Source organism: uncultured Agrobacterium sp. (assembly GCF_913777885.1).
Taxonomy (GTDB): domain Bacteria; phylum Pseudomonadota; class Alphaproteobacteria; order Rhizobiales; family Rhizobiaceae; genus Agrobacterium.
The window spans coordinates 115,344-228,883 of record NZ_CAJYTV010000012.1; the positions used below are offsets into that span (position 1 = coordinate 115,344).

Genomic DNA, 113,540 nt, shown 5'->3' on the forward strand with positions numbered 1-113,540 from the left:
GTTGGACTACGCGACGATAATCCGATTGACCACCCGTGATGCATAAGCGTCACGGGTGCAATCGCTGTGCCTGAAGCGGCTTAGAGACCCATGCCGACCAGCTTGTCGATGCTTTCCTTGTCGATCTTCAGCAGCTGATCGACAACGATCGTGTTACCCTCGGGGTTGATCTTCCCAAGACCTGGGATATCGTCGCCAGCCTTGGGTGTTTCACCCTTGGAGAGACGATCTGCCAGGGTGACGAAGACTTCGCCGGCCTGCTTGGGGTTCCACATGAAGCCGCCGGTCAGAGCGCCGCTCTTGATGAGCTTGGCGCCCTGTCCGGGAGAAAAGGGACCGATGACAAAGACTTTGCCATCCTTGCGGCGTTCTTCCACAGCGCGTCCAGCGCCGATAGGGCCTTGCGAACCGAAGGCCAGGAAGCCCTTGAGATCCTGATTTGCAGACATGAGGTCGAGCGCTGTGGAGCGGCTCTTGTCCAAATCTTCTGCAACGCCATAACGGTCGCCAACGAGCTTCATGTCCGGATAATTCGCCTTGATGTAGGCAATTGCTGCGTCAGCCCAGGCGTTGTGCAGCGGAACGGTGAGCGAGCCGACGAAGACGGCATAGGAGCCTTTGCCGCCCATCTTTTCACCGAGAAGCTTGCCATGCGCTTCGCCGAAGCCTTTGGCGGATGCCAGTTCGAAATCCCAGTCCGCGCCCTGCTGCTTCGGGGATTCATGAGTGATGACCTTGATGCCGGCTTCCTGTGCCTTTTTCAGCACGGGCTCAAGCACCTTCGCATCGTTTGGAACGACGCCGATGACATCGACCTTCTGTGCGATCAGGTCTTCGATGGCGCGAACCTGAAGGGCAGGGTCGGCGCTGGTTGGGCCGACCATGAAGCCGTTGACGCCGAGCTTGGCGCTCTGCTCCTTGATGCCTGCCTCCATGGCATTGAACCACGGAATACCGCCGATCTTGACCACGACGCCCACCTTGGGTCCTTCTGCAAAAGCTGCGGATGCGAGCAAGGCAAGAGACAGACCCAGTGCGGCTGAAATGATTTTCTTCATGAATGTTCCTCCTCCAAAAGACGTGTACAGCAGGTGTCTCGCCACAGCTTTTGAGCTCTGTGTGCGATCGCTTCGATCTCGGCTATTCGAGATTTTCCTCCTGCTACTCCCATAGCGCGCATCGTTTGCACAATCGATATTTCAAAGTTGCACAATCGATGGTGCATGGAGGTTAGGCGCGATTTTTACTTCCGTCAAGAGGCGGATTGCTCTACACATCGATTTCGCAAGGAGGACGAGAAATGGCAGACCTGACCTCGAAGAAGGCCACGATCTACGATCTGTCGGTATTGTCGGGGGCTTCGGCTTCGACGGTCAGCGCAGTGCTGAATGGAAGCTGGCGTAAGCGCCGTATCTCGGAGGAAACTGCCGGGAAAATTCTCTCGCTGGCAAAGGCCCAACGCTACACCGCCAATCTTCAGGCAAGGGGGTTGCGCAGCTCTAAATCGGGTCTCGTCGGATTGCTGGTTCCGGTTTATGAGAACCGGTTCTTTTCCTCCATGGCGCAGGCGTTCGAGGCCGAAGCGCGCAAGCGGGGCCTCTCGCCGATGGTGGTCTCCGGGCGGCGTGATCCTGAGGCAGAGCGCAAGACAGTTGAGACATTGATCGCTTACTCGATCGACGCGCTGTTTATCGCGGGTGTCGCCAATCCCGATGGCGTTCATCAGGTTTGCGCCGGTGCAGCCCTGCCGCACGTCAATCTCGATCTTCCTGGCAAGCTTGCTTCATCCGTAATTTCCGACAACAGACATGGTGCGGAGATACTGACACGTGCGATACTGGAGCATGCGTCACGCGACGGCGCGCTTTCGCCTGATGACGTGGTGCTGTTCGGTGGACATGACGACCATGCGAGTCTGGAACGTATCGCAGGATTTGATGCAGCCAAGAATGCTTATTTCGGAACGGTCTGCAGCAGAGTAGCGGTGGAAAAGACAGGCTACTCACCGCGTATGACGGATATTGTCCTTGAAAACTATTTCATGCGCCACGGCCGTTTGCCGCGTTGCTTCTTCGTCAATTCGTCCATCAATTTCGAGGGTCTTCTGCGTTTTATGGGGCGGCATGATCCGGCGGTGGTCGCGAACATCGTGGTCGGCTGTTTCGACTACGATCCCTTCGCGTCGTTCCTGCCGTTTCCGGTCTACATGATCAAACCCGATATTTCGAAAATGCTGGAAGTCGGTTTCGAACTTCTGGATTCGTCGCCGGGCGAGCCGTGTGTGACCATTATCGAGCCACAGCTGATACCGCCGCGCACTGCGCTGACCGGCCCGCTCGACGATGTCAGTGAAACCCTGCGCACTTAATGAACAACGTGAAGGCATGATCAAGCCGAGGTCACTCGCAAGGCGTGCCTCGGCCAATCCATAATCAGAAATCCCGCAGCGATCTTATACTTGCCTGAAGGGTGCAAAAGGCGTGGTAGCGCCGATCATGCAGTTGCTGGAGCGTTCCAGAGGCGGGCTCGCATGTCTTGCCGGGCTTGCTGAGCTTTTGCATTCCCTGTTTGAGACCGGTGAAGACCTGCGCAGCGGTTGCGCCGAGAAGGGCCGCTCCCAAGAGGACAGGCTCTGCGGTCTGCGGCGCGATAACAGGCTTGCCGCTGGCATCGGCAAGAAGTTGGCGGATGAGATCATGCTGGCCCGCGCCGCCGCTGATAATGATCTGGTCGATCCCTGCGCCCGCCTTCGTCTGTGCCTCGATGATCTGTCGAAGCCCGTAGCCGATCCCGCACAAACCGGCCACATAGAGGGCGACGAGACTGTCGAGATCGCGCTCCATCCCAAGCCCAGCAATGACGGCGCGAGCAGCCGGATCGGCAAACGGTGCGCGGTTTCCGAGGAATTCAGGGACCACATGAAGGCCTCTGGCCAGCGTTACGACCTGAGAAGGAGAAGCGCTGGTGGCAGATGCCATGTTGGCGAGCATGACGGGAAGCGCAACGCCGGCAGAGCGCGCCTTTTCATGCGCCTCGGGAAAAGCGGGATGAAGGCTGATCAGATGGTCGATGGCCGCACCGGCAGCACTTTGTCCGCCCTCATTCAACCACAGGCCAGGCACCATGGCAGAGTAGTAAGGACCCCAGACACCGGGAACGAATTTCGGCTCCTCGGTCGAGGTCAGCGTACAGGAGGACGTGCCGAAGACATAGGCGAGGTTTGATTCGGGCGTTCCACCGATCCCGACCGTGCCGATGCCGCCTGCATGCGCATCGATCATGCCGGCAGAGACAGGCGTACCCGGTAAAAGGCCGAAATCTTCCGCAGACTTGGCCGTCAGCCCTTGACCGACCGGCGTACCGGGCTCGACGATCTCCTGCCCAATGCGGGCAAAGTTCTCATCAGCCAGTTCCGCTAGACAGATCTGGCGGAAATAGCTCGGGTCCCACCGCTGCTCATGGGCAATATACGTCCATTTGCATGCCACCGTGCAGGTGGAACGCGCGAGACTTCCCGTTGCTCTCCATGTGAGAAAATCAGCGAGATCGAAGAACTGCCATGTCTTTGCAAAGATCTCCGGCCGATTTTCCTTTAGCCATAACAGCTTTGGCGTCTGCATTTCAGGTGATATGCGTCCGCCGACATAGCGTAGAACATCATGGCCTTGCGCATTGATGCGCTCTGCCTGTTCTACTGCACGGTGATCCATCCAGACGATGATGTCTCTGGCCGGGATTTCAGATGGGCCGACCGGCAAAGACCGCCCGCCTTCGCCCAGCACCACGAGCGAGCAGGTGGCGTCGAAGCCTATGCCCACGATATCTTCCGGCGAAACGCCTGCGCGTGAAACCGCTGTGCGCACGGCATATGAGACTGCCTGCCAGATATTCTCGCTCGACTGCTCCACCATGTGGTGGGCATCCCTATAGATGTCGATGTCGTGCTTGGCCGTTCCAAGGCAATCGCCTTCCTCATCAAAAATGCCGGCGCGCGCACTGCCGGTACCGACATCGACGCCGATGAAATATCTGGAACGGCTCATGGAAAACTCTCCCGCATTACAACTCCACCTCAATCCCGGCTACAGATCGACGCTGTTGGGCAGGATCACGAGATCTCGTATCACGACATTGCGGGGGCGGGACAGCATGAAATAGACAGCTTCGGCGACTTCTTGCGGCTGCATCAGGCTTCCATTGGCAAGCGCCTCCTCCATCTTTGCTTTCGGCCAGTCATCAAGAAGAGCCGTGACAACCGGGCCGGGCAACACTGCGCCGACGCGCACGCCATGGGGCGCAACTTGGCGGCGAGTGGAATGGACGAAAGCCTGGACGGCGAATTTGGACGCGGTGTAAATCGGCTCCCAAACGACAGGAACCACACCGGCGACAGAGCTGGTAAATAGAATGTCGCCGCTCTTTTGAGCGATCATGTGCGGAAGCACGGCGTGAACGCCACGGAAGGCAGCGTTGATATTCAGATTGAGCATCCTGTCCCAGCTGTCGGGATCGCCTTCTGCGACAGCACCGCCGATATAGGCGCCCGCATTGGCATGGAAGATATCGAGCCGTCCGGCTTCAGCGAGAATGCGCGGAAGCATCCCTGAAACTTCTTGGCCGTCAAGGAGATTGACGACGAGCATACGGCAGCGCTCTCCAAGCTCTGAACAGAGCGCCCGCAAACGGTCCTCGGCGCGATCGATCAGAACAACTGTCGCATTCTCATCGAGAAGTTTGCGTGCGCAAGCCAGGCCAATGCCGGATGCCGCACCGGTGATGGCTGCAACCTTGCCTTCAAAGCTATCGGTCATGTGAGGCTTCCTCCCTACAGTCATTATGCCTTTGTCAATCGAACGTTTGTCAGATCTCTTGTTTTGCGTTCCTGAACGACGATGGGCGCTTTTTCGGCCTCAATCTCAGAGCGCCTTGCCGTCCGCAGTGAAGAGATAAATGTGCGCATGGTCGATATCCGCGCTGATTGTCTCGCCCTGCGTCACATCCGGCCGGCCGTTCACCACAATGGTGACTTGTTCTGCTGGCGTACGGGCATAGACCTGGGTAGAGCCCCCCAGATTTTCGGCGAAATCGAGGGTGAGGTTAAGCATGGAATGGCCGGTGCCGATCCTGATATGCTCGGGCCTAAGGCCAACGGTGACGATATCTCCGGGGCGGAGCGTGTTGCTTCGCGGATGGCTGAGCACGAGGCTTTGCCCTTCAAATGCGGGATGCGAAAGACGCAGGCTCGTCGCATCCGCACCCTCGACTTTAGCGGCCAAGAAGTTCATTTTCGGCGAGCCGATGAAGCCTGCGACAAAGGTATTGGCTGGACGGTCGTAAAGTTCTGTCGGAGAACCGATCTGCTCAACCAGACCGGCGCGCAGAACCACGATACGGTCTGCAAGAGTCATCGCCTCTACCTGGTCGTGTGTGACATAGACCATCGTGGCGCCGAGATTGCGGTGAAGCTTGGCAATTTCGACGCGCATCTGGCTTCGCAACTCCGCATCGAGGTTGGACAGCGGCTCGTCGAATAGAAAGATTTTCGGATTGCGTACGATCGAGCGGCCAATGGCGACGCGTTGGCGCTGGCCACCGGACAAGGCGCGTGGTTTGCGTTCGAGAAGCGGCTCGATCTGAAGGATGCGGGCGGCATCGCCGACGCGTCGTTTGATCTCCTCTTCGGACAGCTTCGCCATGCGCAGACCGAACGCCATGTTGTCGAACACGCTCATATGCGGATAGAGCGCATAGGACTGGAACACCATCGAAACTTCACGCTTGGCCGGCTCTTCGTAGGTTACATCCTTTCCATCGATCAGGACCTTACCCGAACTCACGTCCTCCAATCCGGCAATCATGCGCAGCAGCGTGGACTTGCCGCAGCCAGACGGGCCGACGAAAACGACGAATTCCCCCTTGGACGCCGATATATCGACGCCCTTGATGACGCCAAGTTCGCCGAACTGTTTCTTGATGTTTTCCAGCTGAAGGAAGGTCATTCTTCGTTACTCCCAATCTGTGAGCGGTTACCGCGCAAGCGGTGCGACGCCCGCTTGACTATTGACGTTTGCTGCGGTTCGGCGGTGCATCCCGCAGAAGCGCCTCCGCGGATGCCTGATCTGTCACCAGTTGCTTGACGTAACCGGCACGCAGGATCGCGCGGATGATGTTGAACTTGTAGAGGCCGCCCGAAGCCAGGATCGAATGCCGCACCGCTTTAAGATCCTTCAGTGACAGAGAAAGGACGCGCTCTGCCAGCGGATGATCGATCGGGTTGCCGTCCTCGTCGAGAAAGACACCGAGCAGATCTCCGATCGCCCCGGCGTCCAGGAGCGAAGTAATGTTCTCCGATACGGTCGGCGTCTGGACCAGCAGCGAGCGGGGCGTCATGTCTCCGCACGAAACGAGCGCGATGTCGACCGAGGTTGCGCGCCGCATCGTCTCGCGAATGCCATGATGGGACAGAAGCGCTTCCCGGCTTTCCGCTGTCGGAAAATAAAGCGGCGCCGTCAGATACCAGCATTCGGCGGAAATCGCGCGTGCGTAGCCTGTCGCAACCTCGAATGTGCTCGAGCCTGAACCGCGCGTCAGTCCGCCCATGATCGACGTGACCCAGCTTTCGGGCAGGGCGCGTGGCGTCAGTCGTTTGAGACCGGCGGACAGGGTTTTCCCCCAGCCCACGCCAAGCCCCATTCCGTCCTGCAGCAGTCCATCAAGTAAAGCACCGGCGGCCTCGCCGATCACGCGTTGATTTTCGGCGTCATCCGGCAGCGTGGGGGTCACACATGCGCCTTCCAGGCCAAAGCGTTCTTTCAGCTTATGCTCAAGGTCGATGCAATCGGCCATCGGCAGACGAATATCGACCACGACGGAGCCATCTGTGCGGATCTGTCCAAGGATCTTGTTGACCCGCAGCCGCGTCAATCCCAACTGATCGGCGATTTCCTGTTGGGTCATGCCTCCAATGAAATAGAGCCATGCTACGCGGGCGCGGGTCTGCTGCGCATTGAAATCATCCGCAGCCACACCATTGTCCGTTCCTTTGTTCACCATCACTGTCACTCCTGGCTTAAGCAAAGTCCTGCTTAAGCGTGCTGACGGTGCTCTTCAATGCATCGAGTATGGAGACGCTGTCGCGTTCGAACGGATAGAAGACCTCAAGAAATATGGGGCAGGCCGAAAGACCTGTCCGCGCGAGCTCAGCCTTGACCTCGTGCGGCTTCACACGTCCCGCTTCAGTGAAGTCCCAATGCCGGTCCAGAATGAAGTCTGTCTGCTGGATATGAACAGCGGAGATCACGTCCTGCAACTCGGCAAGCCATGGCCCCATCGTGTCTGCTTGCTCGCCATAAAGCGGTAATATGGTGCCGTGGCCCCAGTCGACGCAGAAGGTCCAGGGTGTGGCGCTGCCGGCCGCATCTGTCATCATCCGCCTCGCTTGCGCAATCGTCCACGGCCATTCCCGGCGCATGGGCGTCGGCTCGACATAAAGCGCAGTCAGGCCTGCGACCTTTGCCTTTTGGCCGAGCCGCATCATTCTCTCGATCAGGCTATCATAGTCGCGTTCGTCGATGGCGTCAGCCTCGGTGCCATCCGGCCTTGAGGCAATGGCGCCCAAAGGACCGCCGACTGCCGGGATGCCTGCTTCGGCGGCGAAATCATAGGCGCGCTCCAGCCAATGTTCGGCGTAGGTCCGCACCTCTTCGTCCGGATGAAGCAACTGGTTGAAGGTGTAATGGGCCAATCCGATGAAGGCACTGTGAATAACGATACCGTAATCGGCGGCGGCATTGCGGACATCTTTGGCATGCCGCGATACGACTGCCGAAGGCCACATCGGGTCGACGAGATCGAAGGAAAACTGGATCTTGTCGAGTCCGAGACTGTCGCGCACGACAGGTGCCCAAAGCTGCGGCGTGATCCACCGCTTCACGCAGAAGGAAAGGTTTATACCAAGTGGGTTCGATGCGCTCATTTGGTCGCTCCCATCGTCAGGCCGCGAACCATGTGTCGCGAAACGATCAGTGCGAAGATTGTCACCGGCAGAACGATGACTGTGCCGGTTGCCATGATCTTGCCCCAGGGCAGCTCATAGCCGGACATGAAACTGGTGGCGGCGACTGGCGCCGTCTGGACATTGCGTCTCGTCAACACCAGTGCGTAAAGCAGTTCGTTCCAGGAGAAGATGAACGAGAAGATCGCAGACACCGCAATTCCCGGGGCGCCAAGCGGCAGATAGATCTTGCGGAAGATCGTGAACTGATCCGCGCCATCCAGTCGTGCCGCCTGTTCCAGATCCGGCGGAATGGACTTGAACTGATCGGTGCATATCCACACGACGATCGGCAGATTGAAGGTCAGGTAGATCAGAATGAGAACGAGATGCGTGTCGAGAATATTGAGTTGCAACGCTAGAATATAGACGGGCAGTGCGAGGACGATCGGGCTCGTCATGCGGTTAGAGATGAACCAGAACCACAGGTCAGATTTGCCGCGAAAGTCGTAGCGGGCCAGGGCATAGGCCGCAGGTGCCCCGAGTGCAACGGCGAGTGCCGTGGTGCAAATGGCGATGATCAGAGAATTACCGACGCCTCCAAGCACCTTGGAGTCGGCGAAAATCTCACGATAGTGATCGAGCGTCGGTGTAAAGAGCCAGACTGGCGGAGAGGCCAGAATGTCAGACTGCGACTTAAAGCTTGCCGAAACCATCCAGAAGAAGGGAAACAGCGTAAAGAGGACGACTGCGGTGAGCCCTAGAGCGTGTAGAACCTTGCCGGATGACAGGCGCATCAGTTCACCTCCTTATAGAGAACGCGGATATAGAGACGGCTGAGAAGGATCGTGATGATCAGCAGCAGGATCGCCTGGGCGGACGCCGTGCCGAGATCGAACACGCGAAAGCCGATACGTTGAATGTAGATCGATACGAGATCGGTCGCCGATCCGGGGCCGCCACGGGTCATGACGAAGACCATGTCGAAGAGCTTCAGAACGTCGGCCGAGCGCAGGATCAACAGGGCGGTCAGTCCCGGCATCAGATAGGGAAGTTGGACGAAGCGCAGCAAGGACAGCTTCGATGAGGTTTCCAGCCGCGCAGCCTCCTCGATTTCACCCGGCACCATGGAAAGCCCGGCCAGGAAGATCAGGGCGCAGAAGGGTGTCCATTGCCAGATATCCATGATCGCGATGGCTGCGAAGGCGCCGCTTTGCGATCCAAGCCAGTCGATACCGCCGATCCCAAGGACATCCAGAAACCAGTTGGCGACGCCGAAATCACCGTTGAAGATCAATCGCCCGATAAGGCCCACAACGGCATAGGTGGTCGCAAGCGGCACGACGAGCGTCACTCGTGCCAGCGATTTGAGGAAACCCATGCCAGGCTTGTGCAGCAGAAGCGCAATCATCAGACCCAGCACGATCTCGATCGGCAATACGGTGACGTAGAATTTGGCAGTCAGGAACAATGACGCCCAAAATGTGCTGTCCGACAGGACGGACGCGTAATTTTCAAACCCGACGAAGGGGAAGCCTTCGCGCGGGCGCGCGATGTTGTAGCGACGAAACGATGTCACCAATGCAAATATCGTCGGGTAGATCCCGATGATGAACAGCGTCAATACCGCGGGCGCCAGAAACCAGAATGGTGTCCACCGGCCATAGCCGCGGTTTGGTCTGGAGGTGGGTTCTGACATCGGTCTTTCCTCTCGATGCATAGCAGGCGTGGGCACTGCTTTCGCCGCAATGCTCGGCTTTATTCAAGGTTCGTGTGATTGGCGCGCATCGCCTGGGGCGTCACGTTCAGACGGTCACGAACGGCGAGAACGAGAAGCTCGAAAGCAATGTAGAGCGCGCCCTCATAGAGCGATCCCATCGGCAGGACCGATTGCGTGTCGCCCTGATCGTCGGCCATGGTTTGCGCCGGTATATGCAACACACAATCAGCCTGGCTTGCCGCCGTGCCTTGAGGTTGTGCCGTCACGACGAGAATGCGGGCACTAGCGTTGCGCGCAACGCCGATCAGGGCCGAGACGGTTGAGAAATCGCCAGGCCCTGCTGAAACGATCAACAGATCGCCTTCAGCCACAGGCGGCGTGGTCATGTCGCCCACCATGGCGCAATGCAGTCCCAGATGGAAAAGGCGCATTGCCAGTCCCTTGATCTGGAGACCTTCGCGCCCGACCCCATAAAGGACGATCCGCCGAGCTTTTGTGATTTCCGCAACTGTCGCTTCGAATTGCTCCGTGGCGATGTCGCGCAGGCAGACGCCAATCTCGGCAAGGGCTTGGTCTGAGAGATGCAGCATGGATCGGTTCCGGTTAAAGGATCGGCAGGGGGTGGTGACAGCAGTTGCCGCCACCCCCTGCCGTGCAATGACATCTTGGAGATTTACGCTAAAGGGTTACTGCAACAACTGCTTCTTGCCGTCGTAGTAGCCTTCCTTCTTCAGGATATCCTCCATGCGCGTGCCGATTTCCTTCGATCCCGCTTCGACCGAAACCTCGCCGAGCATCATCTTGGAACCCCACTCGGCAACGACTTCGGAGATGGCTGGCCATGCCGGGAAACGTGGACGGAATTCCGGAACGCCCTTCTGCCAAGAGGCAACCATCGGCTCGACGAACTTGTACTTCGCCTTGATCTCCGGGTCGTTGTAGACGGACATACGGCCGGAAACGCCGCCAGCTTCCACATAGGCCTTGGCGATGTCCTCAGAGGTTGCCCACTGAATGAACAGCCAGGTCGCCTTCTTCTGCTCTTCGGTGGCCTGCGCGGCAACCGCCAGAGAGAAGCCGCCAAGGGCAGGGAGACGGCCAGCAGGGCCTGCGGGTTCCGGTGCTACTGCGAGGCAGTCTCCGAGCTTGGAGGTGGCAGGATCGACGAGCGTACCGTAGAAGGCAGACCATTCCGTGATCATTGCGACCTGGCCCTGGGCCAGGGCGTTGACAGCTTCTGCGTGGTCGAAGGACACGATGCCGGGTGGCATATATTTCATCAGATCCTGACGGAAGTTGAGGCCGGCCTGGCTTTCCTTGCTCATCAGGTTGGACTTGAACTGCTTGTCGAGCAGCGAGCCACCGAAGGGCCAGAGCATACGCATGAAACTGTCGGCCGACTGCGTTTCTCCGCGCAGCGATTGCAGGGCGTATGCATATTGGTTCTTCGATGCGTCGGTCAGCTTTGGCGCGTAAACCTTCATCAATTCGTCCCAGGTTGCCGGTGGCTTGTCGAAGCCGGCATCCTTGAGCTTGCAGGAGTTGTAGAACATCAGGCCCGAATAGTTGTCAAAGGGCAGGCCGTATGTTTTTCCACCCCAGGAGCCGAACGCATCGAGCAGAAGTGGGAAGAAACCATCCAGCTTGAGGTTCGGATCTGTGATCGACTTGTCCTTGGTGAAATTGTCGATCGGGTCGATCCAGCCGTTTTCGGCAAATTCGCCGATCCAGACGAGATCGACCAGGGCCATCGTGAGGTCGCCTTGCGAGGTGAAGTTTAGCACTTCCTTCTCGCGCGTATTCTCATAAGGAACGATTTCGTAGTTGACCTTGATGCCGGTCTTCTTTTCGAAATCCGGAAGGAGCTTGATGATCGCACGATAGCCGGGGCGATCCAGGAATATGCCGCTGATCTCCGTACCCTTCAGCGGCTTGGCTGCGTCTTCCAGCCAATCGGCATGCGCCAACATCGGCGCACCAGCGGCTCCCGCAGCCAGCGCCAGAACGCTGACGCACACTCTCAACAAACGTTTCATGCCACTCCTCCTATCGTGCCCGCCTTATGACGCAGGCTTGTTTCAGTCTTCGATCGCTTGCGACATGCGCGCAAAAGAGCATTGCTCGCCCTCGGCGCCGCCTCTTCCCAAAACTGCTTTTTCCTCCCGAAGCCGTCGCCTTGGTCACGCCTCACCATTTGCGCCATCGGCGCACTCGCGAAGAGTTATCAATGGTTTGGGCTCGCCGTCCTCTCGGCGGGAATGTGCAATCGATACACATGTAAATTTATTTTTGCAATAGTAATGATGGGGCAATTGTGATTTTATCGACGTCGTTCAAGGCAGAGGCGAATATGACGACGAACGCATCAGAGCGAACTGAAATCGATGACCGCAGAGCGCTTGCCGAGCGCATCGCAAAAGCCGCTGGAGCCAAAGCTCGGGGGTTTCTTTTGAAGCCACATCGACTGGAAACCACACAAAAATCCTCGACCCAAGACCTGGTGAGCATCGCGGACCGGACCACGGAAGCCTATCTTCGCAAAGCGATTCAGAAGCATTTTCCCGATGATGGTATCATTGGGGAGGAAGCGGGCTCCACGCGCGGAACCTCGGGCTATATTTGGGTGATTGATCCCATTGACGGGACGATGGCCTTTCTTGTCGGGCAGCCAAACTGGTCGGTTTCAATCGCGGTTCTTAAAAATGCGGAACCGGTGGTCGGGGTGGTGTATGCCCCTGTGCTGCGCGAGCTATACGTCGGCCAGACCGATCGAGGCGCAACGCTAAACGGTCGATCTCTTTCCATCAATCAGGACTGGACGATCCGCTCGACAACGATTGGTTATGGTGGGACCGAACGCGCCGATCCGATTGAGGTCGGTGCATTCGTAACCCGGCTTTATCAGGAGGGAGGCGTTCTCTTTCGCGTAGGCTCCGGCGCACTCATGCTGGCCTATGTCGCCGCCAACCGGCTTGCTGGCTATTACGACCCGACCCTTTACTGTTGGGACTGTCTTGCTGGCGTTGCGCTTATTCGTGAGGCGGGAGGGTTGGCGGAGTTTGCCGGGGACCTGACGAAGCCGGGTCCAATCTGGGCCGGCAACCAGGGCGTCTTTGAGCACCTGAAGCGGCTTAGCGCGTGACGCGCAGCTTCGGGTAGTATTGTCCGGTTTGGATCACGCCTTAAAGACCGGCTCGATCCCGCAGTCCAGAAGCTGTGGATCGATACCAAGCTCCATCTCGATGAACATGGAATCGACGAAGTCGATCAGCGCATCGGTGGCGCTAAGCGCCTTAGCCAAATTCCGGTTCGCGACGGCGTTCAGAACAGTCAGATGACAGTCGATGGTCGTGGACAGATTGGATTTCTCCGGCGTCAGATTGTGGTGAATGAAACCGATGCGTCGATAGATGGTGTGCAATGGTCGCAACGTATGTTCAAGAAACGGCTCGCCGGAGGCAGACAGCAGCAGCTGGTTAATGCGGCGGTCCAGCACATTGAACTCGGCGAGGCTCATACTATCGCGTCGCTCAAGCAATGTGCGTTCCATATGCAGGAACTGATTGCGGTGCGAAGGACTGGCGTGGTCGATCGCCATTCGCACGACAAACCGTTCCATGTCGCGCCGTAATGGCAGAAGGCGGCGCTCCCTTCCCAAATCTATGGGTGCAACCTTTAGACCGTGCCGTGGAAGAACGATGAAAAGCGTATCTGCAGCGAGCTGGCTGACGGCGCTATGAACAGGTGTGCGGCCAAGTCCCGTTGCGTCCTGCAACTCACCCAAGGTGAGTTGCATCCCCGGCTTGAGCTCGCAATTGATGAGCCGTTCTTCGATGCGCTCATACGCGAGATCGAAGAAATTGATCCTGTTTGCTCGCTTTGGCGCAAGGCTATCCGTGTGTTTCGGTGGGCTGCTTTGCTTGGGTATGGCCATCGCCGGTTTCCTTGCCTCGCACCAGTGAAAAGCATCTCTTCGAAGACCATTAAAACATGTTGTGATATTTCACAAGTGTCACTAATGTCGTTTTCCATGATCGGCTCGGAGGAGGGCCGCAGCAGTGGCATGTCATGTCAGACACGTTTGGGCGGTTTTGGGGGGAAGAATGAAGATCACGTCTGTCGAGACATTGAGAACGGAAGAGTTCGCCAACGTGCTGTGGGTGCGTGTCCACACGAACGCAGGCGTGATCGGTCTGGGAGAAACCTTTTACGGCGCCGGTTCGGTTGAGGCTCATATTCACGATGTGCTTGCTGGCCGCCTGCTTGGCCAGGATCCGCTGCGGATCGAAGCGCTTGCGCGTGAACTGGTGAACCTGCCAATGGCGCAGGCCTCTACCGGAGCGGAGTATCGCGCGGCCTCGGCAATCGATCTTGCCCTGTGGGATATTTTCGGCAAGGTCTGCGGCCAGCCTGTTCACCAGATGCTGGGCGGGCTCTGCCATGACCGCATCCCTGTCTATAATACCTGTGCAGGCTACGGTTATGTCCGCTCGAACAAGATCAAGCCGGTTGATACCTGGAATTTCAGGGACGATGCCGAGGGCCCCTATGAAGACCTGAAAGGGTTCATGACCGATGCGGGCGCACTGGCGGAAAATCTATTGGAGCAGGGGATTTCCGCCATGAAGATTTGGCCGTTCGATCCCGCCGCGATTGAGAATGACGGACGCTTCATAACCGCCGAACAACTGCGTTCAGCCATCAAGCCGTTTGAGCAGATCCGCGCCCGCGTTGGTGACAGAATGCGCATCATGGTCGAATTTCATAGCCTGTGGAATCTGCCCACCATCAAGCGGATCGCTCGAGAACTGGAGGCATTCGATCCGACCTGGTACGAAGACCCGATCCGGATGAACTCGGTATCGGCTCTTTCCGAACTCGCCGCCTCAACGAGCGTGCCCATCTGCGCTTCCGAGACGCTCGGCTCGCGCTTTCCCTACAAGGACATGCTTGAAGCGGGTGCAATCGGCATTGTGATGACCGATCTGGTTTGGACTGGGGGGCTGACGGAAGGCCGCAAGATCGCCTCTCTTGCCGACACATACCACAGGCCCTATGCCCCGCATGATTGTACGGGTCCCGTTGCTTATGCGGCTGCTGTTCACTCTTCCTTCTCGCAGACCAACACAATGATCCAGGAATCCGTTCGGGCTTTTTATACTGGCTGGTATAAAGAACTTGTCACCCACGTCCCGGTCATCGAAAACGGCTTCGTCTTGCCGATGGAAGGGCCAGGCCTCGGCACCGAATTGCTGCCGCAGGTGTTCGAAAGATCGGACCTTACGGTTCGCCGCAGCAAGCTTTGAGGAGGAAACGATGAGCAATCAATCCATTTTCGATCTGAAGGGTCGCACAGCGCTCATAACCGGCTCTTCGCGCGGCCTGGGTCGCGCCATGGCCGAAGGTCTTGCCGCTGCCGGCGCTCGCGTCCTGATCAATGGGACCGATACGTCTCGTGTTGCACAGACAGTGGCTGAGTTTCGCAGCGCCGGTTATGAGGCTGATGCTGCGTCTTTCAACGTGACTGTGGAAGACGAGGTCAAGGCAGCGTTTGAAGGGCTGGATGCTGCAGGCGTTGCCGTGGACATTCTGGTCAACAATGCCGGTATTCAGTATCGCAAGCCTATGGTCGAGCTTGAAACGGCGGATTGGCAGCGGGTCATCGATACGAACCTCACAAGCGCTTTCGTCATAGGGCGCGAGGCGGCGAAACGGATGATTGCCCGCGGCCATGGCAAGATCGTCAACATAGGATCGCTGACCAGCGAACTGGCCCGCGCAACGATCGCGCCCTATACGGTCGCAAAGGGCGGGATCAAGATGCTGACCAGAGCCATGGCGGCGGAATGGGCACAGCACGGTATTCAGGCGAACGCGATCGGTCCCGGCTACATGCTGACGGATATGAACGAGGCCTTGATCAGCAATCCCGACTTCGATGCGTGGGTGAAGGGTAGAACACCATCGAAACGATGGGGCAAGCCGGAAGAACTGATCGGCACCGCCGTTTTCCTCTCCTCCTCCGCATCAGATTACGTCAACGGCCAGATTATCTACGTCGATGGTGGCATGTTGGCGGTTCTTTAGCTTCTCTTAATCACCGATGGAGTCGAGCGACTTCAAGGGTATTGATGAGCTTTCAGCAGCAAGCGAGTTCGTGGAAGCCATCTTCGATCAAGTCGGCAAAATCCCTGTCGAACATCGACAGTCGACAGATTAAACTCTCAGCTTTTCGTCCTGCCACAGACGAAATCCACCCTCGAAAGCGAGTTTATTGTCGCCGCGACGGCACTTTGGCGGAAGTGAATCAAGCTTTTCTACGTTGCCGCCACCGATGACGACATAGTCGGGTTCAAGGGCGTTCGTAAGCGTCTCGACGATATCGAAAACCCGCGTTTGCCACTTCTTGTGACCTTTCTTCTCGCGATAGGTTTCGCTGACATAATGCTCGTAGCTCTTGCCCTTTCGGTAGGGAAGGTGAGCGATCTCCATAGGTTGCGCGACGTTCTCCACGATCATTGCTGCGCCAAGCCCGGTGCCAAGTCCGAGGAACAGCATGCGTCCATCCTCGTAGGATCCGAGCGCTTGCATCAGCGCGTCGTTGACGATGCGGGTGGGACAGCCAAAGGCGGCCTGATAATCGAACCCGACCCAGCCGTCAGCTAAGTTTACCGGCTCTCGAAGCGGCTTGTCATGCACGACCGGTCCGGGATAGCCCATAGAGACAACGTCATATTTCAAGCCATCCGCCATCGCCTTCACGGCAGCGACCATGTCGGCCGCTGTCATGGTCTTGCCGCTGACTGCTTTCTCCTCTTCGCCGCCTGCACTGGAAAGGATCTTGACGTGACTGCCACCGATATCGATGGAAAGGACAATGCGATCTTTGCGTGCTGAAACATCTTGCGTCATACGTCTTCTCCAATCACTCAAGCCGGGTCCACCCAGCCTCCAGGAGGTGCGAAAGTCTCCGTGCCCTCAGGTCCCCACGTTCCGGGTTTGTACGTCGGTGGAACAGTCTTCTCGTCCAGGATAGGCTCTACAATCTTCCAAGCCAGCTCCGCCGCATCCTGACGGGTGAAGAGTTGCCTGTCACCGGCCATGGCGTCGCCTATCAACCGTTCATAGGGCGCCATGTCACCGGTGCCGTCATCCACTGCGGTTAGCTCGACGGCTTCTCCTCGCATCTTTTCACCCGCAGCCTTGCGACGCGCGCCAATGCCGATCGAGATATCCGGCCCAAGCCGGAAGCGAATATAATTGGCAGAAGTGTCGGTGATCTCGTCAAAGAGGGTCACGGGCGGTCGCTTGAAGCGCACCACGACTTCCGTTGCGTGGGCTGGCAGGTTCTTGCCAGCGCGGATGAAGAAAGGCACGCCGTTCCAGCGCCAGGTGGAAACCCGAAACCGAACCGCAGCAAAGGTTTCTGTGGCTGAGGCGGGCGCCACTCCAGGTTCGTCTGTATAACCTTCGAACTGACCGCGCACCACATCGACCTTCGAAAGAGGCGGCATGGCTTTCAGCACTTGCACTTTTTCATCGACCAGATCGTCGGATGCGCCGGAGGCTGGGGGCTCCATGGTCAGTAGCAAGAGGACGTTGACCAAATGGTTCTGGATCACGTCGCGGATGCAGCCGACTTCATCATAAAACTTACCGCGCCCCTTGATGCCGAAATCCTCGGCCATGGTGATCTGCACGCTCTCGACGTGATCGCGATTCCAGATCGGCTCCAGAAAGCTGTTGGCAAAGCGAAAATAGAGCAGATTCTGGATCGCTTCCTTACCGAGGAAATGGTCGATGCGAAAAATGGCGTCTTCCTCGAAGACTTTATGCAGCACTTCGTTCAGCTTTTTTGCGGAAGCGAGATCGCGCCCGAATGGTTTCTCCACCATAAGCCGCGCATCTTTGGCGATACCCGCCTTATCCAGACCATCCGCAACCGTTTCGAACAGAGAGGGTGGTATTGCGAGATAATAAAGCGGATTTTTGTGACCAGCCAATGCCTCTCTCAGCTTGTCGAATGTCGACTGGCTGCGATAATCGCCGGAGACGTAGGAGAGCCTGTTCGCCATCTTGCTGAACACGTCCTCGTCGATCGCGTCCACATGCTTTGAAACGGCGTCTCTGGCACGCGCGATCAGTTGATCGCGCGTCCAGTCGTCGAAAGCAACACCGATGATTGGGGTGTCGAGGCTGCCTCGCTTCACCATCGCGTAAAGCGATGGGAAGATCATCTTGTGGGCGAGGTCGCCTGTCGCGCCGAACACCACCAGAACGTCGGACCGTTGCTGTGCCATCGCTGCATTCCTTTCGATTTACTTGGTCTTTTCCAGGTGACCGCCGAAAGCGTGGCGCATGGCGGAGAGAACCTTTCCAGCAAACTGTGCCTCACCGCGAGACGAGAACCGCTCGAACAGGGCCGAGGCCAAAACCGGTGCGGGAACGCCGGTTTCGACGGCTGCCTGCAATGTCCATCGGCCTTCGCCGGAGTCAGACACGCGGCCATCGTAGTTCTCCAGATGCGGGTCCTGTTTCAAAGCTTCCGCCGTAAGATCCAGCAACCAGGAGCCAATGACCGAGCCGTGTCTCCAAACCTCCGTGACTGCGGGAAGATCGACATCAAAACGGTAATATTGCGGGTTTGCCAATGGTGCCGTCTCGGCATCCGCTTCCCGCTCGCTATTGCCCGCATTTGCGGCCTTCAATATGTTCAGCCCTTCTGCGTAGGCTGCCATGACCCCATATTCGATGCCGTTGTGAACCATCTTGACGAAATGGCCTGCACCCGCAGGGCCGCAATGCAGATAGCCTCTCGGTGCAGTTCCCGTCTCTGGGTCTTCCGCGATGTCCTGGCCGGCACCGGGTGCGAGCGACGCGAAGATCGGATCTAGCCTTTTCACGGCGGCCTGCGGGCCACCGATCATCAGGGAATAGCCGCGCTCCAGACCCCAGACGCCGCCCGAGGTTCCGACATCGATGAAGTCTACGCCGAGCGGCGCAAACTCCGCGGAAAGATTGATCGCCTCATGGTAGAGCGAGTTGCCGCCATCGATAATCGCGTCGCCATTGTCGAGCTTGGAGGCAAATTCGCGGGCAATTTTAGGCGTAATGGCCGCAGGCAGCATTAGCCAGACGGCGCGTGGTTTTTCCAGCTTGGCAATGAGATCGTCGGGCGATGACGCGCCCTTGGCGCCGTCCTTCACCAGAGCAGCCACATTGTCGGCGTTGACGTCGAAGACAACGCAGTCATGGCCCTGTTTCAGAAGACGGCGCACCATATTGGCCCCCATGCGGCCAAGACCTACCATTGCAATCTGCATATCATTCTCCATTTTCAACGCGTGTTTGAAGCGTTCGATTCATTTATGACGCGAACGGCAAAATTGGTGTTTTCCCAATGACCGGCATCTGGCCAGTAGAAGGTGAAGACGACCGTTGTTTCCTCGGTCGCGTGGCCCAGCGGCAGGTCGACGTAGTAGGTTGACAGCCCTGACGGCGCCATCGGTGCATCTGAAACAGTCGCCCAGTTGTCTGTGCTCCAATGCACCAGAGCCTTGGCTTCCGTTTCGATCCTGAGCGTCTTCCCAAGCGGGATCGAAGACACGCGGTTGTTGAAGCGCCAGATGCGAAGACCGGAACCGGTTTTGTTCTTGATGTAGCGTTCCACGCCTTGAGGCGGCATGTCGAAAACTGTGCCATCTTTCAACGACCGCAGAAGCTTGATGTGTTCGGAATGGGCCCAAACCAGAGGCATAGCGCTGCCGGAGGGGCGTCCCAGGAATAGCTCCTTTTCTGGGAGATCGTGGCCATCCCAAACCTGTTCCGGCAACAGGCCGCCTAAACCTGCCGATTTTTCGAGCGTTGCCAGCAAGGCTTCAGCCGCTTCGCGCCTGCCCGCCGCCAGTTCGTAATGGGCGCGTTCACCGGCCAGTAGAGGCCATGGCCGCCCTTGGCCCGTCCCGTCGAAAGGCGCGCCATCTTCATGCTCGCCGTACCCGTCGCCTGTATAACGATACCAAAGAGGGCCTTGTGGTAGCTCGGCGCGCAGGCTGTGATCGATTGCTTTGATGGTGTCGAGTATATGCGGATCATCGGGGGCGCGAAGACCGAAGCGGACCAGTGCCAACGCATCTGGGCTCAATACGTCGGCTGCCGGCAGCAGGGCCCGATCCGGCGTCTGGTTGCGGATTTCAATTTTGCCCGACGCGCTGACCTCATCGGTGACGCCAATCGGTGCGATGCGGACATAGTGACCGGAGATGCCAACGGATGTGCAGAAATTTTCATCACCGGCGAATGTCCATGTCTCGATCTGTTCGTTCCAGCAATCCGCCGTTTCTCGAAGATGATTGGATGCCACATCATCTCCCTCGAGCGAAAGCAGATCTGCCGCCGCCAACAACGCGGAGATTTCAACCGCCAGCGTGAACGGGCTGTAGCCCGCATCCTCTTCCCAGCGGTCCTCGCATGTAGCGGGGCCGTTGGTGATGATGTAATTTGCAGCGCTGCGTAGCATCGGCATGAAGCGTTTCAACGCCTTGGCATCGAGATGTCCGGAACGGTGCAGCATATCTGTGAGCAGGATCGGAAAGGCACACTCATCCATCTGGATGCCTGGCCAATAGGGCTTCCCGTCAAGCCACAGGTTTTGTGGCCAGCGACCCGACGGCTGCTGGACGAGACGAAGATAATCCAGGATGGCGATTGCTTCGTACACGTCACCTGCGGCGAGAAAACCACCAGCCGTCTCCACCAGATCGCGAGGCCAGACGAGGTGATATCCGCCTAGATCGTCATCGCCCTTCGAAAAGCCCCACGGAATCGAGAGGCTGGCAACGACCGCACCTGGGCGGTCGGCCGCTCTATGGGAGGCCAGAACCGCCGTGGACACACGGTAGGTATTCACGCCGTTTCGGTCTTTTCGATCAAGCGGCAAAAGCTTTTCCTGCCATGCCTGCCAGTTGGCGACATAGTGTTGCCTTGCCCCTTCAAAGCCGTTCTTCAGGCTTTCCGCTGCCGCTGCTGCGGCTTCGAATTCGGTCTGCCCGAAGCCGATGGCAAGGGTTGCCTCCTGGCGATCGCTGGTGAAATCCAGTTCTCCAGCAAGCGCGACGTTGCCGTCATCGGCGCGCTGATACTGTTGTGCAAGTCGCCCGCGCTCTTTCAACTGCCGCCAACCGTCCGATACACCGACAAAGCCGGCGCTCGTTGCGCGCCATGGGATGTCGCAAATCAGCGCGAGGTAACGAGAGCGGCCTGTGGCAAAAAGCACGGGCCTATCTTCGAACTCACCGATCCAAGCCGAATTCAACTGTCCGGCATTGACCAGATGCGGGGCGAGCAGTGCCGTAACCGTGTAGTCGGCTATATCGCCTTTCAGAGCGGTGAAGCGAATATGTTGCAGGACGCTGGCACGGCCAGGATCCGAGACGATCTGTTTCTCGATGATGTAAGACCCGTCACGCGCGGTGTTGGTTATCGAAAAGGCTGGAATTCCCGGAGCCGACGTTTTTGTCTGCGTCACACAATCGCGCTTTTCCTCGGAGAAATAACCGTCTTGACCGGTAACGACAAAGCCGAAGTCACGCGTACAGGCGCTATCGACACGCGGATAGTAGATCTCGTTAAGCACGCCGTGGCTCAGGGTGAACCATACTCTCGAATGCTTGGAAAGCGCAGTGCCGATTCCGGTTTTCGCGCTCGACGTCCAGCGCGCATCTATTCCGGGAGCACCGGGAGCGGTGTCCAACATGATCTGTCGATGTGCGGATATTACGGAAGAAGAGGCGTTCTGGTGAAAATCTGCCATTGCAATGCTGCCTTGATGTGCGGCGAAATGAAGACTGTTCTATCTGGCGCTCGGAAGGTGGGGTTGGTCCAGTCCTGTTAATATTTGTATTCCAACACCTCTAAGGTATTGAGAGCAAATTACGCTTTTGTAATTGTTGAAGAAGCTTGATGCATTCTCCATCCGTCTTCGGACTATCGGTTTCACGTCTTCTTCAAATCCATTGCAACAACGAGATTTTCTCTGTTCGGTTGCATGGAGGAGATCTCGCCTATGAAGAGGCGCTGTGCGACAGAGGAAGCCGTATGATCGCCTGGAATCCATCTTGGCTATTTTTGAGTGTGACGCTCCCGCCATAGAGTTCGGTCAGTTCCTTTGCGATCCCGAGCCCGAAGCCACTACCGTTCACGCTTTCGTCCAAGCGCATCCCCGGCTGAAAGGCTTCCTTGATCCTGTCGTCAGATATGCCTGGACCGTCATCGCCAATGACGATGTCGACGAAGCCCGCATTCTTTATCGATGACAGGGTAACCATGGATGATGCCCACTTGAATGCATTGTCCAGGATATTGCCGAGAATCTCGTCCACGTCCTCGGGATCGCAGCGAACAGCCAGCCGATCTTCGACGTTGCACCGCACCGAAACGCTTTTGTCTCGGTAGATGTTCGACAAAACGAGAACGAGGTCGTCAATACGTGGGCGAAGAGGTACGTTTCGTTGCGCCACTTGCCCAATCGCCGATTTGCGCGCGTCGGCAAGGTGATGGCGGATACGGCGATCGATGCGCTGGACCAGATCCCTTAAACTTCCGTTCGGATCGTTATCGTCGTTCAGGCCAAGCGTCAGGCTGGCGACCGGCGTTTTTAGTCCGTGCGCCATATTGGCAAAATGGACACGCGTATCCTCAAGTCTGCGTTCGTTCAACGCGATGAGCCGGTTGATTTCCGAGCTGACCGGTTTCAGTTCTTCGACATCGGCAGCCGGAAGCGCTGCATGATTTCCGGCGGATATCTGTGCGACGTCTGCGGTTAGGCGCTTCAGTGGTTTAAGACCAAACCGGACTTGCAAATAGGTTCCGATCAGAAGCGTGAGGCCCAAAAGCGCCATGGCCGGGATCAGCCACATGAGCGAACGAAATGCCGGATCCGTCAAGGCCGATCGTGGAGCCGATGCCGTGATCTCAACCTGTTTGTCGTCTATTGCGGCCAGCAATGTGCGCGTATACAGGCCGCGTCCGTTCTCATCGTCGAGCTCGCCCGGCTTGGGTCTTGGCGATGCAAGATCGCGCCAGTCTGCGGTACGCCTACCGAGTTTAAGATTGCGGTGGTCCAACGAGCGTGATGAGAGTGTCGATGCACCGGAATTGATCTGCCAGTACCATCCGGAGCCGGGCCGATCGAAAGGCGGCCCCTCCAGTTCAGATGCCAGTCCAATCTGTCCGGTTCGGTCGAGAACCAGCGCGCTGCGCAGACCTTCGATCTGAGTGTCCAGCCGCTGATCGATTTGTTCGCGCACGACGCCGGCGACGATGAACCAGAGGATCACTGCCGCGACGAGAATGGCACCCGCCACGAACGCTGCGGAAAAGGCTGTGAGGCGGCTGGCAATCGAGGTTGGGCGAATTGGAAATCTCATGACGATGAGGCCGTCATCATGTAGCCCCTGCCGCGCACCGTCTCGATAAAATCCGCACCGATCTTTCGACGCAGCCTGGCGATTATAACCTCGATCGAGTTCGAATCTACCTCGGCATCACCATCATAGACGCGTTCCATCAGCTCGCTTCGGTCCACCACGATTTCCTTGCGCAAGATAAGGCAGGAGAGCACGCGCCATTCCAGCGCGGTCAGCTTCAGGGGAACACCATCTTTTTCGAATGTGCCAAGCTGCGCGTTGAAGGTGATCGAACCACAGGTGACTGTGGCGCTGGCATGGTTGTTGGCGCGTCGCACCAGCGCACGAAGCCGCAGCACAAGCTCCTCAACCTTGAAAGGTTTGGTGAGAAAGTCGTCGGCCCCTGCCTTGAAGCTTGCGACCTTGTCCGGCCACCCATCTCTCGCAGTCAGGACAAGGACAGGCAACGTTCGTCCGGCGTCACGCCAGGAGGCAAGAACTGCCACACCGTCGATCTTCGGAAGACCCAGATCAAGGACCGCGACATCGAAGGCTTCTGTCAGGCCCGCATGCTGTCCGTCTTCCCCGTTTCGAGCGACATCGACGACAAAGTTCTCTGCTCTCAGACTGCTGGCAATCCGGTGCGCAAGATCGGCATCGTCTTCGACGAGAAGGACACGCATGGGGGATGTCTACTCCGTGGGCTCGGGCTATTTACGGGTCTGACGCTTAACTCAAGCTGAACCGGTTGGTTCAGGGTGGTGGAGGCGGCGCTTTGGTAGAAAGGGGCATTCCACTCAAAAAGGAGACCAGAAATGTCTGTTACCCCTGAAACCGAAAACAAGCATCACGATGAACTCAGCCATGCCCACCCGCATCCGAAAAAGCGTTCTGCAGCTGCTGTGACCATTGGCGCCATAGCCATCCTGGCCTTGGGCGTTGCCGGAGGCGCTGCTGCCATGAAGCTGACGCGACCGGCGGGAGAGCTTGCGCCCATCGCACCCGTTGCCATATCCGCCATGCCGGACGACAGCCTCACCAGCGTCAAGGGCAAAGTGGTGGAAATATTCGGAAACAAATTCATCATTCAGGATGATAGTGGGCGTGCGCTGGTGGAAACCGGGCCGGAAGGACGCAGCGGCGCGATCGTCAACAAGGATGAAGTCGTAACGGTTCAGGGCCGCTTCGACGACGGCTTTCTGCATGGAAGCTATATCGTCCATGAGGACGGCAGGACCGATCAACTCGGCCCGGCCGGCAAGCCGCCACGCGGACCGGAAGGTGGCCCTCGCGGTCCAGAAGGTGGCCCGCGCAGGCCCTAAGGCGTTAAATAACGCTGATGGTTTCAAGATCACAGCAGGTTTGACAAAGGTCGCCCAAGATATTGGGCGGCCTTTTTGCGATGGTTGGGCTGACTGTGGCAAGACGCGTCATCGTCTCGGCACAGCACCAGCAGTGGGTCAGCGCTTCACTAGGCCGTTTTCAGCAACAAGACGCCCTTCCTTAAAAACTTTGTGGCGTGTCGGAAAGGCAATTACGGCCTCGGGAACGTGCTCAGCCGCCAGGGATACGAAATCGGCCTTCGCGCCGATCTCGATGCCGTAACCTTCGAGCCTCAGGGCTTTTGCGCCCGCAGCCGTGACGACGTCGAAAGCTGCGCAGAGCTCGTCGTCGGTATAGAAGCCCGATCTGTAGCCGATGATCTCGGCGCGATGCAGCATGTCGCCATCGCCATAAGGCCACCAGGAATCGCGGATATTATCGCTGCCGCTGAAGACGGTGACGCCTTCGCGGCGGAGCAACGCGACCGGCGGAAAATTATGGTTGCCGGGCGCATTGGTCATGATCGAGACGCCGCTTTTGGCGATCCTGGCTGCGATCTTCTTGGCCGCATCCGGGGCAAGATCTCCAAGCCCATAAGCATGACTGACGGCGACATGTCCCTGCATGCCGAGCGCAACAGTCCGGTCGCAAATCTCCTCGATGGTGAAAGCGCCCATCGAGCCCGCATCATGGAGATGGATATCGATATCGACGCCATGCTTTTCGGCAACGCCGAAGACCACATCGAGGTGACCGTTGACGTCGCGATCAAAGCTTGCCGGATCGAGACCGCCGACGAGGTCCGCACCAAGCCCGATGGCGGCGTCGAGAAGCTCGGGCGTTCCCGGGCTTTTGAGGATGCCGCTTTGTGGAAAGGCAACAAGCTGGATATCGATCATATCCCGATATTCCTCACGGACAGCCAGGATAGTCTCCAAAGATGTCAGTCCGACAGAGCCATCGACCATCACATGGCTGCGCATCTGTGTCGTGCCTTTGGAAATGCACAAGTCCAGCTGATTGCGCGCGCGCTCCGCCATCGGCTCAGCCTTGGCCATATTCTCGGCCTGGAAGGCGACGCGCTCATGGACATCGAAGCCGTTGGTGCAGGGGCGATGCGGCACCCATTTGCCGCCATAAAAGCTGGTGTCGAGATGGATATGCCCTTCAACGAAGCCCGGCAGTATCAGATCGCCGGAAAGGTCGATGGTCGTTGCCGAAGACGCTGCTTCTCCGGCCGTGTCGATGGCCGTGATCCGGCCATTTTCCACATGAATGTCGCGCAGCGATCCATCCGCCAGCTTGGCATTGGTGAAAACAGTTTTGGTCATCGGGGTTTCCTTTCCATATATTTTATCATCCGGCATCAGCGCTTTCGCAGACGCATCACGACGTTCGTTTATTGTGGGGCCAGATGGCAGGCGACCTTGCCGCCGCCCTCTCGTGTTCGAACCTCTGGCGCAACTTGGCTGCAAAGTTCGGTTGCGATGGGGCAGCGCGGATGGAAGGCGCAGCCCTTCGGCGGATCGAGCGGGCTCGGCGGTTCGCCGCCCATCAGCGCGCGGTCTCTGTTAGGGGCTGCAACATCGGGGATCGTCTGCAGCAGTAACCGTGTGTAAGGGTGCTGCGGATTGGCAAAGAGCGCCTCGGTTTCCGCTTCCTCGACAATCCGGCCGAGATACATGACCGCGATGCGATCAGCCATATGCCGGACCACCGCGAGATTGTGGCTGATGAAGAGGTAGGTCAGGCCAAGCTCATCCTGCAATCTGCGCATCAGATTGAGGATTTGCGCCTGAACCGAGACATCGAGGGCCGAGGTCGGTTCGTCGCAGACGAGGAATTCCGGCTCGCTGGCAAGTGCTCTGGCAATCGAGATGCGCTGGCGCTGCCCTCCGGAAAACTCATGCGGAAACCGCCCGGCATCGTCCGAGGAAAGGCCGACGATGCGGAGCAACTCCGCCACGCGCGCATCGATTGCGTCTTTGCCTTGCCGCAGGGCAAAGACCTGGATTGGCTCGGCGATGATATCGCCAACCCTCCAGCGCGGGTTGAGGCTGGCATGCGGGTCTTGGAAGATCATCTGGGCTTCGAGCGGCTTGCCGCGGTTCACACCCTTTTCAGCGGGTGCGAAGACGATGGCGCCTTCGCTCGGATCATAAAGACCCGTCACCAGCCGGGCGACGGTGGATTTGCCGCAGCCGGATTCTCCGACAAGCGCTAGGCACTTGCGCTTCTGCACCGTGAATGTCACGTCCTGGACGGCACGCAGATAACGCTTCGGCTTGCGGTCGATGACGCGGTTGAGCCAGGGAGCGGAGACATCGAACACCCGCGTCAGCTGATCCACTTCCAGCGCATTGTTAGAGCTTCTCATGCGACACCTCCATCGTGAACGAGGCAGGCGACGCTGCCGTGATCATTGCGTACCAGCGCGGGTTTCATCTGCCGACAGCGGGGGCCGACATCCGGGCAGCGCGGATTGAACGCGCAGCCCTGTGGAATGGCGTTCAGCCTCGGCATGGCGCCATCGATCTGGGTCAGTCGTTCGACGCGAGCGCCAAGCGCTGGAATCGAGCCCATCAAGCCGCGCGTGTAAGGGTGCTTCGGGTTGCGCAGCACCTCGTCGACCGGGCCGACCTCGATCACCCGGCCGGCATACATGACGGCGACGCGATCGGCGGTTTCGGCAATCACGCCCATATCATGGGTGACGAGCATGACGCCTGCGCCCTTTTCGCGGCAGAGCTTGCGCAGCAGCGTGGTGATCTGCGCCTGAATAGAGACATCAAGCGCGGTGGTCGGCTCGTCGGCGATGATCAGTTGCGGATCGCCCGCTAGCGCGAGAGCGATGACGACGCGCTGCCGCATGCCGCCGGAAAACTGGTGCGGATAATGGTCGATGCGCTCATCCGATCCGGGTATGCCGACCTGTTTCAACAGGCCGATGGCGTGGGTGCGTGCTTCGGCACGGCTGCGATCCGAGTGCAGGCGGATCGTTTCAGCCAATTGCTGCCCAACCGAAAAGAGCGGATTGAGCGAGGTGAGCGGATCTTGAAAGATCGCGCCGACCATGCGGCCACGAACCGTGCTCATCTCCAGCTCGCTGAGATTATCGGTCCGCGTGCCGCCGATGCGGATTTCGCCGGCGGAGATCCGGCCTGGCGGTTCGAGCAGGCCAAGCACCGCCATTCCCGTCATCGACTTGCCCGCGCCGGACTCGCCGACGACACCCAGAATTTCGCCGCGCTCGACGGTGAGAGACACATCGGAGAGGGCGGTCAGGATGCCTTTGCGGGTGGGGAACTCGACGGATAGGCCTTTGACTTCGAGGGCCGGGATTGCTGCCGATGTCTTGTTGGCGGAGGTCATCGCGACACCTCGCTGGAGTGATGCGTGAGCGGATAGCTTGGCGGAAAAATTTCCTCGACCGGCGGATGCTGGAACGTTCGGTCCGGGTATTTGGCGACGAGACCGTCGAACTGGCGCTGTGCCTGGCCTCTGGCGGCGGTGAGGTCGATGCCCGCGACCTCTCCGTCGCGCATCGAAATACGGCCATCGACAATCGTGGCGCGGGTGACGCGACCGGTTGCGCCATAGACGAGGGTCTGGATGGGGTCGATCCGTGGCGCGATCATGCTGTCGGCCATGTCGAAGACTGCGATATCGGCCTTTGCGCCGGACGCGATACGCCCTAAATCCTGGCGTTTCAGCGCATCGGCACCGGCAATCGTCGCGGCATCGTAGAAATCGGCAGACGATCCGGCGTCACCACGGCCTTCGGCCAGCCGGTTCATCATCAGGCCGACCGACATGTTGAGAACCATGTCCGCAGGGGCAGTGTCCGTCCCCATGCCGATGCGGATGCCCATTGCCTTCAGGCGGGAGAAGGATTTGAGCGCCGAGCCGTGGCGGGCGGAAACGAGCGGACAATGAGCGACGGTTACGCCATGGGAGGCATAGCGCGCAAGGTCGTCTTCCGTCGCGACGGTCGCATGCGGGGCGATCAGGTGCGAGGATAGAACGCCGAGCCGGTCCAGCCATTCAGGTGCCGTAACGCCATGCACGCGGCGCATGGTCTGCAATTCCATCTCGCCTTGCGCCATATGCAGGCGAACGGGCATATCCATATCATCAGCATGGGCGAAGGTCCGGCGAAGCAGCGTTTCCGTGCAGGTCTCGACCCGGTCCGGCGCGAACATGCCGGATATCAAACCATTGGCGCTGCCGTGAATGCGCCTGGCGAAGGCTGCGGCCTCAGCCAATTCCGACAAGCCGCGCTCTTCATCGAAGACAGGCTGCATCGCGCCGCTCTCGTCAAGAATGACGCCTCCGCTGCGATATGCGGGGCCTAGCCAGACGCGGATGCCGAGCTCTTCGGCAGCCATCGCCGCCGCTTCGAATTCGGCGACCGTCTCACCCCAGGCGCGATAGAAGAGCGAGGCGATTGGCAGCGCCGAGGTAATGCCGTTCAAAAGCAATTGCGCAAAGGCATAGCGTTTCTGGAAGGCAAGTTCGTCCTGGCTGTACATCTCGTAAGCGCGGGGTGCGTAGTCCGCAGCCCAGACGCGGCCCTTCTTCCAGCCGGGCTGGTTGTCCATGGCAAGCACGGTCGTATCGAGATCGGAGAGCGCGTCCAGATCGACAAAGCCTGGACCGATCAGGGCGTCGCCCATGTCGTAGCGGGCGGAAACCTCGCCTTCGAAATCGCGACCGACCCAGAGGATTTTGTCGTTTTCGATGACGACTTCGCCATCGGGAACGAGGCGTCGCCCTTCCGGCAGATCGGCGACGACGAAGCGGGCTTTGAGCGCCCAGCGACCCGGCGGTCTCTTGCCGAGCGGAAGCATCGACCGGGATGAAGGCGCGGTCATGGGCGTTCCTTCAGACTCTTGCCATCACGCGCAACGACATTGCCCGCGGTGACCACGAGCTTGCGGGGTTGATGCGTGACAATGGCCTCGCCGACGGTTTCCCCTTCGACGATGACGACATCGCCACGCCCGCCGATTTCTAGAGAATGCGCCTCGCGATCCATGGATTTCGCACCGCCCGTGGTGCAGACATCCAGCGCCCAAAGCAGTTCGTCATCGCGCCGAAGATTGTTTTTCATGCCAAGCAGCATGCTCCGCTCCAGCATGTCGCCATTACCATAGGGTCCCCAGGTATCGCGAAAGCCATCGACGCCCGCACCGAAGCGCACACCGGCGGTGCGCAGACGGCGCAGAGACGGCACTTCACGAGACGGTGGGGCGGTGGTGAGGATCGGCACGTCGAGTTCGGCGCAGGTGTCGATCAGCGCCTGCGTCATGTTCCAGTCGGGATGGCCGAGGCAAAAGGCGTGGCTGACGGCGACCTTGCCTTGCATGCCGAGCGCACGGGTGCGCTCGAAGATCAACTCCATGGAAAAGGCACCGAGCTCGCCGCTCTCGTGCAGATGGATATCGATGCCCTTGCCGTGTTTCTCGGCAATGGCGAAAATCGTGTCGAGATGTGCTTTCGGATCACGATCCATGCCGCAGGGGTCCAGACCGCCAACAAGATCGGCGCCCATCGCCATGCCGGCATCGAGCAGTTCCGCCGTTCCGGGGCGGCGCATCAGGCCCGATTGCGGAAAGGCGACGATCTCGATTTCGACGATGCCATCCAGCTGGCGGCGGGTCTCCATCACGCCTTCCAGCGCGATTAGCCCCTGGTCTGTGTCTATGTCGACATGGGTGCGGATCAGGGTCGTGCCGTAGCCGACCGATTGCAGCGCTTGGCGCATGGACTGGATATGGGCGTCCAACCCATAGTTGCGTTTCACTTTGCGCTCATTATCGATCTTGTCGATCAGGCGTGGGCCGACTTCGTTGACATACCAGGGGTAGCCCAGCAGCGATTTGTCGAGATGGGTGTGGGCATCGACAAGCCCCGGAATGGCGATACGTCCGCCGGCATCCTCGACGGTTAAGTCTGTGGCTGCGAGATCCTGACCGATGTCGGCAATCCGGCCGTCACGGATCAGAATATCGGCGGTCGCGCCACCCGTCGGTCTTGTGTTCTTGATCAGAAGGTCGCTCATGGACATTGTCTCCGGAGGGTTTCAGCGCAGTTTGGGATTGAGGGCGTCGCGCAGCCAGTCGCCGAGCACATTAATCGAGACGACGAGCAGGCAGAGTTGCAGGCCCGGAAAGAGCACGATCCACCAAAGGCCAGAGAAGAGGTACTGGTTGCCGATGCGGATCAGCGTGCCGAGCGATGGTTGCTCGGGCGGCATGCCGACGCCAAGGAAGGAAAGCGTCGCCTCGATGAGAATGCCGAGACCGAAATTCAGCGTTGCGGTGACGAGGAGCGGCGTGGTGGTGTTGGGAAGAATATGTTTCAGCATGATCTTCCATTTCGAAAGGCGGATCAGCCGGGCGGCCTGAACATATTCCTTGTTGCGCTCCACCATGGTCTGGGCGCGGACAGTGCGGGCATATTGCACCCAGGCCGATAGCGAGATGGCAAGGACGATAACGCCGGAAGCTCCCGCTTCCCGAAGCGAGGGCGGCAGCGCCTGTCTCGCCAGTGCCGATACGAGGATGGCGATCAGCATGGTCGGCATGGAGAGAAGAACATCGCCCGTGCGCATCAGCAGGCCATCGGCCCATTTGCCATGGTAACCGGCGACCAAGCCAAGCATCGTGCCGATGATTAGCGATACGAAAACCGAGCTTGCGCCGATGATGATCGAGGCACGTGAGCCATAGAGGATGGCTGAGAGCACATCGCGGCCTTGCACATCGGTCCCGAGAATGAAGGGCCACTGGCCTTCCGGCATCCAGATCGGTGGGATTTCAGCGTTCAGAAGATCGAGGGACGCGAGATCGTAGGGGTTCTGCGCGGTGATGAGCGGCGAGAAGAAGGCCGAGCCGATCAAGATCAGAAGCAGTATGGCTGCGGCAATGGCCGAAGGGTGGTGCCTGAAGCTCCACCAGAGATCCGATTGCAGGATCTTCGACAGTCGGGAGGCCCGAGGTGCTTGTGAGGTCTGTTCGATAGCGGTCATAACAGTCTCCTATTCACGCTGCACGCAGCCGCGGGTCGATGACGGCGTAAGCGATGTCGACCAGGGTGTTCAGCGTGACGAAGATGAAGGATACGATGCAGAGATAGGCGGCCATGACAGGGATATCGACAAAGGTCACGGCCTGCATGAAGAGCATGCCCATTCCCGGCCACTGGAAAACCGTTTCGGTCACCAGTGCGAAGGCGATGAGATTGCCGACCTGCATGGCGGTGAGTGTCACGACAGGCATGAGACAGTTCTTCAGCGCGTGGCGAAACCACAGAGCGCGTCTTTTGACGCCGCGTGCGCGGGCGAATTTGATGAAATCGGTTCTGAGCGTCTCCAGCATTTCGGCGCGCACCAGCCGCATCACCAGCGTGATCTGGAAGAGCGACAGCGACAGCGCCGGCAAGACGATGGCCGCACGGCCGGATGGAGTGAGAAGCCCGGTGGACCACCAGCCGATGCGAACGACCTCGCCGCGCCCGTAGCCCGGCAGCCAACCGAGTGTGACGGAAAAGGTGAGGATCAGCAGGATGCCGACGAGGAAGCTCGGGAGGGAGACGCCGACAATGGAGGAAAACTGCAAGGTCTCCGCCCACCAGCGTCCACGCCCGATTGCGGTGAAGACGCCGAGCGGTATGCCGATGGCAAGCGACAGGATGGTAGCGATGATCACCAGTTCGAAGGTCGCCGGAAACCGCTCCGCAATCAGCGTCAGGACGGATTGCTGATTGCGCCAGGACAATCCGAATTCGCCCTGTGCGGCATTGGTGACGAACCGGGCATATTGAACGAGGAAGCCGTCGTTCAGCCCAAGGCGTGCGCGCAATTCGTCGCGTTCGACCTGGGTGGCGCTTTCATTGACCATGATCTCCACCGGATCGCCGAGGAAACGGAAGATCAGGAAGGCGAAGAAGGCAACCGTGAGCATCACGAGAACGGCGTTGCCGATCCGCTTGATGAGGAAGGCGAGCATGACACCCTGTCCTTTGTCCGAAAAAGAGAAGTCGACCCTCGCAGCACTTTTGTGCAGCGAGGGTCATCCGCTGTTACATTTTCACCAGCCAAAGGCGTGGAAGGTTGTCGGAAAAGAGCGGGAAATCCTTGACTTTCGCGCTGGTGGCCCAGGCAAGCGGCTGCTGGTGCAGCGGGATCATCAGCGCGTGTTGCTTGGCGATTTTCAGGGCGTCTGCCGAAAGCGCCAGACGCTTGGTCCGGTCGAGCTCTACCGCCGATGCTTCCGTTACCTTGTCGAATTCCTTGTCGGACCACCCGCCCCAGTTGAAGATGCCAAAGGATCCTTCCTTGGTGTGAAGAACCTGTGAGGTCAGGCTGTAGGTATCGAGCATCGGCAGAGTTGCCCAGCCGAGTGTATAGACATCGACCTTTCCTCCCGACCGCTTCGGTGTCTGCACGGCGCGAGGCCCCTGGTCGATCTTTGGCTTGAGGCCAATGCGCGACCACATGGAGGCGACCGCCTGGCAGACCTGCTCTTCATTCACCAGAGTGTCGGAGCAGTTGAAGTCGAACTCGAAGCCTTCAGCGCCTGCTTCCTTAAGGAGGGCCTTGGCCTTCTCCGGATCGGCCTTGACCGGCGTATCGAGAGCGGCGTCGTAACCGGGAATCTGTGGAGCGACCAGCGTGCCGGCATTGCGGGACTTGCCGCGCATGACGCGCTTCTGGATGAGATCCAGATCGATCGCGAGCTGCATGGCCTGGCGTACACGCAGATCCTTCATCGGGTTCTGTGCGCCAGAAAGCAGCGTATCACGCTGGCTGAAGCCGATCATGACGGTGCGAAGATCAGTGCCTTCCAGAAGCTTGACCTGCGAGGCGGCTGCCTCCAAGCGCGGCAAATCCTGAACCGGGGCCTGGTCGGTGAAGTCGATATCGCCGGAGAGAAGCGCGGCAACGCGGGTAGCACTGGAGGCAATCGGTGTCAGTTCGATGCGATCGATATTGTGTTGAGGCTTGTCCCACCAGCCATCATATTTGACGAATACCGTCTTGGCGTCAGGCTGACGGCTTTCGACCTTGAATGGACCGGTGCCATTTTCATTATAGGTCGCATAGCCTTCGGTGCCGGAGCCAACATCCGTCGGCGCTTCCGCCTTGTTGTCCTTCAGCCACTTGGCATTGAAGATATAGATGGTCGTCAGGTCGTTCAAAAGTAGCGGATAGTTCGCGGTGACATCGATTTCGATCGTGTGAGCGTCGATGACGCGCGAGCCCTTATAGGCCGGGATATTGCCACGCAGCGGTGACTTTGCATCGGTCGCGCGCAGGAGCGATGCCTGGACGTCGTCCGCAGTAAAGTCGGCACCATTGTGGAATTTCACGCCTTCGCGGAGCTTGAAACGCCATGTCGTAGGCGAAATGATTTCGTAGGATGTGGCGAGCGCCGGCTCGAGCTTCAGATTGCGGTCATAGCGCATCAGACCTTCATAGGCGTGGTTAAGAACGCCAAGCGCAAAGCTGTCGCCATAAGAATACGGATCGAGCGAACTGATATCGCGCGAAGCACCCCACTTCAGTGTGTTTGCCATGGCTGGCACGGCGAGACTTAAAAGTGCCAGGCTCGTGCCCAGTAGTATGCGTTTGCTTAACATTGTGGTCCCCTTTTATTGGATACATTTTGCATTCAATTGCGGTCTGAACTGCATGCAATTTGTGTTGCGGCAACGGTGCCATACTCGATTCCGCTGGTCTGTAGCGCCATTCTATGTGGCTTGGATCAGAAGCTAGGAGAACTCGTATGCAATTTCAAGCCAAAAATTGTATGCAATAAAATCCGCTAGATTAGATACAAAATCTGTGCGATACACGCGTCAAGTGTATACGAACGAGATTTGATGCGATGTCCACCAATCTGACCAGAAGCGACGCGATATACGCCTCGCTGCGTCGCGCCATCCTTGAGCAGGCGCTGAAGCCCGGTACAAAGCTCCCAGAAGATTCGATCGGCGATACGTTTGGCGTCAGTCGGACAAGTGCTCGCAATGCCTTGGTGCGGCTTTCATCCGACGGTCTTGTGGAGATCAAGCCGAATCGTGGTGCTGCCGTTGCTATGCCGACACTCGAAGAGGCCGTAGAGGTCTTCGCCCTTCGCCGCTGCCTGGAGCGGGAGGTGATCGACCGACTGTGCAAGCGCATGCCAAAGGACGGTATCGATGCTCTGGTCAGTCACGTGCGGGAAGAGGAGCGCGCTTTGCGCGCATCGTCGCCGCGTTCCATCCGGCTTGCTGGCGAGTTTCACATCCTGCTGGCGGAGCTGACAGGCTCCAAACTGTTGATAGAATTCATCATTCAGGTCGTCTCACGGTCGTCGCTGATCCTCGCGCGCTTTGGCAGGCCGCATTCGGCAGAATGCGGTATCGACGAGCATATCCAGTTGATCGAGGCGTTGAAAAAGCTCGACGTCGAGGCGGCGACCCACATCATGGATCACCATCTGCATGCGGTTGAAGATCGCGCCAAGGCAGATGACGAGGATGACGGTCCGGACATCGGCGAAATCCTCAGCCGTTACATTTCGGCCTCCGAGTAGGCGATCAGATGGCGGCTTATAATATCCATTCGCGTGAGGCCGCTCATACGGCCAAATCCCGCCAAGGCATGGTCACGACGCCCCATCGCGCAGCAAGCGAAGCCGGTGCAAAGGTACTGAAACGCGGCGGCACGGCAATAGAGGCCGTTATCGCAGCAGGCGCAGCGCTCACGGTTCTTTATCCCCATTTTTGCGGGCTCGGCGGAGATGCGATCTGGATCGTCGCAGATACCGAAGGCCGCCGTCAGGCGATCATGGGTATCGGACAGGCTGCCGAAAGCCTGCCAAAGCTCGATGCGATCCCGACGAGAGGTCCTCTCTCGGCACTCACCACGGCCGCACTCGTCGATAGTTGGGGCGAGGCGTTGAATTATTCCTGCATCCATTGGCAAGGTCGCGAAAGCTTCTCCAGCCTACTGGGCGATGCGATAGAATTTGCAAGCGGCGGCTTTCCCGTCAGCCAATCCCAGGCGCACTGGCACGCGTTTCGCGAAGGCGAGATCGAGGCATGGCCCGGGGTATCAAGCTTCTTCGTCAAGAGAGGTATTCAGCGTCAACCGCAATTAGCCGGTGTGCTGAAAGAGATTGCCCTTCACGGGCATCGTGCATTTTACGAGGGTGATCTTGCTCAACGGATGACGGCAGGTCTTGAGGCGGCTGGCAGCCCGATCCGCAAACGCGACCTGGAGAGGACGCATGCCAGAATGGCCGAGCCCTTGTCGCTCAGCTACCGCGATGTCGAACTTCTGGCGCCGCCGCCGCCCAGCCAAGGCGTTACGACGCTTTCGATCATGGGCATTCTTTCCAATTTCGCGATGCAGGATGTCAGTCCGAATTCCCCTGATTTTTACCATCTTTGCGCTGAGGCGATAAAACAGGCCTTTCTAGAGCGTGGGGGCATCGCCGATCCCGATCATGTCGTTCAGGATTGCGCAGCCTGGCTAGCGAAAGATTTTCTGGCCGCAAAGGCGGAAAAGATCGATCGAAATGTCGCCTTGCCTTGGCCTCAACCATTCCGTCATGGCGATACCGTATTTCTGGCCGCGACCGATGCGAAAGGCCGGTCCGCCAGCGTATTGCAAAGCACCTATTATGACTGGGGCAGCGGCGTTCTGCTGGAAGACACAGGCATCCTGTGGCAAAATCGCGGCGCGGCCTTCAGTGCCGATCCGGCCAGTATCAATGCGATCGCGCCCGGCAAGCATCCCTTTTACACGCTCAATCCCGGCATTGCGTTGCGTGAGGGAAAACCGGCCATTCTTTACGGCACGCAAGGTGCTGACGGTCAGCCGCAAACACTGACCCTTCTTCTGAGCCGATTGATCGACCACGGCTTCAGTCCTTTTGAAGCGCTGTCCGCTCCACGCTTTCTTTTGGGTCGTACCTTCTCGGATAGTCGCGATAATCTCAAGATCGAACAATCTGCTGGTGTCGAGGTACTCGATACTCTCGGTTCTTACGGCCACGGGGTCGTTGCCATTCCAGAGCTCAGTGCTCTGGCTGGGCAGGCCGGTATCATCAGCATTGGCCATGACGGCGTGATCGAAGGTGCGCACGACCCTCGCAGTGACGGTTGTGCTGTGGGAGTATGAGGTAAACATGCGGGTCGATTTTCTTCTTCGAAACCTTCGCACCGCAGCCCGGCCCGATGTGGTCGATATCGCAATCCGCGATGGGCTGATTGTCGATATCGGCTCCGGTATGCGATGTGAGGCTGTGGAAGAAGAAGACTTTGACGGCAGGTTCGCCTTTCCTGGTTTTGCCGACAGTCATGTTCATTTGGACAAGGCCTGTATTCTGGAGCGGTGCTCAATCTGCGAAGGCACGCTTGAAGAAGCTGTTCGCGAGACGGCAAAGGCCAAGTCAAATTTTTCCGAAGCGGACGTCTATCAGCGGGCAAGCGCCGTCGTGCGCCAAGCCATCATGCATGGCACGACGCGCATGCGAACTTTCGTCGAGATCGATCCGCGCGCAGGCATGCGCTCATTCGAAGCGATCAAGCGGGTGCGCGCGCTATTTTCCTTCGCGATCGATATCCAGATCTGCGCTTTCGTTCAGGAGGGACTGACGCAGGAGCCAGAAACGGAAGAGATGCTCGACGAGGCCTTGAGCGCCGGTGCGGACTTGATCGGCGGATGCCCCTATACCGATCCTCGTCCTGAGGAGCATGTGCGTCGTATTTTCGCTCTGGCGAGGAAGCATGATGTCGACGTCGATTTCCATTTGGACTTCAGTCTCGACCCTGCCAGAACCGATCTGCCGGCAGTAATCGAAGCGACCAAGGCGAATGCCTATGGGGGCAGGGTTACGATTGGCCATGTAACGAACCTATCCGCTCTGAGCCTGGAGGATCGTTCCCGGATCGGGCGTAAGATAGCCGAGGCTGGTATTGCTCTGGTCGTTCTGCCGGCCACCGATCTCTTTCTTATGGGGCGCAGTCATACCGCGAATATTCCCCGCGGCATCGCCCCCGCCCATCTTCTATCCACGGATGGCGTTCTGACGGCCATTGCCACCAACAATGTGCTCAATCCGTTTACTCCTTTCGGAGATGCGTCATTGATGCGGATGGCAAATCTTTACGCAAATGTTGCGCAGCTTTCGCGTGATAGCGACATTGATCATGTGTTTGCGATGGTCGGCGAGCGAGCCGCTGCCATTATGGGCTCCGATCATCGACTTGATGTCGGAGCGCCAGCCGATATCGTTGTTCTCGACGCAACGGAGCCGCGTCATGCCATCCGCTCTTCAGCACCCTCGCTGGCAGGCTGGAAGAGGGGACGAAAAACATTTGTCCGTCCCTCCGCTCATATCATCGAGCCGATAGCATCCTCCTTGAAACCGCAATAGATTTTCAAACAAGTACGCTGTGTAACCTCTTCAAGGCAAATCGCGCTTCATGCATCCAATAAGATGCACGATGCTTTAAGTGACGACGGGAACGCTTTACGATTGCGGACGTCCTTCGCTTTTGTCTTCTAGTCTTCATAATTTCGAAATTTATCGGAGTACGGAATGATGGATCACCCCGCACGAGACGTCCCGAAATACAGCCCGGCGTCGAGGATGCTGCACTGGATCGTGGCGATGCTGGTTTTCCTGACATGGCCACTGGGCTTGATGCTCGATTTCGTCAAGGATGACGTGAAGCTCGACTTTTATCTGGTCCATGAAAGTCTTGGCTTTCTGATCCTTTGGATCATGCTGTTGAGATTGGGCGTGCGTCTTTTTACACCTGCGCCTCGTAGCACCGCACCGGCTGTCGAGCGCATTGCTGCGCATATGGTCCACGGATTGCTCTACCTCTTCCTCATCATCATGCCGGTATCGGGTTTTCTGGCAACGAATGCTCACGGCTTTCCGCTGCAGTGGTTCGGTCTGCTGCCTATATGGAGCCCAATCGGCAAGTCGCCGAACATTGCTTCGACATTTTCGACGATCCATGAGTGGAGCGCGTGGATCATTTTGGCCTTGGTTGCGTTACATATGCTGGCTGTGATCTTTCACCACTTGATCCGCCGGGACGCCACGCTTTACCGCATTCTTTAAAGGGACGTCGATGCGTAACCTTCACATGACCGACAGGCTCTGGACGAAACTGCTTTCCATTCGCGACGGAAAGGACAAGCTCCGCCGTAAGGAAGCCGACCCGGCGCTGATGCTCTATGGTCCAATTGCAGCAGGAAGGGACGGTTTCGTCATCGCGCAGGTCGGTCAGTCGCTCGATGGGCGCGTCGCAACGCCGACAGGTGATGCCCGCGATATTTCCGGACCCGATGGTTTGGCGCATCTGCATCGGTGCCGCGCGCTTGTTGATGCGGTCATCGTCGGGGTCGGCACGGTGCAGAACGACAATCCTCGGCTCTCGGTACGCGAAGTCAGGGGACCAAGCCCAACGCGTGTTATCATCGATTGCAAAGGCGAGCTGACGGGGATGGAAGGACTGTTCAACGATGACGGTGCCCCGGTGATCGTCATTCAAGGACATGACGCCCCTGCCTCATCCTATCGTGCTGAGGTGGTGAAGCTGCAACGCAGTGGCCGCGGTCTTGACCCGCGGGACATTCTTGATTGTCTTGCAGAGCGCGGCCTCAAGCGCATTCTTGTCGAAGGCGGCGCGCGCACAATCGCCCGCTTCATTGATGCGGGGCTGGTCGACCGCCTGCATGTCGCGATTGCGCCGCTGATCATTGGTTCGGGTCCCTGCGGTATTTCGCTTCCGCCAATCGCGCAGCTTTGCAACGCTCACCGCCCTCAGGCCGATATTTACGGCCTCGGGAGCGATGTGCTTTTCGACTGCTGCCTGAAGCCGCAGGCAGATTCAAGCGTTTGGAAGGGCCAGGAAATCCGTATGGCCGACGATGCACCGGCTTCCATCTACGCCAACGCGTGATAGTCGAAAGTCGAGCCATTGCTTGAATTCTGCGGGGTCGATGTTTCCGATCTCGTGGATAGGTGTGGCAAGACCCGCAAGAAACTCAATCTGAAGCGCATCGGATTCCGGTCCAAGTTCCCACGGGCTGGATGCCGTCTCGACGGAGAACCCTGCATCTTTGCTCAAGCCCGACAGATGATCCGAGGCGTCCGGTCCCAGAGCAGGCCCGAAGCCCTTGTCCGTGCGCTGATGCGCGTTGAAATCGGCCGCGACGGCACTATCCAGAGGGTGCTTGATCGACCATTCCATGACGCCGTCGTAGTTGAGAGCCGCATAAAGCCCAATCTTTTTGCGTGCCAATCGCTCGACAAACCGGCGACAGAAATCCTCGGAACAAAGATCAAAGAGTGCAGAAGCGGTAACCACCGCGACATCGTCGAGCAAAGTCTCGTCCAGCGTGTTAAGATCGGCGCAATGAAACGAGACGTAGTCCCGCGATCCGATCTGGCGTTTCGCTTCGTCAAGCAACACAGTCTCATAATCGAGGAGCTTCCACTCCACATCGGTCATAAGCGGCGAGAGGGTCCGGAAAGTCGATCCGGTGCCGCAGCCTATATCCATGACGACATGCTGGGAGTGGGATCCTATGTACGCTTTCACTGTGTCAACAAGAGAGGATGATCGTGCCGCACGATCTGCCGGTTCCCGAAGGCGAAGCCATTCCTTGTCAAAGCCGCTCATGTCAAATCTTTCAATCTGTTGGAAATGATTGTGGACGTATCGGTCCAGCTCGGAAGTTTTTTACCCGCGGATGCTGCAGCCTCGGCCCGGCGCGCTCTTTCCTCGGGATCGGTCAATAGAGATGTGAGCGCGGACGCCAGAGCCCCGACGTCATCCACGGGCACCAGCAATCCGGCATCCGTGGGAACAACCTCCGGCACGGCGCCTGAGTGACATGCTACGATTGGCAATCCGTAAGAGAGTGCTTCTGCAAACACCATGCCGTAGCCTTCATACCGGCTGGCAAGAGCGAAGATGTCGGCATTGGCATAGGCAGCCGAAAGATCCTCGCATTCGCCCGCAAGCGTGATGCGGTCGCTAAGGCCAAGAGCTCTCACCTGCTTCTCAAGAGCCAAGGCGACGGACGGGTCTAGATAGGGGCTGCCGATGATTGTGGCTTGCCATGAAAGATCGACGATCGTCGCGAGCGATGCGATCAGGACATCATGCCCTTTTCGTCTCGTCAGGGAACCGACGGTGAGGATCTGGGGGGGCTCGTTGGGTATCTTATTTCGCGGTGGTGGCTTTGCTGTGCCGGGTATAGCGACGCTAAGCTTGGATTCCGGCACACCAAAGTTCTCGGTCAATTCGCGCGCCGTCATCGGTGAGGTGACGACAACGTGCCGCGTTCTTGCAAGCGCGTTTGTTTCCGTACGGCGCAAGTGCATTTGATCGTTCTCGCTGACGCCAGTCTCGAGCGCCAAGGGATGATGAACGAGCGCGACGATCTTGAGGCGTTTTTCCTCCCGCTTTGCCCATTTATCCATGACGCCAAAAGCAAGCCCGTCTATCACCAAAAGCGTGCCGTCGGGCAGCGCGGAAAGCCGCCTTTCAGCCTCCCTCAGAACGTTTGATGACGGAGAGGGGAAACCCTCTCCGAGAGGAATGAGGTCGACAGTCCACCCCAACTGCTTGAGACCGGAAATGATTTCGCGATCGTAGCCGTAGCCTCCGGTTTTGAGCGCGAGATCACCGGGGTAGGCAAAGGCCAGCATTGATGTCAAAGGTCGGCCTCGTACCAGCCGCGCGCGGCATGCGATTCATGAAGCAGCACCCGGATGCGGCAGATCCGGTGGCTGCCCGGGCCAAGGCGCTTGGTGGCAACGGCTTCCGCCAATTGATCGAAAATGTGTTTTGCGATGACTTCAGTTGTGCTGACCTTACCTTTGAAGATGTCAAGCTCATCAAGGTTTTGGTAATTCAAGGGCTTCAGCGTTTCTGAGAGAACACTCGTCGCTGCGCCTATGTCCACTGCAAGACCGTCTTCGTCCACGTCCTTTGTGAAAAATGCCGCATCCACGACGAAGGTGGCGCCATGCATGCCCTGTGCCGGTCCGAAGACCGGACGCGGAAGGCTGTGGGCGATCATGATGTGGTCTCGAACTTCGACTGCAAACATGGTCTCTCTTTCGTTAGTAGCGGATGCGGTGGCAGAGCGTCGTCTGCGATGAAAGGATACGGGGATAGTCCTCGGCCAGATCAGCGAAGTCTGTTTCGCCGGAAATGAGGTGATCGAGGCTATCGTCCGCCAGTAGTTCTAAGGCTTTCGCCATGCGTCGGCCAAAACTCCAGCGTACTCGCCTCGCGGGAGGCACGGCGCCGACTTGTGAACTTACCAGTTGGAGCCGCTTTGAGTGGAAGGCGCCACCGAGCGGAATGGAAATGCTCTTGTCTCCATACCAGCTTGCCTCGACGATACGCGCCTCGGTCCCAGCATTCTCGATGGCTTCGGAAAGCGCAGCACCGGCCGCCGATGCGTTGATCAGGACGTCAAATTCGCCCTTGAGCGTGCCAGCCTTTGTAAAGGAGATGCCCATGGCCTCGGTGTGCGCGCGGCGATCAGTATTCGTGTCCACCAATACAGTATCGGTGCCGGCAACTCTGCGAGAAAGGTTGGCGACCAACGTCCCTACGACGCCAGCGCCAAAGACGGCGACACGGTCACCGGGCTGGATCATGGCGTCCCAGACGATGTTGAGTGCCGTTTCCATATTGGCGGCAAGAACACCACGCTCCGTGGGAACTTCCTCCGGCAAGAGAGTGACCATGTCTTTCGTGGTAACGAAACGATCCTGATGCGGATGGAGGCAGAATACCGTCTTGCCGATAAGATCATCTGCTCCAGCTTCGACTTTCCCGACGGTGGAATATCCGTACTTTACCGGAAATGAGAAGCTGCCTTCCATGTGAGGACCCCGCATTCTGTCGAACTCGCTGCATGGCACCTTGCCAGCAAGCACCAGAGATTCGGTACCACGGCTGATCCCACTGTAGAGTGTGCGGACAAGAACCTGATCCGCCTGGAGAGGTTCGATGCTCTCTTGCCTGATGGCGCAACGGTTGGCCGTCTCGATCCACAGCGCCCGGCATAGTGTGGTCTTGTTACTGAAAGTTTCGGGCGATGCTGATGCCAAAATGGTGATCCTAATAAATGCGAATTGCAATGGAGCGTATTGCCGAGACGCGCGTTTTGTTCCGTACAGGTTACTAAAATAAATTCCGTGTCTGCGAGAAATCCAACAATGATCTTCTCCGTAGAGAACAAAAACCGTCTAGGGAGAGTATGTCACATGTCGTCTGCCGCCCATGCTGCTTTTCAGTTTTCCACCCCTGAGATTGAAGTCGAGCGCGCCGTTTCCGAGCTTCGCTACGGCCGTCCCATACTCTTCTCCTCGAACGAACGACGCCTCGCCGTCCTTGCGCTCGATGCCGTTGCGCCTTCGATTTACGACCAATTTGCGATGGCGACGGGAAACAGCCATTCTCTACTTCTCACAGCGCCGCGCGCAGCGCGCCTTGGCATTCTTGGAAGCGGGGATGTGTTGACTCCACTCTCAAATGTCAGCTTCGAAGAAGCATCGCGGCTGTCTTACGTTCTCGGCGCTGAACGTCCTCAAAATTGGACGAATGCCGACGAACTTGCATCGCAAACGGCAGAACTGGCGCGCGTCGCGCTTCTCCTGCCCGCTATGGTCATCGCCGACGTTTCTTCCACACACGAGCCTTTTGCCGGATGCTGCGAGCTGTCTGCGTCGCGCCTCAAGAATACGGAAATGGCGCTTCAGCGCTTCGAAAAGGTTGTAAGAACGCGCGTACCACTCAAGGACCTCGGCGACTCCGAATTCGTCGTATTCCGGGGCGGTCTTGCGCAAAAAGACCAAGTCGCGATTGTCGTCGGCAATCCGGACGTGTCAAAAACCGTGCCCATTCGCATCCATTCGTCCTGCATTACGGGTGACCTCTGCAACTCGCTGAAATGCGACTGTGGGGATCAGTTGCGCAATGGTCTCGCGTTGTTGAAGCAGGCGGGGGGCGGCGTGCTACTCTACCTCGACCAGGAAGGTCGTGGCACCGGTATCGGCGCGAAAATGCGCGCCTATGGCTATCAGCATCTCGGCCTCGACACGATCGACGCCGACGCCGAGCTTGGTCTTTCCGAGGACCACCGCCGTTATGAAGCGGCTGTTGCGATGTTGGGTCATATGAACATCAAGAAGGTCGCCGTCTATACGAACAATCCAACCAAGATCAACGGCCTTCGTGCCGGAGGTATCGAGGTGGAGGCGCGTGCTCCGGTAACGGGCACCGTCACCGCCGAGAACCAGAACTACCTCCGCACCAAGACCGTCCGTGCCGGGCATCTGATGGACCTTGAAACGCTGGTCGCAGCCGAATAAGTCCAGGATCCCGGGAGGATAAAAATGGCACTAATACAGGGCGAGTCGCTCGCGACCTTGAGAGACCGAAGGCCTCTCGTGCGAAACACGCTTGCAAATCTCGCCTGCCTGCTGCTCGGCACCATCGCCGTCGCGGTTTTGGTGCGTGTGGAAATGTCGCTGGGCTGGGATTTTGTCGTTGCCGCAACACTGTCCCTTTCGGCGATATTTGCCTTCGTGCTCTACCTACTTCCGCAATATCCGCATCGGCGGTTCGGCTATGCCAATACGGTGACGGCCATTCGAGCCTCGCTCGTGAGTTTGACGGCAGCAACTGTGCTCTGTTTCGAAAGTTTGCAGCAGGCGGACACGGTCTTATGGATCCTCGTTGGCGTCGTTGTGGTGGCGCTGGCGCTTGACGGGATAGATGGCTATCTCGCACGGCGGTATCGTCAAGAATCCGAGCTTGGCGCTCGCTTCGATATGGAAGTCGATGCCTTCCTGATCCTCATTCTGTCGGTCGCGGCCGCTCTTCTCGACAAGGCCGGCGCCTGGGTGCTGCTGATCGGATTGATGCGGTATTTCTTCGTGGCGGCCAGCTGGCTCTTTCCGGCGCTCGCGGCGGATCTTCCTTCATCGATCAGGCGCAAGTTCGTTTGTGTGGTCCAGGTGTCGATCCTGTGCCTCATCCTCGTTCCAGCCGTGGTTGCTCCAGTCTCCAACTATCTGGCGGCGGCGGCACTTCTGGCGCTCGTCTACTCCTTTACCGCAGACATTATTTGCCTCGTGCGCAATAGGGTGAGAGCATGACGGTGGCAACGATGCTATCGTCAACGCTCGGTCTAGCCCGGTCTCTCGTCGTTTATTACGGTCAACCTTGGCGGCGCTTTGGATTGAAGCGCTTCTACCGCTCGCTCATCTCTCCCGGACAGCTTGTCTTCGACATCGGCGCTCATGTGGGAAGCCGCAGCCGGACGCTGATCGAGATCGGAGCGAGGGTCGTGGCAATCGAGCCGCAGCCTCTCTTCGCAGACTTCGTCGAAAAGCATCTTGGCAAGGAGCTTGCGGGCTTCGAAAGAGTAGCCGTCGGTGCGACGCAAGGAAGCGTCGATCTTTTCATCTCCAGCCGTCACCCAACGGTCACCAGCGTTTCGTCGAGCTTTGTCGAGGCGGTCAAGCAGAATGCAGCCTTCTCTCACGTCGAGTGGGATGGGAGGGTTATCGTGCCCATGGTGCGATTAGATGATCTAATCGAAAAATACGGGGTGCCCGCTTTCATCAAGATCGATGTGGAAGGCGCTGAAGCCGCGGTTTTGTCAGGCCTGAGCCAGCCAATCGACCTGATTGCGTTTGAGTATATCCCCGCCATGCCGTCAGTTGCCAATGACGCGATCGCAAAGCTTGCCTCGATAGGTGACTATCGTTTCAATCGCGTCGAAGGCGAAACGCATCGCTTCGTTTCGCAAGCATGGAAAACGGGAAGCCAGATGCTGAGCGAACTTGCGGCAACGCCAGCCGATGCCAAATCGGGAGACATCTACGCGCGGATCGAGCGTCGGTGAGATCCTCTCAGGCGTGGCTGGGAGTTCTTTTGAACGCGCCGACCAAGAGGAAGACCGCGCCCGGCGTCGTACCGATAAGCGACAGCCAGCCATAGGTGATGCTCGCAGCCAATCCATCGACAGGGGCAGCGCCCAGCATCGGCCAGAGAGCCATGGCCGCAGCCTCTCGCGTACCCCAGCCACCAAAACCGGTTGGAATGAGCATCGCAACCAGACAGAAGGGAATGATGGTCAGGCATGCGGCCCAAGGAAGCTGCGAGCCGGTCGCTTCGGCGGCAATAAAAAAGACGATGACATAGGTGGAAACTACGGCAATGCTTGTGGCAGCTTGCAGGAGCCACGCGCCACGCCGCACGAACACGTCGCTCAAGTTCTGGCCCAGCGATACGCCAGCCAGCCATTTCGGCTTGGCAAAGCGCAAGGCAACGACAAATGCGAGCAGCAAAGCGCCGCCGAACAGGATGTAATGCGTCAAGTGTTGAGCAAACTGCGCGCTTGCGACGAACGGCCAAATCGAAAGGCCGATGGCTGCGAGGATGAAAAATGCGATCTGTCCCGACAACCGTTCGAAGATGACAGCCTTAGCGGGTTGGCGCCAACTACCCGGCCCGTCGCCACGCATCCTCCATGCCCTGACGGCGTCGCCTCCGACACCGCCAGGCAGCGTCTGGTTCAGGAAGCTCGCGACATAATATTCCCGGATCGCCCTCCACACTGGGATGTCTTGTCCAAGACGGCGGGAGGTGAACCGCCAGCGCAGCGCGGACACGATCACCTGCACTTGAACGAGCGCCAGGCAGACTGTCACGGCGGCCCACGATATGCGAGAAAGGGACTGGCCCAGCCCATTGAGATCGGTGCGCAGTAGGATCGTCGTCAGAAATGCTAGCGTAAGGACGGAAACGGCAATTCGCAGTTTGTTCAAGCGGGAAGACCTTTGCATCCTGACTGTTTATCTGGTTGATACGTGCTGCAAGACGAGTGGATTGAAGTGAACGGAAAAATCGGACCCGAGCGCAAACACAATACCTTGAAAGCGCTGATCGGCGCATTGTTTTTCTCGTTGATGGCCTTGCTTGCTTTCAACATGCCCGACCATCCCGATGCCTTTGGCATTGGGACGTTCACACGCTTCCCGCTGGAATGGGCGGTGATCGGACTGCTGACGCTCATAGTGCCGGGGCGGATAAAGCGTACCGTCATATTTATTTGTGGCTTTGTTGTCTTTCTGCTGCTCTTTCTGAAGATTGCCGATATCGGTGTCGAGGCCGCTTTTCAGCGGCAATTCAATCCCTATCTCGACGTAAAGATGCTGACCGACGGCTGGAACCTCATTTCCGGCACGATCGGTACGCTGGCGGCACTGGCAGCATTGATTGGTGGCGTTGCCGTTTTCCTGTTAGTCGCCACCGTCTTTCTCAAGTCTCTGATGTGGATGGCCGTTGCGCATGCATCGGCACGCCGGCCGTTGATCGGGGTGTTTGCCATCGTTCTCATCGTCGGCACGATGCTGATGTGGCTTGGAGTATCTCGTGTAGACTTCAGGACCCCAGGATATCTGACGAATAGACTTGGTCTTGTCGTTCGATCGGTGAGCGACATGAGGATTTTTGAGCAGGAACTTGCGACAGGCCTTGGCCCGAAGAACGGCGCCAATCTTTTTCAAAGCGTCAAGGGGAAGGACATCATCCTGGTTTTCGTGGAGTCCTATGGACGATCTGCAGTCGATGACCCTCAATACGCCAAGATAACGCAGCCACGTCTTGCTGCGATCAACACGCAGATCGAAGCAGCGGGGCTTCACGCAGCAAGTGGCTGGATGACATCGCCAACGGTCGGGGGCTTGAGTTGGCTGGCACACGGCACGCTCCTGTCCGGGCTTTGGGTGGACAGTCAAGCGCGTTACGACCGTTTGATGATCAGTCGCCAGCCAAGCTTGAACAGGCTGTTTTCCGAGGCGGGATGGCACAGCGTGGCCGTGATGCCAGCAATTACGATGGCATGGCCGGAAGCCGATTATTTCGGTTACGACCAGATCTTACCTGCCGCAGGGCTCCAGTATCGCGGCAAGCCGTTCAATTGGGTGACCATGCCGGATCAATACACAATGTCCGCCTTCGATCGCCTGGCGTTGAGGCCTGCGCATCTGAGGGGTCAGAAGGTCATGGCGGAGATCGCTCTTATCTCAAGTCACGCGCCCTGGACGCCGGTGCCGAGACTAATCGGCTGGGACCAGGTCGGCGATGGCTCTGCATTTGATGATCAGGCCGTCAGCGGCGATCCTCCATCGGTGGTCTGGGCCGATCCTGACCGTGTGCGGCGTCAGTATATCGAAACCATCGATTACTCACTGGCCGCTCTCGGAGAATTCATGGCAAGACAGGGTCGAGACGCGGTCTATGTCATCCTGGGAGACCACCAGCCCGCATCGATCATCACCGGGCAAGGCGCATCACGAGCAGTGCCGGTGCATATCGTCAGCAGTGATGCGACGCTTGTTGCGAGATTTGAGAAGGACGGCTTTGTCAGCGGCATGGTGCCGACGGGCGCAGCGAATGAGCGTCCGATGAGTGGATTGCGCCAGACCCTTATTACTGCGTTCAACGGCACGCCGTGACAGCATGTCACTGGCGCGCCACTATGAGGTTTGCTTGGCTCGCCTCAGCCTGAGACCCGTTTGCTCATTATGTGCTGCCATGCGTCATAAGCTGACAGAACCGTTTCCATTTGAGCCGTGTGGCCTGCGATGAATGCGTCGCCATAGATCGTTTCGTCGGGATATTCCGTGATCAGTGTCATCGGCACACTGTGGCGGTCGTCAACCGATGAAAGGCACGGGAAGCCGTTGATGATACGGAAGCCGGTGTCACCCGCATGGATTTCATAAAGCCCGATCTGGCGATTGTTGAAGTCCAGCAGTCCAGGGATGGTGCCGAGATGGCGCGTCGTGCTGTCGAGCAGCGCCTCCGCCTCGTTTTCCCAGTCCGGGTGATGTCTGATGATGAGGAAGAAACCTTTCGGCAGCGTCCACATGGCAAAATTGCGCGGCACATAGCCCGATAAGGGACGTGTCCATTCATGGGACGGATAGCCATGCAGATTGACGTGCAGACTTGCACGGCTCTTTTCCTCGGCTTCGAAGCGGATTTTTTTCTCGAAGAGCGCGCTGCCTGCGTTTTCCACAGTGCGATATTCAAGGTCATCACCGAGCGCCGTATATCGCGCGGCATGGTGCATGTGACGAGGATTATCGCGCCTTAGCCGTTGATGAAGAGCATAGCCGTCCGGATTTTCGAGCGGCGAGATGGTAAAGTGCGCGTGTTTACGCTGAACCAACCTGCGGGCGGCACGAATGGCTCCAACGATACCCGTCGTCTCGTTGGGATGCTGGCCGCCACTGATCATCACAGCGGCATCACCGCCAGGCACATATCGCGCCGATAGGATCCGGCCCGAACGCGAGCGGGCGTCAAACGCTTCCCCCCCGATCTCCGCCAGCAACGTTGCCACCTGACCTGCGGCAATCGGTTCTCTGACGCTATCGACCGATTGGTCGCCGGTGTCCAGAAAAGCAGTCGTGAGGGGGCGTGTTTCGATAGCAACGGATAGCTCACCCGTGCTCATGACGATTTCGGGCACGATCTGGCCCGGCTTCAATCCCCTGTCGCCGAGTGGGCGGCCGGACTTTTTTTGAAAAAGTTCGAGCAGCGAAAAGTAGATGTCCTCATGCAGGGCCTCGCGCAGGCTGACCACTTCGTCGCCCACTGGCAGCGATAGATCCGCTGCCGGATGCGCGATGCGGATGTTCAACTCCTCGAAGTATGGCTCCTGATGCCCCCAATCACGCCCGGCAATCGTTCCTATGGCGGCTTCGAAAAGCACCTCGTAGTCCGTCTCCAGCCGTTTGCCGTCTTCGTCTCCGATACGCAGCCAGCCAGTGGGCGAGACGTTGGTCTCCCCCACGACATCCTCGTGCACGCGGTTCGGAGCGAGAACCGTCAGGGTTTGCGTTTCCCCCCCGCGCTTGAGCAAGACGTCGTAGTGAAAGGAACTGTCGTTACGAGCGATGAAATCGAGTTTCGCCTGCCCCACGAGAGCGGCCAGCGGATAGGCTTCCAGTCGGAAGCGGTTGGCAGGCGCGTTTGGATGGGAGGGATAGCGGACCTCGATTGTGTCCACGCCGTCGAGATCGATCTCTTCCAGAAAAGCAAAGAGGAGCGGCTTGTAGGCGCTGCGGATACGCGCCTCCACACCCTTATCCTTCAATCTATTTTCCGCGTTCCTGCGGCTTCGCGCATCGTCGAAAGTCCAGGCCTCAAGGGCCTGACCGGGAACGCCGAGCGTGACGAGGCTATCGAGCGTTCGATTGAATGTCTGACTGAAAATCTGGCCCAATACGATTACCTCGAGGTTCTGCCGGTGGGATCAAGACTGTCGCGGAGCCAGTCACCGAGAAGATTGAGACCGAGTACGGTGAGAAGGATGGCAAGGCCGGGGAAGACGCTGACCCACCAGGCCGTTTGCAGATAGGTTCGTCCATCCGCCAGCATGCCGCCCCAACTCGGGATGGTCGGATCGACGCCAAGGCCGAGGAAGGTCAAGCTGCTTTCGAGCAGGATGTTGTTGGCGACATTCAGTGTCATCAGCACGATGACGGGACCGATCAGGTTCGGCAGCAGATGCTGAAAAATGATGCGCCAGTCTTTGACGCCGATGGCGCGGGCGGACAGGATGAACTCCCGTTCCCTGAGTGTCAGCACCGAACCGCGGACTAGACGGGCATATTGCACCCACTGCGAGACGATCAGCAGGATGATGGTGTTCGTCAGGCTGCCGCCGACAATGGCGATAAAGGTGATGGCCAGCAGGATGAAAGGCATGGCCAGCTGAATGTCGGCAAAGCGCATGACCAGCATGTCCCAGAAACCGCGATAGTAACCTGCCACCAGACCGACAGCGACGCCGAAGATCACCGCACCGATCACAGAGGTGAAGCCCACGAGAAGTGAAATCTTGCCCCCGGCAACAACGCGGGCCAGCACATCGCGGCCAAGTGGATCGGTGCCGAACGGATGGGCTGTACTGGTGAATGGTTTTGCAAGTCGCGCCATCAGATCGATTTTATCCGCGCCCCCTGGGAAGAGGACGTCAGAGAAAACGACGGCAAGGCAGATTACGACCGTGAGTGTTGCGCCAAGGATGAATTCAAGACTGTTGAAGCGCGAGAGGCGCGAGGTTTTGGCAGCCATCGTGTCTTACTCCGTGCGGATACGCGGATCGACAAGCCCATAGGCGATATCGACCAGAAGATTGATACCGACGATCATGAGCGACAGTACGGTGATGACGGCCTGCAAAACCGGATAATCGCGTGCGCCGACCGCATCGAAAGCCAGCGTGCCGAGGCCCGGCCAGTTGAAGACGCGTTCGATCACGACGATGCCGCCGAGAAGGCCGCCGAACTGCAAGCCGAAATAGGTGATGAGCGGAATGGCGCAGTTGCGCAGCGCATGCTTGTAAAGGACCTTGCTCTCGCTCAAGCCTTTTGCACGCGCCACCATGACATATTGCGAGCGCAGCGTGTCGAGCATGGCAGTGCGCACGAGGCGGACATTCGTTGCGGTCAGGATGACGCCCATCGTGACAGCGGGCATGACGTAGCTGGCAAAGCCGCCCATTCCGCTGGGTGGCAGCCAGCCGAGTGTGATCGAGAACAGCAGCACCAGCATGGTCGCGAGCCAGAAGTTCGGAAACGACAGGCCAATGAGCGAGAAGATGCGGATCACCTGATCCGCAGTCTTGCCGCGTGCGGTGGCCGCCTTGATGCCGAGCGGAATCGAAAGCGCAATTGAGACCGCCATGGAGATGAAAGCCAGTAGCAACGTGGCTGGCAAAGCATCGGCAATCAACCTCGATACGGGCGTGCTGCCTGTGAAGCTGCGACCGAAATCAAGCGTTACCAGCCCCTTCAAGAAGGTGAAGTATTGAACGAAGAAGGGCTGATCGGTGCCGAGCGCCGCACGGATTCGTGCCAGATCCTCCTCCGTCATGCTGCCACCGCCCTGGAACATCGTCACAGCGGGATCGCCCGTCAGGCGGATGGCGAAGGAGACGAGGAGGGTGATGGCGATGACGACAAAAATCGCCTGCAGCAATCGCTTGATGAGAAAACCGGCCACGTGCTTTTCCTTGAGAATTAGCTCTGCCTTGCCCGCGATTTCGCGGGCAAGGACTTACTTCAAAACGGTCGATAGGCTTATTCGACTGTGACGTCGGTCAGCTTGAGACGGTTGTCTGGCGGAGCGATGAAACCCTTCACCCGCTTGTTCATGCCGTAAATGGCATTGGTATTATAAAGCGGAAGCTCAAGCGCACGGTCGGCTGTATAGCGTCCGATTTCCTTGAGGATTTTCTCGCGTTCGGCACGATCGGTGAGCGGACGCTGGGATTCCAGCATCTTGTCCAGCTTTTCGTCCTTGTCGTAGGGATTCCACTTTTCGCCGGAGTGATACATGGCATATGCCGTGTTGTCGTAATCGAACGTCCACCCGCCCCATTTCTGCTGGAACATCGCGCCGGTCTTGCCCTGTGGGATGATATCGTTCAGCAGGACGTTGGTCTCGTAGGGCTTGATGGTGGCGGTGATGCCGACCATTGAAAGGTAGCTCGAAACAACCTGTGCGACCTCGTTCATCGTCGCGTCATTGCCGCGAATGTCGATCTGCAGCGTTGCGCCCGGCTTTACACCCGCTTCTGCCAGCAACTTCTTGGCCGCTTCCGGGTCGTAGGGCAGGGGCTTCAGATCCGGGTCGTAACCGAATGACAGCGCGCTTTGGAAGCTAGCGATTTCCGATCCCTGACCGGCAAGGATCGACTTCACGATCGTTGCACGATCGACCGCCATGATGATCGCCTTGCGCACCTTCGGATCCGCCGTGATGCCATCTCCCGTGTTGAAACGCAGCGCGTCGACCGTGGGGCCGGGGACGCTGACGATCTCGAGCTTGGAATCACCCTCGATAACGGGGATCATACCGATTGGAATCGTCGGGGGAATGACGAGGTCGACACGGCCGGCCTGCAATTCCGCAACGGCTGTGGCCGGTTCGGAAATGAACCGGTATTCGAGTTCGGACAGCTTTGGTGCGCCGCCCCAGTAATCCGGATTGGCTTCAAGCTTGATGTTGTTTTTCGGTGCGTAAGAGACGAACTTGAACGCGCCGGTGCCGACAGGATTGAGGTTAAAATTGTCCTCGCCTTTTTCCTGGATGTACTTCGGCGGAACGATCATGGCGCCATAGCCGGCCAACTTCGTAAGGAGCACGGGGTCGGCCGCCTTGAGCTTCATATCGACGGTGTTGTCGTCGATAACCTCTACGCTTTCGATCGATACGTAGTTGGAGCGCTGCGGCCCTTTCGCACCCTGCTCGCCCAGAAGGCGCTCGAAGGTGAATTTGACGGCGGCTGCATTGAAGGGCTCGCCATTGTGGAACTTGACGTTCTGGCGGAGCTTGAAGCGAATACGCTTGCCCTCATCCAGTTCCTCCCAGGATTCAGCAAGGCCGGGAACGATCTTCAGGTCTGGCCCACGATATGTCAGACCGTCAAAGATGTTGGTGGCAACGGCTGCCCACTGCACGAGAAATGTATCGATCGGGTCCCAGCTGCCCGGGTCTTGCGGGCTGGAGATGGTCACCTTGCCCGCAGCAAATGCTGGCGATGCCGCAAACGACACGCCGGCAAGGGCCAGCGAGGTTAGAGCGGCAGATAGTCCCCTTTTGATTTTTCTCATCTTCTGTTTTCCTCTTCAGATGGCTTCAGTTGATTTGGTCAGGCACTTTGAGCGATGAAGTGACCTGGCTTGATTTCCCGGTGCGTAAGGATCGGAGGCTCATCTCCGACGCGGCGCACTGGATTGGGTATTTCGCCTTCGATCATGGCGATGCGACGCTCCACGGTCGGGTCGGCAACCGGAACTGCGGACAGAAGGCGGCGGGTATAGTCATGCGTCGGCGTTTCGAAAACCTGACGGCGGCTGCCCATTTCCATGATCTGGCCGAGATAAAGCACGGCCACGCGGTGGCTCATCTTTTCCACCACAGCCATGTCATGGCTGATGAAGAGATAGGCGAGACCTCTTTCGGCCTGCAGATCCATGAAGAGATTGATGATCTGCGCCTGAATGGAGACATCGAGCGCAGAGAGAGCTTCATCAGCAATGATGAGCTTCGGATCGCAGGCGAGCGCACGGGCAATACAAACACGCTGGCGCTGACCGCCCGAGAACTCATGTGGATATCGCGAAGCGTATTCGGAGCTCAATCCCACACGCTCCAGCAATTCGTCCACGCGCGCGTTCACCGCTTTAGTGTCGTTTATCAAACCATGGGTGCGGATCGGCTCGGCAATCGAAAAACCTACCGTCTTTCGCGGATCGAGTGAGGCAAAGGGGTCCTGGAATATATATTGTACGTCACGGCGCATACGGAAGCGCTCGTCAGCAGACATTTGTGAGTAGTGGCGACCGTTGAAGGAAATTTCACCCGACACGGCGTTTTGCAGCTGCTGGATCGTACGGCCGATGGTGGATTTACCCGAGCCGGATTCTCCCACGAGTGCAAGCGTTTCTCCCGCGTGAATATCGAAACTCACTTTCTGGACGGCACTCAGGCGATGGGTGGGCTTGCCGAACAGGCTCTTGCGGATGTCGAACCGTACAAAGAGATCTTTGACAGAGAGAAGCGGCTTTTGATCGTACTTTGCCGTGTCCTGGACACGCTCCTCGCCGAGGGTGACAGGCTCCCCGTACTGTAAAACGGTCAGCGGCAAGCGCTTGGGGTAATCCTGGCCTTCCATGCTGCCAAGGCGAGGGACGGCTGAAAGCAGTGCGCGCGTATAGGGGTGTTTCGGATCGGCAAAGACATCCTTGACCGGACCTTCCTCGACCTTTTTACCCTTCCACATGACGACAACATCATCGGCCATCTCAGCCACCACGCCCATGTCGTGGGTGATGAAGACCATCCCCATTCCCAGCGTTTGTTGCAGGTCGCGCATGATGTTGAGGATCTGCGCCTGGATGGTCACGTCGAGTGCTGTCGTCGGCTCGTCGGCGATCAACAGCTTGGGGCGGCAGGCAAGCGCCATGGCGATCATCACGCGCTGGCGCATGCCACCGGAAAGCTGGTGCGGGTATCGTTTCAGGAGTTGTGCCGCATCTGGCAGTCGCACCATTTCCAGAAGCGACTGAGCTTGTGCCATCGCAGCCTGCTTGCCGAGCTTCTCGTGCAGCACCAGAACTTCGCAGATCTGATCACCAATGGTAAAAACGGGGTTGAGAGAGGTCATCGGCTCCTGAAAGATCATGGCGATCTCCTTGCCGCGGATCGACCTCATTTCTTTTTGCGAAGCTGTCAGCAAGTTCCTGCCCTGGAAAAGGATTTTCCCGCTCGGGTAGGTCGCACCCATCATGTCAGCCAGACGCATGGTCGACAGTGAGGTCACTGATTTACCAGAGCCTGATTCACCGACGACGGCGACGGTCCGCCCAGATCGCACCTTGAACGAAAGATCGTCCACGACACGGCTTTTACCGAACTCGACACTAAGGCCTTCGACCGAGAGGAGCGGCTTGCTGTCGTCCATAGAGGTAGTTTCCTTCGACGTGGTCATATGAGAAGCGAGGCTGCAAGGATCATGCCAAGGCGTCAGAAGGAGCGCATTCAGCGTTCTCTTCGCCTGTCGCCCAGTCGCGCGAATTGTTCAAACCGTTGTTTTTGAAGCCGATGATCAGCATTGCACTCGCCCCCTCCGCAATACAGCCAGACGCTAACAAAGGAGAACAATCCTGTCCATCCTGTTGAACAATTTTTGTATATTGCTCTACAAATAGTCAGTTGCTTCTAGTTTGAGCTCAAACGATGGCGGGCTTTTATCGGAGACGTGTAGGGTCTGGTGCTTAGAATTTTTTCGCCGCCGATGCGGCAGTTGTGGTGGCTATCCGGTCTGATCTTCTAGAGTTGCCGATCAAGCTCTCGCAGCAATCTCTTGCGCTCGCTTTTTCTTCTGATCTGCCGGGTAAGAGCGGTCGTCGCCCTAAGTTCCACGGGCGTTCTCGCGTTATCGAATTCGAACGTTCGCGAAGCGCCTATCAACAGGTCTTCAGTGCTATAGACCCCAAGGATGGTGATCTCCATTGAGATCGCCTGTGCTTCCAGTTTGGAACCGAGAAAGCGTCGGTCGTCGGAGCAAGACTGTGTGGCGTAATCCAAGATGCAGGCAAACGTTCCCATATCGACCATTGCCCCAGGTAGGAGAGGTCCCTGTCTGGTCATTCGTTGCCACCCGGTTTTTGTCCCTGACGTTCGAATATCTTCAGCGTCGGTTATGTGGGCAGAGTGGGTATCGCTGTCGGTCCTGACGGTTGCGACCACACTTTGTACGTGAACGGCCTCCCTGCTCATATTCGTGACGAAACAGCGTGCCTCCAGCGTACGGCCTTCGCTACGGTTGACGACAAGCATCGGCTTGATCTGCCGCTGATGGCCTGCAAGAAAGATGTGGAGATAGACGGCCCCAGATGGACAAAGTGCCGATGCTCGCCACCGCAGACACGACAGGTGCGTTATCTTGAATGAAGGCGAGCATTGTACCGGGTCGTTTCGATGAAATTGAAAAATGGGCGGAGCATTGGTAAACTTGGATGGAGGTCTACCAGGTATCCAAGCGCCTCCTAACACGGAATAAGAGGCATGGTTCCAGTTCCCATACCGAGACCAGCGGATCTGCCGCGCCACGGTCGCCATCATTCCTCGTCTATGTCGTGTCCCTATGGTCCTGAAGCTGAGAGAACCAACGCGCATAAACAGTGTTTTTCACGAGATGCCGATTGAGATCCGGCTCTCCATCACGCCACCACACTGGCCCACGTTCACCAAGCGCGACCTTCGCCCGATCAACACGCCGTCGTGCGAGGGTCATTTTGCCGGGCTCTTCCTTTGAGTGCCGCACGGCTGCTCTTGCAGCCATCAGTTCCTTGACCAGCTGCGCTCGCGTCTCTTCGTCCAGAGCCGGATTGCTTTTGCGCCACAGTCGCCCGCGAACCACGAAGTATCGCCCATCTGGGGTCGAAGGATATTGAGTGGATGTCGAGCGGTTGCTCATAGTAGCGAGCCCTGAGCTGGCGTTTCGGCCACTGCAGGGGCAAGTGCGCCGCGTTTCGTCAACTCGGTCTGGGCACTGAAGCGCACATCGCCATCGCGATCGCGAAGATATCCCATAAGCGCCTCGTCAGTGAGGCGATCCCAGCCCTTTCCTCTGTCCGGACCGGCAGGCACGCGCGGCAAAAGTCCGGGTTCGGCGCTCCACGCCACCAATTGATCGAACGGGGCCATATTCAGCATGTCCCGCAGATGGTGAGCGGTCACGTAAGCATCCGGCATGGCGCGATGCGCGGGGAGACCGATTTCATGGACCAGGCCTTCCGGCATCCTCTGGTAGCGTAACATCTGGTTGGAGAAGCGTGGTAGGTCCGGCCACAGCCGCAAAGCGCATTTCCATGTACAGATCCAAGGCAAACCGCCGGTCAGCCGATCCGTACAATATCGTTGTTCGAACGCCGCGCGATGAGCGGCCAAGGCGACAACGCCGCCCTCAGGGCGAAGGACACGTGGAGCCAAGTCTTTCCAGAACGGTGCGTCGGCCACTTGCTCATCAAGGATATGATGAATTGCCATCGTTTCGGTCGTGATCGGACGTCCCGGATTGACGAAAAGTGCGCCACGGTTCTCGGTCAGTGCCCAGCAGCCTCCAACGTCATGGGCCACATCTTGCCAGCCTATTTCGCAAACATCGTTCGCGCCATTGCCAGCGGTTTCCAGATCAATGACGCGGATTAGGGGTTCTGACATGTCCAGGTCGGTTCCAAGCTTGTTTATTGCTCATAAATCGAAGCCGAGCTGAGGTTGTTCCCCATCACCCTTGCCGGTCTCGCTGGTGAGAGAGGAAAGTGTCACGCCAAGCAGGCGCACGGGCCGTCTGAAAGGATAGACTGTAGCAAGCAATCCTGTGGCCGTATCGAGGATGGCTTCGCAACTCGCAAATGGCACGGCGTTGCTCTTGCTTCTCGTCGCCTGAGTGAAATCGGAATACTTGATTTTGACGGTCACCGTCTTTCCGCTGAAACCCTTCGTGTGGCAGTGACCCCAGACTTTTTCGGTCAAAGGTTTCAACTCGGCGGCGGCAATATCGAGATCGTCAATGTCTTGCATAAAAGTATCTTCGGCACCCACGGATTTCCGAACTCGGTCGGGCCGAACCCTGCGCTCGTCGATACCGCGGGCGATGCCATAGAAGTAGGGCCCAGATTTGCCGAAGTGCTTGGTGAGAAACTCCAGCGGCTGCTGCTTGAGATCGGCGCCTGTTTCGATCCCCAATCTGCGCATCTTTTCGGCGGTCGCTGGTCCGACTCCGTGGAACTTCTTCACCGCGAGCCTCTCGACAAATACTGGCCCGTTCTTTGGCGTAATGACCGCCTGGCCATTGGGCTTGTTGAGATCGGAGGCCATTTTGGCGAGGAACTTATTGTAAGAAATGCCGGCGGATGCGTTAAGGCCGGTGATGTCTTTGATCTTCGAGCGGATTTCCAACGCAATCTCGGTCGCGATCGGCATGTGTTTCAAGTTCTCCGTGACATCAAGATATGCCTCGTCGAGCGAGAGGGGCTCGATCAATGGCGTATACTCGGCAAAAATCTCCCGAATTTGCTGTGATACGGCACGATAGACCTCGAAGCGCGGTTTGACGAAGATCAGATCGGGACATTTGCGCGCCGCGGTCACGGAGGGCATGGCCGAATGAACGCCGAACGCCCGTGCTTCATAACTTGCCGCCGCGACGACGCCGCGCGCCGCAGCGCCACCAACGGCAAGAGGCTTGCCGCGAAGATCGGGATTATCGCGTTGCTCGACGGAGGCATAAAATGCATCCATGTCGACATGGATGATCTTGCGTAGCTGCGAGGGGTCGATGGAACTCATTGAAGCCGTCGATGTAGTTTCGAACAAAAGAGGAACATAGTCAGATGTTACGCCGCTCGCAACGGTATTCGGACCATAACTGTATCTCTTCATGAAACCACAGAGCGCACGAGGAGTTTGACCCCTGAGATAATTTACGGGAGAGCACAATGGCAGAGAATGCTACGAGTACTATTCGCGCCACCTTCGAAACCCGCGAGGCCGCGGATCTGGCAGTTGAGCATTTGGTTCAACAGCATGGCATTGCCCGGCCCGATATTTTCATTCAGTCGGCGTCGAATGAAAATACGACAGGGACGGAATCGTCACGTGGCGATGTTTCGCGCTCCGATGCTCCCCACGAAGGTGAGATTGAAGTGTCGGTCGATATTGCGCCAGACCAGATGCAGGCCGTCCAACGTAGCTTTGGCGATGTCGGAGCACTTCGCGTCTCGAACAGATGACTGCCGCTGAGCTTGTTTATCAAAGAGGCTCCGCTCTAGTCGGCTAACAACGTAATTGCTGATCCTGCGATGTGGATGTATTTGATGTCGCATCACTGTTTAGGATCAAGATGCAGACGTTCTCCAGGTTGCCGCCGCTTGAAGCGCTGGTTGTTTTCGAAGCCGCGTCTCGTCTCGGCAGCTTCTCCCGAGCGGGCGTTGAGCTCGGTTTGACCCAAAGTGCGGTTAGCCGCCAGATCGGCAAGTTGGAAGCCTTTATCGGATCCAAGCTGTTCGAGCGTGTACCAACAGGTGTGCGGCTGACGACGATCGGAGAGAACTACTCCATCGATGTCTCCAGGTTGATCCTCGATATCGCAAGCGTCACGGATGGCGTCAGATTGTGGACGGGCGCCAGCCAGATTACTATCGCCTGCTCTCGCGGCATCGCGGACCAATGGTTTATGCCGCGTCTTAAGAAGCTAAAGCAGGATCTTCCGGGGCTGGAGCTTAGATTGCGTGTGACGGATGATGTCGCTCATCTGCGCCTGGACGAATTCGACCTCGCAATATTCTACCGAAAAGAAAGACCGATTGGCGTCTGGCTGGCTGAACTCGGTCAGGAAGAGGTCGTTCCCGTGTCCGGGCAAGGCGCTCTTATGCTGGAAGAGCAAAAGGCGCCAGTGCTTATCTCTATTGAAGACTCCATGCGGGAGTGGCAAGATTGGGATAATTGGTGGCGCTCGTCGACGATGTCGCCACCCCAGGACGCAGTGCATTGGAAGCTTGGCGATTATGGCCTTTGCGTCGCCGCCGCATCTGAAGGACTGGGTACGACACTTGGATGGACATGGCTGATCCGTGATCAGTTGGATAGTGGTGTTCTCATTCCTGTACATGCCCACACGATGCGATCTGAGGGACGCTTTTATCTCATGCGTCCAGCAGACCGGCATCAGCGCAAAATCGTGCGCGAGGTTGCTGACTGGTTGATCGAAAACAACAAGCAGACCGCACGCTAAGCGGTGTCACGCTGGAAGAGGTCGAGCCTTGCGTCGGCGGTCCAACATGAAGCGTGCGTAGCCTATGAGGGTGAAGATCAGCCAGGCGACCTGCGATATCAGGGAACCGAGATTGAAATTCCATATCAATGAATAGATCAGAAGGACGCCACCAAGAACATTCAAGAGAGTGTAGCGGCCATCTTCGATGTTGAGAATGCGCAACTGCAGCAAAGCATATGCGATGAGATAGAAAATTGCTCCTGCAAGGCCAACAATGTCCGCAAGCCCCATTTGTGTTCACTCCGTAGGTCGCCCTTTGTCCAAGGGCTTCGCGACGCCGGCTCACTCCGGCCACGCTCGTTTACTCCGCTTCGCAAACAAGCAAATACGCTTTGATTTCATGACCCCATGCGCAAAAATCATACCCCCGTAATGGGCTCTCTCTCTAGTGCCGAACCGCTGAGTACGATAGGCCAGACCCCCGACAGCCGGCCTACGACCGGCTACGATAAAAACAGGGAACCGCGATATGACTGACTCCCCTTTTTCGATTGATCGACGCAGCTTTCTTATCGGGGCAGCCGGTCTCACCGCAATTTCAGCTGGCTTCATTACGCAAGCAAACGCTCAAGATGCTCAGACACCCAAGAAAGGCGGCGTCCTGAAGCTTGGTATCGGAGGAGGTAGCACCACCGATAATCTCGATCCACGGATTCTGAAAGACTGGGTTCCGGTCAATCAAGCCTTCATGATCATGAACGGCCTGGTCGAGATCGACGCGAACAATCACGCCGTTCCAGAGCTTCTGGAAAGCTGGGAAGCGCAGCCGGGCGCGAAAGAGTGGGTGTTCAAGCTGCGTCAAGGCGTGACGTTCCACAACGGCAAGGCTTTGACGGTCGAGGACGTAATATACTCTATCAATCTCCATCGCGGTGAAACGACGTCTGCGGCCCGATCGGTTGCTTCGGCTTTGAAAACGGTCGAGAAAGTTTCGGATAGCGAAATCAAGATCGTCCTGGAAAGCGGGAACGCTGACCTTCCCTACATCCTCTCGGATTATCACTTCCTTGTCGTTCCCGAAGGCTGGACGGATTTCAACAAGCCGGTCGGCACAGGTCCTTTCGTGTTCGAAAGCTATGATCCAGGTGTCCGCTCGCGCTTTACGCGCAATCCAAGCTACTGGAAGCCGAATGCCGCTCATGTCGACGCTGTCGAAGTGATCGTTATCAACGATATTGCTGCACGCACCAACGCGATGATGTCCGGTCAGGTCCACGCGATCAACCAACTTGACTTCAAGACTGTCGATCTGTTGCGCCGCAATCCAAATCTCAACATCGTTCAGTCGGCAGGCGGGCAGCACTTCACCTTCCTGATGGATTGCACGCAGGCTCCCTATACGGACAACAATATCCGTCTCGCGATCAAGCACGCCATCGATCGCGAGCAGCTTTTGAAGACGGCTCTGCGGGGTTACGGTCGCATCGGCAATGACCATCCGATCCCAAGTTCCGACCGCTTTTATGCCGCCGATTTGCCACAGCGGCCCTATGATCCGGAGAAGTCGAAGTTCTATCTGAAGCAGGCGGGCCTCGACACGCTGAAAGTCGAGATTTCCGCCTCCGACGCAGCATTTTCCGGCGCGGTCGACGCTGCGGCAATTTTCCGTACCAGTGCGGCGAAGGGTGGCATTGACGTGTCCATCAAGCGCGAACCTGCGGATGGTTACTGGGACAATGTCTGGATGAAGGCACCCTTCTGCATGTCCTATTGGGGCGGTCGCCCAACCGCCGACCAGATGCTGACTATTGCATACCAGTCGACCTCGGCACAGAACGACACACACTGGAAGAACGAGACCTTCGACAAGAAGCTGGTGGAGGCTCGTGCGCTTCTGGACGATGCCAAGCGCAAGGAAATCTACGCCGAACTGCAGGCTCTGATATCAAACGAGGGCGGCGCGATGATACCCATGTTCGGCGATTATCTTGACGCCACCTCCAAGAAACTCAAAGGCGTAACCACACACCCGATGTTCAATTTCATGGGTGCTCGTCTTGCTGAAAAGGTCTGGTTGGACGCGTAATGACTATCCTCATCCTGAAGCGCGTCGCTTTGGGTATTCTGACGCTTCTGCTCGTGTCGGCGCTGATTTTCGCCGGCACACAGCTTCTACCCGGTGATGTGGCGTCAGCGATACTCGGACAAAACGCAACGCCTGAGTCTCTCGCCGTCTTGCGAACCGAACTCGGCCTCGATCAACCCATCTTGCATCGCTATCTGGCATGGCTCAGCGGGTTTATGACCGGCGACCTCGGTAATTCTCTTGCCAACCGGCAGCCGGTAGCAGATCTTTTGTGGCCCAGATTTTGGAATACCATGGCGCTCGCTTTCTACGCGGCCATCATATCGGTGCCGGTCGCGGTGGTCCTGGGACTGTTCAGTGCCATCTGGCGAGGAAGCCTGTTCGACCGGGCCGTCAACATTGTTGCGCTCGCCTTCGTGTCGCTCCCGGAGTATTTTCTGGGTCTTCTCCTTATCCTCTTCGTCTCGGTACAATACAATCTGCTGCCAAGCCTGGCGGATACCTATCCGGGCATGGGATTTGCCGACTGGCTGAAGGCGACGACGCTTCCGGCTCTGACACTGGTTCTGGTGACCGTGGCTCAGATGTTGCGGATGACCCGGACCGCCGTTCTAGCCGTGATGGATCAGGCCTATGTGGAAACCGCTTATCTCAAGGGACTGCGGACCAAGCGTGCTGTCCTGCGCCACGCGCTTCCCAACGCAGCAGCCCCGATCGTCAACGTCGTCTCGTTCAACATCGCTTATCTCATTACCGGCGTCGTGCTTGTCGAGGCCGTCTTCAATTACAATGGACTAGGTCGCTTCATGGTCGATGCTGTTTCCAAGCGCGACCTGCCGCTGGTTCAGGCTGCGGCGCTCGTCTTCGGCACCGCTTACGTCATTTTGAACATCATTGCCGATGTCTCGGCCATCGCGCTCAATCCGCGCCTGAGGCACGCCCGATGAAATTTTTGCGTTCAGTTACCCCGACCGCCTGGGTCGGCCTCTTCATCATTTCTTTCAATCTCATCCTGTTCTTGGCCGGGCCGCATATCGCGCCCTTTGGCCAAGAAGAAATCGTCGGATCACCCTTCGATCCACCCTCGGCTGCACATTGGTTCGGTCTTGATCAGAACGGGCGTGACATGCTCTCGCGTATCCTTGCTGGCGCGCAAATGTCGATCGGTGTTTCGCTGGCTGCGTCCTTGCTGTCGTTTACGATCGGGATCACGCTTGGTTTCATTGCAGCCATCTTTGGCGGCTGGCTCGATACCGTTCTTTCGCGCATCGTCGATACCGTTATGTGCATTCCCGTGTTGATTTCGGCTCTTGTCGTGTTGCAGGCGCTGGGTTCGTCCATACCAGTCCTCATCGTAACCATTGCCTTGCTGGACTCCACCCGTGTATTTCGCCTGGCGCGTATCGTCGCTCAGGGTATCAATGTTCTCGAATATGCCGAAACGGCACGTTTGCGTGGGGAAGGCCTTTTATGGCTGGTATTCAAGGAGATATTGCCCAATGCGCTTCCGCCGCTGATTGCTGAATTCGGTCTGCGTTTCTGCTTCACCTTTCTTTTCGTTGCCGGTCTTTCATTTTTGGGACTTGGCATTCAACCACCCTTTGCGGACTGGGGTGGCATGGTGAAAGACAACCAGCAGGCTATCCTTTATGGGCTCTATGCGCCGCTTTATCCTGCAGCCGCGATCGCCATTCTCACCATCGGCGTCAATCTTGTCGCTGACTGGCTGCTGGCCGGACGAAGCGCAATTCAAGGAGCGGATCGATGAGCGATAGCAAGGTTCTGAAAATCCGCGGCTTGAAAGTCGCTGCACCGAACGGCGCCGTTCTGGTCGATGGTATCGATCTTGATCTGGCGAAGGGCGAAGTCAAAGGGCTGATCGGTGAATCGGGGGCGGGCAAATCCACCATAGGCCTCGCAGCGATGGGCTATGGTCGAAATGGTTGCCGGATCATCGACGGAGAGATTGTCGTTGATGGCGTATCTTTGATGACTGCAGGTCGTGCCGGACGTGAAGCGGTTCGTGGAGCACGCATCGCCTATGTTGCACAAAGTGCTGCTGCGGCATTCAACCCGGCAATGAAGATCGGTGAACAGATTATCGAGGGTCCGCTCTACCACGGCATCATGAACCGGCAAGAGGCAGAAGCCTGGATGCTGGAATTGCTCGAAGCGCTTCAACTTCCTGACTTCCTCAATTTTGGTAGCCGATATCCGCATCAGGTCTCCGGCGGTCAGTTGCAGCGCGCCATGGTGGCCATGGCCATGTCATGTCGTCCCGATATCCTCGTGCTTGACGAGCCGACCACAGCGCTTGACGTGACTACGCAGATCGAGGTTCTCGCCCTGCTACGCAATCTTATCCAGCGCTATAACACCGCTGCGCTCTACATCACGCACGATCTGGCGGTCGTGGCGCAGGTGGCTGACAGCATCATGGTGCTGCGCCATGGAAAACGGGTCGAGGAAGGGACTGCCGAGCAAATTCTGGAGCACCCCCAGGAAGATTACACCAGGCGGCTAGTTTCTGAACGCGAAACGACCATGTCGGGGCAAGACGCGCACCACAAGAGTGGTGAGGTCCTGCTTGAGGTGCGTGATGTCACCTCCTATTACGGACGAAAGAAGGTTCTGGACAATATTCATCTGACACTGCGCCGCGGCGAAACGCTGGCCGTTGTCGGAGAATCCGGCTCGGGGAAATCCACGCTCGCCCGCGTTATCGCAGGTTTGCCGCCCCATTCTTCGGGCGTGGTTTCTCTTGCCGGTCACCGGCTTGCCGACAGTTACAAGAAACGGAGCCGGGAAGAGCTTCGCCGGATTCAGTTGGTTTATCAGCTTCCCGATGTTGCCCTTAATCCTCGCCAAACGGTTGGCGATATCATCGGCCGTCCGATGACCTTCTATTTCAAGATGGCGGATGACGAGCGAACTTCGGAGGTCGAGCGTTTACTGGACCTTGTCGGACTGCCGAGAGACTTTGCCGAGCGCCTGCCAAAGGCACTCTCCGGCGGGCAGAAGCAGCGTGTCTGTATCGCCAGAGCCCTGGCAGCCCGTCCTGATCTTATCATTTGCGATGAGGTGACGTCGGCGCTGGACCCGCTGGTGGCAGAGGAAATCTTACGATTGCTGCGTTCATTGCAAGATGAACTCTCGGTTTCCTACCTGTTCATCACCCATGATTTGGGCGTGGTTCGCAGGCTTGCTGATCGGACGATGGTGATGCAGCATGGCCGGATCGTTGAAATAGGTCCCACCGCAGACGTCTTTGCGCCGCCCCACCAGCCCTACACCGAGCAACTTATCACCTCCGTGCCGGAACTGCGGCGCGACTGGCTTGATGACGTCCTTTCAAAGCGAAGCATCTCCGCCGCATGATCGAAACGGCGGCGATCCAGCATCGCCGTCGGGGATTTGTAATTTTCGCGCTGGTTACCTGCCAGCGCTTCTGATCTGACTGGAATATCTGAAAATGACTGTGCATGTTCAAGAACATATCTGGATTCCCTTGAGGGATGGCACGCGCCTTGGCGCACGCCTGTGGCTGCCGGACGATGCGGATCGATCGCCGGTGCCAGCCATTCTCGAATATATTCCCTACCGCAAACGCGATGGGACTCGCGGACGAGATGAGCCCATGCACAGCTATTTCGCCAGCCAAGGCTACGCGGCCATTCGCGTCGATATGCGCGGCACGGGTGAATCCGATGGGCATATGGCTGACGAATATCTCAAGCAGGAGCAGGATGACGCTCTTGAAGTCATTGAGTGGATTTCACACCAGCCCTGGTGCAGCGGCAATGTCGGCATGATGGGCAAGAGCTGGGGTGGCTTCAACAGTTTGCAGGTCGCCGCCCGTCGCCCTCCTGCATTGAAGGCGATCATTACAGCCTACTCTACGGATAATCGTTATACCGATGATATTCATTACATGGGCGGTCTGTTGCTCAACGACAATTTGTGGTGGGGCACAATCATGCTGGCGTACCAGAGCCGCCCGCTTGACCCCAAGATCGTTGGCGATGTCTGGCGTGAACGTTGGCTCGAACGGCTCGATAGCCTTCCGTTCTTTCCGGCTCTCTGGCTCGAACATCAGCGCTATGACGATTACTGGAAACACGGTTCTGTCTGCGAGGATTGGAGCGCGATCCAGTGCCCTGTGCTGGCAATTGGAGCGTGGGCAGACAGTTATACCAATCCCGTTTCGAGGCTTTTGGAAAAGCTGCAGGTGCCTCGTCGTGCTATTATTGGCCCATGGGGACACATCTATCCTCAGGATGGCGTTCCGGGCCCTGCCATCGGCTTTCTGCAAGAGGCAACGCGTTGGTGGGATCAGTGGCTGAAGGGCAAAGATACGGGCATCATGGAAGAACCCATGATGCGAGCCTTCGTCAGCGATAGCATCGAGCCGACCGGCACACGGATATCAACAGAAGGCCGCTGGGTTGGCGAAGCGACATGGCCATCGCCCGATATCTCAATCAAGCCACTCCATTTCGGGGCTCACCATACGCTCGGGACCGAAAGAGGAGAAGCGGCGATACTCAAGATCCGCTCGCCGCAAAGTCACGGAAAGGCTGGTGGCGAATGGATGGCGACAGGTTGCCCAGGCGAGCATCCGACGGATCAGCGGCTCGATAATGGCGGCGCACTGGTGTTCGAAACCGAGCTTTTGCAGGATGATTTTGACGTGCTGGGCACTCCGGTCGTGCGTCTGCGCGTTGCCGCAGACTGCCCTGTCGCGCAAGTGTCGCTGCGCCTGAACGATGTCCTGCCGGATGGCCGTGTGACGCGCGTCAGCTATCAGGTATTCAATCTGACACATCGCGATAGCCACGAAGAGCCAAGAGCGCTCGAGCCAGGCCGCTTCTATGATGTGACAATCAAACTAAACGATTGCGGATATCGTTTTGCCAAAGGCCACCGTTTGCAACTTGCCATCGCCACGGCCTACTGGCCAATGGTTTGGCCATCGCCCTATGATGCGACCTTAAGCGTCTCTGTCGCCGAAAGTACACTCGAACTGCCAGTTCGCGCGCGGTCTGAGGTGTCGCCGGTCAGTTTCGAAAGTCCTGCTCATGGGCCTTTCACCCCGACGACGCAAGTAGATTCGGGCACCGTTCGGCGTTGGACCGAGCAGGATCACGAAACCGGGATCAACACCTATGTAACCGAGGGCGTCGGCGGATTGTTCGGAGAGGGCGTGATCCGCTTTGACGAGATCGATACCCAACTCAGTCACAGTCTCCGCAGAGAGCTTACGATCAAGGACGACGATCCGTTGTCGGCGAAATATGTGCTTACCCAGGCCTATGAGATGGGCCGGGACGGGTGGCGGATCAGAATCGAGAGCCGCACGGAAATGCGTTCTGACGAGAATACGTTCTATCTGTCAGGCGAGTTGTCGGCATTCGAAAATGGCGCGCTGGTCAAGACACGTGAGTGGGACGAACGTTTCGACCGCGACTTGATTTGACCAGCAGGGTCGTTGAGTGAGAGCAGATAGCGGATGGTGTTCGAGTACCATTCGCTATCTGGCACGATACTTTCGCCGCTTGGCCTGCCGGCCCGATACTTCTGAGGTCGTCGCTATTCGCCTACAGCGATACCTTCGCGGCGCGGATCTGCGCTTCCGACGAGGCCGTTCGGGGTGATCTCGATTGCGTGTAGACCAGAATTCATCTCACCTGCCTTCACTTCGTAGCCCAAGGCTTGCAAGGGTTCGGCCATGGACTCTGCGCTTGTCCCAGCTTCAAGATCATAGGTCCCGAACCGATTGATCAGGTGAGGCTGGGCTACAACCGCTTCGACCGGCATACCCCAGTCAATATAGCCAATCAGGGCTTGTGCGACATAACCGATAATTTGGCTGCCGCCCGGCGAACCAATGGCCAGCAGCGGCTTGCCGTCTTTCATCACGATGGTCGGCGCCATCGATGAGCGCGGTCGTTTGCCCGGCTCTACGCGATTGGCGACCGGCAGGCCACCATCATGTGTCTTGAAAGAGAAATCCGTCATTTCGTTATTCAGCAGGAAGCCGTTCGTCATCAATCGCGACCCGAAGCCGTTTTCGATTGTCGTCGTCATGGAAACGACGTTGCCCTCCTTGTCGACGATGACGAAATGACTCGTAGAGGGCAATTCGAGAGCCGCGTCCTTGCCGAACAGGAATGCGTGGTCCCATCCCGGTTCGCCAGCTTTGACCTCCTCTTTGGCCAACGCCTTGTCTCCATCCAGTAGCTTGGCTCGTTCGTCGAGATAGGACTTGTCAATCAGGCCCTTGATGGGCAGCGGCACGAAACTTGTGTCGGCGACGTACCGCTCGCGGTCGGCGAAGGCCAGGCGTTGCGCGTCGCCGATGATGCGCCAGCTTTCGACATTCTCAGGACCCAGGGCTTTCAAATCGAAATGCTCCGACACGCCGAGAATTTGGCCGACGGCGATTGCGCCGGAAGATGGTGGCCCCATCCCGCACACATCAAGAGCACGATAGGTGAAGCACACCGGTTGCCGTTCGATGATGCGATAGTTGGAGAGGTCGGCCAGTGAAAGAGCGCCGGGATTGCCTGCCGCTTCTCGTACAGTCTTCACGATGGCCTCGGCGATCTTCCCCTTATAGAAAGCGTCGGCGCCACCGTCAGCAAGCAGTGCGAGAGTTTCGGCATAGGCCGGGTTTTTCAACTGCGTTCCTGCTTTAAGGGCAGCCCCGGATTTGTCGAAGAAATACGCCGTCGTATCTTTGTAAGTCTTCAGGCGGTCGCCTTCGGATGCAACGAGGGAAGCAAGTCGAGGCGATACCTGAAAACCGTTTGCCGCCAACGTTTTTGCCGGTTCCAGCAGGCCAGCCCAATCTGTTCTCCCGTAGCGTTTATGCACCTCTTCCAGAAGGCGCACCGTTCCCGGTGTACCTACGGATCGGCCGCCCACAACCGCAGCCATGAATTTGAGTGGTTGGCCGCTTTCGTCCAGGAAAAGCTTTGGTGTGGCCTCCATCGGAGCCGTCTCCCGGCCGTCGAATGTGGTGAGTTTTCCGCTTTTGGCGTCGTAATAGACCAGGAATGCGCCGCCGCCCAGACCCGAACTCTGCGGCTCCACAAGACCAAGAACAGTCTGCACTGCCACCATCGCGTCGATCGCATTGCCGCCCTTTGCAATCACATCGCGGCCTGCTTCGGCGGCAAGCGGGTTTGCCGCTGCCACCATGAAATTCTTCGCCTCGACGCGTTGGGCCGTCGCAACCCTGGTGGCTTTCTCCGGAGCCACGATGTCGGATGCCTGCTGGGCAATCGCAGCGGGGGTGAACAAAGCGAATGCAACAAAGGCTTGCGCCAAAAATCTCGTTTTCATCGGTCTACCCTTCCCAATGCGCGTGATGCGAAAATTCCGTCCGTTGGGCCTTGAGCGGCGCCAAACTCGTCGCGAGCGAAGCCAATATGATTGCCGGCCTTTGCGATTGGTGCCGAAGATGTCCAATAGTACGGCACTATGATCGCTGTTTCACCACCTGTCGATCATATCGACGAAGCGCCCTGCAGTTTGGCCGATCATCGCGATTTTTCAGCAGGCGCGGGCCGGTTATGAATGCGAACGGTTTTATGAAATCTCTGAACCGGCATCCGGTGCTGCCTTAACAAAAGCCGAGAATGACCGGGCGATATCACCGATGTCACCGTCTGTGATAAAGACGAGCACGCACCCTTTAGCGCCGTCTGGCCATTCGGAAAGATGGACGGGCTTGTGAATGAGATGCTGGACACCGTGGATCACAACTGGCGTACTGTGCCCTTCGACGGCAATGATACCCTTCACGCGGAGTAACTTCTCGCCATGCCTGTTGACGAGCAAGGAGAGCCATGTCGAGAAGCGTGGCCATGAAATAGGGTTTTGCGTGGTCACTGAAACGGAGCGAATTGCTCCATGCATGTTGACGTTTTGAACCGTTGTATGTGCGTGATCGTGATATCGCTCCGCAGCTATCCAACGCCGAACATCGGCTGGCCGGGCTGTGAGGTCATGGATATCCTCAGTCAAGATTAGGCTTGCAGCCGCGTTCGACGGATCGGAGATTTCGATGCTGGCCGTTGGGTTCATTATCGATAGGGTGGAGATCAACTCATGTGTAGCCTCGGGTCCGGCGATGTCCGATTTCGTGATGACGAGCCGGTCCGCTACGGCGACCTGTCGAGCGCTTTCGGTATAGGTCCCGATGTTGTGCCGCCCATTCGGCACCTCTACGACTGTGACGATATTGCCCATGGAGAAATGATATTTCAGCATCAGGTCTGCGGTCAGCGTTGCGACGATCGGGGCTGGATCGGCAAGTCCTGTCGTTTCGATGATCAGTCGGGAGAAGGGGCCTATGCGACCTGATTGACGTTTCTCGAACAGCGAGAGGATTGCCTGCTTGAGATCGCCGCGGATGGTGCAACAGATGCAACCGCTCTGCAGGAGCAACGTGTCATCCTCTATCGTTTCGACCAAAAGATGATCGAGACCGATGCTACCGAACTCGTTGATGATGACTGCGGCATCGGAAAAGTCGGGGCGGGACAGCAATGCGTTGAGCAGAGTCGTCTTGCCGGCGCCGAGAAATCCGGTCAGAATATTGACGACGATCGGCTGCTGCGCGCCAGTGTTCATCAGGCGACCCCCACCTTAGACATGAGAGCGGGATCGAGAGGGTCGATCTCGACGCCCGCGAAGGCCTCGGCAAGTGGCCAAAGCTGGCCGATATGGTCCACGACCGCGCTTTTGCCGGTGCGGCCTTGGAGAACATAGCGATCGTTCCAGACCTTCAATCGCAGACCGTAATGATCAAGGATCATATTGACGGCGCTGGCCTGTCGATAACGTTCGGCAGCGGGCGTTGCGCTTGCAACGCCGCGACCGCCACTGCTCCAATGATCGGCTGCGCCAAGCGCACCGCACAGGCCGCACATGGAAAACCTCCCTTTACGACTTTGGACGCGCCGTGCCGCTGCGTGGATATCGCTTGGCGAAATCGGCGGCGATTTCCTCCATGGTAACGAATCTTACTCCGTCGAACTGGCGGATGTGTTCGAAGATGCGCTCATGCATTTTGAGAACATGCGGCTTGCCGGAGACATCCGGATGGATGGTGAGCGGAAAGACGGCGTAATCGTAGTTCTCGTAGACCCAGTCAAACTGGTCGATCCACATCTGCTCGAGATCGCGTGGGTTGACGAAGCCGTGGCTGTTGGGGGCGGCCTTGATGAACATCATCGGGGGCAGATCGTCGAGGTTCCAGGAGGCCGGAATTTCTATCAGATCGGTTTCCGGCCCTTGGGTAAACGGCTTCATCCAGTGCGACGGATGCTTGGAGTAATCGATTTTCGTCCACTCGTCTCCAACGGTCACGTAGTAGGGATGGTGGTCGTTGTGCATCAAGGAGTGATCGTAAAGAATGCCCTTTTGCTTCAACAGTTCGTTGGTCTTGGAGCCAAATTCCCACCATGGAGCCACATAGCCACGGGGCGGCTTTCCCGAAAGCTTGGTGATGAGATCGACGCATTTGTCGAAGATGGCTTCTTCCTGCTCCGGCGTCATGGCGATGGGGTTTTCGTGACTGTAGCCATGCATGCCGATCTCGTGTCCGGCGTCGGCGACCTGCTTCATTTCATCCCGGAATGTCTCGATCGAGTGTCCGGGGATAAACCAGGTAGTCTTGATACCCCATTTTTCGAAAAGACGGAGCAGACGAACAGAGCCGACCTTACCTGCGAATACACCGCGTGAGATGTCGCAAGGGCTGTCTTCCCCGCCATAGGAGCCGAGCCAGCCCGCGACGGCATCGACGTCAATGCCATAGGACACCAGTATTTCTTTCGCCATAATCCATTCCTTCTCGCTTGGCCGGTCAGGCCGGGTTGAACTCAAGGCAGTTCGGACGGGGCAAGGCCTGAGCGGCTGCCCCCCATACTGATATGCTTGCGCATGTAATAATTGGCGCCGTCCGGATCGCCGCGCTCAATGGCTTCGAGGATCAATTCGTGCTCCTTGACGGCAGGCCAGAGATCCCCCGGGCGCAACACCGGCATACGCTGGCTCTCCTGCATCACATCTGCAAAAGTGCGGTGCATGTCGACGAGAAGCCGGTTGCCGCAAAGCGCCAGAATCTGGCGGTGGAACTCGAAGTCGGCCTCTGCATAGGCGCTCAGGTCGCTGGAAATTGCGGCACGCCGGAACGCATCGAGCGCCTGACGAAGTCGCGCAAGATCGGCGTCCGTTCGGGACATGGCTGCAAGCTGTGCCGCGTAGCTTTCGACAACGTGCCGCAGTTGGTAGACTTCCCGCAGCGAATAGGGTGCCGCGCTCGACCAGGTCTGGCTTTGCGTCAGATCCGCTATCGTGAAACCTCTGCCATTGTCTCGAGCCTTGATCTTGCCAATGGTCAAGAGAACCGAAATCGCTTCACGAAGTGTAGCGCGACTTATGTCCAGGAGCTTCGCAAGCTCTCGTTGCGGCGGAAGTGCTGTCCCCGCCGGCCAGCGTCCATCGGCGATCATCGAAGCCAACGTTCTGACCGTCGCCGCCACCGCGCTTTCGCCGACAGCATCCGCCTCACTTTGCTTCCTGAAGACGCCGTCTATCACCAGCCGCTTCTCTCTCTTGGTCTGACCAAATAAGATTACAGGAGAAGGAAATCGCATTTTGGTCAGGCCGTCAACGTCAAATTATAGGCACTATGTGGCTTATCCTTAGGCATTTGACAATATTGGTCAGGCCAAGGTAAGCTTAGATGAAGAGTGGGGGATAGGATGAAGAAGACAGTTTGCCTCATCACGACAGGCGGGACGATTGCATCGCAGAAGAACGCCAGTACTGGCCACGTAACGGCCAAACTTGGTGGTGCCGAGCTGAGAGCATTGCTCGGTAGCCGTCTGGATGACGTCGAATTGCTCGTCGATGAGTTCATGACGGTGGGCAGTTTCGCGCTCTCGCTTGAGGATGCCTTTGCACTCGCATGCAGGATCAGAGAGCATTTGGCGGACCCGAGGATCGATGGTGTCGTCGTGACCCATGGAACCGACACGATGGAGGAGAGTGCCTATATGGCCGATCTTCTGATCGACAGCGAAAAGCCAGTTGTTTTTACCGGTGCGCAACGCGCCGCGGATGAACCGGACGCGGACGGGCCACGCAACATCGGCGATGCCGTTCGCATTGCTGCGTCCTCCGTTGCCCGTGGCCTCGGCGTTCTGCTTTGCTTCGAGCAGGAGTTTCATGCCGCCCGTGACGTCACGAAGTCGCACACATCTCGGACCGACACGTTTATCTCTGCCGAACATGGCAAGCTTGGCGAAGTCGATGGCGATAGGGTCATCGTTCACCGTCGCCCATTGGTCCAAGGCAAAATATCTGCATCACGGGTCGAAGCCGACATCGAGATCGTCAAGCTCGGTATCGGATCAAGCGATCGCTTCCTACGCTTCGCTGCTTCGAATGGCGTCAAGGCTGTGGTTATCGAAGGTTTCGGGCGGGGCAATGCGCCCCCCGCCGTCACGGCAGCCGCTATCGATCTGGTAAAAAGCGGCACTCCCGTCATCATGACCAGCCGGTGCCAGCGCGGGCGCGTCAAACCGATCTACGGAAACGGCGGTGGCAAAACGCTTGCCGAAGGCGGCGTAATCTTCGCGGGCGACCTCAGTTCTCAGAAGGCACGTGTTCTCGTTTCCCTATTGCTCGGATGCGGTCTTGGTGTCGAAGAGGTTCGCAGTGAGGTGGAACGCTTCGGTCTTTGAGCATGAGATGACCCGTTCTAAGGCGCTCACACGCTGGGTTTACATCGAAAGCTCCATTCTTCTCCATCCGAAGGCGATCGCGGCTTGAGCCTGTCGGCTCTATGGGCCGCGTGTTGCGGAACCGTGCGACAGGCTGCTTTGTTTGGCGTCCATTGTGCAAATCGGGAGAGGACATGGAGTTGCGGATCATCGCTACCGCTGCCTGGTCTATTCCCAAGACAGTGGCTCAACGGTTCTCTCAAGAGGGGAGTGGCCTTTCGCGATACGCGTCGGTGTTCGACGGCGTCGAGATCAATTCCACCTTCTACCGGCGGCATAAGCCATCGACATTTGCGCGGTGGGCGGAAGCCGTTCCCGACAGCTTTCGGTTCGCGATAAAAATCCCAAAAGAGATTACCCACGCAAGAGCGATGAAGGACATTGCAGGGGCGTTCGACACCTTCCTTGAGGACATCGCGCCGCTGGACAGGAAGCGCGGGCCGCTGCTCTGCCAGTTGCCGCCTTCATTAAAATTCGATGTCGATGTCTTTGCTCCTGCGTTCAAGGCGATGCGCAACGCCGACGAAGGGCAGATGGTCATCGAGGTGCGGCACGAAAGCTGGGCATCGAGCGATGCGCTCGATCTATTGAGGAGCTACGGGATCGACCGGGTTCTTGCCGACCCCGCACCGGTATGGGCCGCGGAAAATTTCGGCGAACCACCGAAATACGTCCGTCTCCACGGCAAGCCTAGGATGTATTATTCGAGCTACACCGATGCAGAGATCAGGTCTTTTCTGGATCTCTCGGCACCGCAAGGATGGTGCGTATTTGACAATACTGCCTCAGGCGCGGCGATCGACAACGCGCTGAGCGCGCTTGAAATCAGCTAAGTTCGGATGTCGGGAGGACGAGCATGACGACCGCCGCGCTCGTCTCCCTATCATATGTCACTCGCCGCGCGGATAACGTTGGTTTTCCTCCAGGACGTTGAGGTCCATGTGGTTGCGCATGTAGCGTTCCGAGGCTTTTTGCAGTGGCTGGTAATCCCAAGGGTAGTAGGCCCCGTTGCGTAGGGCATTGTAGACCACCCAGCGCCGCGCTTGACTTTCCCTGACGGCCGCATCGAAAACGGGCAGTTGCCAGCGCCGACCGATTTCTTCAGACAAAGACGAGAGAACGGTGCCGAATGCCGGATCTGTAGCAAGATTTGTTCGCTCTTCGGGATCTGCCGCCAAGTCGTATAGGAGAGGTGGATCGGCTTCGCAAACGCAGAGCTTGTAGTGCCCGTCGCGAAGACCAACCAGCGGCGCGATAGAACCTTCCGCGGCGTATTCCATCGGGACGGGCCCGCGTTCTCCGGTTTGCGCCGCCACTGCAGCCAGATCCTCGCCATCCGTCCAGCGTTTGAGCGTGCTGATATCGAGCCCGGCCAGACCGCACAGTGTGGGCGTGACATCTAGTGTCGAGACCGGCGCTTCAATCCGGCGCGGCGTCCATCCCGGTGCAGCGATCGTGAGCGGTACGCGCGCTGAGCCCTCGAAAAAACACATCTTGAACCACAGCCCCCGCTCGCCAAGCATATCGCCATGGTCGGAAAGGAAGAGGATGATCGTATCGTCTTCCATTCTGGTTGCTTTCAGAACGTCGAGGATTTCGCCGATCTTTTCGTCGATATAGGAGATGTTGGCAAAGTAGCCGCGCCGGGCGCGCCGGATCTGCTCGTGGGTAATTTCGAAGGCCTTGTGGTCGCAAGCTTCCAGCAGGCGCTTCGAATGCGCGTCCTGCTCATTAAAGGGAATTGCTTCCAAGTGCGGATCGAGTGCCGGGCAATCCTCATAAAGGTCCCAGAACTTGCGCCGCGCCACGTACGGGTCGTGCGGGTGCGTGAAGCTGACCGTCAAGCACCACGGGCGGTCATCAAGGCGGCGGGATAGGTCGTAAAGCTTGCGGGTTGCGTGATAGGCGACCTCGTCGTCATATTCCATCTGGTTGGTGATTTCTGCCACGCCAGCGCCCGTGACAGAGCCTAGATTGTGATACCACCAGTCGATCCGCTCGCCTGGTTTGGTGTAATCAGGAGTCCAGCCGAAATCCGCCGGGTAGATATCCGTCGTCAACCGTTCTTCAAAACCATGTAACTGGTCTGGGCCAACGAAATGCATTTTCCCTGAAAGGCCGGTGTAGTAACCCGCGGCCCGCAGATGATGTGCATAGGTCGGAATATCGGAGGCGAACTCGGCTGCGTTGTCATAGACCCGCGTCCGGCTCGGCAATTGCCCGGACATGAAGGATGCACGCGCCGGCGCACAAAGTGGACTTGCGGTATAGGTGTTGGCGAAACGGACTGATCGCTCGGCCAATCGCTTTAGATGCGGAGCGTGCAGGAAATAGGCCGGGCCATCAGGGAAGAAGGTGCCGTTGAATTGGTCGGCCATGAGGATCAAGATATTGGGGCGCGGCATCTCGGCTGTCCGATTACGTTTTGACCTTACGTCACCGGCTCGAAAATCGAGATCGATCGTCGGAAGGCAAGATTCGTAGATTGAAGTTGATTGAAGAAGATAGTGCGTCCAGCAGGACGCACTATCTTTTAGAGAGCAAGCTTGGCCTTGACGGCGTCCGAAGCTGGTTTGCCATCCAGCGTGGTTACGCCCTGCAGCCAGCCGTCAAGCGCTTTCGGGTTGGTTTTCAGCCAGGTTGCGGCCGCCGCTTTTGAATCCCGACCGTCGAGAATAGCGCCCATCAGGTTATTTTCCATGCCGATTTCGAATTTCAGGTTTTTGAACAGCTTTGCTGCATTCGGGCATTGCTGGGGCCATCCGGTGCGGGCAAGCGTATAGACCTCAGCTCCTCCAAAGTTCGGACCAAAATAGGCATCACCGCCGGAAAGATAAGCGATGTCGATCTTCTCATTCATTGGATGTGGTGCCCAGGCGAGGAAGACCACAGCCTTCTTGTCTCTGCCGGCGCGCTCCACCTGCGCCAGCATTGCCTGTTCACCCGACTCGACAAGCTGCCAGCCTTTCAGGCCGAAATCGTTGGCGTCGATGATCTTCTGGATATTTTGATTGGCGGGTGCGCCCGGCTCGATGCCGTAAATCTTGCTTTCGAACTCATCGGCATGCTTGGCAAGGTCGGCAAAGTCCTTGACGCCTATTTCCGCCATATAGGCCGGAACCGCGAGCGTAAACTTGGCGCCTTCGAGATTTTTTCCCAAAACCTCGGCTGCCTTGGCAGCTTTCAGGTCATCAACGAAAGACTTCTGTGCTGGCATCCAGTTGCCAAGGAAAACGTCGATCTCGCCGTTCTTCATTGCCTGATAGCCGATCGGCACCGACAGCGTTTTGACATCGGCCTCGTAACCAAGCGCCTCAAGCAGCACCGAGGCTACGCCGTTCGTCGCCGTTATATCGGTCCAGCCCGGATCGCTGAGATGGACTGTCTTGCAGGCGGCGTCGTCGGCCGCCTGAAGTGGGGTTGAGAAGGCTGCGACGGACAGAAAAAGACCGGCGGCGATGCGATGCAGATGAGAAATAGATTTCATTGCGGCTCCCCTTTTATTAGTCCTGTTTATTGAACACCACATTGTTTTCGGCTGTGAAGCGGGTATTTTTCGATAAGTCCCATAAGGATTTTTTATGTCTGATCGGCCGCTCGATCTTGGATGGATGCGCATTTTTACAGAGGTTGCCCGTCGCGGCAGCCTGACGGCTGCTGCGGCATCGCTAAGGCTGACCCAGCCCGCCGTCAGCTATCAGATTCGCAGGCTGGAAGATGACCTCGGCGTGGTGCTCATTCGCCGTAAACATCGCGGCATCGAATTGACCGGCGAGGGGCAGCGGCTATTTGATATCGTTGCACGCAATGTCGATGCCATCGACCTGTTGGCGCGTCAGCTTCGCCGCAGCGACGATCGTCAAACTATCCGCTTGCATACCGACTACGCCTTCTCGTCGCTCTGGCTCATTCCGCGTATGCATGGCTTTCGTTCCCTCAATCCCGACATCAATATCCAGATCGTTGCGACGCAGAGCCCACTCGGTGAGAGTAAGCACGATAGCGATGTGATGATCATTTTCGGGACCCGGGAAGAAGCGGGGGAAGGGGCGGTCATGCTGCTATCTGAAAAAGTGATGCCGGTTTGCTCACCTGCCTTGCTGGTGGATGCACCTTCATCGCACTCCATTGCAGAGTTCTCCCGACGAAAACTCATTCACCTCGAAAACAGCTCTCAGGCGCAATGGTTGGATTGGCCCGCCTATTTCAAGCAGTTCAACGTTCCAAGAGATGTGGAGAAAGAAGGGAGCGACATCAGCTTCAACAATTACACGATGGTGGTTCAGGCAACCATTGGAGAACAGGGATTTGCGCTTGGTTGGGCGGGGCTCGTTGATCCTTTGGTCGAGGCCGGCGTGTTGGTTGCGGCGGGTCCAAGTCTGGAGGCACCTGATCGCGGCTACTGGCTGATGCAGTCAAAAAGCAACGACAGCGCCGTCGGGAAGTTGGTCGAGTGGCTGGTATCTGAAAGGTAATAGAGCCTCTCGCGAGTTTTGCTGCGCCGCGTCGGAAGTTAATTCTCGTTTGTGGCGTGTCTCAGATGCTGTATCGGCGACAAGGACGAACGCAGTCCAGATCGATGTAGGACTTAAATCGCCTGGCTTAGAGAACGAGCTTTCGATTCCAGCGAGACACGATCCATTGCCGATTTCGAGCTTAAAGGCCTGTCAAACAGGTACCCTTGGCCTTGATGGCTTCCTGCTGCTCGGACAAGTTCGCGATCCTCTTCAGTTTCGATCCCTTCCGCGACGATTGTCAGGTCCAGCCGGTGTGCAAGATCGCACGTGCCGGTAATGATCGCGATCGCTTCCTCTCGGTGCGAAGCGCCGCGCAGGAACGACTGGTCGATTTTTATTTTATCGAACGGAAAGCGTCGTAGGTAACTTAGTGAAGCATAACCCGTTCCGAAGTCATCCAGTGAGATACGGCAGCCCATCTGTTTCAGTTCATGAAGAACAGCCAGTGCGCGCTCGTCATTTTCGATAAGCGTGCTTTCCGTAATCTCGATTTCGAGTCGCTTCGGTGAGACGCCGAATTTATTGAGACAGGCGCGGGTTTGAAGCGCAAGCGATGGGTTGGTCAGTTGAGAGGCAGATACGTTGACTGCAATGAACGTATCTGCAGGTAGAAGGGCGGCCTGCTGACATGCGGCATCAATGACCCAGGAACCAATCGGGCCAATCTGACCGCTTTCCTCTGCGATCGGGATGAATTCTGCTGGTGAAATGAGGCCCAGGTCGCCGTGTTGCCAACGCAAAAGCGCCTCGAAGCCGCGCGTTGCATTCGTCGCAAGATCGACAATCGGCTGGAAAAGCAAAAAGAGTTCGCCCTTCTCGGTCGCCGACGCCAAACCGGTCTTCAAGCATTGCCAGCGCGAAAGTTCCTCGTTCATGTCGGGATGGAAGGTTTTGAACTGATTGCGTCCTGCTTTCTTCGATTCATAGAGCGCAATATCAGCATGTCTGAACAGCGTGGCGCCCTTATCAAGATTGGCTGCAGCTGAACTGACGCCCAGACTGACGGTCGACGACACCAAACGTCCATCGATCTCAAAAGGCGCGCTAACCTCCAGCAAAATTCGCTTGCAGCAATCCACAGCCGCTTCAAACGCCTCCGGGCCGCTGTAGAGAATAGCAAATTCATCACCACCGATGCGTGCAATCACATCCGCCCCCGCGCAGGCGCTGTTCAATCTGATAGAAAGCTCGAATAAGAGCCGATCTCCTGAAGCGTGCCCCAAGGTGTCGTTGATCATCTTGAAATGGTCGACATCAAGGATGATCAGCGCCTGTTCGACATCTGATTTTTTCGAGATGGATGCGCTCAGGCCCAGACGGTTCGCGATCCCAGTCAGCGAATCGATTTTCAAGACCCTGTCCAGCTTTGCGTTTTGACTGAAGACAAAAACCAGAAGGACTGCGCCAAAAACGACGAAGGTCATCGTCACAGCGCAGATCGTGGCGAAGATGATGCCGAGCTGGCCCTGGTTGCGCTGGATTTCATCACCAACGCTGGCATGCGACATTGATCCAAGTCGCAAGACTGGCGCGATAAAGGGCTGAAGCCTGGAGACACCATCGCGGATCGCCTCTGGTGAGTGAGGCTCGGTGGCTAAAGGCGCAAGCGTGGACACAACCTTTTTAAGATCCTCTAGCATGGCCTTCTGCTTCGGATCATCGTTTAGTGGATTGGACGAAAAGATTTTCAGTCGATTTTTAACAATGCTGAGCCGAAACGAAACGTCTCGGAGGTCACCAGACGTTTGACTTTGTTGAAGCGCAAACTGGAGACGCAACAGTTCGACTGCCGTCTGACCGAGGTCGAAGGTACTATTATAGCGGGAAGCCTCGATAATGTGGCGCTGATAGTTGTACGCCAGAAAAGAACTTGCAACAGCGATTAACGCCAATATCGCTGTGACCAGCGTCAAAGTTAATTTGAGCCGTCGATAGCGGGTAGGAAGGTCAATCGTATTGCCTATCGTTTTCACAGGACGTCAATTTCCGCGATTTGCCACACAGCCCGACTGTAATAGGTCTGATGCTGCAATTCGGGGCGACTGTCGAAAGGGAACACAAGAAAAACAGGGCCCTTATCGCTCACGGGCATGATCTCGCCATTCTGGCGCGTAGCCAGCAGTGCGTCAGCTGCCACCAATTCGGAGATATCAGCACCAACCGCATAGTCATTCAGAGCGATGATTTGCAGCTTGGTCCCGGTGACCTGCAAGGTCGCCAGAAGGTCTTTCAACAACACGCCGCTGAATCGCGTCACGCCATTATGCCACGGCGTCGTGGTTGAAAACTCAGTCTGCGGCATCTTGTCCATCATCGTCAGGTCAAGAGCAGTCGAGGTTTTCTCGCCAGAAATCAAACCCTCGACCTTCAGGATCGGCTCTGCCGATAGGGCGCTAGAGTTCGAAAAATTACCAACAACCAAAAGTCCTGCCAGGGACTGAATGAACAATCGACGTGTTTGCATGTAGAGGCCTCGAGTTTCCCTTAGCAATACCGTTTAGATTTCGGCGATCAACTCAATTCGAATATGCATTTATGTTATGAGAAATAATGATTTAACGTCGTGCCTTAGTAGAATTAATTTTAGCGATTCAAACTGCTTCCCATTACGTGTTGTGCGACGCGCTTACTAGTTGAGTACATCATCAGGTCGCTAGACTGAATTGAAGGTATTTGGAGGCATCGAAGCATAGTTGCGCCTTACTTCAAGCTTAGTCGCTGACGCAAGATTGAAACGCTTCGACATCGAGCACTAAAACTAAAAACGACGTGCGATCGTCGACAATAGGAAGAGCAGACCATTGCGATGGCCGGAGTATTCTTGAACGAATGTCGCAGCTCCAGGATAAAATTTGATGAACGGATAAATCAAACAATGCCAAGTTGGTCGCGTACTGCTTGGCGCAGCTCCTCGTCTCGATCTGCGGGGGCTTTCAAAACGCAGGTAGTGCAATACGCACCACCTTCCACGCAGTAAAACCGGCAGCAGCCGCCGCGTTGCTGAAAGGTTGCGGAAAACTCCTTTTGATGCCGGTCGAATATGGTGACGTCGAAATACTGGAGTTCGCGATTGGTAAGGGGCGAGCCGGGCACTTTCAGAATGCGCATCGCAGCTGCCTTGGCCGTTTCGACGATCCCGAAATGGCGCCCGGCGTCAAGAAAGCGATCGGCGATCGCATCGCCTGCGAGACGCCAGAGGGCTGCACGCGAGAGGCGCGTCTTTGCGTGAATCCGGTCGACCACGGGGCGAAGATGCGTCTCGATTTCGCTTCTGAACCTCTCTCTGTCTTCAGGATCGCTTAAATGACCATACTGAAACCCGCGCTCAACGAAACGGACATTGGCTCGCCGCGCCCGGTATACCTTACCTTCGTGCAGTCGCTCGGTCGTGTAGAACTTAAGGGCGACGGATGAGAGTGACAGGTCCGGAATGAGGCCGAAGCCAACGAACAGCGGTACGGTCGTGGCAGACAGGATGTAACCGTAATCGTTCATTATGAACGCACCGGCTGTCTTGGCGTCAACGCCCTCATATCGTGATTGCTCGAAGGCGATGAAATCATCCAGAGCTGCGTCGCTGGCCCAAAATGTCTTGGAACTCGTCCAATCAGCGCTTGCCGGTCCAATCTCTGCGCGCATCTCCGGCACATAGGCTGACTGTGCCTCAAGCGCTTGCATGAGTAACGCCCGTTTCGGGTCCGAACCTGGTGCCGCTGCGCTCGCTCGCGATGGATTGTCATCTCTTGCCATCAGAACTAAGCCTCCCGGCGTCCAAGCAGCCATAGAAGATAAGGCCCTCCAATTAACGCCGCGAAGAGACCAGTGGGTATCTGGTAGGGATAGATGACAATGCGCGCCAACCAGTCCGCTGTCATCATGACGATAGCGCCAAAAAAGACCGTTGCCGCAAGTTGGTGATGCGTTTTTCGAAAACCGAGCAGCCGCGCGAGATGTGGTGCTACCAGCCCTGTTAGGCTCAAAGGACCAACGAGGAAAGTGGAAACAGCCGTCATCAGGGCCGCGAGAATGGCAAGCATCATGCGCGAATGTGTGAGGCTAAGGCCTACGCTGCGCGACAATCCGGTCCCGAGCGGCAGGATGGTCAGCCATCGCAACATCAGGAATAGCGGAGTTGTCAGCACCAGCAGCGATAGCATGGCGATGCTTGCCTCGACGACACCGGCGCGGCTGGTCGATCCCGACATCCAATTGAGTAGAACATAGCTGCGCATGTCTCCTCGGGCCAACACCATGCTCACGATTGCCATGCAAAAAGCGCTGATTGCGATCCCAGCCAGCAACAGACGTTCGGCTGAAAACCCTGATTTACCTGCTATCACAATCATCACCAGGAAGGCGACAAGCGATCCGAGCGCTATGCTGGCAAGCATCACGAAGGTGGAGGGAATTCCGGTCAGGAACAGTGCCAGCGTCAAACCTGCGCCACCGCCGCTGGAAACCCCGAGGACTTCAGGACTGGCTATAGGATTTCCGGTCACGCGTTGAATGACGAAGCCAGCTGCGCCCAGCATGGCGCCTGCGCCGGCGCCGGTGATAATACGCGGCAAGCGAAAGGGAAGAAGCTCGTAAAACTGCTGACCCGCCACAATGGTCCATCCGTTTTGTGTTGGGCCGACCATCAGCGCCAAGCAAAAAACTAAAGCAATTCCACCAATGAGAACGGCCAGCATGAGCGCTGGTTTTTGACGTTGTCGGGTCGTCGCGCCGGACTTGGCAGTGGTCCCGGAGAAGCTGTGGACGCGTGGTAACAGCACGAGCAATAGAGGACCACCAAGAAGCGCGATTGCAGCGCCCGTGGGAGCCAGATCGGAGAAGCCTTGCCCGAGTAGTTGCATAAGGCAGTCGCAAATCAACAGCATTGCGGCTCCCGTCAATGGTGCCGCCATCATGATATGTCCCGTTGTGCGCGCTCCGCAGGAACGGGCGACCGCCGGTGCAGCTAGGCCGAGGAAACCGATGACGCCGACCGCGGCTGTTACCGAAGCGGCCAGCCAGACAGATAGCAGCAAGACTGCCAAGCGCGTTCCAAACAAGGTGACACCGAGACTCCTGGCGCTGGAATCATCAAGTGCAAGCACTGTCAACGGCCGCATGAGGAGTACTGCCGCAGCAATGCCGACCAGAAGCCGCGGGGCGAGTGACAGGACGACACTCCAGTCCTGTTGGTTCAGCGCGCCAGCGCCCCAGATGTGGATCGACATGGCATATTCGCCGCGTGCCAGGATGAGCGTGACGCTCAGAGATGCCGAGATCAGCCCGACGATCATACCGGAAATCGCTACTGTGACCGGATCAAACCCACGTCGCCAACTGAGCGCCAAGACAACTGCCACGGCTGAGAGGCCGCCAGCAAAGGCAATGAATTCGTGCGAGACGCCGAGTGAAAATGATGAAAAACTCAAAGCCAAGGTGAGAGCAAGCTGAGCTCCGGATGCGATGCCGAGCGTCGAGGCGTCGGCAATCGGATTGCGAAGGACTTTCTGCAGCAAGGCGCCCGCCAGACCAAGCGCTGCACCTGCAATCAATGCCACCGCCGCACGAGGAACGAGGCTGTTCCATAGAAGGATGTCATTAAGGCTAGCTGCATTTGGCTGGTCATTCGGCAAAAGAGGACGCGACGCCACCAGTACGATGAGGGAGACGATGCAACTGGCGAATAATCCGGCTCCATAGAGTAGCGGACGCTGTGCACCGCTTTTCGACACTTTAACGCTATCAGCCTCGGGCACCGGAAAGCCCTTCTGCTAAAAATTCGGCAAAGCGGCGTGCGGCCGGAAGCGCACCGTAGGGATTAATCGAGCCCACGGTGAGCACGCGGTTTTCTCGCACGGCTGATAGCGCTTTCCAGAACGCACTTTTCGTCAGTGCTTCGAACACGTCCTGTGGATGAGGCGGGATGAGGACGAGCCAGGCATCCGGCATCGAGGCAAGTGTCTCTATACCGAGAGGCGCAGTCGCGGAGTAATTGGTAGCGCCTTGCCACGCATTGCTCAGCCCGAGCCGCGTCAATACCTCACCGAACATGCTGTCAGATCCGAAGACCCTGTAGTGCCGCGCATCCCCGAGATTGATTGGAAGTACAGGCCTGCTTTCACCGGCTGTAAAAGCCTGCTTCAAATGATTGAGCCGCACCGCAAGATCAGTCACCAGGTCTTGCGCCGCAGGTATTGCCAGGCGCTCACCAATGGCAAGCGTTGCCTGTTCAGCGAGTGCATAAGGACTTTTGCCCGTGACATAGATCGAGTGACTCTCGACCGGTGCGATCCGGCCGATGAACGGATCGGCCCATGCATAGAAGTTCGAGTTGAAGATCAAGTCCGGTTGGGCAAACTGAAGCGCCTCGAAATTTGGCGTGCCTCGCAGACCTATGTCGACGACGCCTGAAGGAAGGTCAGGTTTGACGACGACCTCCCTGAACTGCCGCAGTTCCGTCGCTGCGACGACATTTGCGCCAATCGCCAGGAGCGTTTCCAGAAGCGCCCAGTCGAGCGTCGCAACGCGAGGCTCCCGACCCATTGCCCGCACCTGTCCTGCTGCCGCGAGCGAGACTACGGCTGAAACAAACGTTCTGCGGGTCAGGCGTGCCAATTTCAGGTTGGTTCCAGACAGGAATGTCCTAGGGTTCAATGCGAGGATCTTCTGCAAAACCTGTGTTGAATTGTCAACTTACCATGCTTTGCCGATCTTGAACATGACCGTTCGTGCCTCGCCGTAGCCGCAGGCACCGACACCACGGCAGGACTCGACATAGGTCTTGTCGAAGAGGTTGGTAACATTGAGCGATGCGGTCCAGTTATCCTTTTTGTAGCGGATTGCTGCGTCGGCCACGGTCGATTCCGGGACTTTCAGTGTATTGGCTTCGTCGGCCCAAGATTGGCCCTTGTAACGCAGACCAGCACCGATGCTCACGCCCTCCAGCAGTCCCGATGTTATGGTATAATCTGCCCAAAGCGATGCCGAATGCGCGGGAACAACGTAAAGCGATTTTCCGACAAGAACTGGGTTAGGGTCGTTCTTGGTCACTTCAGTATCCGTATAGGCGTAGGACGCGAGCAGCTTCCAGTTTTCGTCGACATTGATCTTGCCTTCGACTTCAAAGCCACGCGATTGAACGGCGCCCAACTGGTCGGTCCATGGGGGGGCGCCGATCGCTACCGTGTTGTTCCGTTTGTTGATTTGAAAGACGGATGCCGTGACAGAAGCGTCCATAAATGTCGGCACATATTTGATGCCTGCTTCATATTGTTCGCCTTCTTCCGGCTTTAGTGGGCCTTGCAGACCGCGACCGACGAGTGGATTGAAGAAGGTTGCGACACTTGCATATGGCGTAAAGCCGTTGTCGAACTCATATGCCAAGCCTGCGCGACCGCTCCACGCGCCATCCGTGTCATCAAAGCTGACGCCGGTTGGCATCTTATCGTTGAAATCCGTATGAACGACGTCGTAACGACCGTTCAGCGTCACCAGCCAGCCACCGCCGAACCGGACTTGGTCTTGGGCATAGAAGCCGAGCTGATTCATTGTGACCGTCTCGTTGTAGAGCGGCGAAGGCGCTGCCTGTGGCTTACCATAGACCGGATTGTTGACGTCGATCTCACCGGAACCGAAGACAGAGTTCTGGATATTGTCGATGCGATAGAGGCGGTAATCGACCCCCAACATGATCTTGTGTTCCATGCCACCTAGATCGAAAGACTTTTCGATTCGATTGTCCCACCCTAGCGTGTCAACGGCGGTGTCGCCTTCAAAGTTGATGCGATTAAGCGATGTCGATTGTGAAGCAGGCGGTGGGGGAGAAGGTACCCACAGGTAAGGATAGACGAAGTGCTCGTATTTGTTCAGGTGGCCGTAACGGAGATTGGAGGTCAACTCCCAGCCATTATCGAATGTGTGTTCCAGTTCATAGCCAGCCATTGTCTGGCTGTAACGCCCGGTGTCGATATCGGGCTCGCCCGGGAAGAAGCGGCGCGAAATTTTTCCGACGCTCGGCCAATCAACGACGGTGCCCTCGTAAGGCAGGAAGCCGTTGCCGGTGTGCAACTGATCCAGACCGGCATAGGATGCCCAGACCGTGAATTTTGTATCCGCGTCAGGTGAGATCGTCAGCTGCGGCATGATGAAGCCGCGGAAGTCGTGGGTGTAATCCGTATAGCCGTCACCGCCCCCGATCTTGCCGGTCAGGCGATATTGCATCGTACCATCATCATTGAGCTTGTCGGAGACGTCGAAGGCGCCATATCCATTGCCGTTACTATTGATGCCGGCCTCCGTGTAATAATAGGGAGTGTCAGTCGGCCGCTTGCTCGTCATATTGACGATGCCGCCTGCATTCGCCCCGCCATAAAGAACGGATGCCGGACCCTTCAAGACTTCGACGCTATCCAGTGCGAAAGGATCGATCTGGAAGTTGCCGAAGCCGTAGGAGAAGAGGCTGAGACCGTCGAGGTAAACGCCGCTCTGGCTCGCGTCGAAGCCGCGAATATAGTACCAGTCAGTATCCGGATCGCTGCCGAAAGGCTGGGTTGTCACGCCCGGAGTGTAGCGCAGGGCCTCATCAACCTTGTTGACGACGCCGCGGTCATCGAGCTCCTCACGGCCAATGACGGAAACCGCCTGGGGGATGTCCTGCACGGGCGTGTCGCTTTTTGAGCCGGTGGACGCCCTTTTGGCGACGTAACCCTTGACCGCAGCCTCTCTTTCGCTTTCTCCACGGATGATGATTGGAGCAAGCGTCGTTGCAGCCTCTTGAGCGTATGCCGGCCATGTGCCGCAGATGGCAACCACAGCCACGCCGCACAGTTCAAGCCTCACGCCAAAGCGTCTTTCAGTCCTAGTCATTCTTGCCCCGCTACCCGAATTCTTCCGCCACACAGCGTGATGCGGCCCTGCAATAGCTGAGCAATTAACTCATATTTAGAAAAACGGCTTGGCTCGTTCTGCGACAATTGAATATTCTTGGGCGTTTTCGGAAAGGACAAACAGATATTTGCAAAACCAGCCACCCGAGCCGGATAGTCCGAATGATGATCATGGGCAAGCTGTCCAGTTTGTCACTCCTGCCGAGCCTTACGCCAGCGAGCCGGGGTCGTGCCTACATGCTTGCGAAAAACCTTGGTGAAATGTGCTTGGTCTGAAAAACCAGTTTCCGCTGCGATCTCTGTCAAAGGATGAGTGTTCGATGAGAGGAGTTGTTTTGCCTTTTCAAGTCTGGCTTTGGTTTGCCAGTCATGCGGGGCCATACCGGTCGAAGCCTTGAATGAATGGCTGAAATGCGATTGCGACATTCGTGTCAGTTCGGCGAGTTCGTGCAGGCGTATATTGCGCGTGCAGTTTTCCGCAATGAAATCGGTGGCCCGGCGTAGCTGCCATCCCGCAAGCGAACTCCGCTGCCGTGGCGATGTCTTCTCCAATTTCAGAACGTTGATTACAAGCGCCAGGGCGAGCCCGTCTCCGTAGAGGTCGTGCAGTGGCGCATCGTTCGTCATTTCTGAGGCGATCAGTTCAGCCAGCGCCATAACGCGCTGATCGAAGAACAAGAGTTTTGGATCGGTCAGCTTCTTCGGATCGATCTCGACCGACAGCCTGCGCACAATGGTATCCGCATCGAAATGAATATCGAGATGGCGCACATATTGCACGTCGGCAATATCGAGCCATAGCTCCATTTCTGCGGGAATGTATGAGATCGGGCTGTGTCTGTCTTGGGGTGAGCCGGATGATGTCGGAGACCACCTCATGGTCGGGCGTCCACGCCCATGTTGGTCTAGCAGAATAAACAGGCGTGGATCGCGGGCCACGTAGTGACCGCCAGCATAGGCCGCACATTCGACATCCCAGAGATCGACCGTGATGCCGTTCCAATAACGACGACGCAGTCCGCCCATGACCGAGAAGCCTTCGATTTTGTTTTCCATCCGCGGCTGGAAAGTCATAGGAGATGCTCCGCAATAAAACTTGCATCTCTTTATCAAGTTCAATATTTGCGAGCAATCCCGAACACGTACGAGGGCGGAAGCGGGTGTTCCGGTCAATTGGAGAGGCGGCTGAGCCACCGCGAAATTTGCCGGTCACGATCTCACTGAATCCCGACGGATAAAGCGCCATGCCGATACATGCAACCGGACCCCAAATAGTCGCCGCAACGTCTCCGGTTCTTTCACTCAAGGACGTCAGTTTTGCCATAGATGGACGTGTTCTGTTGCATCCGCTGACGCTTGATCTTCCCGCAGGTCAGTCTATCGCTCTGATCGGCCATAACGGTTCCGGAAAATCGACACTCCTGAAGCTTATCGGACGTCAGCAACGCGCAAGTGGCGGGACAATCCATTTCGAAGGAAAGCCGCTGAATGGATGGGCCGATCGTGACTTCGCCCGCCGGCTAGCCTACCTGCCGCAACGGACGCCTGCGGCGCCTGGCATGCTGGTGAAAGAGTTGGTGGCTCTTGGCCGCTATCCCTGGCACGGCGCGCTGGGTCGCTTTGGCGCTGTCGATCAGGCCAAGGTCGAGGAGGCGATCACGCTTACCGGGATAGGCCCGTTCACGGAGCGCATGGTCGACAGCCTGTCGGGCGGCGAGCGTCAGCGTGTGTGGCTTGCCATGCTCATTGCCCAGGATGCCGCATGCCTGTTGCTGGACGAACCGACGTCTGCCCTTGATATCGGCCATCAACTGGATGTGCTGTCGCTTACGCAGGAACTTTGCCGCAAAAAGGGTATCACGATCATCACCGTTCTTCACGACGTAAACATGGCGGCGCGCTTTTGCGATCGCGTGGTTGCGCTCCATTCGGGGAGGCTGATCGCGCAAGGATCAGCGGAGGAGATCATGACGTCCGATCATTTGTTGCGCATTTATGATGTGCATATGGATATTCTTCGACAGCCGTCAAATGGCGGGCTGGTTGCTTTGGCGCGGTAGCCCGGAGCCGCGGAATTTATCCCGTTCGATTGTGTTCAGTGGCAAAATCGAACAAAAAATGGTTTGGCGTCCGACCGGCTACCCTAAGGCGGGCGCATGCCTTTAGGCACGGTGTGCATTATAACACACTGATTGCGGCAACTCGCCACGATGTCAGTGCATGCCTCCCGGTTTGCCATTCAAACTGACGTTGCGCAAGATGAGCGCCAAGGGCACTGCGAGCGCCGAAATGATGGCCAAGACAAAGAACACATCTATATAGGCGAGATAGCTTGCTTGAAGGCCGACCTGCTGGCCTATGAGGGCCATGGCCTGGCCTTGTGCATCAACTGTGGAGGAGCCGCGGCCCGTCAGGAAACTCTGTAAATTCTGCATGGTCTGGTGGTAGGCGGGCTCTGCGGGGTTGATATGCTCGACCAGTCTGCTCTGGTGCCACTGCTCCCGATACGCAAGCACGTTGGAGGCAATTGAAACGCCGATAGAACCGCCGGTGTTGCGCGCCGCATTGATCAATGCGGAGGCCTGGTCGGTCTGGTCCGGCCTCAAGCCGTTATATGAGGCGGCAGTGATAGGGATAAAGATAAGAGGCAGGCCCAGGCCGAGAATGCATCGGGACCACACGAAGAAGCCGAAATCGGCATTTGGCGTTAGACGCGTCAGGTCATACATAGACAGTGCAATGATCGTTGCACCGATAGCGATCAGGTATTTCGGCTGGAAGCGAGAAGTCAGCTGGCCCGCCATGAACATCATGACCATCGTCACCATCCCGCCGGGAGACAGAGCCAAGCCTGCCCACGTGGCAGTGTAGCCATAATTCTCCTGCAGAACCTGCGGCACGAATTGTGTGGTGGCAATCAGGATCGCGCCGATCGCCAGCATCACGATCATACAAGAACCGAACTGCCGTGTCGCGATAAGTCGAACGTCCAACACTGGGTTCTTTTTTGTCAGGAGCCAGGGGATGGAGGCTGCCAGCGCTAGAAAGCAGATCGTCGACGTGATGACGATGAAAGTGGAGTCGAGCCAATCCTCAATCTGCCCTCTATCCAGCACGAGTTCAAGCGATCCGAGGAATGTCGCAACCAGCACGAAGCCGACCAGGTCGAAACGAAGGCCACGCCGGCGCATGTCCTGACGTTTTTTCTCCTGTTCCTCAGATTCGTTAACCAGAAAATAGACGAGCATGAAGGCGAAGATGCCGACCGGCCCGTTAATCAGAAAACACCAGTGCCAGGAGAAGTTGTCGGAAAGCCAGCCGCCGAGCGTAGGGCCGACAACTGGCGCCACCACCACCGCGATACCGAATATCGCAAATGCCTGACCGCGCTTTGCTGGCGGAAAGGCATCGGTGAGGATTGATTGAGACACTGGCACCATTCCGCCCCCGGCAAAGCCCTGGATCATACGGAACACTAGAAGAGACGGGAGGTCCCATGCCAGCCCGCACATGACAGACGCAATGGTAAACATGGCAAGGCAGACCAGATAAAATCGTTTGCGGCCATAGCGCTGTGCGATGAAGCTTGATGCGATTAGTGCGATAGCATTGGAAACGAGGTAGGTCGTGACCACCCACGACGCTTCGTCGGAGCTGACTGCCAAGCCACCAGAGATGTAGCGCAGAGCGACGTTGGCAATTGTCGTGTCGAGTACTTCCATGAAGACCGCCAACGCGACGACTACCGCCACAAGCCATGGATTGGTTGCGCGGCCGCTTGCTTTCGTGCCGGTTGCGCCTGTCGCTGCTGCGCTTGCCATGTCCCGCCCCTTTATCTGATCTCTCGACTAGTGTCTGGGACGAACGGTGACGGTAGGCACGACCGACATTCCGGGCCCGATCGAAACGTCCTTTGGCCATTGATCGACTACGATTTTCACCGGCACGCGTTGAGTGACTTTCACATAATTGCCGGTGGCGTTCTCCGCTGGCAGCAATGAAAAGGCGGTGCCGGAGCCGGGCTGTACTGAATCGACCTTTCCATTCAAAACGTGATCGGGGTAGGCATCGATCGTCAGTTCAGCGGGCTGACCGGCGCGCATGTCAGCCAGTTGCGTCTCCTTGAAATTTGCAGTCACCCAGATCTCATCGGGAACGAACATCGCGATCGCCTGACCCGCCTGGACAAACTGACCTTTGGCTCCGCTAATCTTGACGACGCGCCCGGGTTGAGCTGCCGTCAGTGTCGTATAGAGAAGGTTCTGGTCGGCACTTTCCTTTTGGGCCTCGGCTTGTTTCAAACTTGCCTGGGCACTTGTTCGCTGTGCCTCCGCCGCCACCTTGTTTTTCATTGCCGAACTGATGTTCGCTTGTGCCTCAGCATATGCAGCCTGAGCCTGTCGCAGGTTCGATTCTGCCTGTTGAGATGTCTGCAGGCTACCGGCACCGCCCTGCTGCAACTGCCGCTGGCGGTCGGCTTCGTCTTTTGCAAACTGAAGCGCGGCGGCCGACGATGTTTCGCGCGCCTTGGCCTCTTCGATTGCAGCGGAAGCAACGTCAATTTGCGCTGCCGCATTGGTGATCGCGGCTCTGGCGGATTCCACCTGCGCCTGCGCCTGGTCGACGGCGATCTGATAATCGCGCGGCGCTATTCTCGCGATCACCGCTCCTGCCTCCACATGCGCATTGTCTGCTGCAGCGACATCGTCGAGATAGCCGGACACCTTCGCCGCCAGGGAGAAGCTACGCGCATCGACAAATGCATCGTCGGTTGTCTCGTAGGGATGAAAATAGATGAGCCAGATGAAATATCCGCCAATCCCAAATGCGATGAGGGCGAGAACGATACCTGCTGCCCAGAACGGATGGCGCCTGATCAATGAAGGCTTTTTCTCGTCATTGTTTTGATCCTCTCCGGAGGCGTCGTTCTGACGCTGTCGATTCTCCGGATCGCCGTTGTGCTTCGCTTCGTCTTGGGGAGCGGCGCGTTGAGCTTGATCCACGATGTGCCTCTGGAAACAGTCTGAAGGGTAGCCTTAACGCTGGCCATCGGCAGATGTTCCATACCGACCGCCAAAGCATACGGCGTTACCTGTTTCCAGTCAGGATTAATTTGTTATCGAATTGTTGCATCATACTGGAAAATAGACCATATTTTGAAAAAGAAGATAACAACACGGAGTATCGCAGTGCTCGTCATCATCGCCGACGATCTCACTGGAGCATTGGATACCGCTGCCCCTTTCGCGGCAAGGGGGCTTTATACGGAAATCGCCCTGACCAACGATGCGGTCACCGGAGCGCTTGCGCTGAAGCCAGACGTGCTTTCCATCAACCTGGCGTCGCGCGAAAAGCCAGCGAGCGAAGCCTATGAGACAATGCGCGAGCTCATGGGGTACCTGCCGCCAGATGTGCGTCTGTTCAAGAAGGTCGATTCTCGGTTGAAGGGAAACATCTCGGCTGAGTTGGATGCAATCGAGTATCGTCGCGCCTTGGTGGCACCGGCTATTCCTGCATTCGGTCGTTTCGTCAGAAATGGTCACGTGGATGGTTTTGGCGTCGAGATGCCGATCTCCGTCGCTGATGCCCTCGGTCGCCACGCCGAACGCTCGACAATTGCCGAGGCGGGTACCCCGGAAGATTTGCTGTCTGCTCTTAACGACTGCGAAGGTAATGGAATCGACCTTTTGGTTGGAGCACGGGGCCTCGCGGAGGCTCTTGCTGATCGCATGACCCACTTCGCCAAGGCAGAGCTTGTCACACCGCCGGCTGGTCAGGGGCTTTTCGTTATCGGATCACATGATCGCATCACCGATGCGCAGGTGGAACAATTGCGGCAACTGCAGGATGTTGCCTATCTTCCCGCACCAAACGGCATTGTCGAGCCTAAAGGCTTGCTGTCATCACCAGCTATCCTCGTTCAGGCAACCACGGGGCCTTCAACGCTTAGACCTGAAGAGGTGGCTCACAACCTTGCGCAAAGTGTCCATCCAGTCTTAACCTCTGGCGCTCGGACCATGCTTTTGTGTGGCGGCGCCACCGCCGAAGCCGTTCTTGCGACAATGGGCGTAACAAGCTTTCAGTTGAAGGGCGAATGCATGCCGGGTCTTGGCCTGGCCTACGCCAACGGGCAATGTATCATCTTGAAATCCGGCGGATTCGGAGAGCCTGACACTCTCAAGAAACTCGCCGAGCAACTTTTTGACAGCAGGAACTGAGGATGGGATTGCAAAGCGGAACAGCGCGCAAAAGTTTGGCGGACCTCGTCTTCGAGCGCATGCACAGAGCCATCAAGTCCGGCTCCTATCAATCCGATGAACGACTGCCAACCGAGCATGATCTCGCGATTGAATTCGAGGTGTCGCGTCCCATCATCCGTGAAGCGCTTCGACGTCTGCGGGATCAGGGCCTGATATATTCTCGCCGCGGAGCAGGAAGTTTCGTGCGCTCGCTCGGCATGAAGCAGCCGCTGGGTTTCGGGCAGTTGGAGAATGTTGCAGATCTTTTGAGTTGCTACGAATTCCGTTTGACGCTCGAACCTGCTGCTGCGGAAGCTGCCGCAGCACGACACACACCGGGCACGCTTCTCGCGATCCGAGACGCCCTCGAATTGATGCGGGACGCGACGAACCGCCAGGCTCACCGCGAAGATGCCGACTTCCAGTTTCACCTTGCTATCGCACGTGCGGCAAACAACACCTACTTTTCGACTGCGATGGAAGCATTGAAAGACCATATCGCTGTGGGCATGCGCTTCCATGGTGTATCGGTCAAACGCGACAATGCCGGTCTATCCCGCGTGTTTGCCGAGCATGAAGCGATCGCTGACGCTATCGCTACAGGCAAAGGTCCGAAGGCCAAGGAACTTATGCATGCGCATTTGACAGGGTCTCGGGCGCGTCTCTTCCAGACGAGTGCGTCGCTCGCCAATCTGACCGGGGGATCGGCAGCGATTGCAAGTTCGTCCGACACGGAATGAAAAAGGGGCCGCAATGGCCCCTGTCTCGTTGAACTATATAATTAATATGCCGACTTGTAGATCGACAGAATATCGTCTGTGGTCATATCTGCGGGATTGTTATCCATCAGTCGGCGGTTTGCATGGGCTTCCGCTGCATATGCCGCCAGATCGTTTTCCTCCGCTCCGTGGTGCGAAAGCCGCATCTCGATGTTGAGGTCTGTGCAGAAACGCCGTCCATTCTCCAGAATAGCCTCGGGAGAATTTGCAGAAAAACCAAGGGCTTCCGCGACTTCCGCAGTTTTTTCCCGAACGATCGGCTGGTTGAAAGCAAGCACATGCGGGAATACGATGGCGTTGGCCAGACCATGCGGCAGACCCAGCCGAGTGCCGAGCGGATAAGCGATGGCGTGACCGGCAGCCGTATTGACCGGACCCAGACAAATGCCACCATAATAGGATGCGAGCATCATGGCTTCGCGTGCTTGCGTATCGGAGCCGTCCTTGACGGCGCGGGCAAGATATTTCCCGACAAGGCGAAATCCCATTCGCGCAAAGCCATCGATCATGGGATGCGCCTTCTTGTTGGTGAAGGCCTCAACGCAATGCGCCATGGCGTCGACGCCGGTGGCCGCTGTGACTGCAGGCGGCACGCTGAAGGTCAATTCCGGATCGAGAACCGCGATGTCGGCGATCATGTAAGGGCTTTCGACTGCGATCTTTGCGCCCTTGACCGGATCTGTGATCAGAGAGCGGATGCCCGCTTCCGAGCCTGTGCCCGCAGTTGTTGCCACTTGGACAAGCTGCGTGTTTCGTCCAGCGACGCGGTTGGGGCCCGCGACATCGGCAAGCGATTGTTCGCTATCCCACAAAACCGCAACCAGCTTTGCCACGTCAAGGACCGATCCGCCACCCAGACCGATGACTACCTGCGGCTTGACCCTGCGTGCGACAGTAAGTGCAGCCTCGAGCGTCGCAACATCCGGTTCTCCGGGGATGGCATCGAAGACTTCTACTTTTCCGGCAAGTTGAAGACGGTCGACAAAGCCCGCGGTGATGGGCGTCGCGATGACGAGCGTCGCCTGAGCATTGCCAACCAGACCTCCGACCTCGCCGATCGAGCCTGCGCCAACGATCAGCCTTCTGGGCTGGTGAAGCGTAATGAAAGCAGTCATCGGCATTATCCTTTTTCTGTCCGGCCATCGACCAGCTTGCGGGCATAGGCGATGGCCGAGTTCATGTTGCCATGATTCGCGATACCCCTGCCGGCAATGTCGAAGGCTGTTCCGTGGTCGACGGATGTTCGATCGATCGGCAGTTCGACGGAGACGTTGACGGCGGTATCGAAGGCGACCAGCTTGATCGGGATGTGGCCCTGATCGTGATATTGGGCGACCACCAGATCGAAGGCGCCCGAATAGGCGCGGTGGAAAACGGTATCGGCTGAAATCGGGCCATCGACGTTGATGCCCTCGGCCTTGGCAGCGGCGACCGCCGGGGCGATCTGATCGTCATCTTCCGTACCGAACAGTCCGTTTTCACCGCAGTGTGGGTTGATACCGGCGACCGCAATGCGTGGGTTCTCATATCCGATACGCTTCAAGTGCTTGTTGCCGGCGCGGATGGTGGCGAGCACGCGTTCTGTCGTCGAGCGGCGGATCGCTTCCTGAAGCGACACGTGGGTAGAAACGTGTATGACTTTCAATCGTTCGGAGGCGAGCAGCATGTATGCAGCGCTTGATCCGGTCAGACTGCGCAGCATACCAGTATGGCCGTCATAGTGATGACCAGCCGCGTTCAATGCTTCCTTGTTGATGGGGGCTGTGACGATGCAGCCAATCAAGCCGGCTTCTGCATCGCGCACAGCCCTCTCGATAAAGCGGAAGGCAGCGTCACCCGCAATTGGACTGAGCTTGCCCCAGGGAAGCGGTGCGCCTTCCACGTCTATGTCCACGACATGGGGCTCGAGATCGATGCTAAGGCCCAGCGCCTGTCGGGCAGCTTCAAGCGTGGCCAGGTTTCCGTAAATTCTGGTTGCCATACGATCTTGCGCCGACATCTCGGCCAGGGCGCGAACCGAAATTTCGGGGCCGACGCCGCAAGGGTCGCCCATCGTGATGCCGATAATGTCGCTCATGTCAGTCTCCAGTGCCTGTCCGGTCCCAGCCTGCGGGGAGGTGGACATATTTGATCGCGCGTCGATGATAGGTGTAGGCCAAGTGGAGGCTTCCATCCGGATCCGCCAGCAGCCACGGATAGGACATCTCGAAGTTACGTCCGTCGATGGAATCGTTCGACAGGCAGGTGCCCGGCCCATCTTCGATCATAATGCGTTGCGGGAAGGTCTTGCCACCATCTTCCGAAAGACAAACGCTGACCGGCGCACGCGGAACGCCCCATACCGGGACGATACCGCCTGCGGGGTCAGCATCCGGCCGGGCGTCATCTTCGCCAAGTTCGTCATAGAGCGAAGTGCGACGGTCGCTGGATGCTTCGTGGTTTACCGGATTGCAGATCAGGGCAATACGACCGTCATGAAGCGTGATCGCTGCCAGCGAGGAATTGTTGTTCGGCAGGTCTGTTGCGACGGGAACGCTCCAGCTACGCCCTTCGTCGGTACTGTCCGTCCTAAAAACGAAATCGGCCTGGCGTCGACGGAAGAAGGCAGTGAACCTGCCTGTGCCATCGGATACAGGTGACATATGTACGCAGCCAGTCGATTGCGGCAATTCCTCCAGGCGCCACGTCCGGCCAGAATCTTCACTGATGCCGACAGCTGCCGTGTCATGGCTGCCATTCCATTTCTGGCCGGGACGCTGGACGCATCGGAATATCGGCAGAAGCCATGCGCCGTCCTTGCGGACCATCAGCGGTGCGCGAACGAAGCTACCGCGTGGCAAGTCCAGGTAGCGACCATCCGAGGCAACAAGCCGGGTTGGGTCGATGGGGTCGTTCACCACTTCCGCCATGCGAATGCGGCACTCATCCTGATTGCCGGAAGGCTGGGAGGTATGGAACAGAATGAGCCGCCCGTCGGGAGCCTGAAACAGTACCGGGTTTTGTTCTGAATGATCGGGGTCGGAACTCAAGCGCTGCGCCGGACCCCAGCTAGAGGCATTTTTCCGTAGAACGGATGCGTAGATGGAAATGTCGGATTTGCCTTCGAGAGAGCCACCGAACCAGGCACAAATCAGCGAACCTTCCGCAGTGCGATGCAGGAAAGCGGCATGGTTCTGAATCATGGGCGAAGGCAAAAAGGCAACAGTCCGCCCGTCTTCGGCTTGAGTCAGTCCACCCGTCATCTGTTGCGCTATCTCGTCTGGGGTCATGATGAGCTCCTCTCGCTTCCGGAAATCAGCCAAAATTCGAAAGTTGTCAAGTTTATTTATGTCCTAAAACAGCGAGATATTCCGATTTGCATTTTTTAAAATATTGAAAATAAATAAAAAAATAAGATTATGTTTTTGTTTTATATTTTACATCGTAATTCTATTTGACAAGATGGGGCTGTGCGTAGATGCTCAGCGCCAACCTGGTCGATGAGGGCTCAGGATGTCTGTCGGTGCGTTTCGACACATTCAAGCTTCTGGAAGGCGGATCTTGCTCGCTCATCCATGTCGTCGCCTGTCATGTATGGACTTCATCTGGGAGGAGAACAAAGATGAAAAAGACTGCTGTTTCATGTGCCTTGGCGCTAAGTACGCTGGTGATGCCCGCGGTGACGCCGGCCTATGCGGGATCTGGCCCGATCAAGGTCGTGCTGGCCGAAGAAGCGGACCTGCTTGAGCCCTGCATGGCGACGCGATCGAATATTGGCCGTGTCATCATGGAGAATGTCAGCGAAACGCTGACGGAGCTCGACGTGCGCACCGACAAGGGTGTCATGCCGCGCCTGGCAGAAAAGTGGGAGCAGAACTCCGATGGCAGCTGGCGCTTTCATCTCCGTCATGGCGTGAAGTTCTCTGATGGCTCAAGCTTCGATGCCAAGGATGTCAAGCACAGCTTCGACCGCATCATGAGCGACAAAAATGCCTGCGAATCCCGCCGTTACTTCGGGGGCATGAAGGTGACGCCTTCTGTCGTCGATGATTACACCATCGACTTCAAAGCCGATCCCGTCCAGCCGATCCTTCCTCTTCTGATGACGCTCGTCACGATTGTTCCAGAAGAGACGCCACTCGAATTTATCCGCGAGCCAGTCGGCACCGGCCCCTACAAGCTCACCAACTGGACGCCTGGCCAGCAGATCGTCCTCACCGGCCGCGACGACTATTGGGGCACCAAGCCCGAAGTGACGGAGGCCACGTATCTGTTCCGCGCCGATCCGGCTGTCCGCGCAGCCATGGTTCAAGCCGGCGAAGCCGATCTATCTCCGTCTATCTCTCAGCTCGATGCGACGAACCCGAAGACTGACTTCTCATATCTCGATAGCGAGACGGTCTATCTTCGCCTTGATCACAACATTGCGCCGCTCAACGATGTGCGCGTTCGCCGCGCGCTGAACCTGGCCATCGACCGTCAAGCGTTCCTCGGCACGCTGGTTCCAGAAAGCGCGGTGCTTGCAACGGCAATCGTCCCGCCAACCACGCTTGGCTGGAACAAGGACGTCAAGGTGTTCCCTTATGATCCCGACGGCGCCAAGAAGCTACTCGACGAAGCCAAGGCAGATGGTGTGAAGGTCGATACGCCGATCACCATCATCGCGCGCTCGGCCAACTTCCCGAACGTCACCGAAATCATGGAGGCCATTCAGCAGCAGTTGCAGGATGTCGGCTTCAAGGTTGACCTGAAATTCGTCGAAGTCGCAGAACATGAGCGCTATTATTCGAAGCCCTTCGCCAAGGATCGTGGTCCCCAGATCGTCGCTGCCATGCACGACAACTCCAAGGGTGACCCTTCATTCTCGATGTTCTTCAAATATGCTTCTGACGGCACGCAGTCGGGCTTCTCCGATCCGAAGGTTGATGATCTGATCAAGCGCGCTTCAGCTGCCGTCGGAGATGATCGTGCCAAGCTCTGGTCGGAACTGATCGCCTACCTGCATGACGACGTGGTGGCAGATGTGCTGCTCTTCCACATGGTCGGCTTTGCCCGTGTCTCTGAACGTCTCGACTTCAAGCCGACGATTGCGACGAACTCGATGCTCCAGCTCTCCGAGATCAAGATCAAGTAAGATCACATCCAGCCGGAGATGGCGGCCAGTGCCGCCATCTCGCTTGAACGACGCGCGGCAAAGTGATGCCGCTGCACAGGTTTCTTCGAGGACGCCATGCTGAGTTTCATCCGAAAAAGGGCCGTGGCCAGTCTGATCTCGTTGATCGGGCTGATCGTCATGGTCTTCTTCCTCTCTCGCCTGACCGGCGATCCCGCAGCGCTTTTCCTGCCAGTCGAAGCTTCTGCCGAGTTGAAGAACCAGTTTCGCGAATTGCATGGCCTCAACGATCCTTTGCTTGTTCAATTCGGTCGCTATGTCGGTGACGTACTGACCGGCGACCTTGGAGAATCGTTGCGCAAAGCCCGGCCTGCACTCGATGTGGTGCTGGAAGCTTTTGTCTGGACTTTGTGGCTTGCGGTCAGCACCATGACACTCGTCACGGTCGCGGCGATTGTCGTTGGCTCCTTCGCCGCCTTCCGTGTCGGTGGGTTTTTCGACCGCTTTTCGTCCATCGTCTCGCTGATCGGCGCGTCTGTGCCGGATTTCTGGCTGGCAATCGTTGCGATCGTGGTCTTCGCCGTCAATCTCACCTGGCTACCGACATCGGGTACGGGCTCCATCTGGCATTGGATCCTGCCGATCGGCGTGCTTTTTGTGCGCCCCTTCGGCATCATCGTTCAGGTTGTGCGCGGGTCCATGATCACGGCGCTGTCGTCTGCTTACGTAAAGACGGCGCGCGCCAAAGGCGTCAAATCCGGTCCGATCATCTTCATTCATGCGCTTCGCAACGCCATGCTGCCCGTGATCACGGTGCTCGGCGATCAAGCGGCAAGCTTGCTTAACGGCGCTGTCATCATCGAAACCATCTTTGGTTTCCCGGGTGTCGGCAAGCTGATGATCGATTCCATCTTGCAGCGCGACTTCAACGTCGTTCTCGCCGCCATTCTGGTCACGGCGGTCGCGATTTTCATCATGAACCTCCTGATCGATCTCGCTTACGCGTTTCTCGATCCACGTATCCGGCATTAGGGAGGGACGACAATGACTGACGTCACGACTGCCACGGATATCGCGCACGAGCCACCCTTCTATCAGCGCATGTTCCGTATGCTTCTCGCCGACAAGTTCGCTCTCGCCGCTGCGATCTTTCTCGTATTCATCATCATTCTGGCAGTGATCGGCCCGAGCTGGCTTGGCGATGTTGCGACGAAGCAGAACTTGCGTGGCCGAAACGCCGCACCCTTCGACTTCGAAAAGGCGTGGGTCTGGTGGATGGGCGCCGACGCGCTCGGCCGTCCGCTTCTCGCCCGCATCATCGTTGCCACCCAGAACACCTTGATGGTGGCGGCGGGTGCGGTGTTGATCTCATCGATCATCGGCACCGCTCTTGGCTTGATCGCGGGTTTTTCTTCGGCAAGGGTCAATCAGGTAATCATGCGGCTCGCGGACGTGATCATGTCATTTCCGTCGCTTTTGATTGCCGTTATCGTGCTCTACATCCTGGGATCGTCGATCCTCAATCTGATGCTGGTTCTGGCGATAACTCGCATCCCTGTCTATCTGCGCACCACCCGCGCCGAGGTTCTGGAAATTCGCGAACGCATGTTCGTGCAGGCGGCACGAGTGATGGGCGCTTCCAACAAGCGCATTCTGTTTCGCCACATCCTTCCCGTCGTGCTGCCAACGCTGACGACGCTCGCCACGCTTGATTTCGCCTATGTGATGTTGGCCGAGAGTGCACTCTCCTTCCTCGGCATCGGCATCCAGCCACCAGAAATCACCTGGGGTCTAATGATAAGCCAGGGGCGGCAGTATCTCACCAACGCATGGTGGCTCTCTTTCTGGCCGGGACTGGCGATCATTCTGACCACCATGTCGCTGAACCTCCTGTCCAACTGGCTGCGCATTGCTCTTGATCCCGTGCAGCGCTGGCGTCTGGAAATGAAGGGCCACAAGAATGGCTGAACATTTACTCGAAGTTCGCAATCTCTCGGTCGAGTTCCACACCGTCAACGGTGTGGTCAAGGCGGTGCGCGACATCTCCTACCATGTCGATCGCGGTGAAACTCTGGCGATCCTTGGCGAGAGCGGCTCCGGCAAGTCCGTCTCCTCATCTGCCGTCATGAACCTGATTGACATGCCGCCGGGTCGCATCACCTCCGGCCAGATCCTGCTGGATGGCGTGGATCTTCTGACCATGCCGCCAGCCCAACGGCGCGAGATCAATGGTCGTCGCATTGCGATGATCTTCCAGGATCCGCTGAGCCACTTGAACCCGGTCTATACTGTCGGCTGGCAAATCCGCGAAGCACTGACAACCCATGGTACGGATGATGCCAAGGCGAAGGCCGAAGCGCTCCGACTGCTTGGCCGTGTTGGTATTCCAAGCCCGGAAACGTCACTCGAAAAATATCCGCATGAATTTTCTGGTGGCCAACGCCAGCGCGTGATGATTGCTATGGCGCTCGCCTTACGCCCGGATATTCTAATCGCCGACGAGCCGACGACGGCACTCGATGTCACGGTTCAGGCGGAAGTGCTGGCGCTTCTCAAGGAGCTACAGCAGGAAACCGGCATGGCCGTGCTGATCATTACCCACGATCTGGGTGTGGTTGCTGAAATCGCCGATCGTGTGGTGGTGATGGAAAAAGGCGTGCTAGTCGAATCCGGCACGGTGCGCGACGTCTACAAGAACCCGCAACATGCTTACACGAAGAAGCTGATCGCCGCTGCCCCCGGCAAGGGTGAGATGCATGCGCCGCTGCCGGGTGCCGAGCCTGTGCTCAAGGTACGCAACGTCCGCAAGACTTACGGTGCTTTCGAAGCGCTTAAAGGCGTTTCCTTCGACTTGATGGCTGGGGAGACCATGGCCGTCGTTGGCGAAAGCGGGTCGGGAAAATCCACGCTCGCACGCATTCTGCTCAGGCTGGACGAGCCCGATTCCGGAGAAGCTTTCTGGAAGGGCAGGGACCTCTTCACTCTCTCGCCTGCAGAACTTTACAAGCTTCGTCGCGATCTGCAGATGGTGTTCCAGGATCCCACGCAATCGCTGAACCCACGAATGACGGTTTATCAGCTGATTTCCGAAGCCTGGGTCATTCACCCGGACATTCTGCCGAAGACGAAGTGGCGTGAACGAGTGGCGGAACTTCTAACCCAAGTCGGCCTCGGACCGGAACATATGGGCCGCTACCCGCATCAGTTTTCCGGCGGCCAGCGCCAACGCATCGCGATCGCACGGGCGCTCGCGCTCGAACCGCAACTGATCATCTGTGACGAGGCGGTCTCAGCACTCGACGTATCGGTGCAGGCGCAGGTCATCGCGCTGCTTGACAAGCTGCGCAAGCAAATGGGGATTGCCTTCATCTTCATCGCCCACGATCTTCCAGTCGTTCGCGACTTCGCCGACCACGTCATGGTGATGCAAAGGGGTGAGGTGGTCGAGATTGGCACGGTGCGTGAAATCTTTGAAACGCCGCGTCAGCCCTACACTCAGGCTCTACTAGCCGCTGGCCTCGACCCGGACCCGGATGTGCAGGCCGGGCACCGCGCTGCTCGTCTTTCGCGCGCATCCTGACTTGGAATTTAAGGAGTACCTATCATGTCTAAAAAGGCCTTCGTTGCGCTCGTCACATGCTTTAACGAGGACGAAACCATCAATTACGAGGCCACGAGGGCACAGGTGCGTCGCCAAGTGGCTGCTGGCAACAACATCATGTGCGCTGGCACCAATGGCGACTTTTCCGCGTTGACTTTCGATGAGAAGGTAAAGCTTGCCGAAGCTGTGGTCGATGAAGTCAATGGTCAGGTCGATGTCATCGTCAATGCCGGCATGCCCGCGACATTCGAGACGGTGAAGCTGGCACGCGAATTCGACCGGATTGGTGTCAATGCTATCGCAGTCATCACACCGTTCTTTATCGCCTGCACGCAGGACGGACTGATGCGCCATTTCTCCACAGTAGCCGATGCGGTGAAGACGCCGATCTACCTCTACGACATCCCGGCGCGCACGCAGAACCACATCGAGCCGGAAACCGCCCGTGCTCTCTCGGCACATGGTAATATTGCTGGGATCAAGGATAGCGGCGGGGCGAAAGAGACGCTGGAAGCCTATCTATCCGTTGCCCGTGATGTGTCCGGCTTCGAAGTGTACTCCGGTCCCGATCACCTAGTGTTGTGGGCGCTGCAAAATGGAGCGGCGGGTTGTATTTCCGGCCTAGGCAACGCCATCCCTCAGGTGCTTGCCGGTATTCTCAGCGGGTTCAATGCTGGTGATATTGCCGAAGCAGAACGTCAGCAGGCCTTGTTCACCGCTTTTCGGACCGATCTCTACGCTTTGGGATTTGCTCCGGCTATGGTCAAGCGTGCGCTCTACATCCAGGATACATCTGTCGGCGCGAGCCGTCAGCCTGCGCTTTTGCCCGATCCGGAGCAGGACGCGAAAATAGCGAAAATCCTGCAAAAGCACGGGTTCATTAAGGCCAGTTAAAACGATGACAACCGCACATGCGCACTTTCGGAAAACAACAACAGGCGCGCACTCGTCAAGTTTTGCTCGATAGTTCCGGAATGCTGCGCCGCCGAGGAGGCCGTGCATTCGCACACGGCCCAAATACCTTTCCGGTAAACTAGCGGGCGGCCCAGTTTGCGCCACGCCGGAAAATCTCCCGCATCTGCGGGACAGCAAATTCCTTTGCCTGATGGCCGAGCGATGAATAGAAGACACGACCTTTCCCGTAGTTGCGCTTCCAGGCAACCGGCATGACGACACCGTCGATCCACCAGGCGTGGTCTCCGGTAAAGGTCGTCGTCGCCAGCACCTCGTTCGAAGGGTCGACGTGCATGTAGTACTGCTCGGACGTGTAGGGGAAATCGGTGATGCCGGCCATGATCGGGTCTTCCGGCTTGGTAATGTTCACGGTGTAGTCGATGATGTTACCGGGGTGGGCAACCCATTGTCCGCCGATCATGAATTGATACTCGACGCATTCGCGAAAACTGTCGCCGGCGCCGCCATGATATCCAGCAATACCGACACCATTCTCGACGGCGGTGGCAAGATTCTTGATCTCTTCCTTTTCGATCTTGGACATGGTGACGATCGGAACGACGAGGCTCAGATCATGAACCGAAGGGTCGGCGAAGGCTTCGGTACTATGTTCGACATAGACCTTGAAACCTTCCTCTTCGAGCAGGTCCTTGATGATGACCGAGCATTCCTCTGGCTCGTGGCCGCTCCACCCGCCCCAGACAATCAGTGCTTCACGCATTTTATTCCTCCTCAGAATTATTTGCCGATCCGACCGTCGACAAGCGACTCGGCCAGCGGGGCCGGGCGGTCGACGACGGTGGTGATGGAAACGGTTGTGCCGGTGTCCGATGCGGTCTGGAACGCTTCCATGACCTCGAGGACATGGAGCGCCAGATCGCCGTTAGCTCTGTGTGGGCGATTGGAGCGGATGGCGTGGGCCATGTCGGCAACGCCAATCGATCGGTAGTTCCCGTCTGCATAGGGCGACGACAGGTCCTGGGTCTCGAATTCGCCACCCTTTTTGAGAAGCTGAACCTCACCTCCGAAGTGGTTGGGATCTGGCACCAAAAGCGTTCCTTCCGTGCCGTATAGTTCAAGCGGGACATGCTTGTGTCCAGCCACGTCGAAACTCATGCCGACCTGAACGACGGCACCGTTTTGGAATGCCAGCGCGCCCGCGACATGGGTCGCCACATGGACCGGGATTTTTTCGCCATTACGGGGCTCGCTGGTGATCAGGCGCTCTGAGCGGGGCGAGAAGGCAAAGCCTGCAACTTTAGCGACGGGTCCGAAGAGGTTGACGAGGTCGGTGATGTAATAGGGGCCCATGTCCAGCATCGGTCCGCCGCCAACTTCGTAGTAGAAGGCGGGGTTGGGATGCCACCGTTCGTGTCCTGGGCACATGAAGGTCGCCGTGCCGCCGACCGGAGTGCCGAGAACGCCCTGATCGATGAGCGTCCGTGCCGTCTGATGACCGCCACCGAGGAAAGTATCCGGCGCCGCACCAATGCGAAGCGTCTTGCTTTTCGCCGCTTCAGCGAGCTTTTTGCCCTCGGCGAAGTTGATGCCCAACGGCTTTTCGGAATAGGTGTGCTTGCCGGCATCCAGTGCTCTGAGGCCCACTTCGACATGTGCCTTGGGAATCGTCAGGTTGACGATGATCTCTATTTCCGGATCCGCCAGCAGGTCCTCGACGCTTCGCGCGGCGACATTGAACTCCTCAGCCTTTGCTCTGGCCATGTCCGCATTCATATCCGCGACACCCTTGATGTCGAGGATGGGGAACGATGCCATCGCCTTCAAATAAGCGCCCGAGATATTGCCGCATCCGATGATGCCGATGCCGACCTTTTGCATATTTTTCTCTCCCATCATGCTTGCGCCCGCTCACTCCTCAGAGAGCTGGGCCTGTGGTGCTCCAAGGCGATTCATAAAGTTCGTAAAGCGCGACAGCCGCAGCACCCTGTGCCCAGAGTTCGTCGCTACAATGGTCGAAAACCAGTTCCGCCACGCCCTGAAGGGATGGAGGCACGGAAATCTCGTAGGCGCTTCTGATGCTATCGATGAACGGGGCACCGAGATCTAGGCTCGAGCCGACGAAGATGACGCGCGGCGGCGCAAACAAGGTCACGATATTGGCGAGCGTCAGGCCTATCGCCGCACCCGCACGTTGGGCGGCGGCGATAAGATCGTTATCCTGCGCAAGGACCAGCGCCTGCGCATGTTGAATCCCCCGCCCAAGCCGGATAGCCTCGGCAAAACGCCCGTCAGCCGGTCGTGATGCAAGGATCGCATTTTCGCCTGCCTGGCTTGCCAGCCGAACCGTGCCTTCCGGGTTTGCGACAAGCACGAGGTCGCCGAGATTGTGGCTAAGGCCACCTGCGCCGCGGAAGAGATCGTTCCTGTGCAGCACGCCGAGTCCGAGCGTCTGCTCCAGGGAAATCAGCACCATGTCCTCAAGGTCGCGCGCCTTGCCGAACCAGTGGTGGCCAAGTGTTACGGCATGGGCATCGCTCTCGATGATCGTGGGAGTTCCGAAACGCGAGGTCATCTCGCCGGCAAAATCGATGTTGACTTCGCGTAGTACCGGGCTGAAGCGGATTTTACCGGTGCGATGCTCGATTACACCGGGCAAACCGAGGCAGACCCGATCGACGTCCTCAAGCGAAAGCCCTGCATCGACAACGCATCGACGAACGCCGTCTTCGATCAGGTCAGCAATGACGCCGATGGGCTGGCGATCGATGCGGATTGGTAGCGACAGCGAAGACAGCACGTTACCGCAGAAATCGGTGACGACGAAGACCATGCGGTTGGCAGCGATCTTCGCACCGACCACGCGCGCGGCATCTGGATTGAGTTCAAGCATGACGCGTGGACGACCGCGCGCGCCTTCTGTTCGTATATCCCCTAGGTGGCGCGACAGGATGAGCCCGTCATCCAGTAACGATGCGGTGATCGCCGAAACAGTGGTGGTGGAGAGCTGGGTTCTTTCGCTGATCTCTACGCGTGAGATGGGGCCGTGACGACGGATCGTGTCGAGGACGTTCAAGCGATTGATTGCACGCATCAGTTCGGGGTCGGCAGTCTTCATGGGTCCAGTCGCAGCGAGCTTGAGCAGAGCAAATCCGATGTCCTATTAATATCGGATCGCGGATTAAATAGCGTCAAGATCGGCACCCATGTCAAGCATTGCTCGGAAAAATAATGGCGATGCCTTGACAGTCATCCAATTCTTATATGAATTAATTCGGATTGGGGAATAAATGTGAGGAAGTCCCCGGGAGGATCACCATCATGACGTATATGCACGCAGGCGCAAGCCTGGGCGGCAAGCTGATAACGCTTGCCTCAACCACAGCCATTACTTTCATGCTCGGCGCAGCGAGCGTTTCTGCCGCAACGGTCGTCAAGTGGATGCATGTTGAACTCGATCCGAAATCCGTGGCCGTCTGGGAGGAGATTGCCAAGGATTACGAGACCAAACATCCTGATGTCGACATCCAGCTACAGTTCCTAGAAAACGAAGCCTTCAAGGCAAAGCTTCCGACCCTGCTACAATCAAATGACGTGCCCGACTTCTTCTACAGCTGGGGTGGTGGCGTGCTTGAGGAGCAGTCGAAAACCGGTGCTCTGACAGATCTCACCGAAGTTTTCGATGCCGATGGCGGCAAGATCAGAAACGCCTATAACCCGGCGGCCATCGACGGCCTGTCTTTCGATGGCAAAGTCTGGGCCGTGCCTTACCGTGTTAGCCTCGTCAGCTTCTTTTACAACAAGGAGCTGTTTTCCAAGGCTGGCGTGAAGGCGGAAGATATCAAGACATGGGATGATCTCGGTGCCGCTGTGAAGAAGATCAAAGAGGCTGGCATCGTTCCGATTGCCGGTGGCGGTGGCGAGAAATGGCCGATCCATTTCTACTGGAGTTACCTCGTCATGCGCAATGGAGGCCAGTCGGTCTTCGAGGCGGCAAGCAAGGGCGAGGGCGAAGGCTTCATGGATCCGTCCATCATCAAGGCCGGTGAGCAGCTTGCCGAATTTGGCAAACTGGAGCCGTTCCAGCCTGGCTATCTTGGCGCTACCTGGCCTCAGGCGCTTGGCGTCTTCGGCGACGGAAAAGCTGCGATGATCCTTGGTTTCGACAATACCGAAGCCAATCAACGCAAGAATGCAGGTGATGGTAAGGGTCTTTCCTCCGACAATCTCGGACGCTTCGCTTTCCCGATGGTCACGGGCGGTGCGGGTAAAGCCACCGATACACTGGGCGGCCTGAACGGATGGGCGGTGACGAAGAATGCTTCCAAGGAAGCCATCGATTTCGCCACCTTTCTCACCAACGCGGATAACGAGAAGAAACTCGCCGCAGCTGGCATGATCTTGCCCGTTGCAGTCGGTGCGAGTGAAGCGGTGAAGGATCCACTCATGGCCGATTCCGCCAAGCAACTTGCGGCCTCCACCTGGCATCAAAACTTCTTCGACCAGACGCTCGGTGCCGCCGTTGGCCGCGTCGTCAACGATATATCCGTCGAAATCGTCTCCGGTCAGATGACGGCCGAAGAGGGCGCACAGCAGATCCAGGATGCTTTCGAGCTTCGCTGATCCCGCCTGAACGATAGGCGTCGTCGATGTACGGCGCCTGTCGCCACCGCGTGAATACGAAAGCGGATAAAATGACCAATATTTCCATGAACGCTGCGCCGGCGCTGGCAAGCCCTGTCGGAAAGTCGAAACGGAAACAGAGCTCCGTTGCGCATGACCGCGCGCTGACCTTGTTGATATTTCTGCCCCCGGCGCTCTTGTTGTTCACCCTCTTCGTTATCCTGCCGATGGGAGAGGCGGCCTGGTACAGCCTGTACCGTTGGAATGGCTACGGTACGCCGAGCGAGTTCATTGGGCTGAAGAATTTTCAGGTTCTGTTTGGCAATGCTGCCTTTTCGCAAGCGCTGATCAACAATGCGCTGATCATCGTGATTTCGATCTGCATACAGATCCCGCTAGCAATCTGGCTTGCGACGATGTTGGCCCATCGCATTCCGGGCGTCGTGGCTTTTCGTCTCGTTTTCTTCCTGCCGTACGTTCTGGCAGATGTCGCGGCAGGTCTTATCTGGCGCTTTGTCTATGACGGCGACTACGGGCTATTCGCTGCCATCTCAAACTTCTTCGGCTTCGCTAACCCCTATGTGTTGGCGGATAAGGATGTCGCGATCTACGCCGTCCTCGCCGTGATCGTCTGGAAGTACTTCGGCTTCCACATGATGCTGTTTATCGCCGGGCTGCAATCGGTAGACAAGAACGTCTTGGAGGCCGCCGAGATCGATGGGGCAACAGGCTGGCAAAAGTTTCGCTACGTGACGCTCCCGATGCTCGGTTCGACTGTCCGGCTATCGATCTTCTTTGCCGTGATCGGCTCGTTGCAGCTCTTCGATATGATCATGCCGCTAACCGGCGGCGGCCCATCCAATTCTACCCAGACGATGGTGACGTTCCTTTACACATATGGCGTCATGCGCATGCAGGTTGGGCTTGGAAGTGCTGTCGGGGTGGTGCTGTTTATTATCTGCGTCACGCTTGCCTTCGGTTACAAAAGGATCTTCATGCGCCATGACTGATACGTCCACATCCGTCCGCGTCAGCGTGCAGACGAGGATCTACCTCTATGTGTCGCTGACCCTTATTGCCGCCATCGTCTTGATCCCACTGCTCACGACCGCGCTTGGGGGCTTCAAGACGCTCGGTGATCTGCGCGTCAACCCTTTCGGTCTGCCAGCGGAGTGGCAGTGGGCCAACTACGGCGATATCCTGCTTGGAAAGCGCTACTGGCTGCAGATTTTCAACTCGCTCGTCATAGCCGTTCTGACGGTGTTTTTGACGCTCGTCGTTTCGGCGATGGCAGCCTTCACCTTCGCGCATGTGAAATTCTTTGGCTCCAACTTTCTGCTCAATTACTTCCTGTTGGGACTGATGTTCCCTGCCGCCACAGCCATTCTGCCGCTCTTCATCCGCATTCGCGATCTCGGGCTGCTGGACACCTATTGGGGCGTTGTGCTGCCGCAGGTGGCATTTGGTCTGGGGATGAGCATCCTGCTGTTCCGCAACTATTTCAGAAATTTGCCCGACGAACTCTTTCAGGCAGCGTTTGTCGATGGCTGCGGCTACCTGAAATTCTTCTGGCATATCTCCATGCCGCTTTCGCGGCCCATTATCGCGACGGTCGGGATCGTTTCCTTCGTCGGCAGCTGGAACAGCTACATTTTGCCACTCATCATGCTCAATTCCGAATCCAAATACCCATGGCCGCTCGGCATCATGGTCTATCGCGGCGAGTTCGGTACCGAGTGGCAGCTGGTCCTGGCCTTCATCACCATGACGATCCTGCCAACCATCATCGTGTTCTTCTTAGCGCAAAAACACATCATAGCGGGTCTGACGGCCGGCGCCGTCAAGTCCTGAGGAGGAGAAGACAATGGCATCTGTGGAACTGAAAGATATTCGCAAATCCTACGGCTCGCTTGGCGTCATCCATGGCATTTCGCTGGAGATAGCCGATGGCGAGTTCATCGCGCTCGTCGGACCTTCGGGCTGCGGAAAGTCCACGCTGCTGCGCATGATTGCGGGACTCGAGGAAATCACCGAAGGTGACATCCTGATCGGCGGCAACATCGTCAATGAGATGACGCCGCGCGAACGCAACATCGCTATGGTGTTTCAGTCCTATGCGCTTTATCCGCATATGACCGTGGCCGAAAATATGGGCTTCAACCTGAAGATCGCGGGCCAACCCAAGGCAGTCATCGAAGAGCGCGTCACCGAAGCCGCCCGGATGCTGGACCTCGCCAATCTGCTGGATCGCAAACCGTCGCAGCTTTCCGGCGGCCAGCGCCAGCGTGTGGCGATGGGGCGGGCTGTCGTGCGCAATCCTGCGGTCTTTCTCTTCGACGAGCCGCTTTCCAATCTTGACGCGAAACTGCGCGTGCAGATGCGCAGCGAAATCAAAACCCTGCATCAGAAGGTCGGCACGACATCGATCTATGTCACACACGATCAGATCGAAGCCATGACCTTGGCGGACCGCGTCGTTGTCCTCAATCAGGGGCGCATCGAGCAGCAGGGAACGCCGCTCGAGCTTTACAAGAAACCCGCCAATCTGTTCGTCGCCGCCTTCATCGGTTCACCTGCGATGAACCTCATCGATTGCATCGTGGATGGCGAAGATGGCGCGCCCGCTGCGAGATTGGATGACGGAACAGCCATTCGCATTGCGACCGATCGCAAGGTCAAGCGCGGTCAATCGGTAACGATTGGACTACGTCCCGAGCACTTCGCCATGGGCGGCGAAGGCGACGTGACGGTGTCCGGAAACACCTTGCTGGTGGAGCCGACGGGTGCGCAGACCCATGTGGTGTTTGATCTTGCCGGACATCACGTGACCGCGGTGGTTGATGGCGAACAACTGGTGCGAACGAATTCGCTGTTCGCCGCTAACATCAATCACGAGCGGGTTCATGTTTTTGACGGGGCAAGTGGATTGGCGCTTTGACGCTTGGGCGAATGCATGTGGCCAAGCCGCCCTCGCTAGCCGCCGCTTGAAGGTGATGTCAGCATAATCGAAGTTAATTTCGAATCTCTTCTTCGATCCAGGCGCGTCCATCGTGGAAACGCGTATTAGCAAGCTGCGCCAAAAGATCGATAAGCCTTCGAGACAGCTTTGATTCAGACCATCCGCAATATGGGATGCCGGATCCGTGCGCCTCACGGATCTTTCGTCCGGCCGCTCTTTTCGGACCTCCGCCAAGGTTGCCATAGACGTTCTAGTTTCCATGAGCCTTGGCGGTACTCCGTAGAAGCATGCGATGGGCTGTTTTCTCCAGACTCATGATCTTGCTGACAACCCGGCCCTACGCTTCCATGGGCGGCGCCGATGACCATAATGCGATACTTCGAAAAACGGCTTGCCGCATCCTGCTGTCCGGCAAGATGTGAAAAGAAGGGATATCAGATTTGGTATTCCCGCTGGTGGCGATGATGCTCATGCGCAGAGCGCTATCGCTTAGCGAACGGATAGAACGGCTGAAGAACTCACCTTCACCCATGCCGGGACGGTGCAGCCTCCGTCCCGTACGTTATGATTAGCGCCGAATGAAGAGGCTGTAACGCACTCATTGGTTTACAAGCACAATTACCAACCGAAGTGCATTATCACCGGCGCTTCCAGGCAAACCGATCTGGGGATCGCTGTTTACGAGCAGCGACTATTCGGATCGTCGCCACCTCAGCACTGGTTCATATTAAGGCGGCTGATCATATTGTTATAGTCCTGCAGCAGCGAGTTGGCATCCTCTTGCTCGCGCGATTGCATCATTTGGAACTGGGAGCGCTGCTGCTTGTCCTTTTCGTAGCTACCCTCTTCGGTCCTGTTGACGATCTGTCTGCCAGTGGAGAGATAAGCATTGGCTTTGGACATGATCGCCGAGCAGCCCTCGTTGTTTTGCTCTCGGATTTTATCGTCATAGCCTGTCGCCATTGCGTTGAACTGATCGAGAGACGTCTTGAACGCGTCGCGCTCGTCGCCCAGGCCGGATCCGCTCAGGAAGCCGGACGCGAAGTTCATGCTCTCTTTAATCCTGTAGACCATGCCGATCCGGAAATAGGCCAGAGTGTCTTTTTCCGCGTTATCGAACGCAGACTTGATACGTGCGCGATCTTTGGCTTCGATCGCGTTATCGTAGTTTTCCTGGGCCATCGCCAGGGCTTCCATGGCGGAAATGTAGGCTGGTTGTATCTCGCGCCCGTGCGCAGACTTGTCGCCAAGATAGGCCTTCGACTCGATGTAGTTTGCCATATCGCGGTCAATAGGAATCGCGTTTTTTAACGCGTCGCTATAGGCCTTCGCCGGTCCGTCGATGTCAGCCATGTCGGGCTTCATCGTTCGTGCCTTATCTAGATTGTCTTTGATCTGGCTCATTGTAGAGGAGGAAGGGAAGAGAAGATCGTCCTCCTTCTTCTTGCCGTCGAAGACTGGCTTAACAACGCTCTGATAGGTCGCCAGATCTTCTGCGTAAGGGCGGCGAACCGCGTTTGCGACCTCCACATATGCGTTATATTTTTGAATTTCTTCCTGGTCGCTAGCCGTTCGCACCCCTTGCGTATGGTCCGATTGGCTTGATGTGCTGTCATCGCAAGCTGAGAGAAGAATTAGGGCCGCCGCAAGGGACAGAGAGCGGATCAGGGATTTGCAAGCTCGATTTAATGTCATTTCAGTCCTCTTTTCCATTCCGAGAAGATCTTCAGTTTCACTTCAGTGCGCAGAGCATCTGCCGTGTGACTTCAGTATCCACCCAGGTCAAAGCGCCTGCCGGGTATCGTGATGTGAAGGTGCAAAGACGGATCGCTTTCTGGACCGATCGATTTTTTTAGGCAAGCCTAATGAACGCTTATGGGTGCCAGATATCCGCTAATGGATTGTTTTGGCGTTATTTACGCGGCAGGGGCGATTGGGAATGTGATCCCCATGGCATGCTGTTCCAATGCGTGAGCGACGCGAAATTGCGACCGAGACAATAACGCCGTGTGCAAAGGAGGTGAATCGAAGGGAAGATGCATTGACGACTGGTGGGACCTGTTGCTGATGACGAAGATGTGATGTATCCGGTTCGGTCGAACGAGCCGGATTTCCGCGCTGCCAGGCCATTGCGCCTCTTACGACAACAAGGACGAGCCATATGACCCAGAATGCGATCGTATGGGGTATT

98 protein-coding genes are annotated in these 113,540 nt (G+C 57.3%); 36 read left to right on the forward strand and 62 right to left on the reverse strand.

All coding sequences use genetic code 11. The annotated features are described in order from the left end of the window. Positions 1–80 precede the first annotated feature (80 nt). The gene (locus QZ869_RS11860; protein WP_296038885.1) at positions 81–1,058 is read right to left on the reverse strand and encodes a substrate-binding domain-containing protein; all 978 of its coding nucleotides are present in this window, start codon (positions 1,056–1,058) and stop codon (positions 81–83) included. Positions 1,059–1,300: 242 nt separating this feature from the next. Between QZ869_RS11860 and QZ869_RS11865 the strand changes: the two genes are divergently transcribed. Beyond that, positions 1,301–2,368 carry a LacI family DNA-binding transcriptional regulator gene (locus QZ869_RS11865; RefSeq protein ID WP_296104867.1) on the forward strand — a complete coding sequence of 356 codons (1,068 nt, stop codon included), beginning with the start codon at positions 1,301–1,303 and terminating at the stop codon, positions 2,366–2,368. A gap of 64 nt (positions 2,369–2,432) precedes the next feature. Here QZ869_RS11865 and QZ869_RS11870 read toward each other — a convergent pair whose 3' ends face one another. The 9 genes from QZ869_RS11870 to QZ869_RS11910 all read right to left on the reverse strand — a co-directional run bounded on the left by QZ869_RS11870 (position 2,433) and on the right by QZ869_RS11910 (position 11,749). Continuing rightward, on the reverse strand, positions 2,433–4,043 hold the full coding sequence (locus tag QZ869_RS11870; RefSeq protein ID WP_296104869.1) for an FGGY-family carbohydrate kinase: 1,611 nt from the start codon (positions 4,041–4,043) through the stop codon (positions 2,433–2,435). A 39-nt stretch (positions 4,044–4,082) separates the two neighbouring features. Continuing rightward, entirely contained in the window at positions 4,083–4,811 is a 729-nt protein-coding gene (locus QZ869_RS11875) for an SDR family oxidoreductase (protein WP_296104872.1), read from the reverse strand. Positions 4,812–4,916: 105 nt separating this feature from the next. Continuing rightward, entirely contained in the window at positions 4,917–5,999 is a 1,083-nt protein-coding gene (locus QZ869_RS11880; RefSeq protein ID WP_062599772.1) for an ABC transporter ATP-binding protein, read from the reverse strand. A gap of 58 nt (positions 6,000–6,057) precedes the next feature. Then, the gene (locus tag QZ869_RS11885; protein WP_296019844.1) at positions 6,058–7,053 is read right to left on the reverse strand and encodes a sugar-binding transcriptional regulator; all 996 of its coding nucleotides are present in this window, start codon (positions 7,051–7,053) and stop codon (positions 6,058–6,060) included. A gap of 16 nt (positions 7,054–7,069) precedes the next feature. Beyond that, positions 7,070–7,975, reverse strand: coding sequence for a TIM barrel protein (locus QZ869_RS11890; protein ID WP_296104875.1), 906 nt, complete (start codon positions 7,973–7,975; stop codon positions 7,070–7,072). Beyond that, positions 7,972–8,790 carry a carbohydrate ABC transporter permease gene (locus QZ869_RS11895; RefSeq protein ID WP_062424443.1) on the reverse strand — a complete coding sequence of 273 codons (819 nt, stop codon included), beginning with the start codon at positions 8,788–8,790 and terminating at the stop codon, positions 7,972–7,974. Before QZ869_RS11895 ends, QZ869_RS11890 begins: the two co-directional genes overlap by 4 nt. After that, positions 8,790–9,692, reverse strand: coding sequence for a carbohydrate ABC transporter permease (locus tag QZ869_RS11900; RefSeq protein WP_062599768.1), 903 nt, complete (start codon positions 9,690–9,692; stop codon positions 8,790–8,792). Before QZ869_RS11900 ends, QZ869_RS11895 begins: the two co-directional genes overlap by 1 nt. A gap of 59 nt (positions 9,693–9,751) precedes the next feature. Continuing rightward, positions 9,752–10,303, reverse strand: a complete 552-nt coding sequence (locus tag QZ869_RS11905) for an SIS domain-containing protein (RefSeq protein ID WP_296104878.1) — start codon at positions 10,301–10,303, stop codon at positions 9,752–9,754. Between the two features lie 96 nt (positions 10,304–10,399). Beyond that, a complete protein-coding gene (locus tag QZ869_RS11910) occupies positions 10,400–11,749 on the reverse strand; it encodes a sugar ABC transporter substrate-binding protein (protein WP_296085043.1) in 1,350 nt (449 codons plus the stop codon). Between the two features lie 314 nt (positions 11,750–12,063). On the opposite strand from QZ869_RS11910, the gene QZ869_RS11915 reads away from it, so the two are divergent. Then, on the forward strand, positions 12,064–12,855 hold the full coding sequence (locus QZ869_RS11915) for an inositol monophosphatase (protein ID WP_296104881.1): 792 nt from the start codon (positions 12,064–12,066) through the stop codon (positions 12,853–12,855). Between the two features lie 33 nt (positions 12,856–12,888). Here QZ869_RS11915 and QZ869_RS11920 read toward each other — a convergent pair whose 3' ends face one another. Next, positions 12,889–13,647 carry a GntR family transcriptional regulator gene (locus QZ869_RS11920; protein ID WP_296104883.1) on the reverse strand — a complete coding sequence of 253 codons (759 nt, stop codon included), beginning with the start codon at positions 13,645–13,647 and terminating at the stop codon, positions 12,889–12,891. A gap of 169 nt (positions 13,648–13,816) precedes the next feature. On the opposite strand from QZ869_RS11920, the gene QZ869_RS11925 reads away from it, so the two are divergent. Together QZ869_RS11925 and QZ869_RS11930 are read left to right on the forward strand one after the other, a co-directional pair. Then, the gene (locus tag QZ869_RS11925; RefSeq protein WP_296104885.1) at positions 13,817–15,019 is read left to right on the forward strand and encodes a mandelate racemase/muconate lactonizing enzyme family protein; all 1,203 of its coding nucleotides are present in this window, start codon (positions 13,817–13,819) and stop codon (positions 15,017–15,019) included. Between the two features lie 10 nt (positions 15,020–15,029). After that, complete coding sequence (locus QZ869_RS11930; RefSeq protein ID WP_296104890.1) at positions 15,030–15,800, forward strand: SDR family oxidoreductase; 771 nt, start codon at positions 15,030–15,032, stop codon at positions 15,798–15,800. Positions 15,801–15,929: 129 nt separating this feature from the next. On the opposite strand, the gene QZ869_RS11935 is transcribed toward QZ869_RS11930, so the two are convergent. From QZ869_RS11935 to QZ869_RS11960, 6 genes are all read right to left on the reverse strand, one after another. Further along, complete coding sequence (locus QZ869_RS11935; protein ID WP_296104894.1) at positions 15,930–16,625, reverse strand: ROK family protein; 696 nt, start codon at positions 16,623–16,625, stop codon at positions 15,930–15,932. Between the two features lie 17 nt (positions 16,626–16,642). Next, the gene (gene zwf, locus QZ869_RS11940) at positions 16,643–18,013 is read right to left on the reverse strand and encodes a glucose-6-phosphate dehydrogenase (protein ID WP_296104897.1); all 1,371 of its coding nucleotides are present in this window, start codon (positions 18,011–18,013) and stop codon (positions 16,643–16,645) included. Between the two features lie 18 nt (positions 18,014–18,031). Continuing rightward, a complete protein-coding gene (gene gnd, locus QZ869_RS11945; RefSeq protein WP_296019809.1) occupies positions 18,032–19,036 on the reverse strand; it encodes a phosphogluconate dehydrogenase (NAD(+)-dependent, decarboxylating) in 1,005 nt (334 codons plus the stop codon). 14 nt (positions 19,037–19,050) lie between these two features. Continuing rightward, complete coding sequence (locus tag QZ869_RS11950; RefSeq protein WP_296104899.1) at positions 19,051–21,468, reverse strand: glucan 1,4-alpha-glucosidase; 2,418 nt, start codon at positions 21,466–21,468, stop codon at positions 19,051–19,053. 307 nt (positions 21,469–21,775) lie between these two features. Then, positions 21,776–23,140: a HAMP domain-containing sensor histidine kinase gene (locus tag QZ869_RS11955; protein WP_296104901.1), complete on the reverse strand. Its 1,365-nt coding sequence runs from the start codon at positions 23,138–23,140 to the stop codon at positions 21,776–21,778. After that, positions 23,137–23,802, reverse strand: a complete 666-nt coding sequence (locus tag QZ869_RS11960) for a response regulator transcription factor (RefSeq protein ID WP_296019800.1) — start codon at positions 23,800–23,802, stop codon at positions 23,137–23,139. The genes QZ869_RS11955 and QZ869_RS11960 overlap by 4 nt, the downstream gene beginning before the upstream one ends. A gap of 132 nt (positions 23,803–23,934) precedes the next feature. On the opposite strand from QZ869_RS11960, the gene QZ869_RS11965 reads away from it, so the two are divergent. Continuing rightward, positions 23,935–24,441, forward strand: coding sequence for a hypothetical protein (locus QZ869_RS11965; RefSeq protein WP_296104902.1), 507 nt, complete (start codon positions 23,935–23,937; stop codon positions 24,439–24,441). 138 nt (positions 24,442–24,579) lie between these two features. Here the strand turns inward: QZ869_RS11965 and QZ869_RS11970 are convergent, their stop codons facing one another. The 8 genes from QZ869_RS11970 to QZ869_RS12005 form a co-directional block, all read right to left on the reverse strand. Next, positions 24,580–25,773, reverse strand: coding sequence for an amidohydrolase family protein (locus QZ869_RS11970; RefSeq protein WP_296104904.1), 1,194 nt, complete (start codon positions 25,771–25,773; stop codon positions 24,580–24,582). Positions 25,774–25,841: 68 nt separating this feature from the next. Further along, the gene (locus QZ869_RS11975; RefSeq protein ID WP_296104905.1) at positions 25,842–26,819 is read right to left on the reverse strand and encodes an ABC transporter ATP-binding protein; all 978 of its coding nucleotides are present in this window, start codon (positions 26,817–26,819) and stop codon (positions 25,842–25,844) included. Then, positions 26,816–27,814, reverse strand: coding sequence for an ABC transporter ATP-binding protein (locus QZ869_RS11980; RefSeq protein WP_296104907.1), 999 nt, complete (start codon positions 27,812–27,814; stop codon positions 26,816–26,818). Before QZ869_RS11980 ends, QZ869_RS11975 begins: the two co-directional genes overlap by 4 nt. Continuing rightward, positions 27,811–29,316, reverse strand: coding sequence for an amidohydrolase family protein (locus QZ869_RS11985; RefSeq protein ID WP_296104909.1), 1,506 nt, complete (start codon positions 29,314–29,316; stop codon positions 27,811–27,813). The genes QZ869_RS11980 and QZ869_RS11985 overlap by 4 nt, the downstream gene beginning before the upstream one ends. Continuing rightward, entirely contained in the window at positions 29,313–30,506 is a 1,194-nt protein-coding gene (locus QZ869_RS11990; RefSeq protein ID WP_296104911.1) for an amidohydrolase family protein, read from the reverse strand. The genes QZ869_RS11985 and QZ869_RS11990 overlap by 4 nt, the downstream gene beginning before the upstream one ends. Positions 30,507–30,527: 21 nt before the next feature. Continuing rightward, the gene (locus QZ869_RS11995; protein ID WP_296104912.1) at positions 30,528–31,475 is read right to left on the reverse strand and encodes an ABC transporter permease; all 948 of its coding nucleotides are present in this window, start codon (positions 31,473–31,475) and stop codon (positions 30,528–30,530) included. 13 nt (positions 31,476–31,488) lie between these two features. Next, entirely contained in the window at positions 31,489–32,454 is a 966-nt protein-coding gene (locus tag QZ869_RS12000) for an ABC transporter permease (RefSeq protein ID WP_296038919.1), read from the reverse strand. Between the two features lie 73 nt (positions 32,455–32,527). Next, positions 32,528–34,087: an ABC transporter substrate-binding protein gene (locus tag QZ869_RS12005; protein ID WP_296104913.1), complete on the reverse strand. Its 1,560-nt coding sequence runs from the start codon at positions 34,085–34,087 to the stop codon at positions 32,528–32,530. A 248-nt stretch (positions 34,088–34,335) separates the two neighbouring features. On the opposite strand from QZ869_RS12005, the gene QZ869_RS12010 reads away from it, so the two are divergent. The 5 genes from QZ869_RS12010 to QZ869_RS12030 all read left to right on the forward strand — a co-directional run bounded on the left by QZ869_RS12010 (position 34,336) and on the right by QZ869_RS12030 (position 39,418). After that, positions 34,336–35,025, forward strand: coding sequence for a GntR family transcriptional regulator (locus QZ869_RS12010; protein WP_296038923.1), 690 nt, complete (start codon positions 34,336–34,338; stop codon positions 35,023–35,025). Between the two features lie 68 nt (positions 35,026–35,093). Further along, positions 35,094–36,617 carry a gamma-glutamyltransferase family protein gene (locus QZ869_RS12015; RefSeq protein ID WP_296105068.1) on the forward strand — a complete coding sequence of 508 codons (1,524 nt, stop codon included), beginning with the start codon at positions 35,094–35,096 and terminating at the stop codon, positions 36,615–36,617. Positions 36,618–36,624: 7 nt separating this feature from the next. Continuing rightward, entirely contained in the window at positions 36,625–37,875 is a 1,251-nt protein-coding gene (locus tag QZ869_RS12020) for an amidohydrolase family protein (protein WP_296104915.1), read from the forward strand. 165 nt (positions 37,876–38,040) lie between these two features. Further along, entirely contained in the window at positions 38,041–38,574 is a 534-nt protein-coding gene (locus QZ869_RS12025) for a cytochrome b (RefSeq protein WP_296104918.1), read from the forward strand. A 10-nt stretch (positions 38,575–38,584) separates the two neighbouring features. Then, on the forward strand, positions 38,585–39,418 hold the full coding sequence (locus QZ869_RS12030; RefSeq protein ID WP_296104921.1) for a RibD family protein: 834 nt from the start codon (positions 38,585–38,587) through the stop codon (positions 39,416–39,418). Here the strand turns inward: QZ869_RS12030 and QZ869_RS12035 are convergent. From QZ869_RS12035 to QZ869_RS12050, 4 genes are read right to left on the reverse strand one after another with little or no spacing between them, the layout of a single operon-like run. Then, complete coding sequence (locus tag QZ869_RS12035) at positions 39,347–40,141, reverse strand: class I SAM-dependent methyltransferase (RefSeq protein ID WP_296104925.1); 795 nt, start codon at positions 40,139–40,141, stop codon at positions 39,347–39,349. The genes QZ869_RS12030 and QZ869_RS12035 overlap by 72 nt on opposite strands. Further along, entirely contained in the window at positions 40,138–41,175 is a 1,038-nt protein-coding gene (locus QZ869_RS12040; protein ID WP_367115331.1) for a glycosyltransferase family 4 protein, read from the reverse strand. Before QZ869_RS12040 ends, QZ869_RS12035 begins: the two co-directional genes overlap by 4 nt. Positions 41,176–41,180: 5 nt before the next feature. Then, positions 41,181–41,579 carry a 6-carboxytetrahydropterin synthase gene (locus tag QZ869_RS12045; RefSeq protein WP_296104931.1) on the reverse strand — a complete coding sequence of 133 codons (399 nt, stop codon included), beginning with the start codon at positions 41,577–41,579 and terminating at the stop codon, positions 41,181–41,183. A gap of 13 nt (positions 41,580–41,592) precedes the next feature. Next, complete coding sequence (locus QZ869_RS12050) at positions 41,593–42,594, reverse strand: zinc-binding alcohol dehydrogenase (protein ID WP_296104935.1); 1,002 nt, start codon at positions 42,592–42,594, stop codon at positions 41,593–41,595. A gap of 156 nt (positions 42,595–42,750) precedes the next feature. Between QZ869_RS12050 and ribA the strand changes: the two genes are divergently transcribed. From ribA to QZ869_RS12065, 3 genes are read left to right on the forward strand one after another with little or no spacing between them, the layout of a single operon-like run. After that, positions 42,751–43,857, forward strand: a complete 1,107-nt coding sequence (gene ribA / locus QZ869_RS12055) for a GTP cyclohydrolase II RibA (RefSeq protein ID WP_296104937.1) — start codon at positions 42,751–42,753, stop codon at positions 43,855–43,857. Between the two features lie 24 nt (positions 43,858–43,881). Continuing rightward, positions 43,882–44,646, forward strand: coding sequence for a CDP-alcohol phosphatidyltransferase family protein (locus QZ869_RS12060; protein ID WP_296104939.1), 765 nt, complete (start codon positions 43,882–43,884; stop codon positions 44,644–44,646). Continuing rightward, entirely contained in the window at positions 44,643–45,398 is a 756-nt protein-coding gene (locus QZ869_RS12065; protein ID WP_296104944.1) for an FkbM family methyltransferase, read from the forward strand. Before QZ869_RS12060 ends, QZ869_RS12065 begins: the two co-directional genes overlap by 4 nt. A 7-nt stretch (positions 45,399–45,405) precedes the next feature. On the opposite strand, the gene QZ869_RS12070 is transcribed toward QZ869_RS12065, so the two are convergent. Beyond that, a complete protein-coding gene (locus tag QZ869_RS12070; RefSeq protein ID WP_296104947.1) occupies positions 45,406–46,323 on the reverse strand; it encodes a lysylphosphatidylglycerol synthase transmembrane domain-containing protein in 918 nt (305 codons plus the stop codon). 66 nt (positions 46,324–46,389) lie between these two features. On the opposite strand from QZ869_RS12070, the gene QZ869_RS12075 reads away from it, so the two are divergent. Next, the gene (locus tag QZ869_RS12075) at positions 46,390–48,015 is read left to right on the forward strand and encodes a sulfatase (RefSeq protein ID WP_296104950.1); all 1,626 of its coding nucleotides are present in this window, start codon (positions 46,390–46,392) and stop codon (positions 48,013–48,015) included. A gap of 44 nt (positions 48,016–48,059) precedes the next feature. Here the strand turns inward: QZ869_RS12075 and QZ869_RS12080 are convergent, their stop codons facing one another. From QZ869_RS12080 to dinB, 8 genes are all read right to left on the reverse strand, one after another. Further along, entirely contained in the window at positions 48,060–49,793 is a 1,734-nt protein-coding gene (locus tag QZ869_RS12080; protein WP_296104951.1) for a M14 family metallopeptidase, read from the reverse strand. A gap of 5 nt (positions 49,794–49,798) precedes the next feature. Then, the gene (locus QZ869_RS12085) at positions 49,799–50,647 is read right to left on the reverse strand and encodes an ABC transporter permease (RefSeq protein ID WP_296019739.1); all 849 of its coding nucleotides are present in this window, start codon (positions 50,645–50,647) and stop codon (positions 49,799–49,801) included. Positions 50,648–50,653: 6 nt separating this feature from the next. Continuing rightward, on the reverse strand, positions 50,654–51,577 hold the full coding sequence (locus QZ869_RS12090) for an ABC transporter permease (RefSeq protein WP_296019736.1): 924 nt from the start codon (positions 51,575–51,577) through the stop codon (positions 50,654–50,656). Between the two features lie 77 nt (positions 51,578–51,654). After that, positions 51,655–53,190, reverse strand: coding sequence for an ABC transporter substrate-binding protein (locus QZ869_RS12095; RefSeq protein WP_296104954.1), 1,536 nt, complete (start codon positions 53,188–53,190; stop codon positions 51,655–51,657). Between the two features lie 38 nt (positions 53,191–53,228). Continuing rightward, positions 53,229–55,043, reverse strand: a complete 1,815-nt coding sequence (locus QZ869_RS12100; protein WP_296104956.1) for an ABC transporter ATP-binding protein — start codon at positions 55,041–55,043, stop codon at positions 53,229–53,231. A 1,170-nt stretch (positions 55,044–56,213) separates the two neighbouring features. Continuing rightward, positions 56,214–56,561 carry a hypothetical protein gene (locus tag QZ869_RS12105; protein ID WP_296101339.1) on the reverse strand — a complete coding sequence of 116 codons (348 nt, stop codon included), beginning with the start codon at positions 56,559–56,561 and terminating at the stop codon, positions 56,214–56,216. Next, the gene (locus QZ869_RS12110; protein ID WP_296104958.1) at positions 56,558–57,307 is read right to left on the reverse strand and encodes a DNA polymerase III subunit epsilon; all 750 of its coding nucleotides are present in this window, start codon (positions 57,305–57,307) and stop codon (positions 56,558–56,560) included. The genes QZ869_RS12105 and QZ869_RS12110 overlap by 4 nt, the downstream gene beginning before the upstream one ends. Positions 57,308–57,337: 30 nt before the next feature. Further along, the gene (gene dinB / locus QZ869_RS12115) at positions 57,338–58,435 is read right to left on the reverse strand and encodes a DNA polymerase IV (protein WP_296104961.1); all 1,098 of its coding nucleotides are present in this window, start codon (positions 58,433–58,435) and stop codon (positions 57,338–57,340) included. Positions 58,436–58,584: 149 nt separating this feature from the next. Between dinB and QZ869_RS12120 the strand changes: the two genes are divergently transcribed. Then, the gene (locus QZ869_RS12120) at positions 58,585–58,878 is read left to right on the forward strand and encodes a hypothetical protein (protein ID WP_296101343.1); all 294 of its coding nucleotides are present in this window, start codon (positions 58,585–58,587) and stop codon (positions 58,876–58,878) included. 110 nt (positions 58,879–58,988) lie between these two features. Then, positions 58,989–59,879, forward strand: a complete 891-nt coding sequence (locus QZ869_RS12125) for a LysR substrate-binding domain-containing protein (RefSeq protein ID WP_296075302.1) — start codon at positions 58,989–58,991, stop codon at positions 59,877–59,879. Positions 59,880–59,885: 6 nt separating this feature from the next. Here the strand turns inward: QZ869_RS12125 and QZ869_RS12130 are convergent, their stop codons facing one another. Then, a complete protein-coding gene (locus QZ869_RS12130; protein ID WP_296075304.1) occupies positions 59,886–60,152 on the reverse strand; it encodes a cyclic nucleotide-binding protein in 267 nt (88 codons plus the stop codon). A 238-nt stretch (positions 60,153–60,390) separates the two neighbouring features. Between QZ869_RS12130 and QZ869_RS12135 the strand changes: the two genes are divergently transcribed. From QZ869_RS12135 to QZ869_RS12155, 5 genes are all read left to right on the forward strand, one after another. Then, positions 60,391–61,947 (forward strand): ABC transporter substrate-binding protein, encoded by a 1,557-nt coding sequence (locus QZ869_RS12135; RefSeq protein ID WP_296104966.1) that lies wholly within the window; start codon positions 60,391–60,393, stop codon positions 61,945–61,947. Continuing rightward, positions 61,947–62,894, forward strand: coding sequence for an ABC transporter permease (locus QZ869_RS12140; RefSeq protein ID WP_296104972.1), 948 nt, complete (start codon positions 61,947–61,949; stop codon positions 62,892–62,894). Before QZ869_RS12135 ends, QZ869_RS12140 begins: the two co-directional genes overlap by 1 nt. Next, positions 62,891–63,715: an ABC transporter permease gene (locus QZ869_RS12145; protein WP_296019702.1), complete on the forward strand. Its 825-nt coding sequence runs from the start codon at positions 62,891–62,893 to the stop codon at positions 63,713–63,715. The genes QZ869_RS12140 and QZ869_RS12145 overlap by 4 nt, the downstream gene beginning before the upstream one ends. Beyond that, positions 63,712–65,325 (forward strand): ABC transporter ATP-binding protein, encoded by a 1,614-nt coding sequence (locus tag QZ869_RS12150; protein WP_296104975.1) that lies wholly within the window; start codon positions 63,712–63,714, stop codon positions 65,323–65,325. Before QZ869_RS12145 ends, QZ869_RS12150 begins: the two co-directional genes overlap by 4 nt. A gap of 94 nt (positions 65,326–65,419) precedes the next feature. Then, positions 65,420–67,423, forward strand: coding sequence for a CocE/NonD family hydrolase (locus tag QZ869_RS12155; RefSeq protein ID WP_296104978.1), 2,004 nt, complete (start codon positions 65,420–65,422; stop codon positions 67,421–67,423). Between the two features lie 113 nt (positions 67,424–67,536). On the opposite strand, the gene ggt is transcribed toward QZ869_RS12155, so the two are convergent. The 5 genes from ggt to QZ869_RS12180 form a co-directional block, all read right to left on the reverse strand. Then, positions 67,537–69,294: a gamma-glutamyltransferase gene (gene ggt / locus QZ869_RS12160; protein WP_296104981.1), complete on the reverse strand. Its 1,758-nt coding sequence runs from the start codon at positions 69,292–69,294 to the stop codon at positions 67,537–67,539. Between the two features lie 246 nt (positions 69,295–69,540). Further along, positions 69,541–70,587 carry a GTP-binding protein gene (locus tag QZ869_RS12165; protein ID WP_296104985.1) on the reverse strand — a complete coding sequence of 349 codons (1,047 nt, stop codon included), beginning with the start codon at positions 70,585–70,587 and terminating at the stop codon, positions 69,541–69,543. Then, positions 70,587–70,886 carry a hypothetical protein gene (locus QZ869_RS12170; protein ID WP_296104988.1) on the reverse strand — a complete coding sequence of 100 codons (300 nt, stop codon included), beginning with the start codon at positions 70,884–70,886 and terminating at the stop codon, positions 70,587–70,589. Before QZ869_RS12170 ends, QZ869_RS12165 begins: the two co-directional genes overlap by 1 nt. 13 nt (positions 70,887–70,899) lie before the next feature. Beyond that, positions 70,900–71,799, reverse strand: a complete 900-nt coding sequence (locus tag QZ869_RS12175; protein WP_296104990.1) for a polysaccharide deacetylase — start codon at positions 71,797–71,799, stop codon at positions 70,900–70,902. Positions 71,800–71,840: 41 nt separating this feature from the next. Continuing rightward, entirely contained in the window at positions 71,841–72,560 is a 720-nt protein-coding gene (locus QZ869_RS12180) for a FadR/GntR family transcriptional regulator (protein ID WP_296104994.1), read from the reverse strand. A gap of 165 nt (positions 72,561–72,725) precedes the next feature. Between QZ869_RS12180 and QZ869_RS12185 the strand changes: the two genes are divergently transcribed. Both QZ869_RS12185 and QZ869_RS12190 read left to right on the forward strand, forming a co-directional pair. Continuing rightward, positions 72,726–73,709: an asparaginase gene (locus tag QZ869_RS12185; RefSeq protein ID WP_296104997.1), complete on the forward strand. Its 984-nt coding sequence runs from the start codon at positions 72,726–72,728 to the stop codon at positions 73,707–73,709. A 179-nt stretch (positions 73,710–73,888) separates the two neighbouring features. Next, positions 73,889–74,581: a DUF72 domain-containing protein gene (locus tag QZ869_RS12190; RefSeq protein ID WP_296105071.1), complete on the forward strand. Its 693-nt coding sequence runs from the start codon at positions 73,889–73,891 to the stop codon at positions 74,579–74,581. A 57-nt stretch (positions 74,582–74,638) separates the two neighbouring features. Here the strand turns inward: QZ869_RS12190 and betC are convergent, their stop codons facing one another. Both betC and QZ869_RS12200 read right to left on the reverse strand, forming a co-directional pair. Then, the gene (gene betC / locus QZ869_RS12195; protein WP_296104998.1) at positions 74,639–76,153 is read right to left on the reverse strand and encodes a choline-sulfatase; all 1,515 of its coding nucleotides are present in this window, start codon (positions 76,151–76,153) and stop codon (positions 74,639–74,641) included. A 128-nt stretch (positions 76,154–76,281) separates the two neighbouring features. Next, positions 76,282–77,235: a choline ABC transporter substrate-binding protein gene (locus QZ869_RS12200; protein ID WP_296105001.1), complete on the reverse strand. Its 954-nt coding sequence runs from the start codon at positions 77,233–77,235 to the stop codon at positions 76,282–76,284. 94 nt (positions 77,236–77,329) lie between these two features. Here QZ869_RS12200 and QZ869_RS12205 point away from each other — a divergent pair, with 94 nt between their 5' ends. Next, positions 77,330–78,223: a LysR family transcriptional regulator gene (locus tag QZ869_RS12205; protein ID WP_296105004.1), complete on the forward strand. Its 894-nt coding sequence runs from the start codon at positions 77,330–77,332 to the stop codon at positions 78,221–78,223. A gap of 113 nt (positions 78,224–78,336) precedes the next feature. Here the strand turns inward: QZ869_RS12205 and QZ869_RS12210 are convergent, their stop codons facing one another. From QZ869_RS12210 to QZ869_RS12240, 7 genes are all read right to left on the reverse strand, one after another. After that, on the reverse strand, positions 78,337–80,238 hold the full coding sequence (locus QZ869_RS12210) for a bifunctional diguanylate cyclase/phosphodiesterase (RefSeq protein WP_296105008.1): 1,902 nt from the start codon (positions 80,236–80,238) through the stop codon (positions 78,337–78,339). Next, a complete protein-coding gene (locus QZ869_RS12215) occupies positions 80,235–80,579 on the reverse strand; it encodes a molybdopterin-dependent oxidoreductase (protein ID WP_296105010.1) in 345 nt (114 codons plus the stop codon). Before QZ869_RS12215 ends, QZ869_RS12210 begins: the two co-directional genes overlap by 4 nt. 554 nt (positions 80,580–81,133) lie before the next feature. Next, complete coding sequence (locus tag QZ869_RS12220) at positions 81,134–82,015, reverse strand: ferric iron reductase (RefSeq protein WP_296105013.1); 882 nt, start codon at positions 82,013–82,015, stop codon at positions 81,134–81,136. 5 nt (positions 82,016–82,020) lie between these two features. Continuing rightward, positions 82,021–83,991: a Fe(3+)-hydroxamate ABC transporter permease FhuB gene (gene fhuB, locus QZ869_RS12225; RefSeq protein ID WP_296105016.1), complete on the reverse strand. Its 1,971-nt coding sequence runs from the start codon at positions 83,989–83,991 to the stop codon at positions 82,021–82,023. Between the two features lie 10 nt (positions 83,992–84,001). Further along, a complete protein-coding gene (locus QZ869_RS12230) occupies positions 84,002–84,874 on the reverse strand; it encodes an ABC transporter substrate-binding protein (RefSeq protein WP_296105073.1) in 873 nt (290 codons plus the stop codon). Positions 84,875–84,952: 78 nt separating this feature from the next. Then, positions 84,953–87,124 carry a TonB-dependent siderophore receptor gene (locus tag QZ869_RS12235; protein ID WP_296105021.1) on the reverse strand — a complete coding sequence of 724 codons (2,172 nt, stop codon included), beginning with the start codon at positions 87,122–87,124 and terminating at the stop codon, positions 84,953–84,955. Between the two features lie 212 nt (positions 87,125–87,336). Beyond that, positions 87,337–88,218, reverse strand: coding sequence for an AraC family transcriptional regulator (locus tag QZ869_RS12240; RefSeq protein ID WP_296105024.1), 882 nt, complete (start codon positions 88,216–88,218; stop codon positions 87,337–87,339). Between the two features lie 170 nt (positions 88,219–88,388). Between QZ869_RS12240 and QZ869_RS12245 the strand changes: the two genes are divergently transcribed. Continuing rightward, on the forward strand, positions 88,389–89,204 hold the full coding sequence (locus tag QZ869_RS12245; RefSeq protein ID WP_296105027.1) for an ATP-binding cassette domain-containing protein: 816 nt from the start codon (positions 88,389–88,391) through the stop codon (positions 89,202–89,204). Between the two features lie 153 nt (positions 89,205–89,357). Here the strand turns inward: QZ869_RS12245 and QZ869_RS12250 are convergent, their stop codons facing one another. Both QZ869_RS12250 and QZ869_RS12255 read right to left on the reverse strand, forming a co-directional pair. Beyond that, positions 89,358–90,965, reverse strand: a complete 1,608-nt coding sequence (locus tag QZ869_RS12250; RefSeq protein WP_296019657.1) for a DHA2 family efflux MFS transporter permease subunit — start codon at positions 90,963–90,965, stop codon at positions 89,358–89,360. Between the two features lie 27 nt (positions 90,966–90,992). After that, complete coding sequence (locus QZ869_RS12255; RefSeq protein ID WP_296105030.1) at positions 90,993–92,147, reverse strand: HlyD family secretion protein; 1,155 nt, start codon at positions 92,145–92,147, stop codon at positions 90,993–90,995. A gap of 186 nt (positions 92,148–92,333) precedes the next feature. Here QZ869_RS12255 and QZ869_RS12260 point away from each other — a divergent pair, with 186 nt between their 5' ends. After that, a complete protein-coding gene (locus tag QZ869_RS12260) occupies positions 92,334–93,362 on the forward strand; it encodes a four-carbon acid sugar kinase family protein (protein WP_296105032.1) in 1,029 nt (342 codons plus the stop codon). Between the two features lie 2 nt (positions 93,363–93,364). Then, on the forward strand, positions 93,365–94,123 hold the full coding sequence (locus QZ869_RS12265; RefSeq protein ID WP_296105036.1) for a FadR/GntR family transcriptional regulator: 759 nt from the start codon (positions 93,365–93,367) through the stop codon (positions 94,121–94,123). Positions 94,124–94,164: 41 nt separating this feature from the next. Here the strand turns inward: QZ869_RS12265 and QZ869_RS12270 are convergent, their stop codons facing one another. Genes QZ869_RS12270 through QZ869_RS12280 form a run of 3 tightly spaced genes read right to left on the reverse strand, consistent with a single transcriptional unit; the run spans position 94,165 to position 97,431 of the window. Continuing rightward, positions 94,165–95,277 carry an iron-containing alcohol dehydrogenase gene (locus QZ869_RS12270; RefSeq protein ID WP_296105039.1) on the reverse strand — a complete coding sequence of 371 codons (1,113 nt, stop codon included), beginning with the start codon at positions 95,275–95,277 and terminating at the stop codon, positions 94,165–94,167. A gap of 5 nt (positions 95,278–95,282) precedes the next feature. Continuing rightward, positions 95,283–96,239 (reverse strand): 4-hydroxythreonine-4-phosphate dehydrogenase PdxA, encoded by a 957-nt coding sequence (gene pdxA / locus QZ869_RS12275; protein ID WP_296101367.1) that lies wholly within the window; start codon positions 96,237–96,239, stop codon positions 95,283–95,285. Between the two features lies 1 nt (position 96,240). Next, positions 96,241–97,431 carry an exo-alpha-sialidase gene (locus QZ869_RS12280; RefSeq protein WP_296105041.1) on the reverse strand — a complete coding sequence of 397 codons (1,191 nt, stop codon included), beginning with the start codon at positions 97,429–97,431 and terminating at the stop codon, positions 96,241–96,243. A 332-nt stretch (positions 97,432–97,763) separates the two neighbouring features. Between QZ869_RS12280 and QZ869_RS12285 the strand changes: the two genes are divergently transcribed. From QZ869_RS12285 to QZ869_RS12305, 5 genes are all read left to right on the forward strand, one after another. After that, positions 97,764–99,275: an ABC transporter substrate-binding protein gene (locus QZ869_RS12285; RefSeq protein ID WP_296080451.1), complete on the forward strand. Its 1,512-nt coding sequence runs from the start codon at positions 97,764–97,766 to the stop codon at positions 99,273–99,275. 96 nt (positions 99,276–99,371) lie between these two features. Next, entirely contained in the window at positions 99,372–100,286 is a 915-nt protein-coding gene (locus tag QZ869_RS12290) for an ABC transporter permease (protein ID WP_062426890.1), read from the forward strand. A gap of 12 nt (positions 100,287–100,298) precedes the next feature. Next, positions 100,299–101,222 carry an ABC transporter permease gene (locus tag QZ869_RS12295; RefSeq protein WP_296019633.1) on the forward strand — a complete coding sequence of 308 codons (924 nt, stop codon included), beginning with the start codon at positions 100,299–100,301 and terminating at the stop codon, positions 101,220–101,222. Next, entirely contained in the window at positions 101,215–102,834 is a 1,620-nt protein-coding gene (locus QZ869_RS12300) for an ABC transporter ATP-binding protein (RefSeq protein WP_296105044.1), read from the forward strand. The genes QZ869_RS12295 and QZ869_RS12300 overlap by 8 nt, the downstream gene beginning before the upstream one ends. Positions 102,835–102,858: 24 nt before the next feature. Next, the gene (locus QZ869_RS12305; RefSeq protein WP_296105046.1) at positions 102,859–103,749 is read left to right on the forward strand and encodes a dihydrodipicolinate synthase family protein; all 891 of its coding nucleotides are present in this window, start codon (positions 102,859–102,861) and stop codon (positions 103,747–103,749) included. Between the two features lie 139 nt (positions 103,750–103,888). Here QZ869_RS12305 and QZ869_RS12310 read toward each other — a convergent pair whose 3' ends face one another. The 3 genes from QZ869_RS12310 to QZ869_RS12320 are packed head-to-tail and all read right to left on the reverse strand — an operon-like array spanning position 103,889 to position 106,885. Next, positions 103,889–104,530 (reverse strand): ThuA domain-containing protein, encoded by a 642-nt coding sequence (locus QZ869_RS12310; RefSeq protein WP_062442427.1) that lies wholly within the window; start codon positions 104,528–104,530, stop codon positions 103,889–103,891. A gap of 17 nt (positions 104,531–104,547) precedes the next feature. Next, positions 104,548–105,648, reverse strand: coding sequence for a Gfo/Idh/MocA family oxidoreductase (locus QZ869_RS12315; RefSeq protein ID WP_296077461.1), 1,101 nt, complete (start codon positions 105,646–105,648; stop codon positions 104,548–104,550). A 37-nt stretch (positions 105,649–105,685) separates the two neighbouring features. Beyond that, a complete protein-coding gene (locus QZ869_RS12320; protein WP_296105049.1) occupies positions 105,686–106,885 on the reverse strand; it encodes an ROK family transcriptional regulator in 1,200 nt (399 codons plus the stop codon). Positions 106,886–107,088: 203 nt separating this feature from the next. On the opposite strand from QZ869_RS12320, the gene QZ869_RS12325 reads away from it, so the two are divergent. The 4 genes from QZ869_RS12325 (at position 107,089) to QZ869_RS12340 (ending at position 111,328) form a co-directional block, all read left to right on the forward strand. Beyond that, the gene (locus tag QZ869_RS12325) at positions 107,089–108,390 is read left to right on the forward strand and encodes an ABC transporter substrate-binding protein (RefSeq protein ID WP_296105052.1); all 1,302 of its coding nucleotides are present in this window, start codon (positions 107,089–107,091) and stop codon (positions 108,388–108,390) included. Positions 108,391–108,461: 71 nt separating this feature from the next. After that, positions 108,462–109,400 carry a carbohydrate ABC transporter permease gene (locus tag QZ869_RS12330; RefSeq protein WP_296105055.1) on the forward strand — a complete coding sequence of 313 codons (939 nt, stop codon included), beginning with the start codon at positions 108,462–108,464 and terminating at the stop codon, positions 109,398–109,400. Then, positions 109,393–110,241 (forward strand): carbohydrate ABC transporter permease, encoded by an 849-nt coding sequence (locus QZ869_RS12335; RefSeq protein ID WP_062442439.1) that lies wholly within the window; start codon positions 109,393–109,395, stop codon positions 110,239–110,241. Before QZ869_RS12330 ends, QZ869_RS12335 begins: the two co-directional genes overlap by 8 nt. A 13-nt stretch (positions 110,242–110,254) precedes the next feature. Further along, positions 110,255–111,328 (forward strand): ABC transporter ATP-binding protein, encoded by a 1,074-nt coding sequence (locus QZ869_RS12340; protein WP_296105058.1) that lies wholly within the window; start codon positions 110,255–110,257, stop codon positions 111,326–111,328. 732 nt (positions 111,329–112,060) lie between these two features. Here QZ869_RS12340 and QZ869_RS12345 read toward each other — a convergent pair. Further along, on the reverse strand, positions 112,061–113,044 hold the full coding sequence (locus QZ869_RS12345; RefSeq protein WP_296085597.1) for a YiiG family protein: 984 nt from the start codon (positions 113,042–113,044) through the stop codon (positions 112,061–112,063). Positions 113,045–113,540 lie beyond the last annotated feature (496 nt).

Excerpts from the sequence above, each read along its gene's own strand:
- QZ869_RS12145 (WP_296019702.1), top strand. The coding sequence starts at position 62,891 with ATGAAATTTTTGCGTTCAGTTACCCCGACCGCCTGGGTCGGCCTCTTC.
- QZ869_RS12200 (WP_296105001.1), bottom strand. The coding sequence starts at position 77,235 with ATGAAATCTATTTCTCATCTGCATCGCATCGCCGCCGGTCTTTTTCTG.
- QZ869_RS12300 (WP_296105044.1), top strand. The coding sequence starts at position 101,215 with ATGGCTGAACATTTACTCGAAGTTCGCAATCTCTCGGTCGAGTTCCAC.
- QZ869_RS12170 (WP_296104988.1), bottom strand. The coding sequence starts at position 70,886 with ATGTGCGGCCTGTGCGGTGCGCTTGGCGCAGCCGATCATTGGAGCAGT.
- QZ869_RS12005 (WP_296104913.1), bottom strand. The coding sequence starts at position 34,087 with ATGTTAAGCAAACGCATACTACTGGGCACGAGCCTGGCACTTTTAAGT.
- QZ869_RS12250 (WP_296019657.1), bottom strand. The coding sequence starts at position 90,965 with ATGGCAAGCGCAGCAGCGACAGGCGCAACCGGCACGAAAGCAAGCGGC.
- QZ869_RS11885 (WP_296019844.1), bottom strand. The coding sequence starts at position 7,053 with ATGGTGAACAAAGGAACGGACAATGGTGTGGCTGCGGATGATTTCAAT.
- zwf (WP_296104897.1), bottom strand. The coding sequence starts at position 18,013 with ATGGCACAGCAACGGTCCGACGTTCTGGTGGTGTTCGGCGCGACAGGC.
- QZ869_RS11950 (WP_296104899.1), bottom strand. The coding sequence starts at position 21,468 with ATGTTGGACACCGCTCCCGGTGCTCCCGGAATAGATGCGCGCTGGACG.
- QZ869_RS11960 (WP_296019800.1), bottom strand. The coding sequence starts at position 23,802 with ATGCGTGTCCTTCTCGTCGAAGACGATGCCGATCTTGCGCACCGGATT.
- QZ869_RS11895 (WP_062424443.1), bottom strand. The coding sequence starts at position 8,790 with ATGCGCCTGTCATCCGGCAAGGTTCTACACGCTCTAGGGCTCACCGCA.
- QZ869_RS12215 (WP_296105010.1), bottom strand. The coding sequence starts at position 80,579 with ATGATGGACAAGATGCCGCAGACTGAGTTTTCAACCACGACGCCGTGG.
- QZ869_RS12175 (WP_296104990.1), bottom strand. The coding sequence starts at position 71,799 with ATGGCGAAAGAAATACTGGTGTCCTATGGCATTGACGTCGATGCCGTC.
- QZ869_RS11920 (WP_296104883.1), bottom strand. The coding sequence starts at position 13,647 with ATGGCCATACCCAAGCAAAGCAGCCCACCGAAACACACGGATAGCCTT.
- QZ869_RS12140 (WP_296104972.1), top strand. The coding sequence starts at position 61,947 with ATGACTATCCTCATCCTGAAGCGCGTCGCTTTGGGTATTCTGACGCTT.
- ggt (WP_296104981.1), bottom strand. The coding sequence starts at position 69,294 with ATGAAAACGAGATTTTTGGCGCAAGCCTTTGTTGCATTCGCTTTGTTC.
- QZ869_RS11915 (WP_296104881.1), top strand. The coding sequence starts at position 12,064 with ATGACGACGAACGCATCAGAGCGAACTGAAATCGATGACCGCAGAGCG.
- QZ869_RS11905 (WP_296104878.1), bottom strand. The coding sequence starts at position 10,303 with ATGCTGCATCTCTCAGACCAAGCCCTTGCCGAGATTGGCGTCTGCCTG.
- QZ869_RS12315 (WP_296077461.1), bottom strand. The coding sequence starts at position 105,648 with ATGCAAAAGGTCGGCATCGGCATCATCGGATGCGGCAATATCTCGGGC.
- QZ869_RS12010 (WP_296038923.1), top strand. The coding sequence starts at position 34,336 with ATGTCCACCAATCTGACCAGAAGCGACGCGATATACGCCTCGCTGCGT.
- QZ869_RS12100 (WP_296104956.1), bottom strand. The coding sequence starts at position 55,043 with ATGGACGACAGCAAGCCGCTCCTCTCGGTCGAAGGCCTTAGTGTCGAG.
- QZ869_RS11875 (WP_296104872.1), bottom strand. The coding sequence starts at position 4,811 with ATGACCGATAGCTTTGAAGGCAAGGTTGCAGCCATCACCGGTGCGGCA.
- QZ869_RS12020 (WP_296104915.1), top strand. The coding sequence starts at position 36,625 with ATGCGGGTCGATTTTCTTCTTCGAAACCTTCGCACCGCAGCCCGGCCC.
- QZ869_RS12000 (WP_296038919.1), bottom strand. The coding sequence starts at position 32,454 with ATGCTCGCCTTCCTCATCAAGCGGATCGGCAACGCCGTTCTCGTGATG.
- QZ869_RS12150 (WP_296104975.1), top strand. The coding sequence starts at position 63,712 with ATGAGCGATAGCAAGGTTCTGAAAATCCGCGGCTTGAAAGTCGCTGCA.
- QZ869_RS12265 (WP_296105036.1), top strand. The coding sequence starts at position 93,365 with ATGGGATTGCAAAGCGGAACAGCGCGCAAAAGTTTGGCGGACCTCGTC.
- ribA (WP_296104937.1), top strand. The coding sequence starts at position 42,751 with ATGTCGTCTGCCGCCCATGCTGCTTTTCAGTTTTCCACCCCTGAGATT.
- QZ869_RS11880 (WP_062599772.1), bottom strand. The coding sequence starts at position 5,999 with ATGACCTTCCTTCAGCTGGAAAACATCAAGAAACAGTTCGGCGAACTT.
- QZ869_RS12185 (WP_296104997.1), top strand. The coding sequence starts at position 72,726 with ATGAAGAAGACAGTTTGCCTCATCACGACAGGCGGGACGATTGCATCG.
- QZ869_RS12085 (WP_296019739.1), bottom strand. The coding sequence starts at position 50,647 with ATGGCTGCCAAAACCTCGCGCCTCTCGCGCTTCAACAGTCTTGAATTC.
- gnd (WP_296019809.1), bottom strand. The coding sequence starts at position 19,036 with ATGCAGATTGCAATGGTAGGTCTTGGCCGCATGGGGGCCAATATGGTG.
- QZ869_RS12110 (WP_296104958.1), bottom strand. The coding sequence starts at position 57,307 with ATGTCAGAACCCCTAATCCGCGTCATTGATCTGGAAACCGCTGGCAAT.
- QZ869_RS12060 (WP_296104939.1), top strand. The coding sequence starts at position 43,882 with ATGGCACTAATACAGGGCGAGTCGCTCGCGACCTTGAGAGACCGAAGG.
- QZ869_RS11910 (WP_296085043.1), bottom strand. The coding sequence starts at position 11,749 with ATGAAACGTTTGTTGAGAGTGTGCGTCAGCGTTCTGGCGCTGGCTGCG.
- QZ869_RS12295 (WP_296019633.1), top strand. The coding sequence starts at position 100,299 with ATGACTGACGTCACGACTGCCACGGATATCGCGCACGAGCCACCCTTC.
- QZ869_RS12285 (WP_296080451.1), top strand. The coding sequence starts at position 97,764 with ATGAAAAAGACTGCTGTTTCATGTGCCTTGGCGCTAAGTACGCTGGTG.
- QZ869_RS12105 (WP_296101339.1), bottom strand. The coding sequence starts at position 56,561 with ATGAGCAACCGCTCGACATCCACTCAATATCCTTCGACCCCAGATGGG.
- QZ869_RS12340 (WP_296105058.1), top strand. The coding sequence starts at position 110,255 with ATGGCATCTGTGGAACTGAAAGATATTCGCAAATCCTACGGCTCGCTT.
- QZ869_RS11900 (WP_062599768.1), bottom strand. The coding sequence starts at position 9,692 with ATGTCAGAACCCACCTCCAGACCAAACCGCGGCTATGGCCGGTGGACA.
- QZ869_RS12120 (WP_296101343.1), top strand. The coding sequence starts at position 58,585 with ATGGCAGAGAATGCTACGAGTACTATTCGCGCCACCTTCGAAACCCGC.
- QZ869_RS12290 (WP_062426890.1), top strand. The coding sequence starts at position 99,372 with ATGCTGAGTTTCATCCGAAAAAGGGCCGTGGCCAGTCTGATCTCGTTG.
- QZ869_RS12345 (WP_296085597.1), bottom strand. The coding sequence starts at position 113,044 with ATGACATTAAATCGAGCTTGCAAATCCCTGATCCGCTCTCTGTCCCTT.
- QZ869_RS12125 (WP_296075302.1), top strand. The coding sequence starts at position 58,989 with ATGCAGACGTTCTCCAGGTTGCCGCCGCTTGAAGCGCTGGTTGTTTTC.
- QZ869_RS12015 (WP_296105068.1), top strand. The coding sequence starts at position 35,094 with ATGGTCACGACGCCCCATCGCGCAGCAAGCGAAGCCGGTGCAAAGGTA.
- QZ869_RS11865 (WP_296104867.1), top strand. The coding sequence starts at position 1,301 with ATGGCAGACCTGACCTCGAAGAAGGCCACGATCTACGATCTGTCGGTA.
- QZ869_RS11970 (WP_296104904.1), bottom strand. The coding sequence starts at position 25,773 with ATGACCAAAACTGTTTTCACCAATGCCAAGCTGGCGGATGGATCGCTG.
- QZ869_RS12035 (WP_296104925.1), bottom strand. The coding sequence starts at position 40,141 with ATGAGCGGCTTTGACAAGGAATGGCTTCGCCTTCGGGAACCGGCAGAT.
- QZ869_RS12330 (WP_296105055.1), top strand. The coding sequence starts at position 108,462 with ATGACCAATATTTCCATGAACGCTGCGCCGGCGCTGGCAAGCCCTGTC.
- QZ869_RS12205 (WP_296105004.1), top strand. The coding sequence starts at position 77,330 with ATGTCTGATCGGCCGCTCGATCTTGGATGGATGCGCATTTTTACAGAG.
- QZ869_RS12220 (WP_296105013.1), bottom strand. The coding sequence starts at position 82,015 with ATGGCAAGAGATGACAATCCATCGCGAGCGAGCGCAGCGGCACCAGGT.
- QZ869_RS12025 (WP_296104918.1), top strand. The coding sequence starts at position 38,041 with ATGATGGATCACCCCGCACGAGACGTCCCGAAATACAGCCCGGCGTCG.
- QZ869_RS12045 (WP_296104931.1), bottom strand. The coding sequence starts at position 41,579 with ATGTTTGCAGTCGAAGTTCGAGACCACATCATGATCGCCCACAGCCTT.
- dinB (WP_296104961.1), bottom strand. The coding sequence starts at position 58,435 with ATGAGTTCCATCGACCCCTCGCAGCTACGCAAGATCATCCATGTCGAC.
- QZ869_RS12165 (WP_296104985.1), bottom strand. The coding sequence starts at position 70,587 with ATGAACACTGGCGCGCAGCAGCCGATCGTCGTCAATATTCTGACCGGA.
- QZ869_RS12245 (WP_296105027.1), top strand. The coding sequence starts at position 88,389 with ATGCCGATACATGCAACCGGACCCCAAATAGTCGCCGCAACGTCTCCG.
- QZ869_RS11930 (WP_296104890.1), top strand. The coding sequence starts at position 15,030 with ATGAGCAATCAATCCATTTTCGATCTGAAGGGTCGCACAGCGCTCATA.
- QZ869_RS11985 (WP_296104909.1), bottom strand. The coding sequence starts at position 29,316 with ATGACCGCGCCTTCATCCCGGTCGATGCTTCCGCTCGGCAAGAGACCG.
- QZ869_RS12320 (WP_296105049.1), bottom strand. The coding sequence starts at position 106,885 with ATGAAGACTGCCGACCCCGAACTGATGCGTGCAATCAATCGCTTGAAC.
- QZ869_RS12240 (WP_296105024.1), bottom strand. The coding sequence starts at position 88,218 with ATGACTTTCCAGCCGCGGATGGAAAACAAAATCGAAGGCTTCTCGGTC.
- QZ869_RS11935 (WP_296104894.1), bottom strand. The coding sequence starts at position 16,625 with ATGACGCAAGATGTTTCAGCACGCAAAGATCGCATTGTCCTTTCCATC.
- QZ869_RS11925 (WP_296104885.1), top strand. The coding sequence starts at position 13,817 with ATGAAGATCACGTCTGTCGAGACATTGAGAACGGAAGAGTTCGCCAAC.
- QZ869_RS11955 (WP_296104901.1), bottom strand. The coding sequence starts at position 23,140 with ATGAGATTTCCAATTCGCCCAACCTCGATTGCCAGCCGCCTCACAGCC.
- QZ869_RS12155 (WP_296104978.1), top strand. The coding sequence starts at position 65,420 with ATGACTGTGCATGTTCAAGAACATATCTGGATTCCCTTGAGGGATGGC.
- QZ869_RS12135 (WP_296104966.1), top strand. The coding sequence starts at position 60,391 with ATGACTGACTCCCCTTTTTCGATTGATCGACGCAGCTTTCTTATCGGG.
- QZ869_RS12030 (WP_296104921.1), top strand. The coding sequence starts at position 38,585 with ATGCGTAACCTTCACATGACCGACAGGCTCTGGACGAAACTGCTTTCC.
- QZ869_RS12270 (WP_296105039.1), bottom strand. The coding sequence starts at position 95,277 with ATGACTGCTTTCATTACGCTTCACCAGCCCAGAAGGCTGATCGTTGGC.
- QZ869_RS12310 (WP_062442427.1), bottom strand. The coding sequence starts at position 104,530 with ATGCGTGAAGCACTGATTGTCTGGGGCGGGTGGAGCGGCCACGAGCCA.
- QZ869_RS12305 (WP_296105046.1), top strand. The coding sequence starts at position 102,859 with ATGTCTAAAAAGGCCTTCGTTGCGCTCGTCACATGCTTTAACGAGGAC.
- QZ869_RS12325 (WP_296105052.1), top strand. The coding sequence starts at position 107,089 with ATGACGTATATGCACGCAGGCGCAAGCCTGGGCGGCAAGCTGATAACG.
- QZ869_RS11870 (WP_296104869.1), bottom strand. The coding sequence starts at position 4,043 with ATGAGCCGTTCCAGATATTTCATCGGCGTCGATGTCGGTACCGGCAGT.
- QZ869_RS11995 (WP_296104912.1), bottom strand. The coding sequence starts at position 31,475 with ATGACCGCTATCGAACAGACCTCACAAGCACCTCGGGCCTCCCGACTG.
- QZ869_RS12280 (WP_296105041.1), bottom strand. The coding sequence starts at position 97,431 with ATGACCCCAGACGAGATAGCGCAACAGATGACGGGTGGACTGACTCAA.
- pdxA (WP_296101367.1), bottom strand. The coding sequence starts at position 96,239 with ATGAGCGACATTATCGGCATCACGATGGGCGACCCTTGCGGCGTCGGC.
- QZ869_RS12335 (WP_062442439.1), top strand. The coding sequence starts at position 109,393 with ATGACTGATACGTCCACATCCGTCCGCGTCAGCGTGCAGACGAGGATC.
- QZ869_RS12065 (WP_296104944.1), top strand. The coding sequence starts at position 44,643 with ATGACGGTGGCAACGATGCTATCGTCAACGCTCGGTCTAGCCCGGTCT.
- QZ869_RS11990 (WP_296104911.1), bottom strand. The coding sequence starts at position 30,506 with ATGAGCGACCTTCTGATCAAGAACACAAGACCGACGGGTGGCGCGACC.
- QZ869_RS11860 (WP_296038885.1), bottom strand. The coding sequence starts at position 1,058 with ATGAAGAAAATCATTTCAGCCGCACTGGGTCTGTCTCTTGCCTTGCTC.
- betC (WP_296104998.1), bottom strand. The coding sequence starts at position 76,153 with ATGCCGCGCCCCAATATCTTGATCCTCATGGCCGACCAATTCAACGGC.
- QZ869_RS11965 (WP_296104902.1), top strand. The coding sequence starts at position 23,935 with ATGTCTGTTACCCCTGAAACCGAAAACAAGCATCACGATGAACTCAGC.
- QZ869_RS11975 (WP_296104905.1), bottom strand. The coding sequence starts at position 26,819 with ATGAGAAGCTCTAACAATGCGCTGGAAGTGGATCAGCTGACGCGGGTG.
- QZ869_RS11980 (WP_296104907.1), bottom strand. The coding sequence starts at position 27,814 with ATGACCTCCGCCAACAAGACATCGGCAGCAATCCCGGCCCTCGAAGTC.
- QZ869_RS12040 (WP_367115331.1), bottom strand. The coding sequence starts at position 41,175 with ATGCTGGCCTTTGCCTACCCCGGTGATCTCGCGCTCAAAACCGGAGGC.
- QZ869_RS12235 (WP_296105021.1), bottom strand. The coding sequence starts at position 87,124 with ATGACTAGGACTGAAAGACGCTTTGGCGTGAGGCTTGAACTGTGCGGC.
- QZ869_RS12095 (WP_296104954.1), bottom strand. The coding sequence starts at position 53,190 with ATGAGAAAAATCAAAAGGGGACTATCTGCCGCTCTAACCTCGCTGGCC.
- QZ869_RS12130 (WP_296075304.1), bottom strand. The coding sequence starts at position 60,152 with ATGGGGCTTGCGGACATTGTTGGCCTTGCAGGAGCAATTTTCTATCTC.
- QZ869_RS11890 (WP_296104875.1), bottom strand. The coding sequence starts at position 7,975 with ATGAGCGCATCGAACCCACTTGGTATAAACCTTTCCTTCTGCGTGAAG.